This is a genomic window from Pseudomonas alkylphenolica, from assembly GCF_016009175.1.
In the GTDB taxonomy this organism is placed as follows: Bacteria; Pseudomonadota; Gammaproteobacteria; order Pseudomonadales; family Pseudomonadaceae; genus Aquipseudomonas; species Aquipseudomonas alkylphenolica_B.
In genome coordinates this window covers 1-115,343 of record NZ_JADUCM010000008.1, presented here as the reverse complement: position 1 = coordinate 115,343, position 115,343 = coordinate 1, and the positions used below count along the sequence as shown (strand labels likewise).

General features: G+C 62.6%; 90 protein-coding genes and 2 tRNA genes (1 of these 92 running past the window's edge). 42 read left to right on the top strand and 50 right to left on the bottom strand.

The genetic code is table 11. The features are described from left to right. The 15 genes from tssF to I5S59_RS10165 form a co-directional block, all read left to right on the top strand. Positions 1-1,705, top strand: the 3' portion of a protein-coding gene (tssF, locus tag I5S59_RS10235; protein WP_197876486.1) for a type VI secretion system baseplate subunit TssF. It extends 83 nt beyond the left edge of the window; 1,705 of the gene's 1,788 nt are visible here — the last part of the coding sequence; its start codon lies off the left edge, out of view; the stop codon is at positions 1,703-1,705. Beyond that, positions 1,669-2,697 (top strand): type VI secretion system baseplate subunit TssG, encoded by a 1,029-nt coding sequence (tssG, locus tag I5S59_RS10230; protein ID WP_197876485.1) that lies wholly within the window; start codon positions 1,669-1,671, stop codon positions 2,695-2,697. Before tssF ends, tssG begins: the two co-directional genes overlap by 37 nt. Next, positions 2,684-5,284, top strand: coding sequence for a type VI secretion system ATPase TssH (gene tssH / locus I5S59_RS10225; RefSeq protein ID WP_197876546.1), 2,601 nt, complete (start codon positions 2,684-2,686; stop codon positions 5,282-5,284). The genes tssG and tssH overlap by 14 nt, the downstream gene beginning before the upstream one ends. Positions 5,285-5,324: 40 nt before the next feature. Further along, positions 5,325-6,815 (top strand): sigma-54-dependent Fis family transcriptional regulator, encoded by a 1,491-nt coding sequence (locus I5S59_RS10220; protein ID WP_232239687.1) that lies wholly within the window; start codon positions 5,325-5,327, stop codon positions 6,813-6,815. Between the two features lie 49 nt (positions 6,816-6,864). Continuing rightward, positions 6,865-8,934, top strand: coding sequence for a type VI secretion system tip protein TssI/VgrG (gene tssI, locus I5S59_RS10215; RefSeq protein ID WP_197876483.1), 2,070 nt, complete (start codon positions 6,865-6,867; stop codon positions 8,932-8,934). A gap of 91 nt (positions 8,935-9,025) precedes the next feature. After that, positions 9,026-9,883: a DUF4123 domain-containing protein gene (locus I5S59_RS10210; protein WP_197876482.1), complete on the top strand. Its 858-nt coding sequence runs from the start codon at positions 9,026-9,028 to the stop codon at positions 9,881-9,883. Between the two features lie 95 nt (positions 9,884-9,978). Then, a complete protein-coding gene (locus I5S59_RS10205) occupies positions 9,979-10,677 on the top strand; it encodes a hypothetical protein (protein ID WP_197876481.1) in 699 nt (232 codons plus the stop codon). Between the two features lie 6 nt (positions 10,678-10,683). Next, complete coding sequence (locus I5S59_RS10200; RefSeq protein ID WP_197876480.1) at positions 10,684-11,538, top strand: hypothetical protein; 855 nt, start codon at positions 10,684-10,686, stop codon at positions 11,536-11,538. A gap of 6 nt (positions 11,539-11,544) precedes the next feature. After that, positions 11,545-12,399 (top strand): hypothetical protein, encoded by an 855-nt coding sequence (locus I5S59_RS10195; protein WP_197876479.1) that lies wholly within the window; start codon positions 11,545-11,547, stop codon positions 12,397-12,399. A 6-nt stretch (positions 12,400-12,405) separates the two neighbouring features. Then, a complete protein-coding gene (locus I5S59_RS10190) occupies positions 12,406-14,565 on the top strand; it encodes a lipase family protein (RefSeq protein WP_197876478.1) in 2,160 nt (719 codons plus the stop codon). A gap of 23 nt (positions 14,566-14,588) precedes the next feature. Next, complete coding sequence (gene tssM, locus I5S59_RS10185) at positions 14,589-18,110, top strand: type VI secretion system membrane subunit TssM (RefSeq protein WP_197876477.1); 3,522 nt, start codon at positions 14,589-14,591, stop codon at positions 18,108-18,110. Next, positions 18,110-18,832, top strand: a complete 723-nt coding sequence (locus tag I5S59_RS10180) for a PP2C family protein-serine/threonine phosphatase (RefSeq protein ID WP_197876476.1) — start codon at positions 18,110-18,112, stop codon at positions 18,830-18,832. Before tssM ends, I5S59_RS10180 begins: the two co-directional genes overlap by 1 nt. Then, positions 18,829-19,794, top strand: a complete 966-nt coding sequence (locus tag I5S59_RS10175) for a serine/threonine-protein kinase (RefSeq protein ID WP_197876475.1) — start codon at positions 18,829-18,831, stop codon at positions 19,792-19,794. The genes I5S59_RS10180 and I5S59_RS10175 overlap by 4 nt, the downstream gene beginning before the upstream one ends. Before the next feature lie 56 nt (positions 19,795-19,850). Further along, entirely contained in the window at positions 19,851-21,341 is a 1,491-nt protein-coding gene (locus I5S59_RS10170) for a hypothetical protein (protein ID WP_197876474.1), read from the top strand. Continuing rightward, positions 21,338-21,733 carry a hypothetical protein gene (locus I5S59_RS10165; protein ID WP_197876473.1) on the top strand — a complete coding sequence of 132 codons (396 nt, stop codon included), beginning with the start codon at positions 21,338-21,340 and terminating at the stop codon, positions 21,731-21,733. The genes I5S59_RS10170 and I5S59_RS10165 overlap by 4 nt, the downstream gene beginning before the upstream one ends. A gap of 132 nt (positions 21,734-21,865) precedes the next feature. On the opposite strand, the gene I5S59_RS10160 is transcribed toward I5S59_RS10165, so the two are convergent. Together I5S59_RS10160 and I5S59_RS10155 are read right to left on the bottom strand one after the other, a co-directional pair. Beyond that, on the bottom strand, positions 21,866-22,384 hold the full coding sequence (locus tag I5S59_RS10160; protein WP_197876472.1) for an Hcp family type VI secretion system effector: 519 nt from the start codon (positions 22,382-22,384) through the stop codon (positions 21,866-21,868). A 325-nt stretch (positions 22,385-22,709) separates the two neighbouring features. Next, a tRNA-Phe gene (locus tag I5S59_RS10155) sits at positions 22,710-22,785 on the bottom strand. A 69-nt stretch (positions 22,786-22,854) separates the two neighbouring features. On the opposite strand from I5S59_RS10155, the gene I5S59_RS10150 reads away from it, so the two are divergent. The 3 genes from I5S59_RS10150 (at position 22,855) to I5S59_RS10140 (ending at position 30,665) form a co-directional block, all read left to right on the top strand. After that, entirely contained in the window at positions 22,855-25,260 is a 2,406-nt protein-coding gene (locus tag I5S59_RS10150; RefSeq protein WP_420066450.1) for a methyl-accepting chemotaxis protein, read from the top strand. Positions 25,261-25,683: 423 nt separating this feature from the next. After that, positions 25,684-25,878: a hypothetical protein gene (locus I5S59_RS10145; protein ID WP_197876470.1), complete on the top strand. Its 195-nt coding sequence runs from the start codon at positions 25,684-25,686 to the stop codon at positions 25,876-25,878. Positions 25,879-26,222: 344 nt separating this feature from the next. After that, on the top strand, positions 26,223-30,665 hold the full coding sequence (locus I5S59_RS10140; RefSeq protein WP_197876469.1) for an NEL-type E3 ubiquitin ligase domain-containing protein: 4,443 nt from the start codon (positions 26,223-26,225) through the stop codon (positions 30,663-30,665). A 183-nt stretch (positions 30,666-30,848) separates the two neighbouring features. Here the strand turns inward: I5S59_RS10140 and I5S59_RS10135 are convergent. From I5S59_RS10135 to I5S59_RS10115, 5 genes are all read right to left on the bottom strand, one after another. Further along, a tRNA-Gly gene (locus tag I5S59_RS10135) sits at positions 30,849-30,924 on the bottom strand. Between the two features lie 62 nt (positions 30,925-30,986). Beyond that, positions 30,987-31,547: a CDP-diacylglycerol--glycerol-3-phosphate 3-phosphatidyltransferase gene (pgsA, locus tag I5S59_RS10130; protein ID WP_128325609.1), complete on the bottom strand. Its 561-nt coding sequence runs from the start codon at positions 31,545-31,547 to the stop codon at positions 30,987-30,989. Between the two features lie 32 nt (positions 31,548-31,579). Then, entirely contained in the window at positions 31,580-33,403 is a 1,824-nt protein-coding gene (gene uvrC / locus I5S59_RS10125) for an excinuclease ABC subunit UvrC (protein ID WP_128325610.1), read from the bottom strand. A 4-nt stretch (positions 33,404-33,407) separates the two neighbouring features. Next, complete coding sequence (gene uvrY, locus I5S59_RS10120; protein WP_197876468.1) at positions 33,408-34,046, bottom strand: UvrY/SirA/GacA family response regulator transcription factor; 639 nt, start codon at positions 34,044-34,046, stop codon at positions 33,408-33,410. A gap of 81 nt (positions 34,047-34,127) precedes the next feature. Continuing rightward, positions 34,128-34,532, bottom strand: coding sequence for a helix-turn-helix domain-containing protein (locus tag I5S59_RS10115; protein WP_197876467.1), 405 nt, complete (start codon positions 34,530-34,532; stop codon positions 34,128-34,130). Between the two features lie 623 nt (positions 34,533-35,155). Here I5S59_RS10115 and I5S59_RS10110 point away from each other — a divergent pair. From I5S59_RS10110 to I5S59_RS10060, 11 genes are all read left to right on the top strand, one after another. After that, positions 35,156-36,463 carry a nucleotide sugar dehydrogenase gene (locus I5S59_RS10110; RefSeq protein WP_197876466.1) on the top strand — a complete coding sequence of 436 codons (1,308 nt, stop codon included), beginning with the start codon at positions 35,156-35,158 and terminating at the stop codon, positions 36,461-36,463. Between the two features lie 154 nt (positions 36,464-36,617). Next, positions 36,618-38,141 carry a glycosyltransferase gene (locus I5S59_RS10105; RefSeq protein ID WP_197876465.1) on the top strand — a complete coding sequence of 508 codons (1,524 nt, stop codon included), beginning with the start codon at positions 36,618-36,620 and terminating at the stop codon, positions 38,139-38,141. Positions 38,142-38,156: 15 nt separating this feature from the next. Then, positions 38,157-39,323: a PilZ domain-containing protein gene (locus I5S59_RS10100; RefSeq protein ID WP_197876464.1), complete on the top strand. Its 1,167-nt coding sequence runs from the start codon at positions 38,157-38,159 to the stop codon at positions 39,321-39,323. Between the two features lie 20 nt (positions 39,324-39,343). Further along, positions 39,344-40,795 carry a tetratricopeptide repeat protein gene (locus I5S59_RS10095; RefSeq protein ID WP_197876463.1) on the top strand — a complete coding sequence of 484 codons (1,452 nt, stop codon included), beginning with the start codon at positions 39,344-39,346 and terminating at the stop codon, positions 40,793-40,795. Beyond that, on the top strand, positions 40,792-42,249 hold the full coding sequence (locus tag I5S59_RS10090; protein ID WP_197876462.1) for an alginate export family protein: 1,458 nt from the start codon (positions 40,792-40,794) through the stop codon (positions 42,247-42,249). Before I5S59_RS10095 ends, I5S59_RS10090 begins: the two co-directional genes overlap by 4 nt. Positions 42,250-42,263: 14 nt before the next feature. Next, positions 42,264-43,691, top strand: coding sequence for an MBOAT family O-acyltransferase (locus I5S59_RS10085; RefSeq protein ID WP_197876461.1), 1,428 nt, complete (start codon positions 42,264-42,266; stop codon positions 43,689-43,691). Positions 43,692-43,700: 9 nt separating this feature from the next. Beyond that, entirely contained in the window at positions 43,701-44,795 is a 1,095-nt protein-coding gene (locus I5S59_RS10080; RefSeq protein ID WP_197876460.1) for an alginate O-acetyltransferase, read from the top strand. 19 nt (positions 44,796-44,814) lie between these two features. Then, positions 44,815-45,459: an alginate O-acetyltransferase AlgF gene (locus tag I5S59_RS10075; protein WP_197876459.1), complete on the top strand. Its 645-nt coding sequence runs from the start codon at positions 44,815-44,817 to the stop codon at positions 45,457-45,459. 8 nt (positions 45,460-45,467) lie between these two features. Then, complete coding sequence (locus I5S59_RS10070) at positions 45,468-46,865, top strand: alginate O-acetyltransferase AlgX-related protein (RefSeq protein WP_197876458.1); 1,398 nt, start codon at positions 45,468-45,470, stop codon at positions 46,863-46,865. Next, complete coding sequence (locus I5S59_RS10065; RefSeq protein WP_197876457.1) at positions 46,856-47,971, top strand: polysaccharide lyase; 1,116 nt, start codon at positions 46,856-46,858, stop codon at positions 47,969-47,971. The genes I5S59_RS10070 and I5S59_RS10065 overlap by 10 nt, the downstream gene beginning before the upstream one ends. Before the next feature lie 17 nt (positions 47,972-47,988). Continuing rightward, positions 47,989-49,488, top strand: a complete 1,500-nt coding sequence (locus tag I5S59_RS10060; RefSeq protein WP_232239681.1) for a right-handed parallel beta-helix repeat-containing protein — start codon at positions 47,989-47,991, stop codon at positions 49,486-49,488. On the opposite strand, the gene I5S59_RS10055 is transcribed toward I5S59_RS10060, so the two are convergent. Continuing rightward, on the bottom strand, positions 49,427-49,909 hold the full coding sequence (locus tag I5S59_RS10055) for a GNAT family N-acetyltransferase (RefSeq protein ID WP_197876456.1): 483 nt from the start codon (positions 49,907-49,909) through the stop codon (positions 49,427-49,429). The two genes, I5S59_RS10060 and I5S59_RS10055, sit on opposite strands and share 62 nt — an antisense overlap. Positions 49,910-50,139: 230 nt before the next feature. Further along, entirely contained in the window at positions 50,140-50,538 is a 399-nt protein-coding gene (locus I5S59_RS10050; RefSeq protein WP_197876455.1) for a DUF488 domain-containing protein, read from the bottom strand. Between the two features lie 112 nt (positions 50,539-50,650). Between I5S59_RS10050 and I5S59_RS10045 the strand changes: the two genes are divergently transcribed. After that, the gene (locus tag I5S59_RS10045) at positions 50,651-52,267 is read left to right on the top strand and encodes an inorganic phosphate transporter (RefSeq protein WP_197876454.1); all 1,617 of its coding nucleotides are present in this window, start codon (positions 50,651-50,653) and stop codon (positions 52,265-52,267) included. A 20-nt stretch (positions 52,268-52,287) separates the two neighbouring features. On the opposite strand, the gene I5S59_RS10040 is transcribed toward I5S59_RS10045, so the two are convergent. From I5S59_RS10040 to I5S59_RS09985, 12 genes are all read right to left on the bottom strand, one after another. Then, complete coding sequence (locus I5S59_RS10040; protein ID WP_197876453.1) at positions 52,288-52,791, bottom strand: GNAT family N-acetyltransferase; 504 nt, start codon at positions 52,789-52,791, stop codon at positions 52,288-52,290. Between the two features lie 76 nt (positions 52,792-52,867). Then, positions 52,868-56,431, bottom strand: a complete 3,564-nt coding sequence (gene bcsC / locus I5S59_RS10035; RefSeq protein ID WP_197876452.1) for a cellulose synthase complex outer membrane protein BcsC — start codon at positions 56,429-56,431, stop codon at positions 52,868-52,870. Next, complete coding sequence (bcsZ, locus tag I5S59_RS10030) at positions 56,419-57,519, bottom strand: cellulose synthase complex periplasmic endoglucanase BcsZ (protein ID WP_197876451.1); 1,101 nt, start codon at positions 57,517-57,519, stop codon at positions 56,419-56,421. Before bcsZ ends, bcsC begins: the two co-directional genes overlap by 13 nt. After that, a complete protein-coding gene (gene bcsB, locus I5S59_RS10025) occupies positions 57,516-59,822 on the bottom strand; it encodes a cellulose biosynthesis cyclic di-GMP-binding regulatory protein BcsB (RefSeq protein ID WP_197876450.1) in 2,307 nt (768 codons plus the stop codon). Before bcsB ends, bcsZ begins: the two co-directional genes overlap by 4 nt. Then, a complete protein-coding gene (gene bcsA / locus I5S59_RS10020; protein WP_197876449.1) occupies positions 59,819-62,416 on the bottom strand; it encodes a UDP-forming cellulose synthase catalytic subunit in 2,598 nt (865 codons plus the stop codon). The genes bcsB and bcsA overlap by 4 nt, the downstream gene beginning before the upstream one ends. Beyond that, positions 62,413-63,147: a cellulose biosynthesis protein BcsQ gene (gene bcsQ, locus I5S59_RS10015; RefSeq protein WP_197876448.1), complete on the bottom strand. Its 735-nt coding sequence runs from the start codon at positions 63,145-63,147 to the stop codon at positions 62,413-62,415. The genes bcsA and bcsQ overlap by 4 nt, the downstream gene beginning before the upstream one ends. Continuing rightward, positions 63,144-63,371 carry a cellulose biosynthesis protein BcsR gene (gene bcsR, locus I5S59_RS10010; protein WP_232239680.1) on the bottom strand — a complete coding sequence of 76 codons (228 nt, stop codon included), beginning with the start codon at positions 63,369-63,371 and terminating at the stop codon, positions 63,144-63,146. Before bcsR ends, bcsQ begins: the two co-directional genes overlap by 4 nt. Before the next feature lie 2 nt (positions 63,372-63,373). Beyond that, positions 63,374-64,972 carry a cellulose biosynthesis protein BcsG gene (gene bcsG / locus I5S59_RS10005; protein ID WP_197876447.1) on the bottom strand — a complete coding sequence of 533 codons (1,599 nt, stop codon included), beginning with the start codon at positions 64,970-64,972 and terminating at the stop codon, positions 63,374-63,376. Further along, positions 64,965-65,153, bottom strand: coding sequence for a cellulose biosynthesis protein BcsF (locus I5S59_RS10000; RefSeq protein ID WP_197876446.1), 189 nt, complete (start codon positions 65,151-65,153; stop codon positions 64,965-64,967). Before I5S59_RS10000 ends, bcsG begins: the two co-directional genes overlap by 8 nt. Further along, positions 65,150-66,709, bottom strand: coding sequence for a cellulose biosynthesis protein BcsE (bcsE, locus tag I5S59_RS09995; RefSeq protein WP_269670203.1), 1,560 nt, complete (start codon positions 66,707-66,709; stop codon positions 65,150-65,152). The genes I5S59_RS10000 and bcsE overlap by 4 nt, the downstream gene beginning before the upstream one ends. A gap of 77 nt (positions 66,710-66,786) precedes the next feature. Further along, on the bottom strand, positions 66,787-69,513 hold the full coding sequence (locus tag I5S59_RS09990) for a cation-transporting P-type ATPase (RefSeq protein ID WP_197876444.1): 2,727 nt from the start codon (positions 69,511-69,513) through the stop codon (positions 66,787-66,789). A 278-nt stretch (positions 69,514-69,791) separates the two neighbouring features. Next, positions 69,792-71,378, bottom strand: a complete 1,587-nt coding sequence (locus I5S59_RS09985; RefSeq protein WP_197876443.1) for a diguanylate cyclase — start codon at positions 71,376-71,378, stop codon at positions 69,792-69,794. 222 nt (positions 71,379-71,600) lie between these two features. On the opposite strand from I5S59_RS09985, the gene I5S59_RS09980 reads away from it, so the two are divergent. Beyond that, the gene (locus tag I5S59_RS09980; protein WP_197876442.1) at positions 71,601-72,398 is read left to right on the top strand and encodes an alpha/beta fold hydrolase; all 798 of its coding nucleotides are present in this window, start codon (positions 71,601-71,603) and stop codon (positions 72,396-72,398) included. Positions 72,399-72,404: 6 nt separating this feature from the next. On the opposite strand, the gene I5S59_RS09975 is transcribed toward I5S59_RS09980, so the two are convergent. From I5S59_RS09975 to I5S59_RS09950, 6 genes are all read right to left on the bottom strand, one after another. Then, positions 72,405-73,313 (bottom strand): 2-hydroxyacid dehydrogenase, encoded by a 909-nt coding sequence (locus I5S59_RS09975; RefSeq protein ID WP_197876441.1) that lies wholly within the window; start codon positions 73,311-73,313, stop codon positions 72,405-72,407. A gap of 9 nt (positions 73,314-73,322) precedes the next feature. Then, entirely contained in the window at positions 73,323-74,171 is an 849-nt protein-coding gene (locus I5S59_RS09970) for an ureidoglycolate lyase (RefSeq protein ID WP_197876440.1), read from the bottom strand. Between the two features lie 29 nt (positions 74,172-74,200). After that, positions 74,201-74,941: an SDR family oxidoreductase gene (locus I5S59_RS09965; protein WP_197876439.1), complete on the bottom strand. Its 741-nt coding sequence runs from the start codon at positions 74,939-74,941 to the stop codon at positions 74,201-74,203. Further along, the gene (locus I5S59_RS09960) at positions 74,938-76,317 is read right to left on the bottom strand and encodes an MFS transporter (RefSeq protein WP_197876438.1); all 1,380 of its coding nucleotides are present in this window, start codon (positions 76,315-76,317) and stop codon (positions 74,938-74,940) included. The genes I5S59_RS09965 and I5S59_RS09960 overlap by 4 nt, the downstream gene beginning before the upstream one ends. A gap of 84 nt (positions 76,318-76,401) precedes the next feature. Further along, positions 76,402-77,985: an aldehyde dehydrogenase (NADP(+)) gene (locus I5S59_RS09955; protein WP_197876437.1), complete on the bottom strand. Its 1,584-nt coding sequence runs from the start codon at positions 77,983-77,985 to the stop codon at positions 76,402-76,404. A gap of 97 nt (positions 77,986-78,082) precedes the next feature. Then, a complete protein-coding gene (locus tag I5S59_RS09950; protein WP_128325643.1) occupies positions 78,083-79,042 on the bottom strand; it encodes a LysR family transcriptional regulator in 960 nt (319 codons plus the stop codon). A gap of 114 nt (positions 79,043-79,156) precedes the next feature. Here I5S59_RS09950 and I5S59_RS09945 point away from each other — a divergent pair, with 114 nt between their 5' ends. The 3 genes from I5S59_RS09945 to I5S59_RS09935 are packed head-to-tail and all read left to right on the top strand — an operon-like array spanning position 79,157 to position 83,593. Continuing rightward, positions 79,157-80,338: a fumarylacetoacetate hydrolase family protein gene (locus I5S59_RS09945; protein WP_197876436.1), complete on the top strand. Its 1,182-nt coding sequence runs from the start codon at positions 79,157-79,159 to the stop codon at positions 80,336-80,338. A 49-nt stretch (positions 80,339-80,387) separates the two neighbouring features. Beyond that, positions 80,388-81,773, top strand: coding sequence for an MFS transporter (locus tag I5S59_RS09940; RefSeq protein ID WP_197876435.1), 1,386 nt, complete (start codon positions 80,388-80,390; stop codon positions 81,771-81,773). Positions 81,774-81,805: 32 nt separating this feature from the next. Further along, complete coding sequence (locus tag I5S59_RS09935; protein WP_197876434.1) at positions 81,806-83,593, top strand: IlvD/Edd family dehydratase; 1,788 nt, start codon at positions 81,806-81,808, stop codon at positions 83,591-83,593. Positions 83,594-83,630: 37 nt separating this feature from the next. Here the strand turns inward: I5S59_RS09935 and I5S59_RS09930 are convergent, their stop codons facing one another. Next, positions 83,631-84,089, bottom strand: coding sequence for a YbaK/EbsC family protein (locus tag I5S59_RS09930; RefSeq protein ID WP_197876433.1), 459 nt, complete (start codon positions 84,087-84,089; stop codon positions 83,631-83,633). Between the two features lie 94 nt (positions 84,090-84,183). Then, complete coding sequence (locus I5S59_RS09925; protein WP_197876432.1) at positions 84,184-84,693, bottom strand: GNAT family N-acetyltransferase; 510 nt, start codon at positions 84,691-84,693, stop codon at positions 84,184-84,186. Positions 84,694-84,814: 121 nt separating this feature from the next. On the opposite strand from I5S59_RS09925, the gene I5S59_RS09920 reads away from it, so the two are divergent. Then, positions 84,815-85,525 carry a methyltransferase family protein gene (locus I5S59_RS09920; protein WP_232239679.1) on the top strand — a complete coding sequence of 237 codons (711 nt, stop codon included), beginning with the start codon at positions 84,815-84,817 and terminating at the stop codon, positions 85,523-85,525. A gap of 158 nt (positions 85,526-85,683) precedes the next feature. On the opposite strand, the gene I5S59_RS09915 is transcribed toward I5S59_RS09920, so the two are convergent. From I5S59_RS09915 to I5S59_RS09895, 5 genes are all read right to left on the bottom strand, one after another. Next, a complete protein-coding gene (locus I5S59_RS09915; RefSeq protein WP_197876431.1) occupies positions 85,684-86,859 on the bottom strand; it encodes a trans-sulfuration enzyme family protein in 1,176 nt (391 codons plus the stop codon). Next, the gene (locus I5S59_RS09910; protein WP_197876430.1) at positions 86,856-88,232 is read right to left on the bottom strand and encodes a pyridoxal-phosphate dependent enzyme; all 1,377 of its coding nucleotides are present in this window, start codon (positions 88,230-88,232) and stop codon (positions 86,856-86,858) included. Before I5S59_RS09910 ends, I5S59_RS09915 begins: the two co-directional genes overlap by 4 nt. Before the next feature lie 143 nt (positions 88,233-88,375). Next, complete coding sequence (locus I5S59_RS09905; protein WP_197876429.1) at positions 88,376-90,889, bottom strand: TonB-dependent siderophore receptor; 2,514 nt, start codon at positions 90,887-90,889, stop codon at positions 88,376-88,378. A gap of 79 nt (positions 90,890-90,968) precedes the next feature. Further along, positions 90,969-91,934 (bottom strand): FecR family protein, encoded by a 966-nt coding sequence (locus I5S59_RS09900; RefSeq protein ID WP_197876428.1) that lies wholly within the window; start codon positions 91,932-91,934, stop codon positions 90,969-90,971. A 4-nt stretch (positions 91,935-91,938) separates the two neighbouring features. Then, the gene (locus I5S59_RS09895) at positions 91,939-92,457 is read right to left on the bottom strand and encodes a sigma-70 family RNA polymerase sigma factor (protein WP_197876427.1); all 519 of its coding nucleotides are present in this window, start codon (positions 92,455-92,457) and stop codon (positions 91,939-91,941) included. A gap of 181 nt (positions 92,458-92,638) precedes the next feature. Between I5S59_RS09895 and I5S59_RS09890 the strand changes: the two genes are divergently transcribed. Both I5S59_RS09890 and I5S59_RS09885 read left to right on the top strand, forming a co-directional pair. Further along, a complete protein-coding gene (locus I5S59_RS09890) occupies positions 92,639-92,968 on the top strand; it encodes a hypothetical protein (protein WP_197876426.1) in 330 nt (109 codons plus the stop codon). A gap of 52 nt (positions 92,969-93,020) precedes the next feature. Further along, positions 93,021-93,437, top strand: coding sequence for a GFA family protein (locus tag I5S59_RS09885; protein ID WP_197876425.1), 417 nt, complete (start codon positions 93,021-93,023; stop codon positions 93,435-93,437). 27 nt (positions 93,438-93,464) lie between these two features. Here the strand turns inward: I5S59_RS09885 and I5S59_RS09880 are convergent, their stop codons facing one another. The 5 genes from I5S59_RS09880 to I5S59_RS09860 all read right to left on the bottom strand — a co-directional run bounded on the left by I5S59_RS09880 (position 93,465) and on the right by I5S59_RS09860 (position 97,789). Continuing rightward, positions 93,465-94,439, bottom strand: coding sequence for a biotin-dependent carboxyltransferase family protein (locus I5S59_RS09880; RefSeq protein WP_197876424.1), 975 nt, complete (start codon positions 94,437-94,439; stop codon positions 93,465-93,467). Beyond that, positions 94,436-95,308, bottom strand: a complete 873-nt coding sequence (locus I5S59_RS09875) for a 5-oxoprolinase subunit B family protein (RefSeq protein WP_128325657.1) — start codon at positions 95,306-95,308, stop codon at positions 94,436-94,438. Before I5S59_RS09875 ends, I5S59_RS09880 begins: the two co-directional genes overlap by 4 nt. Next, positions 95,305-96,687: an acetyl-CoA carboxylase biotin carboxylase subunit gene (locus tag I5S59_RS09870; protein ID WP_197876423.1), complete on the bottom strand. Its 1,383-nt coding sequence runs from the start codon at positions 96,685-96,687 to the stop codon at positions 95,305-95,307. The genes I5S59_RS09875 and I5S59_RS09870 overlap by 4 nt, the downstream gene beginning before the upstream one ends. Positions 96,688-96,697: 10 nt before the next feature. Beyond that, a complete protein-coding gene (locus I5S59_RS09865; RefSeq protein ID WP_197876422.1) occupies positions 96,698-96,943 on the bottom strand; it encodes an acetyl-CoA carboxylase in 246 nt (81 codons plus the stop codon). Between the two features lie 90 nt (positions 96,944-97,033). Next, positions 97,034-97,789, bottom strand: coding sequence for a 5-oxoprolinase subunit PxpA (locus I5S59_RS09860; RefSeq protein ID WP_197876421.1), 756 nt, complete (start codon positions 97,787-97,789; stop codon positions 97,034-97,036). Positions 97,790-97,906: 117 nt separating this feature from the next. On the opposite strand from I5S59_RS09860, the gene I5S59_RS09855 reads away from it, so the two are divergent. Both I5S59_RS09855 and I5S59_RS09850 read left to right on the top strand, forming a co-directional pair. After that, positions 97,907-98,824 carry a LysR family transcriptional regulator gene (locus tag I5S59_RS09855; protein WP_197876420.1) on the top strand — a complete coding sequence of 306 codons (918 nt, stop codon included), beginning with the start codon at positions 97,907-97,909 and terminating at the stop codon, positions 98,822-98,824. Positions 98,825-98,936: 112 nt separating this feature from the next. Beyond that, positions 98,937-99,269: a YegP family protein gene (locus tag I5S59_RS09850; RefSeq protein WP_197876419.1), complete on the top strand. Its 333-nt coding sequence runs from the start codon at positions 98,937-98,939 to the stop codon at positions 99,267-99,269. 165 nt (positions 99,270-99,434) lie between these two features. Here the strand turns inward: I5S59_RS09850 and I5S59_RS09845 are convergent, their stop codons facing one another. The 7 genes from I5S59_RS09845 to I5S59_RS09815 all read right to left on the bottom strand — a co-directional run bounded on the left by I5S59_RS09845 (position 99,435) and on the right by I5S59_RS09815 (position 105,802). Further along, positions 99,435-100,406, bottom strand: a complete 972-nt coding sequence (locus I5S59_RS09845) for a spore coat U domain-containing protein (protein ID WP_197876418.1) — start codon at positions 100,404-100,406, stop codon at positions 99,435-99,437. After that, the gene (locus I5S59_RS09840) at positions 100,403-102,697 is read right to left on the bottom strand and encodes a fimbria/pilus outer membrane usher protein (protein WP_197876542.1); all 2,295 of its coding nucleotides are present in this window, start codon (positions 102,695-102,697) and stop codon (positions 100,403-100,405) included. The genes I5S59_RS09845 and I5S59_RS09840 overlap by 4 nt, the downstream gene beginning before the upstream one ends. A 119-nt stretch (positions 102,698-102,816) precedes the next feature. Next, positions 102,817-103,608: a molecular chaperone gene (locus I5S59_RS09835; RefSeq protein ID WP_197876417.1), complete on the bottom strand. Its 792-nt coding sequence runs from the start codon at positions 103,606-103,608 to the stop codon at positions 102,817-102,819. A gap of 41 nt (positions 103,609-103,649) precedes the next feature. Continuing rightward, positions 103,650-104,141, bottom strand: a complete 492-nt coding sequence (locus tag I5S59_RS09830) for a spore coat U domain-containing protein (RefSeq protein ID WP_420066451.1) — start codon at positions 104,139-104,141, stop codon at positions 103,650-103,652. Positions 104,142-104,156: 15 nt separating this feature from the next. Beyond that, positions 104,157-104,690, bottom strand: a complete 534-nt coding sequence (locus tag I5S59_RS09825) for a spore coat U domain-containing protein (RefSeq protein WP_197876415.1) — start codon at positions 104,688-104,690, stop codon at positions 104,157-104,159. A gap of 17 nt (positions 104,691-104,707) precedes the next feature. Continuing rightward, positions 104,708-105,238: a spore coat U domain-containing protein gene (locus I5S59_RS09820; protein WP_197876414.1), complete on the bottom strand. Its 531-nt coding sequence runs from the start codon at positions 105,236-105,238 to the stop codon at positions 104,708-104,710. Positions 105,239-105,274: 36 nt separating this feature from the next. Further along, positions 105,275-105,802, bottom strand: coding sequence for a spore coat U domain-containing protein (locus I5S59_RS09815; protein WP_197876413.1), 528 nt, complete (start codon positions 105,800-105,802; stop codon positions 105,275-105,277). A 161-nt stretch (positions 105,803-105,963) separates the two neighbouring features. Between I5S59_RS09815 and zapE the strand changes: the two genes are divergently transcribed. Next, positions 105,964-107,079 carry a cell division protein ZapE gene (gene zapE, locus I5S59_RS09810; protein ID WP_420066449.1) on the top strand — a complete coding sequence of 372 codons (1,116 nt, stop codon included), beginning with the start codon at positions 105,964-105,966 and terminating at the stop codon, positions 107,077-107,079. Positions 107,080-107,100: 21 nt separating this feature from the next. Here zapE and I5S59_RS09805 read toward each other — a convergent pair whose 3' ends face one another. Further along, positions 107,101-108,990: a propionyl-CoA synthetase gene (locus tag I5S59_RS09805; RefSeq protein WP_197876412.1), complete on the bottom strand. Its 1,890-nt coding sequence runs from the start codon at positions 108,988-108,990 to the stop codon at positions 107,101-107,103. A 210-nt stretch (positions 108,991-109,200) separates the two neighbouring features. Between I5S59_RS09805 and I5S59_RS09800 the strand changes: the two genes are divergently transcribed. Continuing rightward, positions 109,201-110,487: a leucine-rich repeat-containing protein kinase family protein gene (locus I5S59_RS09800; RefSeq protein WP_197876411.1), complete on the top strand. Its 1,287-nt coding sequence runs from the start codon at positions 109,201-109,203 to the stop codon at positions 110,485-110,487. A 38-nt stretch (positions 110,488-110,525) separates the two neighbouring features. Here the strand turns inward: I5S59_RS09800 and I5S59_RS09795 are convergent, their stop codons facing one another. From I5S59_RS09795 to I5S59_RS09785, 3 genes are all read right to left on the bottom strand, one after another. Further along, positions 110,526-111,233 carry a YebC/PmpR family DNA-binding transcriptional regulator gene (locus I5S59_RS09795; protein WP_197876410.1) on the bottom strand — a complete coding sequence of 236 codons (708 nt, stop codon included), beginning with the start codon at positions 111,231-111,233 and terminating at the stop codon, positions 110,526-110,528. Between the two features lie 94 nt (positions 111,234-111,327). Next, entirely contained in the window at positions 111,328-112,719 is a 1,392-nt protein-coding gene (locus tag I5S59_RS09790) for an FAD-dependent oxidoreductase (RefSeq protein ID WP_197876409.1), read from the bottom strand. 20 nt (positions 112,720-112,739) lie between these two features. After that, positions 112,740-114,056 carry an MFS transporter gene (locus tag I5S59_RS09785; protein ID WP_197876408.1) on the bottom strand — a complete coding sequence of 439 codons (1,317 nt, stop codon included), beginning with the start codon at positions 114,054-114,056 and terminating at the stop codon, positions 112,740-112,742. 279 nt (positions 114,057-114,335) lie between these two features. Between I5S59_RS09785 and I5S59_RS09780 the strand changes: the two genes are divergently transcribed. Then, positions 114,336-115,205, top strand: coding sequence for a LysR substrate-binding domain-containing protein (locus I5S59_RS09780; protein ID WP_197876407.1), 870 nt, complete (start codon positions 114,336-114,338; stop codon positions 115,203-115,205). Positions 115,206-115,343: the final 138 nt, after the last annotated feature.

Below are 115,343 nucleotides of genomic sequence, written 5' to 3'. Positions count from 1 at the left end.
GGCACCGTTCCTGGGAGAAAGTGGTCGTGATCCGGATGTAGAGCGGTTGCTGGAAGGCTTCGCTTTTCTGACCGGAAGGCTACGGCAGAAGCTCGACGACGAACTGCCAGAGCTGACCCACTCATTGATGCACCTGCTTTGGCCTAACTATATGCGTCCGCTACCAGCGTTCGGGATGCTGCAGTTCGATCCTTCTGCAGATTCCGGACTCGTACAACGGGTGCCGCGCCACACACCAGTCCAAGCCAAATCGTTGCACGGGGTGCATTGCCGTTTCCAGACGGCATACGACACGGACGTGCTGCCATTGGCGCTGGACGCTCTGGAGTACGCCATCACTGGCGAGGGTGCTGTGCTGTCATTGCGTTTGAAGGTTAGCGCCAACGGGCACCTCGGCGAGTTCGAACTGAAGCACCTCCGTTTGCACTTGGCCGGAGAACGCTACATCAGCCAGCAGCTGTACCTGAGCCTGCTACAACACCTGGATAACGTGCAATTACAACTTCTTGACGCCAGCGGCGTCGCGCTGGAGGACAGTAATGGCAACACCTTCAACAGTATTCTGAAAGCCGAACACCTCAAGCCCGTAGGGTTTGCCGAGAATGAAGCGCTGGTGCCCTACCCCTTGAATACCTTCCGGGGCTATCGTCACCTGCAAGAATATTTCGCCTTTCCAGAAAAATTCCTCTTCGTTGACCTGGAAGGCCTTGATGCGCTGAAAAAACATCCTGAGCCTACCCTTCAGCAAGCGCAGGGCCTGGAGCTTCGCTTTACCTTTCTCGGGGCTGGTGCGCAACGAATCCAGCCATCCCTGGACAATGTCCGCTTGTATTGCACCCCCATCGTCAACTTGTTCAGCGATGATGCAGCCCCCATTCGGCTGGACAACAAGCGCGACCGTTATCGCGTTCTGCCTGGTGCTCAGGACCAGCAGCACCACGGGGTGTTTTCGGTCGACAAAGTCATCGGCTGGAAACCGGGCGGTGCAGGCTACACCGAGTATGTGCCGTTTGAATCGTTCGAACATGACGACAGTACCGATGGCTCTGAAGCCAGCCCGCATTACAGCGTACGCCTGGAACCGTCTGTGGCCGCTGATCGTTTGGACACTTATCTTTGCTTCGGGCAGCGTGGCACCAGCCGTCACGAGACTATTTCCGTTGAGTTGACGTGTACCAACCAGAACCTGCCCAAACAGCTGGACGAAGGCAGCGTTTGCCTGCCCTGTGTAGGCACTCCGGCCTCACTGGGGTTTCGTAACATTGGCTTGATCACCTCCAGCTACGCGCCACCGCTGCACCGAGACTTTCTCTGGAAGCTGATCAGCAACATGTCGCTGAACTACCTGTCGTTGTCCAACGTCGAGGCCCTCAAAGTCATTCTCGAAACCTACGACCTGCCACGCTATTACGACAAACATGCCGAGAAAGTCAGCCGCCAGTTGATGAGTGGCCTGATCCATATCCGCCACGAACCCACAGATCGTCTCTACCGCGGATTGCCGGTACGCGGTGTGCGCACTCAGCTGACGATCGATGTTCAGAAATATCGCGGAGAGGGTGAACTGTACCTGTTTGCCTCGGTACTGAATGAGTTCTTTGCTCTCTATGCCAGCCTCAACTCGTTCCATCAACTGCAAGTACACAGCACTCAGGGAGAGGACTACGTATGGACGCCGCGTATGGGGCAGCAACCCTTAATTTAACGCCACTGGCCCGGAGTATTCGCGAGTACAGCCTGTTCCAGGGTGTGCAACGACTTTTGAGCCAACTTTCCGAGGCCAGCCCCGGGTTGAGTGAAGAGGCGCTCTACGAGCGCCTGGAATTCCAGGCCAATCCGAGCATGGGTTTTCCGGCCAGTGACATTGATTGCGTGCAGTTTTTTGAAGAGCGCGGCGTACTGCGTGCCCGCTTACGCATCAACCTGATCAGCTTGCTCGGTTCTGGTTCGCCGCTACCGTCGTTCTACTGCGAACAGGCCTTGTCCGACAGTGACGGTGGGCAATGTACCCGCGACCTCATGAACGTATTCAACCATCGACTGCAGCGGTTGCTGCTGCAGATCTGGCAGAAATACCGCTATCACGTGAGATTCCGACAAGGTGCCAAAGACCCCCTTTCCGGGCAGCTCTTCGCTCTGATCGGTTTGGGCGGCCCACACATTCGTCAGGCTTCGGAACTGAACTGGAAGCGCTTGCTTCCCTACATGGGCCTGTTGAGTTTACGCGCTCACTCCGCAGCACTGATCGAGTCGGTCCTGCGGTACTACTTCAAACACGGAGCGCTGTTCATTGAGCAGTGTATAGAGCGACGAGTCGCCATTCCGGGTGACCAGCTCAACGCGCTGGGACTGAGCAACCATCAACTCGGGGAAAATGCTGTGCTCGGTGAGCACACGCTCGATGGCGGCGGTCTTTTTCGTGTACACGCCCAGCAGTTGAGCTGGAACCAGTTGCATGCCTTTTTACCTATCGGTGATGACTACCGACCGCTGTGCGCCTTGGTCCGTTTCACCCTTCGTGATCCGTTGAGCTACGACATCCAGCTACAGCTGCGCCCAGAAGAAGTCCACGAGCAGTGCATTGGCGAAGACAACAAATGCCACTTGGGCTGGACTAGCTGGTTGGGCCATGAACAGGCAGACGGCATTGTTTCACTGAACAGCGCAATAGAGGACGACCATGATGATCAACGTTGATCTGCAACACCTGATCCAGGCAATGGACGCCGCCAGCAAATCTGACCTGGAACGCTGCGCGGAGCGTTGCCTACGCCGCGGTGGCCAGAAAATCCTGGTCGAGGACTTACTGCTGGGGTTGCTGGAACGTCCTCATGGCCTGCTGGGCCGTGCATTACAGGATGTAGGCATTGAAACGGCCGAGCTCGCTCAGGTACTACAACCCAGGAACGGTCACAGCGAATCCACCAATCCGGTGTTTTCCACAGAACTGGTGGAATGGCTGCAGGAAGCCTTGATGCTGGCAACGCTGGAGTTGCGCCAACCGCACATAAACGAGGCAGCCTTGCTGCTGTCTTTTCTGCACAACCCAATGCGCTACGCCGGGACCCATTACCAATCACTGATGGCCCGGATAAATACGCAGCGTCTACGTGACTACGCCTTAGGCGGTACTCCTGCCATGCAGCCCGCCCACAGGACAACCTCGCCCCCCGATGGTTCGGCCCTGCAACGCTTCACGCATGACCTCACGCACCAGGCCCTGGAAGGCAAGCTGGACCCGGTACTGTGTCGGGACGAAGCAATCCGGCAGATGATCGACATCCTCGCACGTCGCCGCAAGAACAATCCCATCGTGGTCGGTGAAGCAGGTGTAGGTAAAACCGCGATTGTCGAGGGGTTGGCGTTGCGCATTGTTGCCAATGAAGTGCCCGAGAGTCTCAGGCACGTACAGCTACTGACACTTGACCTGGGCCTGCTGCAGGCCGGTGCCAGCGTCAAAGGCGAGTTCGAGCGACGGCTTCAGTGCGTAATCGACGAGATCAACGTAACTCCCAGACCGGTCATTCTGTTTATTGACGAAGCTCACACACTGATTGGTGCCGGTGCCCAGGCGGGCAGCTCCGACGCGGCCAACCTACTCAAGCCCGCACTGGCCCGCGGCGAACTGCGCACCATCGCTGCTACCACCTGGAGCGAATACAAGAAATACTTCGAAAAAGATCCTGCCCTGACCCGTCGCTTCCAACCCGTTCAATTGCACGAGCCCACCGTGGAAGAGGCCGTAACGATTCTCCGCGGGCTAGCTTCGGTTTATGAGCAAAGTCACGGGGTCTACCTGCGCGACGACGCCGTGGTGGCCGCTGCCGAATTGTCAGCACGCTACCTTTGCGGACGCCAACTGCCCGACAAAGCTGTTGATGTGCTGGATACGGCCTGCGCCCGGGTACGCATCAGCCTGGCTGCAGCGCCTGCATCCCTTGAGCAATTGCGCAATGAACTGGCCGCGGGTGAGCGCCGACGCAATGCACTGCAACGCGACCTGGACGCTGGTGTCAGCGTCGATGTCGAGTCACTGCACGTCTTACACAACAGGCTAGATACCGCAGCCCATGAAGCAATAGCACTGGAAGCGGACTGGACACTGCAACGCGAACAGGTCAAGCACCTGTTGAGCCTCCGCCAGCAGTGCGCCGCCCTGCGCCTGTCGGAGGACAATCACACCGCGCCGTCACAAACGCTACAAGCGTTGGAAGACCAACTTTACAAAGCTCAGGATGCACTGGTTAAGTCGCTGCCGGACAGTCGCCTGGTCAGCCATGAAGTGTGCCCCCGGGTAGTAGCGGAAGTTGTCAGCCTCTGGACCGGAGTCCCCCTCTCGCACCTCGCGCAAGAACACAGCAGTGCCGTGGCCGGGCTCGGCCAGGCTTTGGGCCAGCGATTACTGGGGCAGCCCCAAGCGATTGAAGCTTTGGACCGGGCAATGCGCGCTAGCGCAGCCGGCCTGAACCGTAGCGATGCTCCAGTTGGTGTGTTCTTGCTGGTAGGCCCCAGTGGCGTCGGCAAGACCGAGACCGCCCTCGCCCTGGCTGATCTGCTGTACGGCGGCGAACGCTTCCTTACAACCATCAACATGGCCGAGTTTCAGGAGAAGCACACCGTGTCGCGTCTGATCGGATCGCCGCCCGGATATGTTGGTTATGGCGAGGGCGGTATGTTGACGGAAGCCGTGCGGCAGAAACCCTACTCGGTGCTGTTGCTAGACGAAGTGGAGAAGGCGGACCCCGATGTACTGAACCTGTTCTATCAGATCTTCGACAAAGGAGTAGCCAACGATGGTGAAGGCCGTGAAATCAACTTTCGCAACACGTTGATCCTGATGACCTCCAACCTAGCCAGCACCCAGATTGCAACGCTGTGTGCCAAGTGCCAACAACCCTCTAGCGATGCACTGGAGCGCGCCATCCAGCCAACCTTGAATCGCCACTTCAAGCCTGCGTTGCTTGCCCGTATGCGGGTCATCCCCTACTACCCGATCGGCGCAGATGTGCTGCGCGATCTGGTAACGCTCAAACTGAAGCGTTTTGGACAACGCCTGGCACTGCGGCAACTGAGATTCAGCCACAGTGATTGCCTGGTCGATCACTTTGTCCAGCGTTGCACCTGCAGTGACAGCGGCGCCCGCCTGATCGATCGCATGCTCGATCAATACCTGCAACCGCAGGTAGTAGACCGTCTACTTGCGACAATTGCAGGAGGGGAGCCGGTACGCCAGGTGCATGCCTGTCTCGATAGTCAAGGAGCGGTTACTTGTGAGTTTGCATGAACGCCCCCTGGGACCGGTGCAGACCGATGCCGAAGCATTGATGAGTCAGTTGCGCACACTGGCTCGGTTGACGGACGGAACCAAGCTCCAGCAAGGCTTGGTAGCCACGGCGGCGCAGTTCACACAGTGCACCTTGAGTCAGCTATATCTACTCGATGACACCGGCACAGAACTCAGGCTGGCCGCAGCCTGGGGCGAAAACCGGCAGTACCTGGAGGATGCCGACAGCCTGTCGCGCAATTACCTGGATGAACCGCTGTTGCAGTTCTGCCTCGAGCAGCGCCAGACGCTTAACATCCCACATTTGAACAACGGTTTGTACCAGACGACCTTTCTACCCGCTGGCGAACCAGGCTGGTGCAGCGTGTTATGTGTACCTTTGCAGGACCCGACGCAGGGACAGCGCGGCCTGCTGCTTGTCGCCGACCGGCGCACCCGCGACCTCGAAAACAGGTCGACGCCCCTCAGCCATCTGGGGCACTTCGTAATGGCGCAACTAGGATTACTGCACAGGCTACATCCGGGGCCGGGTGTCGCTGCGCAGCGTTCACCAACACCCAAATCGACACTCGGCGACTATGGCCTGTCGGGTGATAGCCCAGCCATGGTAGCCGTCCACCGGTTGATCGACAAAGTCCTCGGTTACCCCGTCAGCGTCCTGATCACCGGAGAGACCGGGACCGGCAAGGAACTGGTAGCACGCGCCATTCACAACAACGGTTTGCGCGCCAACAAAAGCTTTGTCGTACAGAACTGCGCGTCGCTTCCCGAAAACCTGCTTGAAAGCGAGTTGTTCGGCTATCGGCGTGGCGCCTTCACCGGCGCCGACCGTGATCATCTGGGCCTGTTTGACGCGGCCGACGGCGGCACACTGTTCCTTGATGAAATTGGCGACATGCAACTCACCTTGCAAGGCAAGCTTTTACGCGTGCTGCAGGAGGGCGAGGTGCGACCTTTGGGCAGCACCAAAACCCACAAGGTGGATGTCCGCATCATCGCGGCAACCCATCACGACCTGGACGCATTGGTCGAGGCCGGACGCTTTCGTCGCGACCTGTTCTACCGACTTTCATGCTTCCCGATCCAAATGCCCCCCTTGCGCGAACGCGGCACAGATATTCAGGCACTGGCCACCTACTTTTCCAACACTTTCTGCGCAGTCTTGAAACGCCCACCGTGTCGCTGGTCACGCGAAGCATTGCAGCAGCTCGACACCTACACCTTTCCCGGCAACGTGCGCGAACTTAAGGCTGTTGTCGAGCGGGCAGTGTTGCTAAGTGAGGACAATGAACTGCGGTCTTGCCACCTCAATCCGCGTTTGTGGAACAAGCCGGCAGTGGAACCTCAGACCCTGCGTCAACGTCTCGATCAGCATGAGCGCAGCCTCTTGCTTGATTGTCTGAAACGCAACAAAGGCAACCAATCTGAATCTGCGCGAGAGATGGGAGTCTCGCGGCGAACCTTCCTCAATCGAATGGAACGACTTGGTATCAAGCCTGCCGAGCATGACTTCGGGCAACGCAGGGCCTGAGCAGGCCATCTCCCCTCGCTACTTTTCCTCATGTGCAAGGAGCCACAGAATGAACCGATATCCCTTCGCCGCACCCAATCGATTCACGCTGTCGGTCACCGACGTACCCAATGACCTTCAGGTCTTGTCGTTCAAGGGGTGCGAGACCATCAACCAGCCCTATCAGCTAACCGTGGAACTGGTCAGCGAGCGCCACGACCTAGCACTGGAAAGCCTACTGCACCAGCCGGCGTTCCTTGCCTTCAATACTGCTGGGGCCGGGATCCACGGGCAAGTCTACCGTGTCGCCCAGGGCGAGACGGGCAAGCGTCTTACCCATTATTACCTGACGCTGGCTCCGCGCCTGGCGTATCTGCACCATGCTCGTCAACAACGCATGTTCCAGAACAAGAACGTTCCCGAGATCATCGCCGAGGTCCTCGAAGGGCATGGCATCCTTGCCGACAGCTACCGTTTCCAGCTGGGTCCCACCCAGTACCCGCCCCGCGAATACTGCACCCAGTACGACGAAACCGACCTCCATTTCATTCAACGGCTATGTGCCGAAGAAGGCCTGAGCTTCCACTTTCAGCACAGTCAGGAACAACATCTGCTGGTATTCGGTGACAACCAGACGGTATTCCCGAAACTGGCACCGACCGCCTTTCAGCCAGACTCCGGGATGGTGGCCGAAGGCGCGGTGATCAACCGTTTCGGCGTTCGGGTCGAAACACGCACGTCACACATCTGCCGTCGCGACTACGATTTCGAGCAGCCCCATGTACTACTAGAGGTCGAGCAACGCAGCGGTGCGACCCACAGCGACAACTCGCCACCAGTCCTGGAAGATTACGATTACCCTGGCGAGTTTCGCGATGACGCTCGCGCAGCCTTGCTGAGCAAACGGGCGCTGGAACGTCACCGTAGCGACTATCAACTGGCCGAGGGGAAAAGCGATCAGCCTGCCCTGCGCAGCGGTTATTTCCTGCCGCTGACCGCGCATCCCCGCGCGACGTGGAACGATCTCTGGCTACTCAACAGCGTCACCCATGAGGGCCGTCAGCCCCAAGTGCTCGAAGAGTCGGTCACCAGCGATACCAGCAAGGATCCGGAGGGCTTTCACCAGGGGTACCGCAATACCTTCTCCGCCACCCCGTGGCAAAGCACCTATCGTCCCCCTCTCGACCATGAACGGCATGTCATCCACGGCAGCCAGTCAGCAACGGTAACCGGCCCCGCCGGCGAAGAGGTGTTCTGCGATCACCTGGGCAGGGTCAAGGTGCAGTTTCCCTGGCACCGAACCGGCAAGGCCGACGCGCACAGCAGCTGCTGGCTGCGCGTCGCCAGTAGATGGGCGGGCAATCAATACGGCAGTGTGGTTATCCCCCGTGTCGGGATGGAGGTCGAGGTGTCCTTCTTCGAGGGGGACCCGGACCGGCCGTATGTCTCCGCCTGCCTGCCCAATAGCGTCAACCCGCTGCCCTATGCGTTGCCCGCAGCCAAAACCCAGACCGTCTTCAAGTCGTCCAGCGTTCCTGGGGGAGAAGGCTTCAACGAACTGCGCATTGAAGACCGCAAAGGTGACGAGCAGATCTTCGTCCACGCCGAACGGGACTGGCAGCAGATCGTCAAGCATGACCACACGCTGCATGTCGGGAATGAACAACGCACCAACATCGACGCGAATTGCTACACCGAGCTCAAGGCCGAAGAGCACCGCACGACACACGGCGATCGCAAGGTAGCGTTGAAGGCCAGCGACCACCTGGACATTACCCAGAGCCAGCATATCAAGGCGGGGATTGGCCAGTATGTCGAGGCAGGCAACGAACTGCACTTCAAGGCCGGCGACAAAGTTGTGATTGAAGCCGGTGTCGAACTGACGCTGATGGCAGGTGGTGGCTTCATAAAAATCGACCCCAGCGGCGTTTGGTGCAACGGACAGAAAGTCGGCCTGAACGCGGGTGGCAGCGCCGGTCAAGGCACGGGTATCCAGCTGCAATCCCCACTGGGCGTTAATCCCCCGCCCCCCGCAATGGCATCGGTACAAACCCAATTGATGCAGCTTGCGCAAACCCGCGGCAGCGATCGCTGCCTGATCTGCGAAGCCTGCCAGGAGGGTGTATGCGAGCCGGCATGATGCATGCGAGCTCGCCAGGCAGTGCAATGGCGGGTGATCACCTGCACGAGGCATGCACGCTCGACTTCGAACGTACAAGGAGTCTCTTCGTATGAGCAAGAACCACCGCTTGGCCGGCCAGTGGCTGAACGAACAATTGAGTCGGCAGCGCCAGCTGATACTCATCGCCAACCCGATGGCAGAGCCGAACCCGCTGCCAACGTTATTCGCCCAGGCGCCAATACATGATTACGTAAAACTGTACCAGGGCACCGACTTCCACAGTCTCGCCGACCTCGGGCCGTGGCTGGTGCGCATCGACGCCAGCGCAATGCCCGCCTTGTCCATGCTGCTGCAAACGCCCCAACAACAATGGGGCTGGGTCGCCAGTGCAAGCCGTCTGGACATGCAAGAAGTCGTTGCCCATTGGCGCGCGCGCATGATCGTTCTTAACGACGATCAACGATCCTTCTACCGTTTTCACGACAACCGCGTTATTGCTCGCCACCTGCAAGCGCTGAAACAAGAACAGATCCCTTTGCTGCTGGGGCCTCTGTGCAGTGCGCTGTGCTGGGATGGCGAACAGTGGCGGGTGATGAACAACCCGCAACCCGGCAGCTATCCAGAACCCTTCGAAACCCCTTGGTTGAGCCTCTTAGCACCCGAATCGCTGAACGCTGCAGCGCACCAGGCGCATCTTGAAAACTGGCTCTGGGCGAACCATCCGCAGGCTACCCAACAGTTGCTGCCCCGTGAGCCATTGATGCCCTGGCTCAAGGCCCAGTTGGACAAGGCACAAACCTGGCGCTGGCTCACTCAGGACCAACTGCACTTCCTGCTCGAGCACCAGCTCTGTGCCGACCTCATGAGCCATGTCGCATGGGAGCCGCGGGCAACCGAGACGCCAGAGTCGCATTTCGTGCGCGTGACGCGGGAAGTGGCGCAGGCAAAAACAGGAGCAAGGGAATGAGGATCATCCGGAGCACGGCGTGCCTGAGCCTTGTTGCGTTGAGCCTGAGTGCCTGCGGCTGGGTAGGCGGTGCCACCCGGGAAGGCGCGCTGTCGTTGACCGAACGTCCCGGCGCGCAGAGTTTTACGTTGACAGGAAACCTGCCCGCAGCGTTCGGCCTCAGCGTCACGGCGTGGTACAGCCCGGTCGACGAAAACCGGCTCAACTGCCAGGTCACCGACCTCTACAGCAACAAACCGAAAGCACGCTACCTGGGCAAGCGCTTCGATATTCCGATCAATACCAGGGCAACGTCGACCCAACGCAGCATTGCGCTGAGCTACTACGTCGGTGCCTGCGAACTTCGCCTGGGCAAAATCAAGATGGACATTGACGGACGCTACGGCGACCAGCCCTGGCAAAAAACCTATGCCGACGCCAATTTCTACATCCTCCACCGTGCGCCCGAAGGTGAAGACGGTTTCGACACCCACGGTGTCCGGCGGGTTGATGCGCAGTGCACCTGGTTGTTCCAGGAAAGCAAATTACGCCTAGAACTCTCCAAGTTGCTGACCTGCAAAGGCGCCGGCGCCAACTTGCAATACGACCAACTGCCCGGCAAGACGGTGACGTTGGCGATTGAGGTTAATCCGGAGGAACGGCCTTCTATGCGCAACCGATGGATCAAATCAGACGCGGGCTGGAAGCCTTGCCTTGGCACCGAAAAATCTGATCGTTGCCAACAACCTCCTGCCTTCAAAACCTTTCAAATGAACGGTCAGACCTGCACGGTCTATCCCGGCTGCACGGAGTAATCACGGATGACGTTCGCACCCAACCAAACTCACCTCGGTCGCTCTCTCAGAGGCAGCACCCGGCGCCTGCGCCTTGCAGCCATCGGCATGGTAATGGCCGGGGTGTCGGGCTGCAGCTGGATCGCCATGGCCGGCAAGGAAAGCGCGCTCTCGGCGACCGGGCGCAACGGCGGGGACAACTTCACCTTTGCCGGGAAAATACCGGCGCACTTCGGGCTGGACGTAAACCCTTTCTACTACCCGATCGACCCACAGCGTAGTACCTGTCAGCGCCAGAACGTCCGCGGCGAGTGGAACGCGCGCAGCTACGGCACCACCCATGCCGTACCGATCCAGGACACTGCACACTCATTCGCAGTCGCATTGCCGCTGACCTATACGGTAGGGCTTTGCACTCTGCGACTGACCAAAATCGACCTGGTAATCCATGCCGCTCATGGTGATCAGGCATGGCAGCGGACGTCTGCTCCTGGCCATTTCAGGGTAACTGAAGCACTGCCTGAAGGTGTACCAGGGTTCAACGATCAGAGCACGCTTTCATTTACCGCCGAATGCAGATGGTTATTCAAACAGAGCGAGGCCAGGTCCAGGTTCGGCGAACTTGAGAAGCTCCTTCAATGCTCTGCGACCGGAACTTCTCTGCAATACGACCAACTGCCCGGCAAGACGGTGACGTTGGCGATTGAGGTTAATCCGGAGGAAGAGCCCTCGCACGATGAAACCTGGATCAAATTCCCGAACGGGTGGAAACCCTGTGCGCAAGAAAGTAGTGGTTGGCGCTGGTGTAGAAACCCGCCCACATTCCAAACCTTCCAAATGAACGGCCAGACCTGCACGGTCTATCCCGGCTGCACGGAGTAATCACGGATGACGTTCGCACCCAACCAAACTCACCTCGGTCGCTCTCTCAAAGGCAGCACCCGGCGCCTGCGCCTTGCAGCCATCGGCATGGTAATGGCCGGGGTGTCGGGCTGCAGCTGGATCGCCATGACCGTCAAGGAAAGTGCGCTCTCGGCGACCGGGCGCAATGGCGGGGACAGCTTTACCTTCGCCGGCGAGTTACCCGCCCAGTTCGGCTTGCGTGTCACACCGTCCTATCACCCTGTCGAGCCACAGCGCCGCACCTGCCAGCGCCAGAACATCCGCGGCGAATGGGGCGCGCGCAGCTACGGCACCACCCATATCGTGCCGATCCAGGCCACTGCCCATGCCTTTGCGCTCAACCTGCCGCTGACTTACGCGGTGGGCCTGTGCACGATGCAACTGACCGCCGTCGACCTCGAAGTCGATGGTCGCTACGGCCCGCAACGCTGGCAGGAGACCTATGCCCGCGGTGGGTTGGTCATTACCAGAACCTTGCCCGCCAACGCGCCAGGCTTCGACAGCCGCGGCGTGCTGCCGATCACCGGGCGATGTGAGTGGCTGTTTCAGCAAAGCAAGGCCAGAGCCCGTCTGGGCGAAATCAGCAAATTGCTGACCTGCAAAGGCGCCGGCGCCTACCTGCAATACGACCAACTGCCCGGCAAGACGGTGACGTTGGCGATTGAGGTTAATCCGGAGGAAGAGCCCTACCGCGACGATACATGGATCAAGTTTCCAAATGGCTGGAAACCTTGCCTCCCTAGAGAAGGTGGGTGGCAACGTTGCCAGAAGCCTCCGATCTTCAAAACCTTTCAAATGAACGGTCAGACCTGCACGGTCTACCCCGGCTGCACGGAGTAATCACGGATGACATTTGAATTCAAGGAAACCTGCCCCAAGCGCGGGTACTGGTGCAGCTTTCGCCTGGTAGACGAACATGGCGAAGCTACACCATATGCCGGCCTCAACTACGTCCTGCATGACCGTATGGGCATGTCCTACTCGGGGACCCTGGATAGCGAGGGTTTCGGCTACTTGAAGAACTTCTACTGCGGCCCATTAATCCTGGATCTCTCTATGCCATATCAAGGTGCGGTAGATCCCTGGTATGACGAACTCCAGATCCGAAAGCATTTCAAACTCCCACTAACCGCCCTTCAGGTCGCCGCCGAACAATCCCCCACCGGCCCCCGCGACAATGGCCGCACCTACCTCGCCCGCCAACGTGCCGAACAGGAGAAGGCGGTCTTTCTCCAGGTCGAAGTCCGCGACTTCGCCAGGCCCGATGAAGCCGCCCACCTGCCGGAGCCCGACACCACCCTGACGGCGCGCCCCTGGCCGTATCTCAAGGAGGCCTGCACCCACGCCAACACCTGCGCCGGCATCGCCTTGATGGTCAGCAAGCACCATGTGCTCGAGGTCAAGGCCCTGCGTGCGCTAAGCCCGATGTTCTCCGGCGACAAGGCATTCTGTGCCCTCAATGCCTACCACCTGTCGATGATGGCGGTGCTCAGCTATGCCCCGTTCCACAAGGCCCGCGCTGCCGATGAAGCCCCCACACCGCCCCCCTACACAACCCCCGGTTGCATCGCCAACGTACTCCACAGCCAACTCGGTCACCTGGTCCGTCCGACGCAGTTCAAGGAAAGCGGCCCGTTCCACCTGCTCTGTGAAGAGGTGCCCTACTCCAAACGCCTGGAGATCGTGCCGTATGACCCGCAACGCTATGCAAAGGAAGCCAGGGAACAATGGGACCATCCCGAACACGTGCACTTTCTTCACCACCAGGACACGGAAACCCAGGCGTTCATAACCCACAACGACCGGTACGTGCTGATCTCGGTGCGCGGCAGTCAGGAGCTGGCCGACTTCGTCCGCGACATGGATGCCCGACAAGTGCCGCACGTCGATGGAAAAGGGAAGATCCATCGCGGGTTCCACGATGCATTCCTGGCCGCCAGACGGTTTGTAGAAGCCTACATGGACGCTTTCTATACCGGCAGTCAAACCATCCTAGTGTGCGGCCACAGCCTGGGCGGTGCCATCGCATTACTGCTTGCGGAATGGTTAAACCGCGAGTACTCCGACGACCTGCAGCTCTACACTTATGGCGCCCCTCGCACCGGCGACAGCACATTCATCCAGGCTGCCCAAGCCATCGTCCATCATCGCCTGGTCAATCACAACGACCCGATCCCGAGCGTGCCGGCTCCCTGGATGGACGCTGAATGGAAAATGGCGGTGCCAGGCAGCACCTTGTTGATCGCTGCAATCGGCAACCCGGTGTTTGCTGCCGTGTTGCTGCTGGCGGGCCTGATAAACCTGCGTGGCAATCCCTATCAGCACCATGGCGAGCAACGGCATTTCATGCCACGCAAGGCCGGTCTGAGCCCGGCCTCCTCGGTGCTGTGGCAACCCGGTTGCGCCGCCGTCGAAGAGCTGACCTGCGCCAGGTTCGCCAGCGAGATCGAGCTCAAGGGCGATATGCCCGAGCGTGACAGCATGGTCAAACAGCTGCTCTCGATGGCCGAGCATTTCAACGACCCCGGCTACGCCAACGCATCGCTGGCAACACTGCTGCGCTGGTACAACAGTGTTGCCCAGCATCAGGGCGCGTTGTTTACCACCAAGGAGCGCGAGCAACTGGGCCTGCAGATCGAAGACATCCAGGTCGAGGTGGAGCGCCCTGTCGAACTTAGCTATGCACAGTTCCGTCACAACCTCAGACGCCGCGCCCATCCGCGCCTGGAGCGCTTGACCGAGTTGCAACTGCGCACCCTGTTCCATGACGACCGGACGCGGCTGGACGCAGTGCGAACGGAACAGCGCAAAGCCCTCAACCGCACGCAAAAACGCCTGAAAGCCCAAGGGCAACGCACGCTCGCCTGGCAAGACGTCTTCGGCGACCTCCCCGATACCGTGGCGCTACGCCAGTTGCTTCACGACTGGCTCGCGCTGGAGACCAATCAGGCTGCTGCCAGGTTGGCGAAAGTGCCTGCAACCCGCGCCGGGCAACAGTACGCCTGAACCACCTAAAAGAGATTGATTGAATGAAGAACGCTTTCGGTACCGCGATCCGCGTACTGCGTCAACGCTGGCTGTGGAGCCTGCTGCTGGTTCTGGTCCTTGCGGTGATCATCTGGTTCATTGGCCCTTTGCTGGCCATAGACGAGCACCGCTTCTGGGAAACTGTCAGCTCGCGGCTGCTGAGCATTTGCATCCTGCTCCTTTGCTGGAGCCTGATGCTGCTTGTGTCCGAGCGACGCAGGGCAGTAACGGCCGCCGACCCCGTAACCGAAGGAGAGCCGCCCGGCCCTCGTCCGCACACGGACAGCAAAGCGCAAGCGGCGCTGCGCAGTCGTTTCAACGACGCAGTGCTGACGCTGCAGCGCTCCAGCCTCTACAAAAATCACGGTAACCGGTGGCGCAAGGAGCTGCCCTGGTATCTGTTGATCGGTCCTGAGGGTAGCGGCAAGACCAGTCTGCTGGATCACGCCGGCATCAAATTTCCGCTGAACCCCGTTGACGGCCAATCCAGCGGCCCACCGCCCTCCACGGAGCACTGCGACTGGTACTTTGCCGAAGAAGGCGTGGTGCTCGACACTTGTGGTCGTTACCTTGAGCAGCGAGCGCCAGGCGACGCTCAAGGCTGGCGCACCCTGCTGAAGCTGCTGCGCCGGCGGCGACGCAATCGCCCGCTTGACGGCGTGATGATCAGCCTGCCGATCGAGCTGTTGCTGGATGGCAACCCTGAACCCCTGAGGTACCTGGCGGAGCAAGTGCGCAAGCGCTTGCTGGAAATCCACCAGCATCTGCATAGCCGGTTACCGGTCTATCTGGTGCTGACCAAGGCCGATGCCGTACCCGGTTTCGAGGCGTTCTTCAGCCAGTTGTCGCATGAGGAAAGCCGGCAAGTGCTGGGGGTCAGCTTCAAGGAGGGCGAACGCGGCACCGATCCTGCAGTCCTGCACGATGCCTTTGAAGACGTGCTGCGACGCTTGAACAGTCAGGTGGTCATGCGCTTGCAACACGAACGCAGTATCGAGCGCAGAGGCCGGATACTCGACTTTCCCCACCGCCTCGGGTTGATCGGCAGCAACCTCGCATTGCTGGTGGAAACCGCCTGTGCCGGCAACCGTTATGAACCGGACAGCCGATTGCGGGGCGTATACCTGACCAGTGCGCCGCATTGGGTGAACGGATTGCCACCCGGCGCCCCCGAAGAGGACGCGCCAACGCCCGCTGCAACGTCTGCGCATGCGCTGCGCGCCAGGCAAGGTGCGCCCCGCTTCATTCATCACCTGCTCAGTCGCGTGGTCTTTCCCGAAGGCGGTCTGGCTGACCTCGATACGCGTGAGTCGCGCCGTTTGTACTGGGGCCAACGCGCGCTGTACGCGGGAGCACTTGGCTGCCTCGCGCTGTTCGGTCTGATCTGGTCCAGTGGATTTGTACAAAACCATCAACGCTTCGATCAGCTGCAGACCTTAGGTCTGGCATTCAGCCAACAGAAGGCATCCGCTACGCCTGGACACGATGCCTTGGCGATCCTGCCAGCGCTCGACACCAGCTACAGTGCCAGCCAGGTGTTCCCCCCGAAATCCGCCCTTGCACTGCATGAGCGCAATGGCCTGTACCAGGGGGAGCCCACCACAGCCGTACTGCGCCAACGCTACCAGCACGAACTGGCTGAACAACTGCTTCCAAGCATTGCGCAACAGCTGGAAGCGCAAATCCTCGCCAGCCTGAACAACCGTGAAGTGTTGCTGAACACCCTGCGTGCCTACCTGATGCTCGGGCTCCCTGAGCACCGTGATGCAGATGCGCTCAAGGACTGGCTGGCAACCGACTGGCATCGGCGCTACGCCGGTAACGCCTCAGCACAGCACAGTTTGAACCAGCACCTCTCGCGCTTGCTGGAACAGCCCTTCAGCTACCCGCTCGATGAGCCCCTGGTGAAACAAGCCCGTCAGGCCTTGCAGAGCGTTCCTTTGGCCGGCCTGGCCTACCGAGCGCTTCGCGAACAATCCAGGAGCCTACCGCAGTACCGACTGGACCAGCATCTGGGGGCACAAGGTTCGATGTTCAGCGGGACACACGCGGTCATTCCTGGTTTCTACACACAGCAAGGCTACCAGCAGTTCTTTCTTGCCCGCAGTGCCAGCCTGATAACCGAGCTGCTGCGTGACAACTGGGTCATGGGCGACACCCGCAACCTTAACCCGATCCAGCTACGGGAGCTGATGGTCGAGCTGGAGCAACTGTACTTCCGTGACTACGCCGAGCAGTGGAATCAGGCCTTGGCCAAGGTGGCATTGCAGCCACTCGATAGCCTGTCTCAAAGTGCCGATTATGCCGGTGCCCTGGCAGCTGCCAACTCGCCCTTGCTTCTATTGCTGACGCAGGTACGTGACAACACGCGCTTCCCGACCCTGGGTGAACCTGGTGCCGAGCGGGGCGAACACGCCGGGCCGCCAGACAAAACACCCGGCAACCCTGACGCGGTGATCCAGGCTGTCGCCGAGAAAGCAAAGGCCAGCGTGGCAAACAAACGCCTGGCGACAGCCAGATCAGCCATGCAGCAGCGCTTCGAGCCCCTACACCGCTTGCTCGACGAGCACAACGGCGCCAGTTCGGAACTGGGCCCCACGCTGGTAGCGCTGGCCGATTTGCATCAGCAACTGCTTGGCCTTGGTCAGGGCAGCCAGCCCGACCATGCGGCTTTCGAACTGGCCAAGGCGCGCCTCAACGGTAAACGCAGTGCGCTGGACAATGTACGCACGGCCGCCGCGCGCTTACCGGCACCTGTCATGGTCTGGCTGCGATCCCTCAGCGACGACAGCTGGCAACTCGTCCTGAGCGATGCCTACGACTACTTGAACCAGCGCTATCAAGGTGAGCTTTACAGCGTCTACACCACGGCGCTAGACCGGCGTTACCCCTTCTATGCCCACAGCACGAGCGACGTCGCCCTTGCCGATTTCCAGGCGTTTTTCAAGGTTCAGGGTACGGCTGACAACTTCTTTGAAACGTACTTGAAACCCTTCGTCAGCTTCGATGGCACCCGGTACCGCTTGCGCACTGTCGAAGGACGCAGCCTCCCCATGTCACATGGGGTGTTGCAGCAGATGGGCAACGTCCAGCAGATCCGTCGTGGCTTCTTTGCCGACCAGGCGGCGGAGCCCTTGATCAGGTTCAGCCTGGAGCCTTATTCGCTCGACGCCAGCCTCAGCCGCGCGGACTTCCGCCTCGGCGATCAACAACTTGAATACCGTCATGGCCCAATCGTACCGGCCACCTTCCAGTGGCCAGCTGCGGCCGATGAAGGCCTTGCCAGCCTGATTGTCGAAGAACTCGGCGGCCGACGCACGGGCATCCAGAAAAACACCGGGCAGTGGTCGTTGTTTCGCCTGTTTGATCTGATGGAAAAGGAACCTCACCGCGGACGCGACGTATTAATGCTCAAGGCGGATATCGGCGGTTTACGCACAAACTATCTGCTTCTGAGTCAACGCTCGCCCAATCCATTCGATTTGACGGCAGTTCGTAACTTCCGTCTGCCGGCAGCGTTGTAATGGCAACTCATCGGCACAGTGCTGGCCGCACCGATCCTGGCAAAGTGCGACGGCGTAACGAAGATGCCTTCCTCGACTGCCCGGAACGCGGGCTCTGGGCAGTCGCCGACGGCATGGGCGGGCATCAGGGCGGCGACCTGGCCAGCCGACTGATAGTCGACAGCCTGTGGGCGCTACCGGCAGAGGGTGAGTTCTCGCAACGCCTGGGGCGCTTGCGCCGCTGCTTGCACGGAATCAACAGGCGCCTGAGCCGAGCGTTCACCATCACCGCGCAACGGCACGATCCGACCATTGGCAGCACCGTAGTGGCGCTACTGCTGGAAGAGCACCGGCTCGCCTGCGTCTGGGCAGGCGATAGCCGCTGTTACCTATGGCGTGGGCACCGGCTGTACCAGTTATCACGGGACCATTCCCTGTTGGAACACTTGATCGCCGAACAACAGATGAGCCTGCAGGACGCCGCCCTGCACCCTTTGGCGCATGCCCTGACGCGCGCCGTGGGGGCGCAGGCGCAGTTGTCACTGGATGTACTGGAACTTCAAACCCGGCCAGGCGATGTCCTGCTGCTCTGCAGCGATGGGCTGTACCAAAGCCTGAGCCGGGAAGCGCTCAGCCAGTCGCTGGGGCTGAGCTCTCCCCAGGCAGCGCTGGAGCGTCTGTTCACCTGTGCGCTGCGTGGGCCGGCGCGCGACAACCTGACTGCTGTAGTCATCCGCCTATGAAACACGCCAACCCTACGTACATGGCCTTTGCTGCCCGGCCTGCATCCACCGATCCATCAGCGGCCAGCCCCGTTGAGCCGCTTCCGGAATTACTCAACGACCGCTACAGACTGGAGCGGCTGCTCGGTATCGGCGGCATGGGCACCGTTTACAGCGCTCACGATGCCGTTCGCGCGCGCTTTGGCGACCCGATGCCCTACGTAGCGATCAAGGTGATGAACGATCACTATGCGCAATACCCTGACGCCAACGCATTGCTCTTCGGTGAGTTCGCCCTCACCCAACGCCTGCATCACCCGCATATCGTTCGGTTCTACCATTTCGAGGTCGACCGTCAATCGCAGCGTGCCTTCATCAGCATGGAAAGGCTTCAGGGCACGCCACTCGATCAGTTGATCAATGACCATCCTCAGGGCTTGGATGAGGAGGCATTTCAATCCATTACCCTGTCAGCGCTGGATGCCGTTGCCCATATTCATGCCTGTGCGCTGGTGCATGGTGACCTGAAGCCCGGCAACCTGATGCTGGGCGCAGATGGGCTTCGTTTGTTCGACTTCGGTCTTGGCGAGTCAAGCCACGCGACCTCCAGCGGCCTGCCCCGGCTACAGCGGCACCGCATAATCGCCTGGACCCCGGGTTACGCCGCTTTGGAACTGCTAGAGGGCAACCCACCGACCGCCGCTGCGGACGTCTATGCACTCGCCTGCCTGATTTATGAGCTCGCCAGCGGGCATCACCCGTACCACCACTGCACCGCCAAACAGGCGCAGGCACAGCGCCTAGAGCGCGTCTTGCGCTGTCCACCCAACCTCTCCAGGCACCGTTGGCGTGCACTGCAGCAGGCGCTGAAGATCAACCCCGCAAGCCGGCGCATTACTGCCCAAGAACTGCTGGTGGCATTTCGAGACTATAGGCGTCGACCTTGGCCAGGGTGGCTGCGTCCTTGGCGCGCCCCGCCCTAACCGGAGTGAAGTACGCAAGCAAGGATTCGAACATCAGTGACATGGATGCAATGCTCATGAACTATGACAACAAGCGCTATTCGCCCTCCGGGAGATGTCAACCGACCTTCTCCAACATACGCAGTGCACTCGCACGCCCCGTCCACATACCTGATTGTGCGCTTGACGAGAGCACTCCAGGGCCCGCGCCGACGAAAGAAATCGGACTGGTTTTCGAGTGGGACAACGGCGAGCACGTGGCTTCCAACATTCCCTGCCACCTCCACTTCGGTGGCGAGACCAGAATTTATGGAACGCTCGATAACGGAAAATTATTCTGTCCAGCGCCGCCTGGTGAATACACCGCTCAACTACTTGAAAACCTGGATGAGCAAAAAAAGCTTAGCGAAGCCCGGCAAACACTGAAAAAAGCGCTCGACGACATTATTGAGTTTGAAAAGGCCGAAGCCGCAGCGCTGGCAAAAGTTCAAGAGGGCAGAAGCGACTTCAGTAATACCCTCCATCTCAACCTGGCCGTAGGCAAAGGCTTTTTTCTGGGTGCATGGGGACTGATTGTAAGCCTGAAGAATATTGCCGATCTCGCCAATCCGCTCACCCAGTTTTCGAATGCCTTGACATCTGCTTGGAATGCCAAGAGCTCCGAAGGTCAGTCTTGGGGCGCCTCGTTTCTGCAGAACTATTCAGAGGAACAAAAACGCGAGTTGATTGAAGTGCTGGGTTTCGACCCTGAAGCGATAACGCGCGAGTCGCTGGTGCAAGCCTACGAAACGGCATGCTTCATTTATGGCGACCAGCCCAGCAAACAACTACTTGAAGCATTTGCCGTAACATATGTAAGCGTTCAAAACAAAGAAGAACTGGCGGCATTCGGTGGCGCCGTCATATTTGAAATAGTGCTGAGTGCCTTACTAATCGTATTTACCGGTGGTGTGGGCCTGGCCGCTCGTGCGGCTACTTCCGCAGGCCTTTTAAAACTGTTAAGGCCGCTGGGGACGGCCTTGCTGAACGTCGCCAACTTTATCAAACGTGCGACTATCAAGTCGGCAAGCCGTACCAAAGGAATAACCGGCAGTATTGTCAGAACCATACGAATACGCAAGCCCAAAGCAATAATACCTGGCAATGTTACCCCGCTGATCATTCGTGACTGGTCACATCTGCGCATCAGCCAACGTCACTTCCCCCACAAAGTGACGATCCCGAAGAAAACCGGAAATACAATGTACACCGTCCCTGCCGAAATCGTAGCAAAAGACCTCAAGGAGATTCATAGCCATGGGGAGGCCATTCGGAAAGGCGAAACGTTCATTACTTCTTCAGGGCGGGCATATGGAACGCACGAAGCATCGATCCATCCTATCAGCGGCCCCGGGGTCATCAACATCACATCAACAGAGTACAATGTGCTCATAACAGCCAAGAAGAAAGGCATGGCATCGGCGAGAAAATTTCTTGAAGAAATAACAAAAAGAGACATAATAACCAAAGAGCAAAATATCCGAACATCAAAACTTCTTGAACTTATGAGTTCGGAGGGAGTTAAATGAGCCACTGCATAGATTACTTCTTCGAAAAAACAATAGACGAGCAATTCATCATACAGGCATTGAACGATTATTTGCCTGACGGCGTCGCGTCAATTGACTACCCCCAGCCAACGTCCAGGTTCTTTTTATCCCACCAAACATACGATATCGGATTTCGCTGCGCAGCCAGTCTGTACTGGAAAGACGATGCACCCGTTCCGGACGAAGCCGTACTCGCTGAGCAGTTGGCCAAAGCACTTGACAGCAAGGTAATTTTCGAGCCCAACGAGAATACACTTCCTACTCCAAGGGAGTGGCACCTGGTTGATGAGCACGGTAAACACTACGCCACCAATATCATTGAGTTTGAAGACGGAATAGCGTTACTGGATGGAAGCCTAATTCCTCTATAACTACAGACTAGCTTCCTCACAAAAAGTTAGTGGCGCACCCTTGGTCGGGCAGACAAAGAGTGCGCCAAAACTCAACTCTCGTGTTTTTCAAGGCGTTGGCCCGGCACACGAGGACATTCCCCTAACTGGCATTTACGCAACCACCGGACTGCGCCAGTCGTCTGACCCCGTAGTGCCACAGATCTCATGGGTCCACATGATTTTCCGGTAAGTGAAGTAGACATCTTCAAGATGGGTGAAATGCGACATCGCCGGATCCTGGCAGTTCGGCATACGTGATCTCACATCAACAATGATTGCATCTTCGAGCTCAATCGAGAAATAGTGCTCTTGAACCCCCTTGACCGAAGTTCTATACCAAGCCAGATGGCATTTTTCCAATCGCTCACCAGAGGTCAGTGCGTTGAAGATCAAGGGTGACGCCTTGTCGAATACCTTGGTAATCATCAACGGTTTGTGCACGCGTTGCCCCGTGGGCTGCCCGGATTGGGGGTCGCGCGGAATGATAACCTGATGTTCGAACGCCTGAACCAGGATCTGGTTCTCATGGCCTACCTGATAAATGTTGCCCACAGACTCGCCGGTAAAAGTACCCGTGGTGATCAGGCCTTGTTTACTTCCTTCCAATATCATGTACGCAGGTGTTGGCATCATTATCTCCTAGATTGCTAAACTTCGACCGAAGCAGTCGGCAACCAGGTGCTACAAAATGCGTGCCTGCTTGAATTTTTTCTGATATATCAATGCATTACATTTCATTGAGCCGTAGCACTTGCCACTATCAACTCATGCCTTGTGAAAAACACTTCACAGGTATTTGCCTTGTATTGCGCACTTCAACCAGATCTCAGGCATGACCCCGTCCAACCTCCTCCCCCTGTACCAGCGACCTGCGTTGATCACTTACAGGATTCATTTACCGGAGCCCCAAAAGCAGAAAACCCCTGAAGTCTAAACTTCAGGGGTTTTCAAATAATGGTGCCCAGAGACGGAATCGAACCGCCGACACGGGGATTTTCAATCCCCTGCTCTACCGACTGAGCTATCTGGGCCGCGCCGGAATTAAACGTTTTTTGGCTCGACGCGTCAAGCCTGATTGAAAATAAACTTAACGAATTCCAATGCTTACGCTTGCTTGGGCCGTACCATTTGGCCTGCACACACCACTGACTACACCCTTAAAAGGCACGCGGCGCAACCAATGCATCAGGCTGGTGCAATCGCTGCCCCCCTCGCAGCTGTGCAGTCTCACTGCCATGCCGAGCACACATACCTTACAACCCTATTCGTTAGCTAGCGAACTAGTTGGCGTGCATTTTGCTGTCAATTTGCCACATGCATGTCGCAAATTAGGTGATCGGATGTCGCTTTCAAGTAATTACATGCCATTGTCTGCGCGTGAGAAGCGCTGGTTACCCTGGTTTGGCAAAACCGGAAAAGTGACGATGGGCTGGTCGTGCTGGCTCAACCGCTCGGCTTACCCGGTGATCGAACAAACCTTTGAAGCCATCGCTCAGACCCGTGCGCGCTTGCTGCAAAACTGGAGCCGTGAACAGTGGGAGCATCTGGCGGAACTGGCCGAAAGCCTTGCGGGCAACGTTGCCCTTCTCGACAACACAGCACTGCTCGACACGCTCAAGCAGGCAGAGGACTTTTCAGAACTGTTTGTCGTTGACACCACCGGCGCTGTGATTGTCTCGACCTGGAACCCGCGCACCAACCACCGGATCGAGCAAACGGCGGCGCTGCAGGAGGGGTTGAAGGCACCGTTTCTCCATGGCCCCTACAGTGATCCATTGACGTTGAAAATCGGACCCTCGTCCTCGCGCTTTCACGATGAAGTGACGTTGATGTTCTACCAGCCGATAAAATTCGCCGGCAAGGTTCTCGGCTGCCTGTGCGGACGCGTGCCCAACGATGTGCTGGGCGACCTTATCCAGCGCGAAGCCGGGCACATTTTTACCGAGTCGGGCGATAACTACCTGTTCATGGTGCAGTCACGCTTTGACCCTGCCATCAAGGCCGGTACCGCCCTGTCACGTTCACGTTTCGAAGACGATACCTTCACTCACGGCGACAACCTCAAAGGCGGTATACGCACACCCTGGGCCACCGTGCAGATCAAGCGGCACACGGAACTGGAGCTGCGTTTTACCGATCCGGCCACGCAGCAGCTTCATCCGGGTGTGCGCGAAACCATCAATCAGGGCGCCAACCTGTTCGTGACCTACCCTGGCTATTCGGACTACCGGCATATCCCGGTGGTCGGCAAAGGGGTCACCTTTCAGTTGCCAGGCTCACCTGACCGCTGGGGCATGATGTGTGAAGCAGACCTTGAGGAGGTCTACCGCCGACGCTCGCTCAGCTACGGGCTGATGAAGCCCTACGTCGCCATCATGGTCGCGGTGTTTGGCGGTAACTGGCTGGTCCAGCACTTCGCCGACTTGTCCCAAGGGGTGACTGAGACCGTGCAGGCGTTGAGTATGCTTGGCGCGACCCTGTTGTTCAGCGTACTGGGGCCCAAACGCCTCGCCGCCAGGCTGGACAGCATGACCGACGTGGTACGAACCATTGCCGAGGGCGAAGGCAACCTGCGCCAGCGACTGGACACGGCGACCATGGCCAACGACGAAACGGGTGACATGGGGCGCTGGATCAACAGCTTCATCGACCGCCTGGACTCGGTGGTCGGGCAAGTGGTGAAAGCCAGCCAAACCGTCGGCAGCACCAATCAGATGATGCTGGGGCGCAGTCAGCAGGCCAGTAGCATCTCCAGCGAAGTCATTGAAGCGGTGCACCACTTGATGATCGTCGTTGAGCAGCAACTGGGCGAGATCCAGCAAGCCTCGGTCAGCGCCGAGCAGATGAAGCAAGCGATGGATGAAGTCGTGTTGCGTGCCCGCGAACAGTTTGTCGCCGTTCAGCAAGGCACCCAGTCCATACGCAATGTGGTCGCGCGTTCGTCGTCGAGCGTGCAGTTACTCGACAGCAGGATGACGCAGATCGGCAAGATCACCGGGCTGATCAGCGAGATCACCAGCCAGACCAACCTGCTGGCACTCAACGCGGCCATCGAGGCCGCGCGCGCAGGCGAGCACGGGCGAGGCTTTGCGGTCGTGGCCGATGAAGTCCGCAGCCTTGCCGCACGAACCGCCCGGGCGGCCGAAGACATTCGGCAGATGGTCGACGGCCTGCAGCGGGAAACCCAAGGCGCCGTCAGCCTCATGGAAGAAGGCGTCAAGGACGTCGATGACAACCTGCGTCTGGCCGAAGACTCCTCGGCGGAAAATGTACAACTGCATCACGCCGTGGAAAGCATGTTCACCATCATCCAGCAATTGCACGCGCACAGCCTCGACTATGGCAGGACGATCAAACAGGTAGACCAGTCCTCCACCGAGATGCGCCAGACCGTGGTCGTACTGCAGAGCAGTACTGAGACGGTGAAGGTCAACGCCAACAAGCTGCAAAAACTGGTGGGACAGTTTGAAGTCAGTCGAAACCGCAGGTGTGAGACGGCGGTTTGATGGACCTGAAATGCGTGGCCGGTTGCGGGCCCCGACAGATTTCGCCGAAACGAAAAAAAGACGCCTAAGCGTCTTTGTTCAGTGCCTTGTCCCATCCTGAACAAGGTTTACACCCCCATCCAGAATGCCCGAAAATTCAGATGGTCCAAGGTGTCGCACACGTCGATGGCTGTGGCGTTGTGGGAGGGCCTAGTGGACTTTCCCTGGACCTAAAGCGCCAGCAGATCATCCCTACGCTGCTACTCACCTACCCCTTCTATCAAGCAAGTTTCGGCAGTACAAAAAATCAATGGCCGTACTTCTGGCAGATGACCGGCCCCTTCCTACACTCCGATCAATGCCACTTCCTTGCTGGGTCATCGCGCCTGTGCAAGGACAAAGAGCAGCAACCGTTGAAACGGTCCTCGCAAGCACGGTGAACACATGGCACGTCAATTTGATTGGGTGCGGGTCTTCTGTGTCCTGATGTACTTCACGCAAAAGCTCATCCCGCGCCGGCTGACGGAAGAGGAAGCCGGCCTGCTCAGAGACTTTCGTACCCTGCATGAACAGGACCGCGTTGCACTGCGGTACATGTGCACGGCCATTCGTGAGACCTCAAAGCAAAGCCGTCTCTGAAATCGGGAAGCCTAAGCACCCGATTCAAGCATGGCATGCTGGGCATCAATTGGAACGACTGCACCTGGCCGCCCCCCAAAGCGCGGCTCCGCTCACGAGCGCCCGTGAAGCTTACGGGCCTTTTCGCCAAGCGTATTAAATCGCAACCGTAATCAGCTTCGCGGTCATTGCCATCTTCTGCACATACTCGTCAAACAGCCACCGCGAGCGTTCAAGGAAGCGATGACTTCAGCCGCCTCACCGATCGCCAGTTTTTGCTGTTCTGAACAGGTGCTAGATACTTAGCCTCCGACGTTGCCCTGTATTGCCTAGCCTCCTGCCGACCCGCACTCCTGGAGGTAACCATGCAGGACATCACCCCTCAGCCTTCGTCTGAAGCCGACACCCTCGCCGTTGCGCAAGCGTATCAGGACCAATTGATTGCCAATCGCCTGCCGAGCTGGATAACCTCGCTCGACGAAAGCGAATTCACCGTGCTCAGCGAAGCACTGCGCGAGCTCATGCAAACCAGTGAGAAGCTGCGTGTCGCGTTTGCGCAGGTCAAGCGTCTCGACGACTTTGCCAGGCCGCTGTTGCAACAGGCGCTCGATCGCCACGGTGGCCTTGAGGCCGATGCACTCTATTTTCGCCGTTGGTACAACTACATCTCCCCAACTGTCAGCTACGTGGCCGGGCGCTTGCCCGTGAAGGACAGCGACTACTACGAACTGCCCCTGCTGGAAGCCGCACTGTACAACTTCACCGAACAGGAACGCAGCGAGCAGCCCAGGCGCAACGCAGTGGTGGATGGCCAGGGCGTTGCCCAGGCAGGCCTGTCTGCACGGGACTTCGCGGTGCTGTGCCGTGACCTCAATCTGGGACAGCAGTATCGGCGGCACCTGGAAGCAGTGCTTCTGGAAGACCGCAGCGAGCATGGCATCCAGCCGCTGCTGGCGCAGTTCCAGCGCTACGGCATGCTCGCCGATGCCGTGAAAGCCAGGGCGCAAGGCGAGCTGAGTGCGGATGAGCTGGAGCTGGTAACGCAGCTTTGCCGCGACAAGCGCCTGGGCTGGCTCAACGGGGCCCCGGTGCACGCCAGGCAACTCAAGCTGTTCGGCTGCGCCTTGCAGCGCATCGTGGTGCTGGATGTGATCGATGTCGGAGTGCTGTACAGCACCTCCAAGCGCGTACTGGTCTATGTACCGGGCGACTCACAGGGCGCCTGGAGCGCCCGTGACGACCTCGACGACTACGCGCGCCGGGTGCTCGGGAAGCGCCTGCGCGATCCGGCCTACCGGCGCTTCTTCAGCCGCTTCGTGCGCCGGCGTGACAGCCAGCGGCTGTTCACTGGCGTGGGTGAGCGCCTCGATAATGTGGCTGACTGGGCTACCCGCAGCCTCGATGAACAGACCACCGCCTACCCGTCGGCGCTGTTCGACCAGCTGGCCGCCGACTGGATCGCACAGATCAAGGACGATGCCGCGGTGATCGCTCCGCCCGTGGCCCAGCTCGACCGCCAAGCCCAGGAAGAACACGACAAGCGCTTGCGCGCCGAGGGCTGGACACTGCTGGTGGTGGCCGGGTTGTACGTGCCGGCGATCGGCGCGGTACTGGCGGCGGTGATGGCCTACGAGCTGCTGGAGGAAACGTATCAGGGGATCGCCGACTGGCGCGCCGATGAGCGCGATGCGGCCCTCGAGCATTTGCTCAACGTCGGCAAGGGCCTGGCCATCCTCGGCGCGACTGCCGCCACGGTCACCGCGGCCCGCCGCGCCTGGAGCCAGGTCGATTACTTGATCACTGCGCGGTTGGAGGACGGCAATGAAAAGCTGTGGAAAGGCGACCTGCAGCCCTACCGCAGCGAAGGCCCGCCCAGCACCGCGGTAATGGACGAGCAGGGCATCTATCGCCAAGGCGAGCGATGTTGGGTCGAGATGCAAGGCGTGTGGTATCGGGTTCGTCAATCCCGTGTCGATGAGACCTGGCAACTGAATACTTATCAGGGGTATGGGCCACAGTTGCGAGACAACGGTGCAGGGGCGTGGCGACTGTGGCACGAGCACCCTGCACAGTGGCGCGACATGCACCTGATGTTTCGCCGCCTGGGCAGGCCCTACAGTGAACTCGATGACCCGCAGATCGACCAGGTCATGGCCATCCACGGCCTGGAGGCCGACCAGCTACGGGCCTGGCACGTGTATGGCCGGCGTGCCGAAGCGGGCGTCACCGACTCGGTCATTCGCCTCTTGCTGGCCAGTCGCATCCAGAGCCTGGGGCGGCAATTGCGCAGTGGCCAGACCATTACCGACACGGCGCTGCTGACCCGCGCCAGGGGCTTGGCGGGCGCGGCCGGGAAGGACGGCCAGGCGTTGGCCGATGTGGTCTGGAGCCAGCGCCGCGCTCTGCTGCAACGGCTTTACGATGAACAGCTGCCCGACACTGAAGCGAGCCTGATATTGCGCAGGGGCTTCAGCAGCCTGCACCGGCTGGCGGCAGACGAAGTGCTGCGCATGGCCGGCGAGGACGAACGCGAAGCCCTGCTCAAGACGCAACAGGTACCGTTGTTCATGGCCCAGAGCGCCAGGGCACAGGTGGCGGGAATTCGCGTTGCAAGGGTGTATGAGGCGCTGGCGTTCGATACGCCGCAGAATCTGGACCTGGCGCGGGTCGTGCTGCAGCTGCTCGCACGTTTGCCTGGGGCGGCCACGGGGCCGGGCTGGAGGTTGTTCGACGGCGATGCCAGCCAGCCTTTGCTGACCACCGAGGGCAGTGCCGGGGTCTTCGAACTCACCCACCGGCAAGGCGCCTTCAGCCTGCGCAAACCAGGCGATGGGCCCCTGGCCGAGGTGGGCGAGCTGTTTGACACGGTGGCCGAGGCCTATACCCCCGAACAGCGTGCACGCACAGGCCTGGGCGAACCCTTTGCTGCGGCCCTGCGCCCACACTTGTCAGCAGAGGCCAGCAGCTTGCGTGACACGATCGCGGGCTGGCTGGGCCTGAACCGGCCCAACCGCTCGTTCCTCGCCCCGCAGCGCTTCGCCGATGGCCGCATCGGTTACCCATTGAGCGGCGGCAGGTTCTGGGCGACCCTCGGCGCGCGCAGCCCGAGGGCCTTGCAGGCAAGGCTGCGTGATCTCTACCCGGCATTCAGCGATGAGCAAATCGGCCGCTGGCTCGAACGGGAGGACGCAGTGACGCACCTGCAAGCCCTGGAGCAGCAGTTCGGCGAGCTGCGCAGCCATTTGAACCAGTGGGTGCGCGGCGCTTTCCCTTCGATCGAACTGCTCGCCCGGCGCGAATTGCGTAAGTGCCTGATCGACTGCTGGCGCTGGCTGATTCCGGAGCTGGGCAATGAAGTGGCGGAACGGGTGCAGTACATCTTCAGCCACATCGGCGGGCGTGTGCAGCACCTGCCAAACCTGCCCGAATCAGTCAGTTTCCCCCATGTCTCCGTCATCATATTCCGGGCCATGCGCCTGGAAACGATACCTGACGACTTTCTCCGGGCCTTCCCCAACCTGCGCAGCCTGGAGGTCACCCATTGCCGGCTGCAGCGCTTGCCCCTGCCTCAGGCACTGACCCGGCAACTGCAAGTGCTCGACCTTTCGAGTAACCAGATCGCACTGGATGAAAGCCAGACACTGGTGCTGGCCAGTTGCAGTTCGCTGGTCTATCTCAATCTGGCGAACAACCCGCTGGGCAGAAGCTTTTCGATCTTCGGCATGCCCAGCCTCAATGCCCTTTACCTGCAGGGCGCAAGGCTCGACACCTTCCCATACGGGGTGATGGACAGCCCGGAGCTGCACACCCTTGACCTGCGTGACAACTACCTCTACGAACTGCCCGAAGGCTTTCATCAAGGGGGGCTGTGGCGGGTGGGGCGGGTCAACCTGGCGGGCAACTTGTTCGAGACCGGGGCTGAAGCGATCAGCGTATGGCATTGGCTGGAGGAAAGCCGCGTACCGTATCGCCTGCGTTGGCTGGATGTTGCGCCCGCTGGCAGGCGCGACGACCTGGCCGCCTTGTGGACGCAACTGGAAGGCGAGCAGGGCGCGAAAGACCTGTTCGACACCCTGTCGGCGTTAACCTCGTCGGGCAACTTCAAGTCGTTCCCCCTGGCCAGGAACTTTGCCGCACGTTTGCTGGACATGTTCGAGCTCGTGGTCCGTGATGATGTGCTCAAGCGTGAGCTGTTCGAGAACGCGGCGGTGACCGATTGTCAGGATAACGCCACCGTTCGCTTCACCGATCTGGAATTGCGCGTGCTGCTCTGGCGTGCACGCCACGGTGAACTGGCGCAGCATCCCGAGCGGGCGTTGTTGCACCTGGGCGGGCAGCTGTGGCGCCTGCATGTGCTTGACCAGGTGGCGGCGGAACACGCCGTGAGGGCCGGGGCGAACAGCGAGTCGATCGAGTTCGCGCTGGCGTACCGGATCGCACTGCGTGGCCGGCTGGATTTGCCGTTGCAGCAGGATGACATGCTGTATTCCGGCATTCCCAGCCTCAAACCGCATGACCTGCTTAACGCCGAACGTATCGTGATCGCTGCGCAGTCGCGCGACAGTCTGGCGCAATTCCTCTCGCGGCAGAGCTTCTGGCAGGATTACCTCAGCGCACAGTTCTCCAAGCGCCTCAAGGTGCCGCAGGATATCCATGATGAGCTGGAAAGGCTGATGGAGCTGGGCAACATGGAGGGTGAGATCGCGCTGTTGCATATCCACGCCCAGCAACGGGAACACGAAGTGATGTTGCAACTGACCCGTGAGGCCATGGGCCGGGCACACACCATAACGTTGACCGATAGCTGACCGCAGCTCACCCTTGCGTCCACCCGTCAGCAGCGGTTGCAAGCCCAGTCGGGTTTGTAGCGCACTACCGTGTTCGTCCGGATACCGATGGATCCTGATGGATCTGACTGAAACAAAAAAAGACGCCGAAGCGTCTATTTTCAATGATCTGCAGACTCCCATGGAACTCTGTAGATCGATATCTGGAGCGGGAAACGAGACTCGAACTCGCGACCCCGACCTTGGCAAGGTCGTGCTCTACCAACTGAGCTATTCCCGCATTTGGTGACGGCCATTCTATAGATTCATAAAGCGCCGTCAAGCCCTTGATTCAAAAAAGCTTTATTTTTGTTCCGAGCCTTCGCGCAGGTGCGGCCAGGCGGCGCGCAGGTACTGCACCATCGACCACAGGGTCAGGCCGGCAGAAATCATCAGCAAGGCGTAGCCGAGGATGACCCAGAAGGTAAGCGCCGGCGGGTTGGCCAGCAGGATCACCAGCGCGAGCATTTGCGCAGCGGTTTTCCATTTGCCCAGGTTCGAAACGGCTACATGCGCCCGTGCCCCCAGCTCGGCCATCCACTCACGCAATGCCGACACCACGATCTCGCGCCCGATGATCACCGCCGCCGGCAGGGTCAGCCAGAAGTTGGCGTGCACCTGCACAAGCAGTACCAGGGCCACCGCGACCATCAGTTTGTCGGCCACCGGGTCGAGGAAGGCACCGAACGGCGTGCTCTGCTGCAGTCGACGGGCCAGGTAGCCGTCAAGCCAGTCGGTGGCCGCAGCAATGGCGAAGACGCTGCTCGCTGCCACATAGCTCCAGTGATACGGAACATAGAACAGCAAAATGAAGATCGGGATGAGCAGGACGCGAAGAACTGTGAGTAGATTTGGAATATTCATCGGCACAACTGGCTGCAAAGTGAGGGGGCATTCTACTCGCTATGCAAGGTCGCATAAATCGACTCGGCAAGCTTTTTACTGATTCCTGGTGCTTTTGCAATTTCTTCGACACTGGCACGGCCCAACTCCTGCAAGCCACCGAAGTGCTTGAGCAGGTCGCGCCGACGCTTAGGCCCTACCCCGGCCACATCTTCAAGGCTCGAGGTACGCCGCGCCTTGCCACGCCGGGCACGGTGACCGGTGATGGCAAAACGGTGCGCCTCGTCGCGAATCTGCTGGATCAGGTGCAGTGCCGGCGAGTCGCCCTTGAGGGTGAACTCATGGGCCGCATCGTTGAGGTACAGGGTTTCGAAGCCTGCCTTGCGCGTTACGCCCTTGGCCACACCGAGCAGGATCAGGTCGGTAATGGCCAGTTCCTGCAAGACATCCCGGGCCATGTTCAGCTGGCCCTTGCCACCGTCCACCAGGAGCACGTCGGGCATCTTGCCCTCGCCGTCCTTGAGCCGACCGAAGCGCCGGGTCAGGGCCTGGTGCATGGCGGCATAGTCGTCGCCCGGCGTCACCCCTTCGATGTTGAAGCGCCGGTAATCCGACTTCAGCGGGCCTTCGGGGCCGAACACCACGCAGGACGCCACCGTCGCCTCTCCGCTGGAGTGGCTGATGTCATAGCACTCAAGGCGCTGCGGCGGCTCGTCGAGGTCGAGCACTTGCGCCAGCGCCTCAAAGCGCGATGCCATGTGCTGACGGTTGGCCAGGCGCGCCATCAGCGCCTGCTCGGCGTTGGTCACCGCCAGTTGCTGCCAGCGCGCACGCGTACCGCGCACCCGGTGGCTGATGGTCAGCTCGCGGCCACGCAAGGACTCGATCGCGGCGGTAATGGCGGCAAAGTCTTCATGCACGACGTTAACGATCAGTTCGCTCGGCAGATCACGCTCGGCATTACCGATGTAATACTGGGACAGGAACGCGGCCATGACTTCGGCCACCTCCTCCTCGATTCCGACCTGGGGAAAGAAGTTCTTGCTGCCCAGCACCCGCCCGCCGCGCACGCTGATCAGGTGCACACAGGCGCCACCGGGGTTGGTGAACGCGGCGACAACGTCGACGTCACCGGTACCGCCTTCCATGCTCTGCTGATCCTGCACCCGGCGCAGCAAGGCGATCTGGTCGCGCAGCTCGGCGGCCTTCTCGAATGCCAGGGCCTGGGCCGCCTGCTCCATCTCGGCGTTCAGCTCGTTGGTCAGTTGATGGCTGCGCCCTTCCAGGAACATCACCGAGTGACGCACGTCCACGGCATATTCTTCCGGCTCGACCAGGCCCACGCACGGCGCCTTGCAACGTTTGATCTGGTATTGCAGACATGGCCGGGTGCGGTTGTTGTAGTAGCTGTCTTCGCACTGGCGGACAAAAAAAGTCTTCTGCAACAGGCTCAGGCTTTCACGGATGGCGCCTGCACTGGGATAAGGCCCGAAGTACTTGCCCTTCTGCTTTTTCGCCCCGCGATGAATCCCCAGCCGCGGGAACGGGCCATCGGACAGAAACACGTAGGGGTAAGACTTGTCGTCACGCAGCAGGATGTTGTAGGGCGGCCGCCATTCCTTGATCAGCGTCTGCTCAAGCAGCAGCGCTTCGGTTTCGTTGGCGGTAATCGTGGTTTCGACCTGGGCGATGCGCGCCACCAGGGCAGCCGTCTTCGGCGCCAGGCCGGTTTTGCGAAAATAGCTGGCCAGGCGCTTCTTCAGGTTCTTCGCCTTGCCGACATACAGCAGCCGGGCGTCACCGTCGAACATCCGGTAGACGCCTGGGCGACCGCTACAGGTCGCCAGGAAGGCACTTGGATCGAACACTGGGGTCATGATTTCAGAGACTGGCGTCGACCATGCCGTGGCGGACGGCCAGCAGCGTCAGTTCGACGTCGCTGGTAACCGAGAGTTTTTCGAAAATCCGATACCGGTAAGTATTGACCGTTTTCGGCGACAGGCACAGCTTGTCGGAAATGATCTGCACTTTCTGGCAGCCGACAATCATCAAGGCGATCTGGATTTCCCGCTCCGATAGCGCATCGAACGGCGAGCCTTGTGGCTGGTAGGGCTTGAGCGCCAGTTGCTGGGCGATCTGCGGGCTGATGTAGCGCTGCCCGGCGAACACCAGGCGAATGGCCTGGACCATTTCATCCAGGCCTGCGCCCTTGGTCAGATAACCCGCAGCACCGGCCTGTAACAATCGGGTGGGGAACGGGTCTTCTTCACAGACGGTCACCGCTACCACCTTCACGTCGGGATGGCTGCGCAACAGCTTGCGCGTGGCTTCAAGGCCACCGATACCGGGCATTTTCACGTCCATCAGGACCACGTCGGGCTTGAGCTCTCGCGCCACCTTCAAGGAAGCCTCGCCAGAGTCGGCCTCACCCACTACCTGCAAACCGTCGATATCGGCCAGCATGCGGGTGATGCCCGTACGCACCAGATCGTGGTCATCGACCACCAGTACCCTAATCAAGCAGACACCTCGCACCACGGCGACAATTGGATCCCGCCACCTTAGCAAAAAACCACACGCCAGAGCTAACGGAACACACCATCACAACGACGCCGACTTGTGCTTGCCCGCCACGTGGCCGAAAACCATCGGTCGCGCGCCAGGCATCTTCGTACACGCCCGGGGTAGAGCCGCGGCGAGGCTGGCGAGCAATTGCTGGACTGCGGCCTGATCAAGCGCCGCCAATTGCCGGTAGCAATCGAGCAAGCGGTCTTCCTCGGGGTTGAGGCTGCCGGGGTTTACCGGCGTACGCACACCGCTCAGTACATACAATGCATCCACGCCACGGGCGGCCACTGCGGCCAGGTAGTCCGCCTTGGGCGTGCGCTCGCCGCTTTCGTACTTGCCCTGGGCATTGGGCTCGACACCACCAATGTCACCGAACACGCGCTGGGTCAGCCCCAAGCGCTCCCGCTCTTCCCGTAGCCGGGCTCCGATTCCGTTCATTGCTGTACAAATTCCTTGAGACGTCATCCATCTGGGTCATCCACCCAAGCCCGCAGCTCAGGCCCTGGCCGGGCACTATGCACAAGAACGGGAAGGCTGCACAAGCCGCTATATGGCATGACGTGTCTGTGCTTGTCCGCACAAGGATGTTGACCTGTATCCCCTTGCACCAGAGAAAAGATGGCACTTCAATATCGCCCAGTTGAGTTAATTGCGGCAGCGAAAACACCGTCTAACATAATTAAAGAAAGTTCCAGACCAACTAGAGAAAAAAAGCAAAAATCCTCCCGGGCACCTGAAAAACAGTAAAAACCAATTATTTGACGCCATAAATACGACATATGGCGGATAGCCTGTTTTTTGACATATAACTTATTGACAACTTTAAGTCGTTGATTTTTAACAGTTTTTTAAACTTAACCAGTAATTATCAAGTTAATTTTAATTAACTAGACAAGAGTGCTTGCCGAACTAAAAACAACTCCCTTAGGATAAAAACAAGACAACGAACAACACGACCATCGCCTGATCAAAGCGCGATTAGTTTATGCGTGCTCGTCGCGTCGACATCACCGATAAATGGAGTAACCGGCTCAGTATTGCTGTGTCCGGAAGAGGGAACTATGAATATCAGTATTTTTGGGCTGGGCTATGTAGGTGCCGTGTGTGCAGGTTGTCTGTCTGCACGTGGCCACCAGGTGCTGGGGGTTGATATCTCCCAGGCCAAGATCGACATGATCAACCAGGGCAAGTCGCCCATCGTTGAACCCGGGCTTGAACAACTGCTGCTCGACGGCGTGAATCATGGTCGTCTGCGCGGCACCACCGATGTCCAGGCGGCGGTGCTAGCCACCGAGATGTCCCTGCTGTGCGTCGGTACCCCCAGCAAGAAAAACGGCGACCTCGACCTGGTCTACATGGAAGCCGTATGCCAGCAAATCGGTGAGGCCCTGCGCGACAAGGCCAGCCGCCACACCATCGTGGTGCGCAGTACCGTGTTGCCCGGCACCGCCAAGAATGTGGTCATCCCGTTGCTCGAGCAAGCCTCCGGCAAACGTGCAGGCATCGACTTCGGCGTGGCAGTGAACCCCGAGTTCCTGCGTGAAAGCACTGCCATCCAGGACTACGACTTCCCTGCCATGACTGTGATCGGTGAGCTTGACCAGCAGTCCGGCGACCTGCTCGAGTCACTGTACAAAGGCCTTGATGCCCCGGTGATCCGCAAGTCGATCGAAGTCGCCGAAATGATCAAGTACACCTGCAACGTCTGGCACGCGACCAAGGTCAGCTTCGCCAACGAGATCGGCAACATCGCCAAGGCCTCCGGCGTCGATGGCCGTGAAGTCATGGACGTGGTCTGCCAGGACTACAAGCTCAACCTGTCGCGCTACTACCTGCGCCCGGGCTTTGCCTTCGGCGGCTCGTGCCTGCCCAAGGACGTACGCGCCCTCACCTACCGCGCCGGTCAACTGGACGTCGAGCACCCGCTGCTGGCCTCGATCATGGACAGTAACCGTAACCAGGTACGCAATGCCTTCGATCTGATCGCCCGCCAGGACAAGCGCCGTATCGCGCTGCTGGGCCTGAGCTTCAAGGCCGGCACCGACGACCTGCGTGAAAGCCCGCTGGTGGAGCTGGCCGAGATGCTCATCGGCAAAGGCTTCGAGCTGAGTATCTACGACAGTAACGTCGAGTACGCCCGGGTGTTCGGGGCCAACCGCGACTACATCGAATCGAAGATCCCGCACGTGTCGTCCTTGCTCTGCAGCGACCTCGAACAGGTGATCCGTGACGCCGACGTGATTGTGCTGGGCAACAACGACGAGCGTTTCGCCCTGGCCCTGGAAGCATCCACCGACAAACAGGTCATCGACCTGGTCGGCTTCATGCCCCACGGCAGCACCACCCACCAACAGGGTATCTGCTGGTAACGCCAAGGGTTGCATCAGCACACCCCGCACGCACCCAGGCCTGCGCCTGAGCGAACAGAACACTTGCCATCGACTGCCTGCCGCCCTGCGGCCGGGCCCGGCACGTGCGCTTTTTGCTCAGGCTCAGGCGCCTGTTCAACGGAGCAAGCGCTAGATGGAACGTCAGCAACAACCGCCTTCAGGCGCACGACGGGCAGCCGCGAGTTTCTGCTCCTGGGCCTGCCTGTTCGGCCTGATCGCCCTGGCCTCGGAGATGATCGCCCCGGCGTATCTGGATCCGAGTCACCACAGCTTCATCTTCATCATCGGCACCCTGGGCATGTGGCGCTATGGCAACGCCTTTGTCCACTTCAGCCGCGGCATGTACTTCCTGCACTGGAAGTTCCCGCGCATGCGCAAGGCCGTCGAGCGCATGGGCGACGCCGCCTTGCCGTCGCACATGTTCATGGTGGTTACCAGCTTTCGCATCCCCACCCACACCACCTTCAAGGTGTACCAGTCGGTGTTCCAGGAAGTGCAACGGCTCAAGGTGCCATGCACGGTGATTGCCTCGATCGTGGAAAAGGGCGACGAGCAGTTCATCAAAGAGATCATGCGCAACGAAGTCAGCGATCGCGATGACATCAAGCTGGTCATCGTGCGTGCCCGCGGTACCGGCAAACGTGATGGCCTGGCCCACGCGTTTCGCGCCCTGTCCCGGCAGATGCCGATGGAAAATGCCGTGGTCGGCGTCGTCGACGGCGACACCATGATGCTGCCTGGCTGCGTCGAGCGCGCAGTCAAGCTGTTCGCCTACCTGCCCAAAGTGGGCGGCCTGACCACCAACGAGTTCTGCGAAGTCGAAGGCAGCAGCCTGATGCGTCAGTGGCACTCGATGCGCTTCGTGCAGCGTCACATCAACATGTGTTCGATGGCGTTGTCGCACCGGGTATTGACCCTGACCGGGCGGCTGTCGTTCTTTCGCGCCAGTGTCATGACCGATCCGGACTTTATCCGCGACGTTGAGGCCGACTTTCTCGAGCACTGGCGCCTGGGCCGCTTCCAGTTCCTCACCGGCGATGACAAATCATCCTGGCTGAGCCTGATGCGCGCCGGCTGGGACACCTTCTACGTGCCCGACAGCAACACCCTGACCGTCGAGCATCCACCAGACAACAGCTTCTGGCGCGCCACCCGCCAGTTGATGTTTCGCTGGTACGGCAACTCCCTGCGCCAGAACTTCCGCGCCACTGCCCTGCTCGGCCGTGCGCGACTGGGCCTGTTCACCCTGTATGTGCTGCTCGATCAGCGCGTGTCGATGTGGACCTGCCTGATGGGCCTGACCGCCTCGGTGGTGGCCGGCCTGGTGTTCGGTATCCAGTACCTGCTGGTGTACCTGTTCTGGGTGCTGCTGTCGCGCAGCATTGTCACCGTGCTGTTTCTGTTCGCCGGCCACCCGGTGAGCCCGGTGTACCCGTTCGTTCTTTATTACAACCAGATTGTTGGCTCGGTGATGAAAATCTATGCGCTGTTCCACATGGACCAACAGCGCTGGACCCGACAGAAAACCACGATAAGCAACGGTAGCGTCGACTTCGATGCCGCCCTGAACCGCTGGTCCTCCAAGGCGATGCTGTTTTCGTCCATCGCGATCTTCTTCGGGGTCATCTCGGTTCTTCTCGAACTCACGCAACGTTAAGGAAAGGCGCCTGCCATGAGTAGCTCAAGTACACCCGTAATCCCTGGCAAAAAAGCCGCTGCCAACGTCGTCCATGAAGCGATTGACGAGCGCCAGTATGTACGTACCCGCATCGACGCCCACGTGACCCTGACCGCAGCAGGCCAGCCCACGGTCGAAACCAGCCTGCAGGACATTTCCCTGGGCGGTATCGGCCTGCGCCACGACAAGCCGTTGACCATTGGCAGCCTGTACAACGCCTCGATCCGCCTGCGCCTGAACCAGGTCAACCTGAGTCTGGACGGCAAAGTGCGGATCGTGTCGCAGCGCGGGGAAGAAGTCGGCGCGCAGTTCGTCGATCTGGACGCGCAAAAGCGTGACATTTTGCGCTACATCATCAGCGCCTACCTGTCGGGCGAGATTGCCGACATCAATGGCCTGTTCAACGTGATGCAGCGCGAGAACTACATCAAGGAGCGCAAGCAGCAGCACGCCAGCGCACGCAGCAGCGGCGATCGCTTCAAGGCCGTGGCCGGCACCCTGCTGTACACCGCGGCGGGCCTGGCTGCCCTCGGCTTTGTCGCCTACAAGAGCTACCAGCTGTTTTTCCGCATTCCGGCGGTACAAGCCCAGGTGTCGGCCAATGCCCGGGTCATCAGCATGCCCGACAACGGCTACGTGAAATACCTCATGCAGCCCGGCCAGAACGAGGTGAAGGCCGCCCAGCCGCTGGCCAGCGTGTCCACCCAGCTGGCCACCAGCTTCACCAGCCCGGCAGACATCAAGGCCGTGGCCGATCTGTCGCCCGGTGACCTGCAGACCCTGCTCGGCCGCGCGACCATCGAAACCGTGATCAACAGCCCGTGCGACTGCGACGTCTACTTCCCCGGCAAGCCGCTGGACGGCTACGGCTACAAACAGGCACCACTGATGCATTTGCTGCCGCGCGATGAGGCGCTGTTCGTCACCGCCAACGTGCCGTTCGACAAACTGGACGACATTTCCCGGGTGACTTCGGTCGACCTGAAGGTGTTCGGCCTCGACGAGCATTTCACCGGCAAAGTCGTCGACTCGCATGTAGATGAGGCCAACAAGAACCTGGCCCTGACCATTGCCCCGGACACCCCGCTGCCACGTCAGGCCTACCAGAAACCGGTCGCGGTCGACCTGTTCCTGGGCTTGCCGTTCACGGCGTCGCGCTGAGCACGAAGGAAGGAATGGCAATGAACGCGATGATCCCCTCCCGCCTGCTGCTCGCCGGCCTGTGTGTCGCTGGTGCCGGCGTTGCTTCGGCCAGCCAGAGCCTGGAGCAGGTGCGCTATGCGCTGTACAAGGACCCCAGCGCCAATGTCAGTGGCGACCTGCGCGTGCTGTCCGAACGTGGCGACCTGGCGTCCAAGTTGCTGCTCGGCGATGTCCTGGCCAACACCGATGGCGCCAACCGCCAGGAGGTGATCACGCTGTACAAGGACGCGTTCGCAGACGGCCGTGGGCAGGTTCCGGCACTGGCTTCCCTGGCGCGCCTGCTCGACCGTACCCCGAGCCTGCAAGCGGGCCAGCGCGAGTGGATGGCCCAGGCGTTGACGCGCTACCCGGCCAACCTCGACCCGCGCAATACCAGCACCACCCTTGAGGTGTTCCTGGTTTACCCGCAACTGGTCTCCACCGAACAGGCCCGACAACTGCTCGCGCTGTACCAGCAAGCGTGCCTGCTCAACTGCCGCCCCGAGTTGTACCGGGCGGTGCTGGCTGAACGCGAGGGCGACCGGCAGCGCGCCGAGCTCGAGTACCAGCAGGCCGTGGCCGTGGATGTCCGGGCGATAGACCGCTACTACCGCTTTCTCGGCGACGACCAGGACCGCGCCTTCCCGGCGTTTGCCCGCAGCCTGGAAGCCCGGCGACCCACCCTGCCGGTCGACATCGTGCACCGCATCGGCTCGCTGCTCGACAGCATCAACAGCGTGCAGCGCGCCGATTTTGAAGCCGACCGCTACGAGCGCCAGACCCGTGCCATGGGCCCGGCCCGGGTACCACCCGACGCCGCCCAGCTGGCGATGGAAAAAGCCCGCGGCGAGACCCTCGACACCGCCCGGGCCGAAGCCCACCGCTGGCGTGACAACGCCGCCGAGCGGGGCTTTGTACCGGCCATGGTGTCCAGGACCAACTTCATGATCTCCAACCCCACCGAGCATAACGCCGAGGAAACCCAAGCCCTGATCGACCAGGTGAAAAGCCGTGAACCGACCCGCGCCAAAGCGCTGCAGGCGTCGTTCTACATGGTCAACAACTGGCTGACCCTGGACCCGGAAAAAGCCCGCGCGCTGATCGATGAACTGATCGCCGGCAACTACCCCGACGCCCAATTGCTGCTGGCGGAGTACTACAGCAAGGGCGTGGAAGACGAGCCGGACCAGGACAAGGCCCTGCAGATTTTCCAGGCCCAGGCCGAGGCCGGCTCCACCGCCGCCTGGTACCGCATGGCCACCTTGCACGCTTACGGCCGCGCCGTCTGCCATGACCCGGTCAAGGCCTACACCTATGCCCAGGTGGCCCTGGCGCTCGGTGAAAACGGTGCACGCGGCCTGATCAAGCGCCTGCAAAAGACCCTTAAAAAGGATGACATCGAGCGTGCCCTGGCGGCACGTGCCGATCTGTTGAAGGAAGCAACCCTGTGAAAGCGCATCACTCCCTGTTCGGCGCCCTGCTGGCACTGGCACCGCTGTGCCCGGCCCTGGCCGCCGAAGAAATCACCGGCCCCGAGGCCGACAGCAACGAACCTGTACGGGTGGCCAGCAACGACGGCAGTGCGCCGGTGATCACGTCAGAGTTTTTCAACAAACTGACCGTGCAGACCGGCTACGGCCCGGAAAACTCCGAGGTCGGGCGCAGCCGCGAAATGTTCTACAGCCTGCGCTACGAGCCATCCTTTGCCTGGTATTCACCGGAAAAGCGCTGGGCCAAATGGATGGTCTATGGCCGCCTGTGGCTGAACTACGACTCCAGCCAGTCGATCAGCACCCAGAACGAGAACAGCAACAGTTTCGACCGCGAACAGCCCGAAGGCTGGTACGCCGAGCTGCGCGAGCTGTACGTCAAACGCAACCTGCTTGGGGATGACCCGCGCTTCTCGCTGTCGGTCGGTCGCCAACGCTACTTCGATGACTACGGCATCTGGTGGGACGACAGCCTGGAGTCGCTGCGCTTCAACTACAACGACACTTTTTCCCGTGGCTTTTTTGCGGTGGGGCAGAAGTTCTACAACTACAACAGCGACGTCAACAGCCTGGCCGACAGCGAAGAGCGCACCACCTACCTGATGGGTGAGTACGCCTACCGCTGGAGCGAGAACAACTGGGCCGGCGCACGCCTGATGCACGAAAACGATCACAGCGGCCACGACCCGGAAGACCGCTACGACTTCAAGGGCATGCGCTATGGCGTGTTCTTCAAGGGCGATAACCTGGATGTCAGCCCGCTGTTCAGCGACTACCACCTGGAACTGGCCGCCCTCGACGGCAAGGTCGACAACACCGATGGCAACGGCGTCACCAGCACCGGCCATTCGGCCAGCGGCTGGGCGGCCCTCGGCGAAATCGGCAAACGTTTTCACGATCTGCCCTGGACACCACGGGTGGCCCTGCGCGGCGGTCTCACCGACAAACCGAGCAACGACAACGACGGCTTCCGCCTCAATGCCATCCAGTCCGACCGCATTACCCGCCAGGGCAGCTACAGCACGCGCCTGACCAGCTCATTCATCAGCCTCGACCTGCGCAACCTGAGCTACTACGGCGTCAGCCTGGAAACCAACCCGACGCCGCGCAGCGCCCTGGACCTGCGCGTAACCGACCTGACCTTGCGCGATGCCGACGGCACCCTGCCCGTGCGTATCGATGGCGATCAGCGCAGCAAACGCAACGAAGAGCTGCGCAGGAACACCTACCAGGGCGGCAAGGATGTCGGGCAGATGTTCGACCTCAATTACTACTGGAAGATGTTTCCGGTGGCCATCGACGGCAAGCACCTGGACGTCAACGCCCTGGTCAGCGCCAGCTACCTCAAGGCCGGCAACGCCCTGGACAGCGGCGACGACTACCAGCTGAGCGTCGGCGTCGTGATCAGCTACTAAGGACGGTCCTTCCGATGATCTTTGCCTCCAACGTCTTCCTGTTTCTTTACTTGCCGCTGTTCCTCGCCGTGTATTTTTTGTCGCGGCCACAGTGGCGCTCGACCGTGATCGTCGCCGCCAGTTACATCTTCTATGCCTGGTGGCGTCCGGACTTCCTGTTGCTGTTCGTTGCCATCACCTACTGGAACTACTGGTTCGGCCTGCGCATCAAGGGGCGCCTGGATGCCGGCGATAAACGCTGGGCCCTGCGCCTGCTGTGGATCGGCATCGTCGGCAACCTGTCGACCCTGGGCTACTTCAAATACGCCAACTTCGGGGCTGAAGTGCTGGCCGCCCTGCTCGCCCCGCTGGGCATCAACACCTGGAGCCTGGAGACCATCTTCCTGCCGCTGGGCATCTCCTTCTACGTGTTCCATGCCCTGAGCTACATCGTCGACATCTACCGCAAAGACGCGACGCCGACGAACAACTTCATCGACTTTGCCGCCTTTGTCGCGCTGTTCCCGCACCTGGTCGCCGGCCCGATCCTGCGCTACAGCCAGCTGGCACCGCAGCTGCGCCAGCGTACCCACTCCCTGGAGCTGTTTTCCCTGGGGGTGTGCCGCTTCATGCTCGGCTTCATCATGAAGGTGCTGATCGCCGACCAGCTGGCACCGATCAACGTGCTATTCATCAGCGAAGGCACCTTGCAGTTCAGCGATGCCTGGTTTGGCCTGGTGGTGTCGACCCTGCAGCTCTACTTCGACTTTGCCGGCTACAGCCATATGGCCCTGGGCCTGGCGTTGATGATGGGTTTCCGCTTTCCGGAAAACTTCAACCAGCCTTATGTGTCGCAGAGCATCACCGAGTTCTGGGCGCGCTGGCACATGACCCTGGCGCATTTCCTGCGTGACTACGTGTACATGCCACTGGTGCGCAAACGCGTGGCCGGTGCCCTGCCGGCACTGGTCTACACCATGCTGCTGTCGGGCCTGTGGCACGGCGCAAGCTTCGCCTTCATCTGCTGGGGCCTGTTCTTTGGTCTGGGCATGGTCATCGAGCGCAAGTTCAACCTCGCCACCAAGGTCACCACGCCCTACCACCTGGGGCGCAACGTGCGCACCTTCCTGCTGATCATCCTGAGCATGCCGCTGTTCTTCACCAACGACCTGCGCCACAGCCTGGACATCTACCAGGCGCTGTTCGGCCTCAATGGCTTCGGCTCGCTGGACGTGTACGTGCTCGGCGCGTCGAAGATGGCCATGTCGTTTGCCGCCGTCGCCCTGTGCTGGCTGGTGCTGGCCGGCAGCAACAACGTGCGCTTCTACGCCGGCAATAAAGAGCAGTACTTCATGCAGCATGTCGGCGGCCTCAAGGCCGTGCTGCTGTGGGCCGGTTTCGGCCTGGCCCTGAGCAGCCTGGCGGCGAACTCCTTTTCACCCTTTCTGTATTTTCAGTTCTAGGAGATGGCCATGTACCCGGTCATGAATTCGGCGAGCAAGGTCAACGGCATTCTGTTTGCCGTGGTGCTGGCGGGAATGTTCGTCTACTCGCTGCCGCCGGTGTTCAGCTTCGCCAAAAACCAGAGCGATGCCTGGAACCTGTTTGTCGATGGCAAGTTGCTGCGCAAGTTCGAGCAGGTCTATGACAAGCGCTTCTTCCTGCGCGAGCCTTCGGTAGAGCTCTGGGCCAACGCCCAGTACCGACTGTTTGGCGAAGGCACCAAAGGCGTGGTGCTGGGCAAGGACGGCTGGTTGTTCACCAACCAGGAATACCGCGTACCGAACAACCTGCAGGCGAATCTGGACGGCCAGCTGGCACAGATCGCCGAGGTCGAGCAACAACTCAAGGCGCACAACAAGCGCCTGATCCTGCTGCCGTTGCCGATGAAAGTGGATGTTTACGCAGCCCACGCCGCGCGTGCCGTCGACCCGCGGGCCATCAGCCTCTACGACCGGTTTGTCGCCGGCCTGCAGGCACGCTCGATCGAGGTTACGCCGCTGCGTGCGGCGTTCCTCGGCAACCTCGCCGGCCCGTCGCTGTTTCTCAAGTCCGACACCCACTGGAGCCCGGAAGGCGCGCGCCTGACGGCCTACGAGCTGGCGCGTCAGCGCCCGGAGCTGCTCGGTGATGAGCGTTACGTGTCGCACAAGGTCGCGGACAAAACCGTCAAGGGCGACTTGATGAACTACATCCAGTTCAACCACGCGCAGATGGCCCCGCAGTATGGCCCCAGCCAGATTGCCCTGTACGAAACCCTCAAGGCTGAGCAGAGCACCGATGCGCTGTTTGCCGACGAGCAACAGAGCCTGCTGCTGGTGGGCACCAGCTACAGCAAGATCGATGACTGGAACTTCACCGGTTTTCTCAAGGAGGCGCTTAACCGCGACCTGCTCAGCGTGGCGGTGGAGGCGCGCGGCCCGTTCGAGGCCATGCAGCAGTTCCTCGCCAGCGACGACCTGAACAACCCGCAGATCGATACCGTGGTCTGGGAATTCCCCCTGCGCACCCTGCTTGCCCATCGCCTGGGCTCGCTGAGCCGGCCAGGCCAGACCCAGCACTTCTGACAATTTCAAGGAGATCACCATGCACCGTTCGCTCAAGCACCTGCTCACCGCCAGTACCCTGTTGCTGGTCAGCACCCAAGGCATGGCCGCCGAAGGCAATGCCGACCTGTACGACGCCGTGGCGCCCGCCGACTCCGCCTTTGTGCGGGTGCTGAACCTGTCCGACAGCAACATCGACGTGACCCTGAGCGGCAAGGTCAACCCGCAGCGCGTCGCTGCCGGCCAACTGAGTGGCTACCGCTTCACCCCGGCCGGCGCCCACAAGATCGCCGTCGGCAGCAAGGCCATCGAACCGCGGCTCACCGCCAACGCCGCCAGCACCGTGGTCTATGACGGCAACACGCTGACCCTGATCGCCGACAAGTACATCAACGAGCCGAAAAAAGCCCAGGTTGCGTTCTACAACCTGACCCCGGCCAAGGTCGCGCTGAAAACCGTCGACGGCAAGAGTGTGGTGGTCGACACCCTCGGCAAGGACCAGACCGGCAGCCGCCTGGTCAACGAAATCAAGATCGGCTTTGCCGCCTATGACGATCAGCAGAAAGTCGCCCAGTTCGACGAACTGTTCCTCAAGAAAGGCCGCTCCTACAGCTACGTGCTGCTGCCCCAGGGCGCCGGCTATCGCAGCATGAGCCTGGCCAACAGCATCGACCCGAGCGAGTGAGTGGCACCATGAAGAGTCTTTTCGCCCTTGGCCTTGCCGCCGCCAGCACGCTGTTCAGCGTGCACGGCGCGGCAGCCGACACTGCCCCGCCCGCCACGTGCAAGGGGCTGGAGTGCCTGACCTGTACCGCCCTGAGCGATCCTCAGCAGTACACCGAAGGCCGCATGAAGCTGATGCGCGAAATCGTCCCGGGCAAGGACCGCTGGCTGTTCCGCTCGGCCGTCGACCTGACCAACGATTTTGGCATCCCGGCGCCCATGCGCCCCGAGTTCAAGCGCCTGATGGATACCTTCCATCGCCAGGGCATCCAGGTGGCGATGGCCATCCAGCCGACCCGTGGCCTGATGCACCGCGACAAACTGTATGCCGACAAACTGCACGGCTTCGATTTTGCCCGCGCCAGCGGCAACCTCGACGCCTACCTGAAGCAATTGCGTAGCGGCGGCGCCGTGGTGGCGCCGATGATGCAGCTGGTGCACACACCGCCCAAGGGTGAGTTCTTCTTCCGCCGCGACCACCACTGGACGCCAGCCGGTGCCGAAGCCACCGCCCGCCTGCTGGCCGACGAGGTGCGCCGCCAGCCGTTCTATGCCGCACTGGATAAAAAGCAGTACCGCACCGAACCCGGCGTGATGGTGCCCAAGGACGGCACGCTGAACCTGGCGCTGAGCTACATCTGCGGCAACAACTACGGTTTCCAGTATGTGCGCGGTTTCCAGACCATCCCGCAGGACCAGGGCGCCGATGCCCTGTTCGACGAGGCGCCGGACCCGCAGGTGATTCTGGTTGGCGACAGTAACGCCGCCGCCCGTGAAGACGAGAGCAAGCAGTTCAACTTCGACGGCTACCTCAAGCAGTACCTGGACGTCGACATCCTCAACTACGCCCTGCCCGGCGTCGGCCAGGACGGCTCGCTGCTCGAGTACCTGCTGTCGGAGAACTACAAGCCCAAGGCACCACCCAAGCTGATCATCTGGGAGCTGCCGGCCAACTACCAGCTGGACTCCGACCTGATGTACCGCCAGTTGATCCCGGCAGTCAAAGGCGGCTGCCCGGTGTCCACCGAAGTCATGGCCAACCGTTTGCAGCGCCCGGCACTGAAGGTCAACGAACGCATCGAGCTGCTCAGCAATGCGGGTGACGCGCGCAAGAACGTCAACGGTGGCTTCCTCGACATCCGCATCAGCGACAAGAACGTCAAGGACTTCTACGTGATCGTCTATTACGACAACGGTGCCCGTGACAAGGTCTGGTTCCGCCGTGAAGCGGTGGTAACCGGCGGCCAGTATTACCTGGAGCTCAGTCGCGCCAAGGAATTTGCCGGGGCCAACCTGTTGGCGGTGTTCATGGAGCCGACCCAGCCCGGCAGCGCTGCCACCCAGGTGGAAACCCGACTATGCCTGTAAAAACCTGGAGCGCACTGGCCCTGGGCCTGTGCGCCAGCCTGCAGCTGAGTCACAGCCTGGCGGCCAGTTCGATCTGGCCGCCACGGGCCACCGCGCAGTCGGCGATGATCGCCGACTACCGCACCCTGCAGTGCAGCCAGCAAGCGCCTGAACCCTACACCGGCAGCTTGCAGATGCAGAGCAAGTACGACCAGCGCGATGCGAGCAAATCAACGCTGCGCAGCCAGCCCGATGCCGACAGCGAAAAAATCGGCAAGCAGGTCAAGCAGTTCATCGGTGGTCTGATCTATGCCAGCAAGCGCTTCCAGCGGGCCAAGTCGCCCCAGCAAGCCAACATGGCGCTGGCCTGCCAGGACCAGTGGCTGCAGCAGTGGGCGCAAGCCGGCGCCCTGCTCAACCCCGATGCCAGCAGCACCGGCATGGCGGCGCGCAAGTGGGCGGTGGCCGCCATGGCCTCGGCCTTGCTGATGACCCAGGCCGCCAGCGACGGCAAGCTGCAGCTGTCGGCGCAGCAAAAAGACTGGTTCCGGCAGTTGGGCGAACGCATCATCGCCGAGTACCAACCGCGCCGGGCACAAGGCTTTGCCTGGTTCAACAACCATGACTACTGGGCCGCCTGGGCGGTGGCTGCCACCGGCATGCTGATTCAGCGCGACGACTTCATCCAGTGGGCCGACGGCAACCTGCGCCTTGGCCTGCAGCAAGCCGTCAAGGGCAGCGACGGCAGCTATGCCTACCTGCCGCTGGAAGTGGCCCGCGGCAAGCTGGCCGCGACCTACAGCCAGTACGCGCTGGTGCCGCTGGTGTTGCTGGCCGAGTCGGCGCGTGCCAACGGCCTGCCGTGGAGCGACGACGACCAGCACACCCTGGAACTGCTCGGCAACTTCGCCGCACGCAGCATTCTCGACCCCGACAACCTGCCCGAGCTCAAGGGCCAGTCGCAGATTGCCGTGGCCCCGTACAAACTGGCCTGGCTGATCCCCTTCCTCCAGCGTGCCCCGGACAACCGCCTGGCGCGCCAGCTGTATGACAGCGAAGACGGCGACGTCGACAACTACAGCCAGATTGGCGGCCCGATCAAGCCGCTGTATCCCCCATTGCCGTAACCCAAGGACGAACCGCCATGGCCATGCGCCCCTTTTCCCTTTGTGGCCTCGCAGCCCTGTTCATCGCTGGCGCGGCCCACGCTGCCAGCCCGGGCCTGCCGCTGCAGCCGTCGATGACGGCAATCAGCTACAGCGAGCATCAGCTGCAACTGCAACAGCTGCAGCACCAGGTCGACCGGGCCGTGCAGCTGCAACTCCCGGAACGCCCACGCCCGGCAGGCCGTGCCAGCGTCGCCCTGCAACCGATGTTTTCATCGCAAGCCGGCAGCTGGCCGTTCGAACCGTTCGTCAACAACGGGCTGTTCCGCGCCATTGCCGGCTACCAGGCGCACCACCCGCAGGCGGTACTGATTCGTGGCGGCAGCATTACCTTGGCACAGTTGCACGATGCCCTTGGCAACCCACGGATCCTCAAGCCTTATAAGGATGGCTACCTGCTCAGCTACCCGCTGGTGATCGGCAATGACGCCGGGCTGGTGCTCGAAGGCACCAGCCTCTACCTGTACAGCTACTCGGGTACCGCACTGATCAATCAGGGCTGGCTGGGCCTGAACCAGTCGCGCCTGGAGAGTGTGGCCGGTGACAAGCCCGGCAGTACCGACCGTGCCTGGCGCCCCTTCGTGGTGGCCTGGGCGGGTAGCCACACCCAGATTGTTGGCTCGACCCTGGAACGTCTCGGCTACAACGCCAACCTGTCCCGTGGCCTGAGTACCGCCCTTAGCAGCCAGCAGGCACCCGCCCCCCCCAAAGCCACGCTGATTGTGCGCGACAGCCGGTTCACCGACCTGTCCAGCGCGGTAGAGCTGCAACACAGCCAGGCGCAAATCAAAGACAGCCGCTTCGAGCAGTCCCAGCAATACGCCATCGATGTGCGCGACAGCCAGGTCAACCTGGTGAACAACCAGCTGCGCGGCATCGACAACAACAGCGGTATTCGCCTGCGCGGGCAGACCGTGGCGCGGGTCGAGCGCAACCTGATCCTCGGGGCCAACAAGGCAGCGATTGAAATCAGCGACCAGCGTGGCGCCCTGCTGCTCAAGGGCAACCTGATCGGCGACAGCCGTGGCAACGGCCTGCAGCTGCGCAACCTGGCGGCCACTGCGCAAGCACCGCTGCTGATCGAAGACAACCTGATCGGCAACAGTCAGGGCAGCGCCGTGGATGCCAGCGAAGTCAGCAGCGCCACACTGATCAACAACCGCATCGGCAACACACCGGAATACGCCGTCAGCTTGCGCAATGCGACGCCGCTGGCCGGGCCGCTAACGCTCAGCGGCAATACCCTGGGGAAAGCCGGCAAGGCCGTGGTGCGGGTCGAAGGGATGCAACAGGCGGTCATCGGCCCGAATCAGTTCGAAGGCAAGGCGTTGTTGCAGAACCTGTTGATCGGCGACTGGCTGGCCCTGCAGGGGCCACTGCTCGATGCGACCCAGCGCCAAGGCTGTGTGGTTCGGGTCAACCAGGCGACCCGGGCGGCGCCGGCGCCGCTGCTGTGCCTGCAGCGCGCCAGTCAATAACGCGCTGCATCCGCATGAAGCACTCATCCTCACCCACGGCATCGAACCCCTGGCGCCGGTAAAGGACCTGCGCCGGGTTACTCTTGAACACCGTCAGGCGCATCAGCGGCAGGCGCCGCTCGGCCGCCCAGCGGGCCAACAGTTCCAGCACCTGGGTGCCGATGCCCTGGCCGCGGGCGCTCTCGATCAGGTGCAGCTCGCGGATATACAGGGCCAGACGGTCCTGGCTCAGGCTGCAGAAACCGAGCAGTTGGTCATCCTCGACAATCAACCACTGTTCGCGCCAGCTCCAGGCCTGGTCGAAGGCTTCTTCGATCCAGAGCAGATCGAATTCATGGTAATAGCGCAGCATGGCGCGGCGGGTCAGGTCGCGGGCGAAGGTGCAGTGCTGGTCAGTCGCGGGGGTCAGTTGCACGGCCATGGATTCACATTCTGTAGGGTAGGCATGTAGGAGCCGGGCTTGCCGGCGATGGGCTCAGCCAGATCTGACAGGTCTCCACAGATCAATGTGGGAGCTGGCGTAGCCTGCGATCGGGCGCGCAGCGGCCGCAGTGCTGAGTTGTCAGATCTGACCGTGGGGCTGCGGTGCAGCCCATCGCCGGCTAACGCCAGCTCCCACAGGTACTCCACCAGCTCCCGCAGGTCTCCCACTCAGGTTTTGACTTCTCCGGCATAACACACTGGCGAACTCACCGGCCCCTGCTTGTCCAGTTCATCTTCCAGCCACTGGGCCAACACCCGGGCATTGTTGTGGGTGGTGTCCTTGCCGGCATACAACAACGTCAGGTCACCCTGCCCGGCCATGCCCAACAGCCCCCACCAATGCGCAGGCTGCGCCGCAAGCTCCTGGCGGTACCGATCGGCAAAGCCTTCAAAGTCCACGTCACCCGCATGAAAAGCACGGCGCAACAGCGTCGAAGGCGCGACTTCAGGCAGCCAAAGTGCCTGCAATTGTTCCTTGCGCACGTTACGCGGCCACAGCCGATCAACCAGCACACGCTGGCCATCTGCAGCTGCAAAAGGATCGTAGACGCGTTTGCAATAAATCATCGGCACCTCGTCAGCTTGTCTCCTAGACTAGATCTTTCATTGATCGAGGTCACGATCGTGCCACTCGATTTTTCTATCCTGAGCGCCTGAGGTAACGCAACCCGGAGTCATCATGACTACCCAGCCGTTGGCCAGCGGTACCCCGCTGGCCACACCCGATGCAAGGCCGCGCTTGAACCACAAGCCCAGCCGCACCACCTTGATCCTGTTCTTTGGCCTGTTGCTGGCCGGTCTGCTTTTCACGGCATGGAGCCTTGCCCACGACATCGATGCCAGTGGCACTGTGGTCACCACCTGGACGCCGTTCCTGTTATTGGGTGTGGCGTTGGTGATCGCCCTCGGGTTCGAGTTCGTCAATGGTTTTCACGACACGGCCAACGCCGTGGCAACGGTGATCTATACCCACTCCCTGCCCGCCTCGGTGGCAGTGGTCTGGTCCGGCTTTTTCAACTTCCTCGGTGTGCTGCTGTCCAGCGGCGCTGTCGCCTTCGGCATCATTGCCCTGCTGCCGGTAGAGCTGATGCTCAAAGTCGGGTCCTCGGCAGGCTTTGCCATGGTCTTCGCCCTGCTGCTGTCGGCGATCATCTGGAACCTCGGCACCTGGTGGCTGGGCTTGCCCGCTTCTTCTTCCCACACCCTGATTGGCTCGATCATCGGCGTCGGCGTCGCCAATGCGTTGATGCATGGCCGCGATGGCACCAGCGGGGTGGACTGGACCCAGGCCAGCAAAGTCGGCTATTCGTTGCTGCTGTCGCCGCTGGTCGGGTTTGCCTGTGCAGCCCTGCTGCTGTTGGCCTTGCGCCATTTGGTCAAACGTCGTGACCTGTACCAGGCCCCGGTCGGCAACACCCCGCCGCCCTGGTGGATTCGTGGTGTGCTGATCCTGACCTGCACCGGGGTGTCGTTTGCCCACGGCTCCAACGACGGTCAAAAAGGCATGGGCCTGATCATGCTGATCCTGGTCGGCACCCTGCCCATGGCCTATGCCCTGAACCGCACCATGCCGGCTGAACAGTCGCTGCAATTTGCCGCCGTGGCCGAAGTCACCCAGCAGGCCCTGCAACGCGGCGCCCCGGAACTGGTCAGCGCCGACCCCAGGCAGACCCTGACCGAATTCATCCGGCAACCGGCCGCCAGCCCGCAACTGGTACCGGCCCTGGCCGCCCTGACCGGCGCCATCGGCAGCGAAGTCAAAGGCTACGGCTCGCTGAACAAAGTCCCTGCCGAAGCCATGGCCAACGTGCGCAACGACATGTACCTGACCAGCGAGACCATTCGCCTGATCGACAAGCACCACCTGGTGGTGTTCGATACCGACACCCAGGCCAAGGTGCAGTTGTTCAAGCATCAGCTTGACGACGCCACGCGCTACATTCCGCTGTGGGTCAAGATCTCCGTGGCCATCGCCCTGGGGCTGGGGACCATGGTCGGCTGGCGGCGCATCGTGGTCACGGTCGGTGAGAAAATCGGCAAAACCCACCTGACCTACGCTCAGGGCGCCTCGGCTGAGGTGGTGGCAATGTGCACCATCGGTGTGGCGGACATGTACGGCCTGCCGGTTTCAACTACCCATGTGCTGTCTTCCGGGGTGGCCGGGACCATGGTTGCCAATGGCTCAGGCCTGCAGATGCGCACCATTGCCAACCTGGCCATGGCCTGGGTGTTGACGCTGCCTGCAGCGATTCTGATGTCCGGCAGCTTGTACTGGCTGTTGCGCCACGTGTTCTGACCGGGGTTGGGGCTAATGCCTCATCCCCTGACCATCACCCAGTCGCGGTGCAGTTCCGGGCCGCAGACGAACAACGCCTCCCCCACCTTGCAAAAACCATTGCGCTGGTAAAACCGGATGGCCCGGGCATTCTGCTCATTGACGGTCAGCCGTACGGCGCCACGCACCTGTGCCAGGGTGTCTTCAAGCAGGCGTTGCGCGGCGCCTGCACCATGTTGCGCGGGCAAAACATAGCAGCGGCTGAGCTCCGGCAGATCTTCGGCCTGGGCAATATCCAGCGGGTCCGGTGCATTGTCGAGCAAGCTATAGCCAACAATCTGCCCCTCGCATTGCAGCACCCGCAGGCGCTTGCTCGGGCAATTCAGGTGCTGACGAAAATGCACCGGCTGCAGTTGCGTTTCGATGTAGGCATTCAGCGCCAGCACTGAGGCGTCGGGTGGGCTGGCCAGGGCAAAGGTCTGCTCGGCGACGGCGCTCAGTGCATCGGCATCGGAAAGCTGGGCGATACGGGTACTGAAGGGCATGGAGCAAGTTCCTGTCGGCCTGGCGAGGTTGCATGGTAGCCCGGGGGTTCCGTTCACTGACAGCCCAACCCAAAACTCAGCGATACTCCGCATAAGGCTTGAGCGGATTGACCGGCAACGGCAAATTACCCTGCCACGGATCAAAGCTATACCGCAGGTACAACAACGCCCGGTTCGGCGAATAGTCCTCACTGCGCTGCAGGGTAAACCCGCCGCCCAACACCCAGTGATCATCCAGCCGCCGCTCAACCAGCGCCTGCGCCAGATAGCCCACGCCGTTGTTATTGTCGCCGGTGCGCAACTCATCAATGTTGCTGCTTTGCAGCGGCCCGTACTGATCGAGGATATCGTCGTTGACCGACGACACCGGGAACGCCCGCTCATCATCACTGCGCGCCCAGGAATAACTCAACGACCCCTCCAGGTAGACCGACCAGCTGGCGTTGCGCCAGGCGTAGTTGACCGGCACACCGAACGACAGGTAACGCTGCGGGCTGTAATAGCCGCCCTGCCCCAACGTGTAGCCACCCAGATTCTTGTCGTAGTGCCAGGCCATCGCACTGGCACCGATGCGCAGCTCTTCATCGACACGGTTGATCAGCCGGTAGTAATAGCCGCCCATGGCACGCCAGCGCGTGTTGTCCTCGACGTTCTTGCCCTGCAGCCAGTGGTAACCCAGGCTGGCCCAGACACCATCGTCCAGCCCGCGATCGCGGCTCAGGCCCAGGGTCAGGCCGGTTGCCGTCACCCCGCCCCAGCTGATGCCGGTACGTGGATCCTTGGCCCCCGCGTAAGACAGCAACGAGTTGTTCATGGGCCGCCGCGACGCGGTGAGGTTCCAGCCGATGCCGTGGGACTTGCCGTCAACCGTGACGCCACCCAAAAGGTTCTGCACTTCAAAGCCCATGGGCGAGGTGCCGATATCGGCGCTGATGCCTTCGCCTTGCCAACCGGCTGCCAGGGTCAGGCCATCGGCGGTTTCCCGGTCGCCGGGGCAACCGGCAGGAATCGCACCGGCAGCATTGCGGCCACGGAACGAGCAACTGCCGAACGCTTCGCGGTGCAGGCCGTCGTCGTCGGTGTCGAAGCTGGCAGCACGCAGCGCCACCTGCTCGACCCGGGCAAAGCCCACGCCTTCGCCCACCGGCATCTGCGCATGGACCATGGTGGTCGAGGTGGTGAGGTCGGAAATGCCTTCGGCCCCGTCGTTGTCGCGCCAGCCGTAATCCTGCTGGACGGTGACGGTCGGACTCTGCTGCTGATACAGCTGGTCAACGTCACGGCGCAGGCTTTGGCGCAGCCAGTCGTCTTCATCCTTGGCGCGGCTGGCGCGGGTCAGGGCGATGTCGTCGCGCGGGCTGGCCTGCTCGGCCGTGAGCAACTCGGCATCGCGCATGGCCAGGGCGTAGTAGTCCAGCGCCTGGTCGGCCTGTTCACGCGGCACCATGCGCGCCAGGTCGCGGTAGAGCAAGGCATCCGGGGTGGTCTTGCGCTGTGCCACTTCGGTCAGCAGCACCCGCGCCTTGTCGCGCTCACCCACCGCCGCCCAGGCGTTGCCCAGGCGCCGGCGGGCGTCGACGCGCTCGGCCGGTATCTGCGGTTCCTGCTGCTCCAGCAACTGGTGCGCCAATGTGGTGTCACCCCGCTCGATCAACACTTCGATGTGCCCCAGGCGCGCCTCGGCGTTGTCCGGTTGCAAGGCGAGGATGCGCGTGTAGTAACCATCGGCAGCGCTCAGGTTGGACGACTGCCGGGCCCAGCCGGCCAGTTGCTGCAGGTCGCCGACTTGCTGGGCAACCGGTTGATCGCCGCCCAGCTGACCTTCCAGCAAGGCCATGGCGCCGGCGGTGTCGCCGCTGTCGCTCAGGGCACGGGCGCGGTCGACAACGACCTGGCGTTGCAAGCGCTTGTGCAAGTCCTGCATGCCACTGTTCCACTGGCTGGCCGGTACCTGCTCGAGGGACGTCAACCCGGCCTGGCTGCGGCCATCGGCCTCCAGGTACAAGCCATGGGCGAAGCGCGCTGTCGGCTCTTTACCCTGGCGCGACAGCAGGTCGGCAAACACGCCATCGGCCTGGGCGCCCTTGCCCTGCATGCGCAAGGCACGGGCAAGGTCCGCGGCCAGCCACGGGTCGTTGGGGGCCAGTTGCCGGGCCTGGCTCAATTGCCGCTCGGCCGCTACCCAGTCTTCGCGCTCCAGCGACTGCCGGGCCTGGCTGCGCAGTTGCTCCACCTGAGCGCCTACGCCTGGTTGGCCGCCGCCGCTGCGGGGTTGCGCTGCCCACTGGCGTTGCTTGGCCGGCAGGCTGGCGACGTAGCGCGAATAGCGCGCCGGCGATTGCGCCTGGTACAGACGCGACAAGGCGCGCACGGTGTTTTCGTTGCCCGGTTGCAATTGTTGCGCCTGCAAAAAGTACTGTTCAGCCTGCGGTAGCTGCTTGCGCGCCAAGGCCACGTTACCGAGGCCGAGCAACGCCAGGGGTTCTTTGGGGTCGCGCTTGTTCGCCTCCTCATAGGCTTGCTGGACTGCGTTGTAGTTGCCCGCGGCCAGCGCCTGGCGGCCACGCTGCATCACCAGCCAGTACTCTGTGGAGGCCAGCAGCTCGTGCCATTTGCTGAGGATGTAGGTGTCCTGCTCTTCGGCCACCGCCTGCTTGAGCCAGTCGACAGCCTCCTGGCGACGTCCCTGGCGGGCCAGCGCCAATCCCAGGTAGCCCTTGAGGGTGGCGTCCTTGGGATAGGCCTTCAGCGCTTTGCGCAGGTTGGCCTCGGCCACCGACGCCGAGCGGCGCTCGACCAGCATGCGAATGCCCAGCTGACCGGCGCGCCAGGCCGGGTCACCGGTGAGTTTGAGTTGCCCGGCGAGCAGCTCCTGCACTTGCGCTTCGTGCGAGTCGCCCGGGTAGCGTTCAAGAAAGGCCTGCCAGTTGCGCACGCTGGCATCGCTGATCGGTTGTTTGGCGAGGTAAGCGTATTCCAGGCCCGCCGCAAGGTTGCGCGACTGGGCTTGCCCGGCCATGCGCTTGACCACCGCCAGCGCTTCGTCGTTGCGCTTGGCGCGGAACAGCTGCTCGGCGAGGAACTGCTGCAGCTCCGGGCTGCCCGGGTAGGTTTTGTCCAGGGCGTAGAGGTGGTCGATGGTGGTCGGCAGCTGGTCAGGCAGGCGACTGCGAATTCGCCAGTACTCCATCGCCAGTTCCAGGCTCGGCGGCTCGCCTTTGCCAAAGGCTGCTTCATAGCGCGTCAGCGCTTCTTCAAAGCGCCCGGCGGTGGCCAACAGGCGAATCTGCTGCAGGGTTTGCGCACCCTCGCCTTCGCTCATTTCCAGCAGTTGCGCCATCTGCCGGTCTTGCCGGCTGTTCGGCGCCAGGCGATGCAGGTCGCTGTACAGCTGCCGGGCGCGGTCGAGTTCGCGGGTGCGCACGGCCTGGCGGATCGAGGCGCTGAGCGCATCGAGGTTGTCCGGTTCAAGCAGGCGCAGGCGCGCCAGCGAGTCTTCCACCAGGTTCTCGCGGTGGGTCGCCTCCCCGAGGCGAATCTGTTGCATCAGCCACTCACGCTGCTCGTTGCGGTCAGCGGGCTGAGCCATCAGCGTCAAGGGCATCACGCCCAGGCACAGCAAGGTTGTCAGTTTACGCATTGCACATTTTCCCAGCCCGGTATCAGCCATCCTTTGGCGTCGAAGCGATAACGACGCTCATCCCATCCCTGGCCATACAGGCTCAGCACCCGGTTGTAGTAACCGCTGGCCGGCGACTCGATCAGGCGTTGGCGCTGCTGTTGCAGGCCGTCCTTTTCGTTCAGCGCGGCCAACAACGGCAGCAACGCCGCGGAAAAACCCACCGGTCCTTTGCCGTCGGCCTTGGCACTGTCGACATCGACACGCTCGGGCGGCACGCCCCGTTCAAGGGTCAGGTCAATCATGGGCCGATAGTGCTCCAGCAATGCCTTGCGCCCACTGGCCGCCGGGTCAAGCATGCCCAGCCACAGGTAGACACGAATGGCGTCGTAGCTGCCTTTGGCGCCTTGTACCGGGTCGGTGGCTGGCTTGCCGTTGTCACGCCAGGCCAGCCAGTCGGGTGCCAGGCCCTTGGGTGCGCTCTGCAGCAGCAGTTTCCGGCTGTTGTCGGCCAGTTCCTGCCACAGCGGTGCCAGTTCAGTGAAACGGTCGAGCACCTGCAGCGGCAAATAGCTGGTGTTCAACCGCGTGCCCTGGGCGCTGACAAAGCCCTGGTCACCGGGCAGCAGCATTACCCCCAGCCCCGGCAGCGGGCGCAGGGTTTGTGCGGCCACGCGCCAGAGGATTTCAATCGCCAGTTCACGGTATTCGGCGATGGCCCACAAACGCCCGGCTTCCAGCAAGCTGTAGGCCATCCACAGGTCGGCATCGCTGGCGTTGTTGCTGTCGAGCACGCGCCAGGCGCCATCCTTGTCCTGACCCCACTTCCAGGCGGGCAGGCGTTTGGCGATGTTACCGCCGGCCAGGTTGTTCTCAGTCCAGCTCAACAGTTGCTGGAAACGTTCGCGGTCATTGGCCACGAGGGCGAAAAACATCCCGTAGGCCTGCCCTTCCGAGGTGCTCAGGCGCCCCTGTGACGGGTCGATGACCCGCCCGTCGTCAGTCACCAGGTCGGCCTTGAACTGCTCCCAGGCCGGCCAGCATCCGGCTGTTGCGAACGACGCGCACAACCACAGCGCGCCGCCCAACAGCCACCTGGAGCCGATCATTGTTTGCCCTCGGCCAAACGGCGGCGTGCCACCCAGGCCAGCAGGCGCCAGGCCACCACACCCAGCAGGACAATGCTCAACACCGCGCCCAGGGCCAACAGCACCGGGTGGTAGGAAAGCTGTACCCACAGCAGCATCCACCACGGCAGGCGGCCGACGAAGTAGGTATCGCCAACGTAATGGCTGCTGACACCGCTGCTGCGGATCAGGCTGACAGAACCGCGCACGTAGTCGTTGAGCTTGCTGGGGTCGGTCAGGGTCTGGCGCAACAGTTTGTAGTCGCCGTCATCGCTGGCCAGCAAGGCCACGATGCTGCGCTGGTTATGGAACGGCGACTGCATGCCGGTGATGGCTGCGATCGGCGCACGCGCCACCACATCCACCTGGCTTGCCGGCGCGTTGCGGCCATCGCTGCGCAGGCGCTGGGCGCTGCTGGCATCCAGCGACCACGGCGATCGGGCCTGACGCAGCCAGTCGCGCGAACGGTCCAGCAGCAGGTTCAGTTCACGCCCGCTGCCGCCACGCAGGTCGTCCGGCAGCGGCCCCAGCACCAGCAGATCGGCATCCGCCTTGGCGGCAGTGGTCCAGTCGTCCGACAGCTGCAGCCCGAGGGCCGGGTAACCGATGCGCGAGGCCATGCCGGCGACCAGGTCGAGCATCGTGCCGACTTGCAGCTCATTGGGTTTGCCCGGCACCAGCAGCAGGGTTTGCGACAGGTCGGCCATGCGGCTGAACGGGAACGCACTGCGGCCAAACGCGCTGAGATCAGGCATGGCGATGTAGTGGTAGTAACCCGACAGGTCGATGGTCGAGTTCTCGTCGATGGCCGCCTGCACGTCAGCCGGCAGGTAGGTCTGGCATTGCCCGTTCTGGGCATTGCCGACTTTGCTGGCGAAGCTGAAGTCATAGCGCAGCTTGTTGCGGTCGAGCACCTTGAGTGCGGGTACCAGGGTCTTGTCGGAGAGTGTCGTGGTGTCGGCGGAGAACACCTTGGCGCGCAGCTCCTGCAAGGCCGCGCCCATGCCATCGGAACCCGGCAGCGGAATGCTGCCGACAAAGTGATCGTTGAGGCGAATGGTCAGGCGCGACTCATCGGTGACCACCGGTGGCGTGTAGCGGTACAGGGTCTGCACGGCGACGCCCTGGTTGCGCCACACGAACAGGTCAGGCGGTACGTTGAGCGACAGTTCGATCGGCTGTGGCCGCAGGCCGCTGACCTGCAACTGGCCCGGGTAGTCCTGCAGTTCGGCGAAGCGCACCGGGCGATCGGTACGCACCCAGTTTGGCGCATCGTACGGTTCGCGCGGCTTGAGCTCCTGAACCCCTTGCACCGCGACCCGATCCCCGCGGAACAGGTCGGTGCCGACCGCCAGGGCCGACGCGGCCTTGACCAGGTCTTCGTCGTTGCGACCGAGCACCAGCAGCACTTTGCTGTAACGGTTATCGGGGTGGGTGATTTGCTGAATCACCGGGCCGTCGACAGCCGGGAAGCGCTCAAGGTCAGCCAGGAACGCCGGGCGCCGGTCATTGGTGGCAAAGACGATGCTCGGCACCGGTTGCTGTTCGGTTTGCACCGGCAGCTGGTTGTACAGCACCGGGAATGTCGCCAGGCGCCATTTGGCCTTGCTGCCAAAGTACGAGGCAATGATCGCCGCGGCCTTCTGCTCGCCCAGGCTCGGGCTGCCGGCAAAGACCATGGGGATGCTCAACTGGTCGGTATCGCGCGCATCGAAATACGGCAGCGGGAAGTACGCCAGGTCGTTGTCGGTGACCAGCGCCTGCTCGTCAACGCGAATCACGCTCTTGCGGCTGAGGTTCAACCACAGCGAACTGTGCGCCGGGTCTTCGCAGATGTCGGTGTAGTGGCCGACGAACTCAACGCGCACCCGGTTGAAGTCCTGCACCAGCTTCGGATCAAGGGCCATGCGTTGCTGGCGCTGCTGGCCGATGTCGTCGGAGGTGATCGGCACCACGCCCATCAACGCGTCGTTGAGGTACACCCGCAGGTGCGACAGGCGCGGCACCAGCGCCGGCGACGGGGTGAAGTTCAGCTCCAGCTCGACGCTGCTGGCCAGACGATCGCGGCGCAGGCCGAATTCGATCTGGTCGCTGTTGCGCACGCCCATCAGCAGGCTGTCACTGCCCCGTCCGAGGCTTTCGAAGGTTTGCGCACGCAACCAGTGCGGCACCTGGGGCGCGACGGCCGTCGGCTCTGCCTGCTCATCGGCCGTTACTGCAAAGGGAATTCCCAGGGTCGTCATCAAGACGGCCAGGGTCCAGGAAGACAGGAATGAACGCTTCATGTCGTGCTCTTCATTGAGTCTGAGGAAAGGGGCCGCGGCATCCGCGGAAAGTAGCTCAGCAACCAGCGCGAGGCGCTGATGATCGGCTGTATCGGCCAACGTACCCAGGCCGGGGCGTATTCGATCACCCGGTAGTAGCCCATGGCGCCGAGCGCCAGTACGTCGAAAAAGCTGCGCAGCGGGCGATCCGGCACGTGACTGTCGCTCCAGCCGAGCCAGTTGTCGGCGCGGGCAAAGGTGCACTGCACGTAATCGATGCGCTGCTGCAGGGTCAGGCCGGCAAGGCTGATGCCCACCTGGCGCTCGACCGTGCGCATGACCCGGCCGGGGAAGACGAACTCGCGCCCGGCGCGCTCAAGCAGCAACATCACTTCGGTGTCCGGAGCCAGGTCGCGTTCGGTCTCCAGTTCGATACCGGCGCCACCGTCGGAGTAGTCATACAGCCAGCCGGGATACAGGTGGCCGTCGGGCAGGCGCAGGGCCGCCGGCAGCTTCACCGGCACCCGCTGGAACTTGCGCACCTGGCGAACCTCGGCGGCTACCGCCAATGCCGCGCCGATCAGCAACAGGTTGTAGATGACCCAGAGCGAGCTGACGACCACGGTGCCGTACTCGTTGCTCGGTCCGTAGGAGAAGCGCCACACGGCAAACATCAACCCGACCATGTTCAGCGCCGCCAGCACCAGGTACGGCCGGGCAATCTGCCAGTCGAGCCGGTCGTTCTGGTTCATGCCGCCTTTGACGGTCACATCGAACGCGCCGCGCTTGGGCGAGAACAGCGCCACCAGGGTCGGACGCATGATGTACCAGGCCAGCACCGACTCGTAGACTTCGCCCCAGAAGGTCTGCCGGTATGGCCCCTGGACGCGGGAGTTGACCAGGCTGGCGTGGACCATGTGCGGCAGCACATAAAGCAGCAGCAACACGGCTGGCGCATAGATCACGTACGCATGCAGCAGCAGGAAGGCCAGGGGCGCGGTGAGGAAGATCAGCCGCGGCAAGCCGGACAGAAAGTGCAGCATGGCGTTGGCGTAGCACAGGCGCTGAAACAGGCTCAGGCCCTTGCCCAGCAGCGGGTTGTCCAAGCGGAAGATCTGCACCATGCCGCGCGCCCAGCGAATGCGCTGGCGCACATGCGCCGCCAGGCTGTCGGTGGCCAGGCCCGCTGCCAGCGGAATACGCATGTACGCCGAGTTCCAGCCAGCACGGTGCAGGCGCAAGGCGGTGTGCGCATCTTCAGTGACGGTCTGGGTGGCAAAGCCGCCGATGTCGTCCAGCGCCGAGCGGCGCAACACGGCGCACGAGCCGCAGAAGAACGTGGCGTTCCACAGGTCGTTGCCGTCCTGGATCAGGCCGTAGAACAATTCGCCTTCGTTGGGTTTGCGCCGGAACGAGCCGAGGTTGTGCTCGAAGGGGTCGGCAGAGAAAAAGTGGTGAGGGGTCTGCACCAAGGCCATTTTCGGGTCTTGCAGGAACCAGCCGACGGTCAGTTGCAAAAACGCCCGCACCGGAATGTGGTCGCAGTCGAACACCGCCACCAGGTCGCCGGTCAGACGCTGCAGTGCGTGGTTGAGGTTACCCGCCTTGGCGCCGCGGTTGTCGTGGCGGTCGATGTAGCCGACACCCACTTCCTTGGCAAATGCACGGAATGATTCGCGCGCGCCGTCATCGAGGATGTACACCGTCAGCTTGTCGCGCGGCCAGTCCAGCCCCAGCGCCGCCATGACCGTGGTGCGCACCACCGACAGGTCTTCGTTGTAGGTCGGGATGACCAGGTCGACCGTTGGCCACAGGCGCCGGTCCTCCGGCAGTGCCTTCACTGGCCGGCGCAACGGCCAGACGCTTTGCACGAAGCTAAGGATCAGCACCAGCCACGAATAGGTCTCGGCCAGCAACAGGATCATGCCCAGGATCAGGTCGAGGTCATTGGCCCAGTGCAGGGTCGAGGTGTAGCGCCACCACAGGTAACGGCAGGATATAGTGATCGACAGGATGATCATCATCAGCGTCGGAAAGCGCCCCGGCATGTAGCGCATCAACATCGCCATGCCGCCCAGGGTCAGCACAAAGATCAACTGGGCGTACAGGTTGAACGGCGAGGTGACGCACAGCAAGGCGATGAACATGCCGACGATCGCCAACACCCAGTAGAACACCCGCTCACCGGTAGTGCCGCTGGCCTTGATGCGCCGCTGGGTCTGCGCCAGCGCGTCGCTGCCACCAATCAGCCGCGGCAAGCGGCGCATCAGTTGCACCAGCGGCTGGCGTACGCGTTGGACCATCGCCAGCGAGCCGCTGCCGAGACGGCGCAGCCAGCGCACACCCCGCCCACGCGACAGGTCGGCGCCACGGGCCGGGCGTGCCGGGCGAATCAACAGCAGCCAGACCGTTTGTACCAGGCCGCGCAGCGGGTCGCCGAGGGTCGGGCGCTTGTACGCCAGCTGCGGGTAATACTGCCGCCAGTTGCCCAGCAAGCGTTGCCACTGGGGCGAATCCAGGCGCAACAACAGCCAGGCCAGGGCCGTGCCGACACTGAGCACGGCAGCGGTAAAAGGCAGGGCACCGCGCTGACGGTAGCGCCGATAGCGGTTCATGCCTGATGCCCCCCTTCAGCCAGCAGCCAGGTCGCCAGGCTGCGCGCATCGCGGGTAGCCAGGGCGTCCGGGGCGTAATAGCCCACCGGGCTTTTCCACGCCAGCGCGCCCGCCATCGCTTCGTCACGGTGGATGACCTGCGGAATCAGCCGGGCATGGCGCTCGCCCCAGAGCAACAGCAAGTCGCGCTGCAGCTGGCTGATCGGGTCGAAACGGTTGACCAGCAGGTGGTCGTCCCCTGCCCCTTCGGTGCTCAACAGGGCATGACAGGCAGCGTCCGCTTCCAGCACGCGCAGGCGCATCACCGTGTCCGGCAACGCCGGCACGCCGGGTTGCCGGTCCGCCAACGTGGCGGGCAAGTCCAGCAGGATCCAGTCGAAGTGTGCCTGCAAGGTCTGCAGGCGTTGCACCCAGAGATCGGGATGCGCGCGTTGATGCAGCTCCAGCCCGGCCAGCGCGTTCGCCGCCAGGGTGCCGTGGGGCAGCAGGTGCAGCCCTTCAAGCACTTGCATCAGGGCCTCACTCCAGCGCGCCTCGTCTTCCTGCCCGGCAGCGGCCCAGCCATCGGCCGACTCCAGCGCCAGGTTGAAATGCAGGCGCAGCAGATTGCGTGGATTGAGGTCCACCATCAGCACCCGTTGCCCCAGTGTGTGCAACGCAAAACCCAGTGCGGCCACCACGGACGTGGTACCTGTACCGCCGCGAATACCGCTCAACGCCACCACTGTCATACGGGCTGCGCCTTGTCGTCGGCCTGCGTTTTCAGCGCATCGCCCTGCAGCGACCAGCCTTCGCTTTCGGCCAGCAACGGCCAGCGGCGGCACGCCGCCAACAGCTCGGACTCGCGGCTGATGTCCTGATAGGCCATGTCTTCATCACCCAGACGCTGCTTGAGCCGGGCGATGTCATCGTTACGCTGTTTCCAGTCGTCCTGAGTCATTTCGTTCCTCGTCATGCTCATTCGGGGTAAAGCATCCACTCTGTCTGCCCTTTCAGGCGTACATAGGGCCGGCCCTGGAACTCGACCACTGCCGAATCGGAGTTCTCGGACACCGCCGCCGTGGTCGGCAGGTCGTGAATCAGTGCCTCCAGGTCCAGCGGGCCGCCTTGCTGCGCATATAACCGGGCAATCAGCTCGGACACCGCCAGGTGGCTGGTCGGCGTGGTGACGTGCAGGGGCCCCTGCTGGTCCGACTCGCCCATGTTGATCAGCTTGATCGCCGTCGGTACGTGGGTGATGGAGCGCGAAGGAATCTCGCGCATGCCGGAGATCTGCATGCGGTCGCCGTGGACCGCCGCGCCGTGCTCCGGTACCAGCACCAGCACCGCCCGCCGTCCGCTTTGTTTCATGGTGTCGATGAACTGGTCGAGGTCGTCGAGGAAGTTCTTCGCCCGCTCCTGGAACGAGGCACGCCGGGTGCTGCCGTCGGGGTTGGTGACCCGGTTGCCGTCATGCAGGGTGATGGTGTTGTAGAACAACGACACGGCCGGCTTTGGATCCTTGATCCGCTGCGCCCACCAGGCCATCCACACGTCGCGGTCGCGGGCGATGTTGGCCCCGTCGTAGGACTTCAGCGCCACCGGGAAATCGTCACTGCTCATCAGCGGCGGCGGCAGGTGCTGACCGGCCAGGAAGGTCATGTACTTACGGGTAATCGGGCCGTTGTGGTTAAGCATCAGCTCCGGGCTGTAACCGAGCTTGGCGAGGTTGTCGAACAGCATGCACTGCTCATTCGCCGGCTCGTACAACTTGATGTGGTGCGGCTGGCCACAGCTGGCGCGCAACATGCGAATGGCCGCCGGGCCACTGTAGGAGGTGGCGGAGTTGAAGCGGTCGAACACAATGTTCATGCGGCGCAGCAGCGCGTTGTCACGCATACCGGCATCTTCCAGGTCATCCCAGGCCAGCGAGCAGACGTTGAGGATCAGCACGTCAAACGGCTCTGCGGTGGGGTTCTTCTCCGGGAAGCGGGTCACCTTGCCCGCCTGCTCGCGGTAGAACTGATCCAGCCAGGCATCAATGGCCTTGCTCTCGGCCACTTCGCTGGAAGCGCCCTGGGTCGTGGACACTTCGCCGGCCACCGATTGCACCGGCACGTTGAAGGCTGGCAAGGCACCGGCCAGGTACACCCACAGTAACAGCGCAACCGTGACCACGGTCAGGCGCAGCCATGGCGCGATGAACAGGTAGAGCAAGGCAATGGCAAACAGCACCCCCAGTACATCCCAGTTGACGAAACGGCCGAGCAGGTCGATGACGTAGTCAACCGAAAACGCCAGCACTTCGGACTGTTCGAACAGCCGGCGAAACGGCGGGTACCAGGTGTCCTTGTAGAACAGCGCAACGCCCAGCGGCACGGCAATGACCTGACGCAGGCGTGGCAACCAGCGCCCCGGCAAGGGCAACAGCAAACCGGCGGCAAACAACAGATTGAGCAAGGCATTGAAATCAAGCAGGCCCATCCACAAGAGGACGAACTTGATCAGAAAATACAGATTCCACAGGCCCAGTTCCGGCAACCGCACGGCCGGACGGGTGGCGACCGCTTCAGTCATGGGCGCCCTCCTTTTCACCAACATGATTAATCCTTACGCCCCGCGCGATCAGGTGGCGCGGTGGCAGGCGGCGGCTGAGCCAGGTGGTCAGACGCCGCCCCATGAGAAACAGTACGATCGCCGTCGGCGCCGTCAGCAAAGCGGTCAGGCCGATGACCCAAAGCAGTTCGTTGTAGGTCATTGCCGAGCTCCCAGCGCTTGTAGCGATACGTTCTGTGGCTGCAGCGGCCGGAACACCTCGACATCAGGCTGCACGTGAACCGGGGCCTGGGCCACGGTATCCACCGGCGCAACCTCCTCCGACTGAAACTCAGGCAGGGCAAGCACCTGCGACGGCACCACACTCTCGTAACCGGCGATCACCCCTTGCCAGGGCAAGCGGAAGATGTTGCGCAGCGCCGCCTCGACCAAGGGTGGATTACAGGCGAACAGGAACAGATAGAGGTCATCGCCGGCGACACAGGCAATGTCACCATAGCGGCGCAGTTGCAACTGCTGCAACACCACTGTCGGGCTCAGCCTGGGCAACGGTTGCACGCGCAACAGCTGGTGCCTGACCTCGGTGCCGGCAGTGTTGTCGGTCATCTTTCTGACCGCAGAGGCAAAGGCCTTTGGCGACAGACTACCGCGTACCTGCAGTGGCTGCAGGCGCGCCAGCAGGCTCGACGGTTCGGCCGCCAGGGTGCGCTGCCAGCGCTGCCCCTGGATCGACCGCACCAGGGTCAGAAAACGCAGGAACGGCGTGCCCTGCGGCACAATCAGGTTGGCGCCGCTGGCCAGCAACAGTTGTTCCTCGTGCTGACGCAGGCTTTGCAAGACCTCGCGCACCACCAGTTTGACCGAACGCCCGCAGTGGCTGCGCAACTGGTACAGGCGAACCGCAAGCGCGTTGACATCGTCGGTACTGTCGAGGGCAAAAATGATCGTCGCCGCCTGGGCGTCCATGCCCTGTTCAAGCAATGCGTCCGGGTCGTCGAACAGTTGCCAATGGGCCGTCGGCGGCGTCTCGGCGCCGAGCACGGCGGTTTGCGCCAGCACTTGGCGCTGGTCGTTGCTGGCCGGCAGAACCCGGCCATCTTCAGGCAGCGACGAGACACGAAAGCCGGTGCCTTCATCAATCAGGAGAAAATCATGCGGGCCATTGACCCCCACGTCGTTGCTCCAGAAATGCACCAGCAAATGCCGTGCACCCTGGCCAATATAAGCCTGGGCCAACCCGGACAGGTTGTCGTTGTAACGCAGCAAAATATCGAGCAACGCCGGCGGCGGTGCGTCGCCCACCACCAGCAAGGTACTGCCGACCGACCGCAGCCAGTCCTGGATGCGCACGCACCATTGCCCGAGCATTTGCGACACGCGCTCGTCGAGGCCTTTGAGCGGCACCCGCACCAGCCACAACGCCCCTTCGCCATCGCGCACCCGCGGGACGTCCTGGCGCAGCGCCTCGATCAAGCGTTTTGGCGACATCGCCGGCAGGTCGAACAGGGTCAGCTGCCCTGGCCCGAAGTGATCGGGAATACCTTTGACCAGATCACGTGAGTCGCCCGCGGCGTTGACCAGGAAGGCCCGCTGCGACGCTGGCAAGCCCGTTAACAGTTGGGTGCACAGGCGGTTGGCTGTTTCGGGTGTTTCACAGGTCAGCCAATACAGGCCGCCTGTGCGCATTTCGACTTGTCTGTCAGGAAGACCGGGCAACACCGGTGTTGACGCATGCAATGACCACCTCCGTGAGGGCATGGGTACTACGGACCGCTCAGTAACTTCTTATGAAAGTATCCGAACGGCCCTACAACAAAGACTGTAGACGTACTTTATCACGTCGTACTGTCGCGACCGGCTTTCCAGCGCCGTACCAGCAGCTTCTCCAGCTCGACGATGAAGAACACCAGCACCCCGATGCCCAACGAAATCAGCCAGCCACTCAACGGCAAGGCGACCGTATGGAAGGCGGTCTGCATGAACGGTACATAGATCAACAGGCACTGCAGCAGGATCAGGCCCAGCGTCACCGTCAGCAGTGCACCGTTACGCAGCAAGGCCATGTTCAGCGAGAACTGGTCCTGCAGGCGGCAGTTGAACAGGTAGGCCCACTGCGCGGTGACCAGGGTATGCAGGATCATCGTGCGGATGTGGTCGGTGTCCTGGCCGTCGGCGAGCATCCACGATTCCAGCAGGAACGCGGCCGCCGTCAGCAGGCAGCCGACGAACAGCACCCGCCACACCGCGTAGCCATTGAGGATCGATTCGCCGGCATTGCGCGGTGAGCGGCGCATCATCCCCGGCTCACCCGGCTCGAACGCCAGGGCGAACGACAAGGTGGTGGAGGTGGCCATGTTCATCCACAGGATCTGCAGCGGCGACAGCGGCACCACGGCCCCGAGCAGAATCGCCACGACAATCAGCAACCCCTGGGCCATGTTGGTCGGCAGGATGAACAACACGGTTTTCTTCAGGTTGTCATAAACCCTGCGCCCTTCGCGCACTGCGTTGGTGATGGTCGAGAAGTTGTCGTCGGTGAGCACCATGTCGGCGGCTTCCTTGGTCACCTCGGTGCCCTTGATGCCCATGGCAATGCCGACATCGGCCTGCTTCAGCGCCGGGGCATCGTTGACCCCGTCACCGGTCATGCCGACCACCTGCTTGTTCGCCTGCAGCGCGCGCACCAGGCGCAACTTGTGTTCGGGGCTGGTGCGGGCAAACACCGAGTACTGCATGGCCAGCGACTTCAGTGCAGTGTCGTCGGCCTGCTCCAGTTCCTTGCCGGTCATGGCGCGCAACTCGCTGCCCATGCCCAGCATGCGGGCGATGGCCACGGCGGTGTCCGGGTGATCCCCGGTGATCATCTTGACGTCGATACCGGCCTGCCGGCACATGGCGATGGCCTCGATGGCTTCCGGGCGCGGTGGGTCCATGAGCCCGGCAACGCCAAGGAATATCATGCCCTGGTTCAAGTCGGCGTGATCGATCTCACCACTGGCGCCCGGCACCGGCCGGTAGGCGGCCGCCAGCATGCGCAGGCCCTGGTCGGCGATGTGGCCCATCTCGCGTTCCCAATAGGCGCGGTCCAGCGGTTGCGGGCCATCGGCGCCCAACTGCTGCTCGCACAGGTTCAACAGCACATCGGGCGCACCTTTGAGGTAGATGACACTTTCGCCGGCGACATCGCAGCGGCGGGCCATGTACTTGTAGGCCGAGTCGAAGGGGATCTTGCCCAGGCGTTGCACCTCCGCCGGCGCCAGGTCAGCCTTGCGCGCCAACACCTTGAGTGCGCCTTCGGTGGGTCCGCCGACCACTGTCCAGCGGCCCGCCTCGTCTTGTTGCAGGCTGCTGTCGTTACAGATGTCGACGGCACGTATAAAGGCTTGCAGATGCGGGTGCGCCGACCAGTCCAGCGCTTCGGTGGCGCCGGCCAGGGTAATGCGTCCGCGCGGCTCATAGCTCTGGCCGTCGACGCCATAGCGGGTGGTGGCAGTCAGCACGTTCTTGACCGTCATCTCGTTCATGGTCAGGGTGCCGGTCTTGTCCGAGCAGATCACGTTCATCGCCCCCAGGGTTTCCACCGTGGGCAACTTGCGAATGATTGCCTGGTTGTTGGCCATGCGCTGCACGCCCAACGACAGGATGATCGAGACAATGGCCGGCAGCCCCTCCGGCACCGAGGCCACTGCCAGGCTGATCAACGACAGCGACAGCTCGCCCAGCGGGTAGTCGTGCCAGAAAAAGCCGATCACGAACAGCGCCACCATCATGCCGACGATGAGCTGGAAAATGCGCTTGCCCAGCACCGCGATCTGACGCAGCAATGGGGTCTGGGTTTCGTCCACCGTGGCAATCATGCGGTTGATCTTGCCAAGCTCGGTGGCCGGCCCCGTCTCGATCACCACCCCCTTGGCGTTGCCGGCACTGACGCTGGTGCCGGAGAACCCGAGGTTGGTGCGGTCGGCCAGTTGCGCCTCGTGGTCCAGCGCCTCGACCTGCTTGGCCACGGTGAGCGATTCACCGGTGAGCATGGACTCCTCGACCTGCAGGTGGTGCACCTCGAACAGGCGTACATCAGCGGGAATCTTGTCGCCAGGGCGCAACACAATGACATCGCCCGGCACCAGTTCGCTGGCATCCACCTCCAGCTTCTGGCCGTTACGCACCACGTGCGCGGTGCTGCTGAGCATGCCGCGCAGGGCCGCCAGCGACTGCTCGGCCTTGTTCTCCTGGAAAAAACCGATGGACGCGTTGATTACCGCCACCAGGATGATCACCAGGGTGTCGGTCCAGTGCCCCATCAAGGCTGTGGCCAGCGCTGCGACCAGCAGGATATAGATCAGTACATCGTGAAAATGGCGGGCAAAACGCAGCCAGATCGGGTCGACGGACTTGGCGGGCAGCGCATTGGGGCCCACACGTTGCAGGCGCGCCTTGGCCTCTTCGGGGGTGAGCCCCTTGATGCTGGTTTGCAAATCGGCCATGGCTTGTTGCGCAGTTTTGCGGTACCACGACGCTACTTTGGTGGTGTTGCCAGGTTCCTGGGGTTGCAATGATCCCATACCGTCCTCCCGTTGTTCGTCCTGAGGTGAACGGGCCAATGGGCGATCTACGCTGATTTGGCGAATGGGCCCCCAGCTGCAACTCCGACGTTCGCCCGCCGACCCGATCCACTTGCCCGCATGGCGTAGTTTCAACCCCTGCTACCTGTGGGTGCTTGATGCAGATCATGGCGTTCCGCCGCACGGCGGATATTTGCCCCCAGAGACACTAGCAGTGAAACGCCGCGCCTGCCGTGGGCCCGGCTCAATCGTTGCTGCACCTGCGAAGCCCTGGCCTGTCATTCGATAGCATTGACCGCCAGTGTTTGCACGACCACGCGGTTACGCCCGGTCTGTTTGGCCTGGTAGAGCAGCTCGTCAGCGTGCTTGAGGATGGTTTCAGGCGTTGGCGTCTCATCGCTGCGACAGGCCACGCCGATGGAGATCGTCAACGACTCGATCTGCTCGAACACCGCCGTGGCAATCGCCACGCGAATGCGTTCGGCTACTTCACCGGCAGTGGCCAGGCTGATGCCCGGCAGCAACAGGGTGAATTCTTCGCCGCCGGCGCGGCAGGCCAGGTCTTCGGCCCGTGAGTGCTCCTGAATGATCGACGCCACCTGTTTGAGCACCAGGTCGCCGACATCATGGCCGTAGGTGTCGTTGACCCGTTTGAAGCGGTCGATGTCCAGTGCCAGTGCGCAGTAGTGCTGCCCGGACTGGTCCAGGGCGCGCAGGCCTTCATCCATCGCCCGGCGGTTTGCCAGGCCGGTCAACGCATCGCTTTCGGCCGCGCGGCGCAGGCGCCCGAGCTTTTGCTGCAGCAGTTGCACACTGTTGAGCAAGGCACTGCGGATGGCGGCCGCCTCGGCGTACCAGGCGTTGATCGAACCCAGGCGCTCGGTGGCCTCCGGCGCCGACAGCTGGGTCGCACTGTTGGCCAGTTGCCGCAACGGCCGGGTGATCAGTGTCGCGCCCAGCAAGATCAACACCAGCCCGATCAGCCCCGGCGCAATGATGTTGACCAGCATGTTGCGCATCAGCGTAGCCAAAGGGGCCAGCGCCTGATCTCGCGGTTGTTGCGTCACCACCGCCCAGTTGGCACGTTCGACCCGGGCATAGCCGGCCAGCATGGCAATGCCCCGGTAGTTGTCCGCCTCCATCGTGCCTCTCTCACCCAGCAATGCGGCATCGACCGTCGGGCTGAACGGCAGTACATCGCCAATCCGGTGCTCGTCCCAGTGATACAACAAGCGGCGGTTGTCATCGGTGACAAAGGCATAGGTGCCGTCCAGCAGCGCGTGGCTGGCGATCAAGGTATGCAGCACACCGCGCTGTTTGATGAAAATCGACGCACCGATCAGCCCCAGGTATTCACCCGAAGGGCTGCGCACCGGCTGCGAGATGAACACAATCAGGTTGCCTGTCACCGTCTCGTACGCACGGCTGACCAGTGGCCGTTGCGCCTTGAGCGCTTCCTGGATCTCATCGGAAACTAGGGTGGTGCCAACGATCGCCGGTTGTTCGGGGTACAGCTGCAGGGCTTTGCCAGCGGCGTCGATGACCATGACCGAATTGAGTTCCGAGTCCTGCGCCTGCATGCGCCTGACCTCGTCCTTGAATACCTTGGGGTCATTGAAATGACGGCCAAGCACTTCACTGCTGTAGCTCAGGCGCTCGTGCACCGAGCGAAGAAACTCGTCGATGCCCGAGGCGACCTTGAAGGCATAGGCGCGGTTGGCTTTTAGCGCCGAAGTGATCAACGCGTCGCGCTGTACCTCATAGGCCACGAACAGGCTGTTGCACAGCGTCGCGATGACCGCCAGGAAGACGAATATCAGGATCAACCCACGCAAACTGATGGACGCTGGAGCGAATTTCTTCATGAACCCTGCCGTAATGATCAATTCATGCCGCACGGCGCATTTGCACACGTGACCACCTGGCACCCGGCCAACCGGGAGATTGCCTCCTGGCGTAAGAAGCGTAGCTGCTTTTACCGGTTTATCCGCACCGTTGGTGGTGTGGCCCGCCGGCTGAACAAGCGTTCACCGTGGCGGTGCCCGATGCTTTATGCTCGGGGGCTGAACGGCTCAACGAGGTCTTGCATGTCTTTGTCCATCAGTACCGAATCGCTCTGGATCGACACCGCCGACGGGCGACTGTTTTGCACCCGCTGGTTTCCGTCGACTGATTCGAACGCGCCCGCACTGCCCCCCATCGTGCTGTTCCACGATTCGCTTGGGTGCGTCGCCTTGTGGCGGGACTTTCCCCAGCTGCTGTGCCAGGCCACCGGGCGTGAGGTGATTGCCTATGACCGCCTCGGTTTCGGCCAGTCCGACCGCTACCCGGGAACGCTGCCTCTGGCGTTTATCCGCGATGAAGCCCTGCGCTTCTTTGCGCCGCTCAAAGCTGCCCTGGGTATCGAACACTTCGTTGCCTTTGGCCATAGCGTCGGCGGTGCAATGGCTGCCGCCTGCGCCTCGTTGTACCCGCAGCAGTGTGTCGCGCTGATCACCGTGGCCGCGCAGGCCTTTGTCGAAGACCTGACGCTCGCGGGCATCCGCATTGCCGAAGAGCAGTTCAAAGACCCGCAGCACATGGCACGCCTGGAGAAGTACCACGGCGACAAAGCGCCCTGGGTGCTGGGCGCCTGGACCCGCACCTGGCTATCGCCGGCGTTCAGCCACTGGACCCTGGAAGGCGTGGTCGGCACCCTGCAGTGCCCGCTGCTGGCCCTGCATGGTGAACACGATGAATACGGCTCGGCATTGCACCCCGAACGCATCGCCCGGCTGTCGACCGGGCCCAGCCGTTACTTGATCCTGCCAGGCTGCCACCACGTGCCGCATCGCGAGGCACCGGCAGCAGTGCTTGAGCCCGTGTGCCAGCTGCTCGCCAGGTAACCGGCGCTAGCCCGCCAGTACCGCGCGCACGACACACTCGGCCATGGCCCGGCGGGTTTGCAGGGTGGCGCTGCCCAGGTGCGGTTGCAGCACCACGTTGTCCAGCACCAGCAGCGCCTCGGGCACCTGCGGTTCGTGCTCGAAGACGTCCAGCGCCGCGCCCCCCAGGCGCCCGTCGACCAGGCGTGCCACCAATGCGGCTTCGTCGATCACACTGCCACGGGCGATGTTGACGATCACCCCTTGCGGTCCTAACGCGTCGAGCACTGCTGCATCCACCAGATGACGCGAACCGGCCCCGCCGGCGGCGGCAACAATGAGGATATCGCTGGCCTGCGCCAGGGCTGCCAGCCCGGCGTGATAGGAATACGGGCTGTCGGCCAGCGGGCGGCGGTTGTGGTACGCCAGTTGAACGCCAAACGGTTGCAACCGTGCGGCGATGGCGTTGCCGATCTTGCCCAGCCCCACAATACCCACGCGTTGCCCGCGCAGGCTGGTCCCCAACGGTGCAAAGCCACCTTCACGCCAGCGGCCTTCGCGCACAAAGCGGTCGGCCCGGCAGACATGACGCAACAGTGCCAGCAGCAACGCCACGGCCTGATCAGCCACGGCGTCGGTGAGGATGTCGTCGGTAGTGGCGATGCGAATACCACGGGCGCGGGCCTGTTCAAGGTCAATCCTGTCGACCCCGACACCGTTGACCGCAATCAGCGCCAGGTTGCCCAGGCCCGCCATCAGCAGCGGGTCTACACCCTCCCCGCCATTGGTAACCAGTGTCTTGAAACGCTCCGGTCGATCCGCCAGCAGCGCCTGTTGCTCGCTGCGGCTACAGGCACGGACCAGATGAAAATGTTCGGCCAGCTGCGCTTCGTACTCCGCAAGCAACGGCGCCAACATCAATAATTCGGCTTTCATTGCAGCCCCTCAATCGGCCTGGACAGTGACTTGGCGTTGCTCACCCAACCCCTGGATACCCAGGCGCATGGTCTGCCCCGAGCGCAGGAAGACCGGCGCAGGCTTGATGCCCATGCCGACACCGGGCGGCGTCCCGGTGGAAATGACATCGCCCGGCTGCAAGCTCATGCAGCGGCTCAGGTAGGCGATCAGTTGCGGAATGCGGAAGATCAGCGTGCGGGTATTGCCGTGCTGGTAACGATGGCCGTCGACCTCCAGCCACAGGTCCAGCTGGTGCGGGTCGGCCACCTCGTCGCGGGTCACGAGCCACGGGCCGATCGGCCCGAAGGTGTCAAAGCCCTTGCCCTTGTCCCAGGTGCCACCACGTTCAAGTTGCCACTCGCGCTCGGACACGTCGTTGATCACGCAGTAGCCGGCCACATGCTCCATGGCATTGGCTTCGTCGATGTAGCGGCCACCTTTGCCGATCACCACACCCAGCTCGACCTCCCAGTCGGTCTTGGTCGAACCACGCGGAATCTCGACGTTGTCATTCGGGCCGCAAATGGCGCTGGTCCACTTGTTGAAGATGATCGGTTCGCTGGGCACGGCCATGCCGGCCTCGGCAGCGTGATCGGCATAGTTCAGGCCGATGCAGATGAACTTGCCGATGTTGCCCACGCACGGGCCGATGCGTGGCGTGCCTTCAACCAGCGGCAGGCTGTCGGGATCAAGGCTGGCCAGTTTCGCCAGGCTGGCCGGCTCAAGGGCGGCGCCGTTGATGTCCGCAAGCACGCCACTCAGGTCGCGGATGCGCTGTGAGGCGTCCAGCAGGCCGGGTTTCTCCGCGCCCTTCTCGCCATATCGCAACAGTTTCATCGGTGTCTCCTGCTTGATTCAAAAGAAATTCAGATACTCATGCCGCCATCGATCAGGTGCACGCCACCGGTGGTGTAAGCCGAGGCATCGCTACCCAGGTACAGCGCCAGCTGGGCGATCTCTTCGCCAGTGCCCAGCCGGCCCATCGGCTGGCGGGCAACAAACTGCCGGTAGACCTGCTCGGCACTCACGCCCTGGGCGGCAGCCTGCTCGGCAATGCGCTGATGCAGCGACGGCGACTCCACGGTGCCGGGGCAAATGGCATTGCAGCGTATACCCTGGCCAATGTAGTCGGCCGCTACTGCCTTGGTCAGGCCGATCACCGCCGCCTTGCTGGCAGCATAGGCAAAGCGGTTGGGTACCGCTTTCACGCTGGAGACCACCGACGACATGTTGATGATCGAACCGCCACCGCGCTCCAGCATGCCCGGCAGGAAGGCGCGGATCATGCGGTACATGGCGGTCACGTTGAGGTCCAGTGAACGCTGCCAGGCCTGCTCGTCACAGTCGAGGATGCTGCCGCTGTGCACATAGCCTGCGCAGTTGAACAGCACATCGATGCCACCCAGCGAATCGCGCAGGGCATCAATGGCCTCTGCGCTGGTGACATCCAGCGTGTACGCCTGAATGCCGGCCTGCTCAGTCAACGCCTCCAGGTGGATATCGGTGCCGATCACCTCGGCGCCAGCCTCGGCAAAGGCCCTGGCGCTGGCCAGGCCGATGCCCTGGCCCGCTGCCGTCACCAGCACACGTTTGTGTTTGAGGTTCATACCGTCTCCAGCTTGAGCGCAGCGCTCGGCTCGCTGCGTTGCTGGCCGAGCATGGCTGCCGGGATCGACAGGATCAGCAGGCCGCTGGCAAACAGGCACAGGCCCAGCACATAGGTGCCGTTGTTGATGTTGCCGGTGAGGTTCTCGGCCACGGCGGTGATCATCGACCCGGTGAAGCCCGAGAGGTTGCCGAAGGCGTTGATCATGCCGATCCCCGCCGCTGCCGCAACGCCGGACAACACCGTGCCGGGCAAGGTCCAGAAAATCGGCATGAGGCTGAGGATGCCGGAAGCAGCGACGGTCAGGAACAGCACCGAGAGCACCAGGTTGTGCGCGAAGAAGGCACTGAGGATCAGTCCGCAACCGCCGATGAACGCCGGAATTGCCGCGTGCAATCGGCGCTCGCCGGTGCGGTTGGAGTGGCGGGCGTTAAGCAGCATGGCCACCACTGCCACGCCATAGGGAATGGCCGTCAGCAAACCGATTTCCAGGCTGCTGGTAATGCCGGCACTCTTGATGATCGACGGCATCCAGAACGCCAGGCCGTAGAAACCGGTGTTGAAGGTCAGCAGGATGAACACCAAAAGCCACACGCGCTTGTTGAGGAACACCTCGCTCAGGCGCGAGGCCTTGCCGTGGTTGTCCTGCACCAGGTTGGCCTTGAGCATCTGCTTCTCTTCGCTCGACAACCACTGGGCCTTGTCGATGTTGTCGCACAGGCAGGTGAACACCACCACCGCCATGATCACCGAGGGGATGCCTTCGATCAGCAGCATCCACTGCCAGCCGGCCATGCCGTGCCAGCCGTTGAGGGCGGTCATCAGCCAGCCGGAGAGCACGCCGCCGAGGGTCAGGCTGATCGGCATGGCAATCAGGAAGCCCGACATCACCCGGCTTTGCCGGTGGGTCGGGAACCAGTAGTTGAGGTACAGGATCACCCCGGGGAAAAACCCGGCTTCACAAATGCCGAGCAGAAAGCGCAGCACATAGAACATGGTGCTGGACTCGACATTGAAGAACGCCGCCAAAGGCACGGTAAAGGCCACCGCCATGGAAATGATCGCCCAGCTGAACATGATCCGCGCGATCCAGAAGCGGGCGCCGTAGCGGTGCAGCAACAGGTTGCTGGGCACCTCGAAGAGGAAGTAGCCCCAGAAGAACACGCTGGCGCCCAGGGCGTAGACCGTGTTGCTGAACTGCAGGTCGTTGAGCATGTCCAGCTTGGCAAAACCGATGTTGACGCGATCCAGGTAGGCCGCCATGTAGCACAGCAGCAACACCGGCAGGATACGCAGGATGACTTTGCGGTAAGTCCGGTCTTCAAACCCCGGATCGTGGGCAGGCGCTGACGCCAGGTGCTCAGGTTGTGTGTGCATCGTTGTGACCCCTCGGCATGTCGGGCATGCCTGATTGTTGTTATGGATCGAGTACCGGGCGCCAGGCGCCCGGTGGTGCAGCCGTCAGAGAATCGGTTCGCGGCTTGGCTGGCCGTCGATCAGGCGCAACAGGCCCAGCGGGTTGGCATTGTGCAAGGCCGCTGGCAGCAGCGCCTCGGGGAAGTTCTGGTAGCACACCGGGCGCAGGAAGCGCTCGATGGCCAGGCTGCCCACCGAGGTGCCGCGGCTGTCGGAGGTGGCCGGGTACGGGCCGCCATGTACCATCGCATCGCAGACCTCGACCCCCGTCGGGTAGCCATTGACCAGCAGGCGGCCGGCCTTGTGCTCGAGCAGCGCCACCAGATCGGCGGCCTGCGCCAGGTCATCGGCCTCGCCGATCAGGCTCGCCGTCAGTTGCCCGCCGAGGGCCTGCAGGGCCTGCAGCAACTGCGCGCGGTCGGCGAGTTCGACCACCACCGTGACCGGGCCGAACACTTCTTCCTGCAGCAGCGGATCGGCGTCGAGCAGGCACTGCGCCTGCGCCTGATAGAGCTGTGGCCGGGCCTGGTTGCCCTGCTGCTCGGCGCCGGCCAGGTGACAAAAGCCGGGATGGTCGTTGAGCGCGTTGAGGCCATGGGTGTAGCTGCGCAAGGTGCCGGCGTTGAGCATGGTTTGCGGCGCCTGGTCGGCCATGAGCCCACGCAGGTGCTCGATGAGCGCGCTGAAATCCGCCGAACGCACACCCAGGATCAACCCCGGGTTGGTGCAGAACTGCCCGCAGCCGAGCACCACCGATGCGGCAAGTTCACCGGCGATGCGCTCACCGCGCACGGCCAGAGCCTGCGGCAGCACGATCAGCGGGTTGCTGCTGCTCATCTCGGCGAACACCGGAATCGGCTGCGGCCGCGCTGCCGCCAGGTCGCACAGGGCCCGACCGCCTTTGAGCGAGCCGGTAAAGCCTACCGCCTGGATCGCCGGATGCTTGACCAGCGCCTCACCCACCCCGCTGCCGAAAATCATGCTGAACACCCCGTCCGGCATGGCGCAGCGCTCGGCGGCGCGCAGGATCGCTTCGGCGACGAACTGCGCCGTGGCCATGTGACCACTGTGGGCCTTGAACACCACCGGGCAACCGGCGGCCAGCGCTGCGGCGGTGTCACCCCCGGCGGTGGAGAACGCCAGCGGGAAGTTACTGGCGCCGAATACGGCCACCGGCCCCAGGCCGAGCCGGCACTGACGGATATCCAGGCGCGGCAGTGGCTGACGTTGTGGTTGGGCGCGGTCGATGCGCGCACCAAGAAAGTCGCCACGGCGCACGACGTTGGCGAACAGCCGCAACTGGCCGCTGGTACGGGCCCGCTCGCCCTGAATGCGCGCGGCAGGCAAAGCGGTTTCGCGGCAGACGGTGTGGATGAAGTCCTCACCCAGGGCATCCAGTTCACCGGCGATGGCTTCGAGGAACTCGGCACGGCGTGCCGGTGCCAACGCACGAAACTCAGGATAAGCAGCTGCCGCAGCCAGGGCGGCAGCGTCGACTTCTTCGGCGGTGGCCTGGTAAAAAGCAATGGGCAGCGCTTCACCGGTGCTGGCATCGACACTGTGCAAGGTCAGGCTGCCGGCGGCGCTGCGGGTGGCGCCAATGAAGTTGTATCCAGCATGTTGAGACATGAACGCTCCTGAAACCTGTTGAAGAGACTGGTGGCTAATCTAGGCAGGCGAGCGATTCTTTCCCAATGGCATTTGTGGATCGAGCGATAACCCCTGGCTATCGCACGCCCTCCAGCCGCTCACGCGCCTTGCGCGCATCGGCCATGAGGATCTCGGCAAACTCCAGCGCCGAGCCGACCAGCGGCTCGCCTTTGCGGGTGAGGATGCCGTAGTCCTGCGGTGCCAGGTGCAGCGGCGTGTCGAGGGTGCGCAACACGCCGCTGCTCAGGTGCGGCTCGACCATGGCCTGGGGCAGCATGCCGATCATCGGCCCGCCCTGCAGTACTTTGAGGAAGGTCTGCATGGAAATGGTATCGATGGTGTTGCGCGGCACCGACACGCCGGCTTCGGCAAAGGCACGCTCCATGCGCCCACGGATCGGCGTGCCTTTCGGGTAGAGAATCCACGGCCATTCCAGCAACTGCGGCAAGGTCACGGCGCCGACGTCGAGCAACGGGTGCTGATGGTTGACGACAAAGCAGAACGGCTCCGGTGCCAGCGGCTGGAAATCGAAGCGCTGGCACTGGGCCTGGTCGGTGAAGCGCGCCACCGCCAGGTGAAGGATTTTTTCATCAAGCATGGCCATCAGGTGATCGCTGGTCTGCTCCACCACCTCGATCGACAGCAGTGGCCAGCGCTGCTTGATCTGCACGATGGCGTCCGGCAGTGCCACCGCCGTCGCGGCAAAAATACCGCCCACCTTCAAATGCCCGTGCCCGCCCTCGCGCAGGCTGGCGATGTGGTCGACGAAGTTGTGCGCATCGTTGAGCGCCACCTGGGCGTAGCGCACCACCTGCTCGCCCAGCGCCGTGGGCGGCATGCTGCGCGGCTGGCGCTCGAACACGGCAAACCCCAGCAGGTTCTCGATTTCCTTGAGCATCTTGCTGATGGCCGGCTGGCTGAGGTTCATCTGTTGCGCAGCCAGGTGCATGTTGCGGGTGCGACCGAGGGTGTCGATCAACACCAGGTGACGAAACTTGAGCCAGTTGCAGAAGTGCGAAAACGAGAGGTCCGACATGGCATCCGCCTTTGGTGCAATAACCTGTTGTTATCGAGTGGTGAGATTATGCCATTGGAGTTTATCGACAGTCCTCCCTAGCGTGCAGCTTTTATCGAACCGAGAGTGCTTGCCATGCCGCTAACCCTGACCCCCGCCAATACCCTGCCTGACGATGGCCTTGCCGGTACGCTGATCGGCCGCGCCTGGATTCCCGGCACGGTTGCCGGCCCCTCGCCGATCGTCCTGCGCACTGACGGTGTGTTCGACCTGTCGGCGCGCTTCGCCACCCTCAGCGAGCTGCTTGAGCAAGAAGCACCGCTGCAGGCGCTGCGCAGTACGCCCGGCACGTTCGTTTGCAGCGTCGAGTCCCTGCTGGCCAACACCGGCGCCCATGCCGACCCCGCCCGCCCCCACCTGTTGGCACCGCTGGACCTGCAAGTGATCAAGGCCGCCGGCGTGACCTTTGCCGCGAGCATGATCGAACGGGTGATCGAGGAGCAGGCCGGTGGCGATGCCGCCAAGGCAGAAGCCGTGCGTGCCACCGTGCAGGCGGTGATCGGCAACAACCTGCGCAACATCACGCCTGGCTCGGACAAGGCCATGGCGCTCAAGGCCTTGCTGATCGAACAAGGCATGTGGTCGCAGTACCTGGAAGTGGGCATCGGCCCCGACGCCGAGGTGTTCACCAAAGCGCCGGTGCTGTCCGCCGTCGGCAGCGGCAGCCTGATCGGTGTGCACCCGGAATCGCAGTGGAACAATCCCGAGCCGGAAGTGGTGCTGGCGGTCGACAGCCGTGGCCGCATTCACGGCGCGACCCTGGGCAACGACGTCAACCTGCGCGACTTCGAGGGCCGCAGCGCCTTGCTGTTGAGCAAGGCCAAAGACAACAATGCCTCGTGCGCCATCGGCCCGTTCATCCGCCTGTTCGACGAACACTTTGACCTCGACGCCGTGCGTCAATGCGTGGTGGACCTCAAGGTGCAAGGCGCCGACGGTTTTGTCCTGGCCGGCACCAGTTCGATGAACCAGATCAGCCGCGACCCGCAAGACCTGGCCGCGCAAACCCTCAACGCCAACCACCAGTACCCTGACGGCTTTCTGCTGTTCCTCGGCACCCTGTTCGCACCCACTGAAGACCGCGACCATGCCGGCGCCGGCTTCACCCACAAGGCCGGCGACCAGGTGAGCATCAGCAGCCCGTTGCTGGGCAGCCTGCACAATCAGGTCACCGGCAGCGACCAGGCCAGTCCCTGGACCTTCGGGGTCGGCGCGCTGATGCGCAACCTCGCCGAGCGAGGGCTGCTGCAACGCTGAACACCTGCACCGCGCGGCACCTCCCATAACAATAAAAGCGAGGCATGATATGACTACCGAGGCTAAGGTCTCCCCCACGCCCGACCCGCGCCAGCTGCGCCGGGCGATCTACACCGGCGCCATTGGCAGTGCCCTTGAGTACTACGATTTCGCCATCTATGGCCTGGCCTCGGCACTGGTCTTCGGCCACATTTTCTTCCCCTCACTGGGCACCACCGGCGCGCTGCTGGCCAGCTTCGCCACCTATGGCGCAGGCTTTCTGGCACGGCCGTTCGGCGGGCTGTTCTTCGGCTCGCTGGGCGACCGCAAAGGACGCAAGCTGGTACTGCTGCTGACCATCGCCCTGATGGGCACCGCCACCACCCTGATCGGCCTGCTGCCAACCGGCCCGGTGGGCGCCGTCTTGCTGGTGCTGTTGCGCCTGCTGCAGGGTTGCGGCGCCGGCGCCGAGCAAACCGGGGCCGCCCCCCTGATGGCCGAACTGGCGCCGCCCCAGCGCCGAGGCTTTTATGCCGCCCTGCCCTTTATCGGGGTGTTCAGCGGCCTGGCCCTGGCGACTATCACCTTCCGCCTGCTGGACGCCTCGCTCACCCGTGAGCAACTGCTCGACTGGGGCTGGCGCCTGCCCTTCCTGGCCAGCGTGGTGTTGATCTTCATGGCCATCTGGATTCGCCTCAAGCTCAAGGAGAGCCCGGTATTCCAGCAGCTCAGCCAGCAACAGCACGTGATCGAATCGCCTATGCGCACGGTGCTGCGCAATGCCCGTCGCCCGCTGCTCGCCACCACCCTGATGCGCATGGCCGAGACCGGCTGCTCGACCCTGTATGCCACCGTGTCCATTGCCTTCTTGACCGGTTTCGCCAGCCGTCACCTGGCCGACGGTAGTGGCAACCTCATCAGCATCGGCACCAATGCGGTGTTGGCCGCCAGCGTCCTCAGCGTGTTGACCACGCCGCTGTTCGGCGCGCTGTCCGACCGCTTCGGGCGCCTGGCGGTGTACCGCGGTGGCGCGCTGTTCTGTGCGCTGTGGGCGTTCCCGTCGTGGTGGATGATCGACAGCGGTGAACCGCTGCTGGTATGCATTGCCGTAGTCGGCGGTTTCGCCCTCGGCGCCAACAGCATGCTCGGCGCCCAATGTGCGCACTTCACCGAACTGTTCGGCAACCGCTACCGCTACTCCGGAGTTGCCCTGGCCCGCGAAATCGGCGCCATGCTCTCCGGCGGCCTGGCACCGATACTCGGCATTTTCCTTGTTGGCCTGGCCGGTGGCGCCTACTGGGTGCTGGCGCTGTATACCCTGGTGCTGGCCTGCCTGACCCTGCTCGGCACTCTGCTGTCGACCGAAACCCGTGGCCGCGACCTGACCGACCTGGCCGATGCCGTCGGCAGTGGCGCCCGTGAAGATTGTGCCAGCGCCCCGGCCTGGCAACGTTGATACTGCCCCTTTAACGATAAGAGAGATTTGTCATGAGCCTGACGCCGAAACGCACCCTGCGCAGCCAGCAATGGTTTGACGACCCGAGCCATGCCGACATGACCGCGCTGTATGTCGAGCGCTACATGAACTACGGCCTGACCCGCGACGAGCTGCAATCGGGCCGGCCGATCATCGGCATCGCCCAGACCGGCAGCGACCTCACGCCCTGCAACCGTCATCACCTGGAGCTGGCCCAGCGGGTCAAGGCCGGGATTCGCGACGCCGGCGGCATTCCCATGGAGTTCCCGGTCCACCCGATCGCCGAACAGAGCCGTCGCCCCCCCGCCGCGCTGGACCGCAACCTGGCCTACCTGGGCCTGGTGGAGATTCTGCATGGCTATCCGCTGGACGGCGTGGTGCTGACCACCGGCTGCGACAAGACCACCCCGGCGTGCCTGATGGCCGCCGCCACCACCGACCTGCCGGCCATCGTACTGTCGGGCGGACCGATGCTCGACGGCCATCACAAAGGCCAGCTGATCGGTTCGGGCACCGTGCTCTGGCATGCGCGCAACCTGCTCGCTGCCGGCGAGATCAACTATGAAGGCTTCATGGAGATGACCACCGCCGCGTCGCCGTCGGTGGGCCACTGCAACACCATGGGCACCGCACTGTCGATGAACGCACTGGCCGAAGCGCTGGGCATGTCGCTGCCTGGCTGCGCAAGCATCCCGGCGCCCTATCGCGAACGCGGGCAGATGGCCTATGCCACCGGCCGGCGCATCTGCGAGCTGGTCATGCAGGATGTACGCCCTTCGCACATCATGACCCGCGACAGCTTCGAGAACGCCATTGCCGTGGCGTCGGCCCTGGGCGCATCGAGCAACTGCCCGCCGCACCTGATCGCCATCGCCCGGCACATGGGCATCGACCTGTCGCTGGACGATTGGCAACGGGTTGGCGAAAGCGTGCCGTTGCTGGTCAACTGCATGCCGGCGGGCAAGTACCTCGGCGAAGGCTTCCACCGTGCCGGCGGTGTACCGGCCGTGATGCACGAACTGCTCAAGGCCGGGCGCCTGCATGAGCACTGCGCGACCGTCAGCGGCAGAACCATCGGCGAAGTGGTGCACGACACCGTCACCAGCAACGCCGACGTGATCCTGCCGTACGAGGCGCCGCTCAAGCACGGCGCAGGCTTCATCGTGCTCAGCGGCAACTTCTTCGACAGCGCCATCATGAAGATGTCGGTGGTCGGTGATGCCTTCCGCAAGACCTACCTCTCCGAACCCGGGGCAGAAAACAGTTTCGAGGCGCGGGCCATTGTCTTCGAAGGGCCGGAGGACTACCACGCGCGCATCGACGACCCGGCGCTGGACATCGACGAGCGTTGCATTCTGGTGATCCGCGGTGCGGGCACCGTCGGCTACCCGGGCAGCGCCGAAGTGGTGAACATGGCGCCGCCTGCCGCGCTGATCAAGAAAGGCATCGACTCGTTGCCGTGCCTGGGCGATGGCCGTCAGCGCGGCACCTCGGCCAGCCCGTCGATTCTCAACATGTCGCCGGAAGCGGCGGTCGGCGGTGGCCTGGCCCTGCTGCAAACCAATGACCGGCTGCGCGTCGACCTCAACAACCGCCGTGTCGACGTGCTGGTCGATGAGCAGGAACTGGCCCGGCGTCGCGCGGCCTGGCAGCCGAACATCAAGCCGTCGCAAACCCCTTGGCAGGAACTTTACCGCCAGCTGGTCGGCCAGCTCTCGACCGGTGGCTGCCTGGAGCCTGCCACCCTGCACCTCAACGTCATTGCCCGTGAAGGCGGCATGCCGCGTCACTCACACTGACAAGTGCCCGGCCTGAAAACGACCGCGCCCGCGGTCGTTACTGGGCGACGTCCACCCACTGCGCGCTGACCAGGTTGGCCATGTGCTCGGGCTCGATGCGCACGGCGGCGTTAGGCGCGCCGCCTGCCGGGAAGACGATGGAAAAGTCCTTCAGCGAGACATCGCAGAACACCTGAAGCGGACGCGGCAGGCCAAACGGGCACACGCCTCCGACCGGATGGCCGGTCGCTTCTTCGACGTGCGCGGCATCGAGCATGCGCGCCTTCACGCCGAAGTGCTGTTTGTACTTGCGGTTGTCCAGGCGGGCATCGCCACGGGTAACCAGCAAAATCACCTCTTCGCCGACACGCAGCGACAGGGTCTTGGCGATCTGCCCGGGCTCAACCCCCAGCACCTCGGCCGCCAGCGCCACCGTGGCCGTGCTGGCACCGAGTTCGAGCACCTGGATATCCGGGGCGTGGTGGGAGAAAAACGTTCTGACTGACTGCAAGCTCATGCTCGATCGGCTCCTTGTGAACAGGCGTTGTGCAGCGGCACAACAGCGCAATGGAACATGAGCGGGTCAGCGTTGGCAAGCACGTCGGCGCCGATCAATGCAGGGCGCGGGTCACCAGGTAGTTCGACAGCTCCGGCTCATCGTTGAGCTCGATCATGCGCACGGGGCGCGGCAGTTGATCGAACACAGTACGCCAGAACGCCTGCGCGGCTTCGTCCTGGTCATAAAAGCGCACCAGCCAGTCGTTCTGTGTCGCCGTCAGCACCTGACTGGCCACGGCGCGGCCAATGCCCTTGCGCCGATAGCGCTTGAGAATGAACAGGTCGGCCAGTTCCAGTGCATCCAGCCCCGGCAATTCACTGCGTTCAACCAGGTAGAAGCCGGCGATGAAGCCGTCGACCAGAATCAGGTTGGCGCTCCACTCCGGTGACTGCCAATAGCGCGTCAGGTGCTCTTCATGAATGTAGAAGCGGCCGTTGACTTCCACGTCTTCCTGCTCCCAGTCCGATGATTCATAGGCGTAGAACTGGTAGAGGTTGCGAATCAGCTCGGCCTGGTCAGGGCCGGTTTGCAGCAATTCGATGGAAACGGAGGTCGAAGGCATGTACGTCTCGGTCAATAACGGATAGCGCCATTTTTGGCGGGCGCTATTGTTTACAAAACCCACGGCGAATACCAGCGACACATCCCTGTGCGGCGACAGGTTGCCGGTTGGAGGTGGCCCGATGATCCAGAGCGAACCCGCACGTGACCCGGCACCGATGTCACGCGGCACGGCCATTGCCTACGCAATCGGCTTGCCACTGACCTTGCTGGTGCTGATCTTCCTGCCCGCTGGCAGTCTCGCCTGGCGGCCGGGCTGGGTGTTCATCGGCGTATTCATCGCAGCCTTTGCCGTCAGCGCGGGGTTGCTCGCACGCTTCAACCCGGTGATCTACCGCGCCCGCAGTCGCGTTCAGGCGGGCACCAAAGGCTGGGATAAAGTCTTGCTGGCCCTGATGCTGCCGATCATGGTCGCCGTGCTGCCCGTGGCGACCCTGGATGCCGGACGCTTTCACCCCACGGCAGTGCCGGGCTGGCTGGTGCTGCTGGGCTATGGCGCGATGCTCGCCGGGATTGCCCTGGCCACCTGGGCGCAGGCGGTCAATCCGTTTTTCGAGCCCGGCGTACGCATTCAGGCCGAGCGTCATCAGCGGGTCATCGACAACGGCCCGTACCGCTTCGTCCGGCATCCCGGTTATGTCGCTGCGCTGTGGCTGTTTTTTGGCATGGCGCTGGCGTTGGGCTCGTTCTGGGCGCTGCTGCCGGCGCTGCTGGCAGCGGCCCTGCTGGTGCTGCGCACCCGCTGGGAAGACCGCCTGCTGCAGGCCGAGCTGGCAGGTTACGGTGAGTACGCCCGCCGCGTTCGCTTCAGGCTGGTCCCCGGTGTGTGGTGATCACTGGTCGCCCCCTCCCCCGAGAGGAGCGGATCCAACCCGGGGCTGCCGCGCAGCCCATCGCCGGCGCTGCCGGCTCCCACAGTGGCTCCTGGTAGGCCTTGGCTTTTGTGGGAGCTGGCGAAGCCGGCGATCGAGCGCGTAGCGGTCGCCAGCGTTCAGATGCGCGCCAAGGCCTGGGCCAGGTCTGCACGCAGGTCCTCGACGTCTTCCACACCCACCGACAGGCGTATCAGCGCATCGCCAATACCCAGCTGCGCGCGGGTCTGTGGGGGAATGCTGGCGTGGGTCATGATCGCCGGGTGCTCGATAAGGCTTTCCACCCCGCCCAGGCTTTCGGCCAAGGCAAAAATCTGTACGCTTTCAAGAAAGCGCCGGGCGCCGGCCAGGTCGCTGTTGAGGTCCAGCGAGATCATCCCGCCAAAACCCCGCATCTGCCGCCGCGCCAAACCGTGTTGCGGGTGTGACACCAGACCCGGGTAATACACCCGCGCCACCTGCGGTTGCAGCTCCAGCCAGTGCGCCAGCTCCAGGGCATTGCTGCAGTGGCGCTCCATGCGCAGGGCCAGGGTTTTTACCCCGCGCAGGGTCAGAAAGGCATCGAACGGTCCGGCGATGGCACCCACCGCGTTCTGCAGAAAGCCCAGGCGCTCGGCCAGCTCGGCATTCGCCACAACGGCTATCCCGCCAATCACATCCGAGTGGCCGTTCAGGTACTTGGTGGTCGAATGCACGACGATGTCGAAACCCAGCTCCAGCGGACGCTGCACCCAGGGGCTTGCAAACGTATTGTCAGCGACGCACAGAATGCCGCGCTGGCGGCAGATGTCCGCAACGGCCACCAGGTCAGTGAGGCTCAGCAACGGGTTGCTCGGCGTCTCGACCCAGACCATGCGCGTGTCTGCCTGCAGGCTGGCTTCAAAAGCCGCAAGGTCGGTCAGGTCGACGAAGCTGAAGCGATGCCCGGCACTGCGCCGGCGCACCCGCTCGAACAGGCGGAAGGTGCCGCCGTACAGGTCGTTGCCGGAGACGATATGCGCCCCGGCGTCGAGCAGTTCAAGCACGTTGGCGATGGTCGCCAGCCCCGAGGCGAAGGCAAAGGCCTGGGTGCCGCCCTCAAGGTCCGCGACACAGCGCTCCAGGGCCCAGCGCGTCGGGTTGTGCGAACGGCCGTAGTCCAGGCCCTTGTGCACTCCGGGGCTCTGTTGCAGGTAGGTCGAGTTGGCATAGATCGGTGGCATCAGGGCGCCAGTGGACGGATCCGGGCTTTGCCCGGCGTGAATCACCCGGGTGGCGAAACCGCGTGGTGCGGTAGTGTCGTCGTGCTGGCTCATGGCAAGGACCTGCGCAGGTGGTTGAGCATGTCGACACGGGTGATCAGGCCATAGAAGCCCGAGTCATCGGCGATGATCGCCACCAGTCCACGGTCGAGTTCCGCTTGCAGTGTAGTCAGGCTGGCACCCGGCGGCAGGGTTTGCAGCGTGTCGGTCATGGCGCTGGAGACCGGCAGGCGAAAGTGCGTCGGGTCGGCGTGCATGCCCAGCAGAATGTCGGACTCATCGATCACCCCGACCAGGCGCTGGCCGTCTTCGAGCACCGGCAACTGCGAAACGTCCGCCAGGCGCATGCGCTGGAACGCCGTAAGCAAGGTATCGTCGGGGCCGACGCTGATCACCCGGCCATCTTCGAAGCGCCGGGCGATAAGGTCGCGCAGATCGCCATAGTGCTTGAACTGCAGCAGGCCCTGGTCGGTCATCCACTGGTCGTTGTAGACCTTCGACAGGTAGCGGGTACCGGTGTCGCAGACAAAGCTCACCACCCGCTTGGGCGTGGTCTGCTCGCGACAATAGCGCAGGGCCGCTGCCAGCAGGGTCCCGGTCGAGGAGCCGCCGAGAATGCCTTCGGCACGCAGCAACTGGCGCGCATGGTCGAAGCTGTCTTCATCGCTGACCGAATAGGCCTGGCGCACGCTGGACAGGTCGGCAATCGAGGGAATGAAGTCCTCGCCGATCCCCTCCACCGCCCACGCCCCCGGTGTGCCCAGGGCACCGCTGCGGCTGAACTCGGCGACCACCGAACCGACCGGGTCGGCGAGCACCATGGCCAGCTCCGGCTGGACACGGCGGAAGAAACGGGTCAGCCCGGTCAGGGTACCGGCCGAGCCGACGCCGACGACGATGGCATCGACATCATGGTGCATTTGCGCCCAGATCTCGGGGGCGGTGCTGCATTCATGGGCCAGGGGGTTGGCGGGGTTGTTGAACTGATCGGCGAAAAACGCCCCGGGGATGTCCTGCGCCAGGCGCGCCGCCACATCCTGGTAATACGCGGGGTGGCCTTTGCCGACGTCGGAACGGGTGATGTGCACTTCAGCGCCCATTGCCTTGAGGTGCAGCACCTTTTCCGTAGACATCTTGTCGGGCACCACCAGCACCACCCGATAGCCCTTGGCCCGGCCGACCAGCGCCAGGCCCAGACCGGTGTTGCCCGCCGTGGCTTCAACGATGGTGCCACCCGCGACCAGGCGGCCATCGCGTTCGGCGGCATCGATCATGGCCAGGCCAATGCGGTCTTTGATCGAACCACCGGGGTTCTGCGATTCGAGCTTGAGAAACAGCGTACACAAGCCCGTGTCGAAACGGCTGACACGCACCATGGGCGTGTTGCCGATCAGTTCGAGCACGGCCGGGCGGGAGTCGATGGCCACGGTGTCACCTCGCAACGTGAACGGTCGCGGGACGGGCAGCCTCACAACAACAGCCTGCCTGTCCCAAGCAGTGCCTCGCTAGGACCATAGGCCCGCTTGGCACCTGCCGCAACCGCTCGCGGCCAGCCGGTCAGCTCACCCGGTCAGTAGGTGCCGCGCAGGGTCAGCATGAAATTGCGCGGGTCACCGTAGTAATTGCCATAGGTCGAGGTGCCGACGGTCTGGTAATACTTTTTGTCGAACAGGTTGTTGCCGTTGAGGGTCAGGTCCCAGTGCTCATCGACCTTGTAGTCGACCAAGGCGTTCCAGGTCGCGTAGCCGCCCTGGCTGAAGTCGAACGGCACATTGCTCTGCGCCACGCTGCCATCGGGGTTGAAGCGCGTGGTGGTGCCCGATACGTAGGTCGCGCTCTGCACCTGTACGCCGCCGCCGACCTTGAAGTCCTGGAACGCGCCCGGCAGGCGATAGGTGGTGTAGAGCTTGAACAGGTGTTTGGGCGTGACGGTGCTCAACGGTGCATCGGCGCTGCGGTTGCGGTTGAGGTTGAAGGTGTAGCCGCCGATCAGGGTCCAGTCCGGCAACAGTTCACCCGAGGCTTCGATGTCGACGCCCTTGCTCACCACCTTGCCGTTGCTCAGGTAACAGCAGCTACCGGCAAACAGGCTGCTGGTGCCCGCATAGGCCGGATCGATGACCGCTTCGTCTTCCCGCGTGGTGTAGTACAGGGCGATGCTGGTGTTCAGCGCGCCATCGAACAGTTCACCCTTCAGGCCGGTCTCGTAAGTCTTGCCGGTCATCGGCTCGATCGGGCTGCCGGGCTGCGGGCCGGAGAGTTTGTTGGCCTGGGGTTTATAGATCTCGGAATAGCTGGCATAGGCCGACCACTCGTCACTGAGGTCGTAGACGATGCCGCCAAAGGGCGTGACCTTGGTGCCGATGCGCTGGTCGATGTCGGAAACCGTGCTCCACTGCGTGCCGCTGCGGGTCTGGTAGGTCTGGTTGAAGTGGTAACGCTGCGCCCGCGCGCCGAGGATCAGGTGCAAGGGCTCGGCCAGTTGCAGGCGCAGGCTGGAGTACACGCCGTACTGACGCTGTGCATTGGGGTTGTAGTCACGGCTGTAGTCGGTGTGGTTGGCCGGCTCGTCCCACGGTGAGGCGTCGGGGTCGAAGACGTTCACCGGGCCACCGAAGCCCGGATGCGGTGCGGTACCCAGCCAGCGGCTGTCGATCCGTTGATAGTCCGCACCCACCACCAGCTGGTGATCAAGGCCAAAAGCCTGGAAGTCACCGGCCAGGTTGATGTCGTAGAGGTGCTGCTCGTTTTCCTGGCGGCTCTGGGTGCCGTACCAGGTCACGCCGGTTCCGGTGTTGGGATTAACCGCGTTTAGCGTACTGGCGGTCTTGAACCAGGACACGTCCCAGATGTTGGTGTACGACAGGTTGAGCTTCCAGTCGTCATTGAAACGGTGGTCGTACTTGGCGAAGTACTCGCGGGCCGTGGTGTCGGCAAACGCCCAGTTCTGAGTCAGGCCGGTGTGCCGCGGCAAGCCCAGGTCAACGCCGTTGCTGTAGCGTGGCACTGATGCTTGGGTGCCGTTTTCGTGGGATTTGTTGTAACGCACGCCGAAGGTCAGCATGTCATTGTCGGTCACGTCGGCTTCCATCACCCCGTAGACCAGCGGCTTTTCGGTGCTGCGCTTGTCGATGAAATACTGGCGGTCGGTGTTGGCCACCACCAGGCGCCCGCGCAGGCGGCCATCCCAGCCCATCGGGCCGGTGATGTCCAGCTCCTGGCGGTAGTTGTCCCAGCTGCCGGCGCTCAGGCTCAGTTTCAGCTGGTTGTAGGCCATCGGCCGTTTGCGCACCAGGTTGATGATGCCACCCGGATCGCCCGAACCGCCGAACAGCGCGCCAGCGCCACGCAACACTTCAACGTGGTCGAACTCGGCAAGGTCAAAAATGTTCGACGAATAGAACGACCCCATCGCGGTGCCCAGCGCCTGGGGGGCGGCGCCGTCGATTTGCAGGTTCTGGATGGAAAAGCCGCGCGAGATGAAATCCTGGATACGGAAGGTGGTGCTCTGGGTGATCACCCCGGGCGTCGCCCTCATCGCCTCGTTGATGTCGGTCAACTGCTGGTCCTCGATCAACTGGCGGGTAATCACCGACACCGACTGCGGCGTTTCACGCAGGCTGGTCGGCGACTTCGAGCCAACGCTGATCAGGCCCGGCGCATAGCTGCCGGTGTTCTCGGTGCTCTCGCCCATGCCTTGACCGGCAACCGTGGTAACACCCAGTTCCAGGGTTTGCCCGGCGTGCGTGTCGACCACCGGCAGCAGCACAAAGCCGTTGTCACTCTGGCTGATGCGATAGCCACTGCCTTCGAGCAAGGCGGCAAATCCGGCTTCCACCGTGTAGGTGCCGCTCAGGCCCTGGCTGGTGCGGCCTTCCAGCTCATCCGCCTGCAGCACCAGGGCGACACCCGCCTGCTGGGCAAAGCGGTTGAGGGTGCTGCTGAGCGGCCCGGGAGCAATGTCGTAATGCTGCTGGGACTGGGCGAAGGCCAGTTGCGGCAGCGCTACGGCAACACCGGCACACGCCAGGTGGATGCACAGCGCAATGGGACTCAAGGCCTGCGAGTCAGCAAATCGACGCATGGGGAAACGGCTCCTGTAATAATCATGTTGGCCCTTTGCTTGACGGGCCACGCTGACAATGCGGAACCAGTGGGAATGATTATTTTTCAGTTTTTTCTGCTTCGATGCGAATCCACAGCGGCGTGTACTGCTGCAAACGGATCGGCAGCGCCTGGGCCAGCAGGTGCAAGGCGCGGTCGGTGTCGTCCAGGGGCAGCACGGCAGAGACCCTGAGGTCGGCCAGCGCAGCGGCGTCGAACTGCAAGTGGCCACGGCGCTGACGCCCCAGGGTTTCCAGCACCTGCGCCAGCGGCACGTTATCGACCACCAGTTGGTGGCGTTGCCAGGCCTGCTCGAGGCTGGCCGGATCGATATCGGGCAGGCGCCCCACTGCGTCGTGGCGCGCCCAGGCACGACCCCCGCGTTGCACCTCCAGCGACTGGCTGCGGTCGGCACTTTGCACCGCAACCGTGGACTGCAGCATGCTCAGCTCGCTCTGCCCTGCCCCCTGGCTGACCACAAAACGGGTACCGAGGGCCTTGAAGCTGCCGTCTGCGGTGACCACCACGAACGGCCGCGCGGCATCGTGCGCGACATCCACCAGCACCTGGCCGCGGCGCAGTTCCAGGCGCCGCTGGGCGGGATCGAACTTCAGGTCTAGGGCACTGTTGCCGTACAAGGTAATCCGCGAACCGTCTTCCAGTGTTTGTGTCTGCCATTGCCCGGGCGCGGTGTGCAGGTCGGCGAACCAGTCGTCGACGCGGTAGCCACTCAGGCTCAACACCACGCCCAGGTTGGCCAGCAGCACGCCAATCGCGAGCAGGTGACGGGCCTTGAGCGCGCGCTTGGCCGGTACCTGCAAGGCGGCACGTACCGGTGCCCGCTGCGCACGCAGGCGGTGCAGTTGCGCAACCACGCCACTGATGCGCTCGTAGGTGGCCTGATGTCGATTGTCCTGTTGGCGCCAGCGCTCGAACGCCTGGCGTTCCTGCACGCTCAAGTCACCCTCGCTCAGGCGCAGCACCCATTCGGCTGCCTGGGCTTCGATGCTGTCGTCGCGCTTCATCGCCTCACACTTCCAGCGCCTGGTTGCAGTGCATCAGCGCCTGCAACAGGTACTTGCGCACCATCCGCTCGGACACGTCCAGGCGCCGGGCGATCTGCACCTGGGTCAGTTCATCGAGGTAATAGTCCACGAAGGCCTGACGCACCTTGTCGCTGAGGCCCTCAAGCACGAAGGCAATCTGCTCCAGGGCCTCAAGGGTGGCAAGGATCTGTTCCGGCGACTGGTGCCCCTCCAGCACATCGACCGTCAGCGCCAGTTCGCGCAGGTAGGCGTCCTCGATGTGCTGGCGGCGGGCCTTGTCGATGATCAGCCGGCGTGCGGTGGTGCTGAGAAAGGCCCGCGGTTCGCGGATGCCGAGCAGCGAATCACGCGAGCCAAGAATCCGCACGAAGGTGTCATGCGCGGTGTCGGCGGCATTTTGCGGGCAGCGCAGCTTGCGCCGCAGCCAACCGAGCAGCCAGCCGTGATGCTCGCGGTAGAGTTCATGTATCGCACGCTGGAAAGTCGGCTCGACGGCGGACATGAACACACCCGGCATATGTAAGTGAGAATGGTTACGAATAGTATCCAGTCGCCCGACGAGTGTGCAACCTTTGCTGCCCGCACGTGCTCAACCATCAGCTGAAAATAAGGCAATTTGCTGGCCCCTCGCCGCCTTCTTCATTGGCAAACTCGCTTTCCTTTCAACAAGTTAGGTTGACACTATGCGGGCTTATGGACTGACCCTTGCAACGCTTTTTCTTGCCACTTTCACCCTCGGCGCGCAGGCCAAGGCACTAGGCAAGAATGATCGCTATGTGTGCACGTGGGGGTCGGATATAGCCGCAGGGGCGCAGCAATCCAAGCTGTCGGGCGTCACCCTGTACTCGGCACGCAAGAAGCTGCAGGTGCGCAAGTTCCCTAAACCATGGATGCGCATGACGGCCATGGGCATCACCGAGCAGACTTACAACAGCCAGTCACGGCTCAAGCCTGCCGCCATCAAGCAGACCTATTACGAACAGTGCGTGCAGCATGCGGTTGCCCAGCGCTAGCGGCATGGCGCGTGTATGATCGTCAGCCCTTTTCAACCAGGCCTGTCTACGGATGGATAGCACACCGGTGTACCACGGCAGCTGCCTGTGCAGCGCCATCACGTTTCGCATCGACGGGCCGATCAAGGCCGTTACCCATTGCCATTGCAGCCAGTGCCGCAAGGCCCATGGGGCCGCCTTTGCCGGTTATGGCAGCGTGCCGGGCAATACGTTGACGGTCAGCGACCCTGAAGCGCTGATGCGCGTGTTCGGGTCATCGCCAGGCGTCAGCCGCAGCTTTTGCTCCCGCTGTGGCGCCAACCTGTTCTGGAACAAGGCGGCAGGAGATTTTGCCGATTGGGTGAGTGTCCCGCTGGGAACGCTCGACACGCCGTTTGCGCCTGAGCGGCAGAAACATGTGCACGTCCACTCCGGGCTGGACTGGCTCGGCTGGCCTGAGCGCGAGGCGGGTACACCCTTGCAGGGTTGATGCCCGGCAACGCGATCAGGCAGTCAGTCAGGCGCCAAACAGCTCAGCCATGCGCTTGAGCTTTTTCTTGTACTGCTGACGTGCCGCCAGGGCATCGTCCAGCGACACTTCGCGAAAGCGCGCTTTCTGGTTTGGCTGCATTTGCCCGACCAGGTCCAGGTCGGCGCTGATCACCGTGCCGATCATGGCGTAACCGCCCCCGGAGACCGCGTCGCGGTGCAGGATGATCGGCTCGAGCCCTGCCGGTACCTGGATGGAACCGATGGGATAGCAGCTGTCGACGATGTTCGAGGGGTCGGAACCGGCGCCGAAGGGTTGTTCGCGCGGCTGAAAACTCAGCGCACTGCCGCCCTTGAAGCGGTAGCCAATGCGGTCGGCCTCAGAGCCCACTGTCCACGGTTCGGCAAAGAAGCTCGCCGCCGCCGACGGTTGCAGACGCTCGTAGTAAAGCCCCGGCACCACGCGCAACTCAACCTCACCGCCCAGCGACTGACGCAAGGCCATCGGCAGGCTGGCACCGACTTTGCCTTTACCGCTCGGGGTGCCGACCGGCAACTCATCGCCCGCCACCAGGCGCCGCCCGTGGAAGCCGCCCAGGCCACCCAGGGCGTAGGTCGAACGGCTGCCGAGGACCACCGGTACATCGATGCCACCGGCCACGGCCAGGTACAACCGCGCGCCCACTTTCGGGTAGCTCAGGCGCAGCACCTGCCCGGCGCGTACTTGCAAGGCGGTGTCCGGGGGTACCTGCACGTCATCGAGCAGCGCCCCCATGTACGCACCACTGAAGGCCACCAGGGCGTCTTCGCCAAATTGCAGCTCCGGCCCCAGCAGCGTGCACTCCAGCGCCCCGGCGCCCGGGGCGTTGCCGACCAGCAGGTTGGCAGCCGTGAGCGCGTACTGGTCCAGCGCGCCGGACGGCGGAATGCCCAGGTGGTAGTAGCCTTCACGGCCAAGGTCCTGCACAGAGGTGGCCAGGCCAGGCTTGAGTACTTTGATCATGCCAGCACCTCCTGCAGCGTCTTGGGGTAGTTGACCGGGTCGGCGAGGAACGCATCCAGGGAAAACTCGACCGCACGGATGCGCAGGTCGAACGTACCGGCTTCGACCTCAGCTACCGCCTGATCGTAAGCCGCGCGGTCAATCGGCTTGAACTGCACGATATCGCCCGGACGGAAGAACACCATGTGCGCCTTCAGGTATTCCAGGGTTTGCTGCGGGTCATAAATCGGTGCCGGGGTGACCCCGAACATCTGGTAGCCACCGGCACCGCGCACCGAGTAGATGCACCCGAAGCAGCCGCCATGGCCGAGGGTCAGTTTTGGCGTATCGGTGCGCGGACGCAGGTACTTGGGTACCTGCAACTGGCGCTCGCGCTCGACCATCTGGAACATGAACGGCAAGCCGGCGACAAAGCCGACCATCGACACGAACCAGGGCGCACCGCTGTGCGCGGCGATGAACGCTTCGACGTCGGCCAGGCCATTGATCCGCGCCGCGTACTCCAGGTCGGTGGCGCTCGGGTCCTGGTGACGGTCGCGGAAACGCATCAGCGTTTCATGGGTCCAGGGGTCGTTGTACAGCACCGGAATCTCGATGATGCGGGTGTGCAGCGAGCGCTCGGCAACGGCCTTGACCTCGACGGTTTTCACCACGTCGAGCAGGGTCTGCGGATCGATCAGTTCCGGGTCGAAGCGCACCTGGAACGAGGCGTTGGCCAGGCAGATATCCAGCACGCCTTCGAGCTCGAGCTTCTCCAGCGCACGGGTGATGGCCATGCCGACAAAGAACGCCTCCAGCGACATGCTCTCGCTGACTTCGGCGAACAGGTGTTCGTCGGCGCCAAAACTGTAGCGAATCGGACGGTTCATGACGCCTCTCCACAGCGCTGGCGAACGGGGTCGGCCAGCCAGGTTTCCAGGGTGCCGGTATTGAACCGGGCATCGGCCAGCCAAGGCTGTTCGAGCAGTTCGGCGTGCAGCGCCAGGGTCGTCGCCATGCCGCTCAGGGTAGTGTCGGCCAGGGCCTTGCGTGCACGCTCCAGCGCCTGGGTACGATCATTGCCATGGACGATGATTTTCGCCAGTAGCGAATCGTAGTACGCCGGCACCTTGTATCCGCTGAACAGGTGGCTGTCGACCCGTACGCCCTCACCTTGCGGCCACACCAGGCGGTCGACCAGGCCGGGGCTTGGGAAGAAATCCCGCGCCGGGTCTTCGGCATTCACGCGCATTTCGATGGCGGCACCGCGCAAGACGATATCGCTTTGCTGCAACCCCAACGGCTCGCCCGCAGCGATGCGCAACATGGCCTGGACCAGGTCGATGCCGGTGATCATTTCGCTGATCGGATGCTCGACCTGGATGCGGGTGTTCATCTCGATAAAGAAGAACTCGCCGCTGACATCGTCATACAGGTATTCCAGGGTGCCGGCGCCCCGGTAATTCAACGCCTGGGCCAGCTGCACGGCGCTGCTGCACAGGGCCTGGCGTTGTGCCGGACTGAGCGCCGGCGATGGCGCCTCTTCAAAAATTTTCTGCCGGCGCCGCTGCAACGAGCATTCGCGTTCGAACAGGTGCACCGCGTGCTTGCCGTCACCCAGCACTTGCACTTCGATATGCCGGGCCTGACGAATGAAACGCTCCAGGTATACCGCGCCGTTGCCGAATGCTGCCTGGGCTTCGCGCTGCGCCTTGGGGAACTCCTGTTCGAACTCGGCCAGGTCATTGGCCAGGCGAATACCTCGCCCGCCACCGCCGGCACTGGCCTTGATCAGCAGCGGAAAGCCGACGTGTTCGGCGGCCTGCAGCGCGCTTGCCAGGTCATGCAGTTCATCGGCCGAACCGGGCACCACCGGTACCCCGGCCTGCATGGCAGTACGGCGGGCAACCGCCTTGTCGCCCATCTGGCGGATGGTCTGTGCGCTGGGGCCGACGAAGATGGCACCCGCCGCTTCCACCGCTTCGGCAAAAGCGGCGTTCTCCGACAGAAAGCCATAACCCGGGTGCACGGCATTGGCGCCGCAGGCCTTAAGTGCAGCCAGCACGGCATCGGTATTGAGGTAGCTGCGATCGGCACGGGCCGGGCCCAGCACCTGGACTTCATCGGCCAGCTGCGCGGCCATGGAGTCGACATCGGCTTCGCTGCAGGCGGCTACAGTGGGTATGCCCAACGCCTTGGCCGCACGGATGATGCGCACCGCGATCTCGCCGCGGTTGGCCACCAGCAGTTTGGTGATTGCCTGGCTCATGTAAGCCCCCTTACTCAGCGTTGACGGTAGCGATGACCTGGCCGGGTTCGACCGGGTCGCCATCTTCGACGAGAAACGCGCCGAGGACGCCGTTGACGCCGGCGGTCAGCTCCGAGAACTGCTTCATGACCTCGATCAGGCCGATGACGGTGTCGGGGCCGACGCTTGCACCGGGCTCGACAAAGCACGGCGATTCAGGGGTGGCTTTACGGTAAAACGTCCCAGGGAGTGGGGTGACGACAGATTGCTCGGCCATGACTGTTCCTTTTGAAATAGTTGTAGAAAGGCAGGCGTGAAAATTCACTGGCGGGCGTGGGGCTGAACACGCACGCCGGGTATCAATGGCTCACGGCGTGGTCACCCGGATGCCGGCGGCATCCAGCGCCGCGCGGGTCGCCTGGACCAGCGCCAGCGCCCCCGGGGTGTCGCTGTGCAGGCAGATCGAGTCGAATTCGATGGCCAGGTCCTGGCCCTCCACCGTGGTCACCATGCCCTGCTGGCAGGCGCGTACCACACGTGCGGCGACCTGCTCGGGGTCCAGTGCACGGACATTGCGGGTGAAGACGATCGAGCCGCTCAGGTCATACGCGCGGTCGGCATAGAATTCGCGCACCGGGGGGTGGCCGAGCGCCTGGGCAACACGCCAGGTGGCCGAGTTGGGCATGCAATACAGCAACAGGGCCGGGTCGAGACGGTGCAGGGTTTCAACAAACAGCTGCGCGGCCTCTTCGTCACGGGCCAGGTGCATGTACAGCGCGCCGTGCGGCTTGATGTGCTGCAGCGTCATACCCTGGATCCGCGCCAGTTCACGCAGGGCGCCCAGCTGATAAAAGATGTCGTCGACCAGCTCCTGGGCCGGTGCATTGATGTGCCGGCGGCCGAAACCGACCAGGTCACGAAAGCCCGGATGGGCACCGACCGCCACATTCAGGCGCTTGGCCTGCTCCAGCGTGCGGCGCATGGTGCCGGGGTCGCCGGCATGAAAGCCGGTGGCGATGTTGGCGGAACTGATATAGGCCATCAGCTCGGTGTCCACCCCGTCACCGATGGTCCACGGGCCGAAGCTTTCGCCCATGTCCGAATTGAAATCGACTGCGTGCATCAAGGGGTGCTCCCGTTCATTCGCGTAATGGCTGAACAGTAGAATTCTGCTTGCCCCTTGGGAAGATCTATTATCAGATGGTCGGTATTCTGAAAAACAGATACCCCTAGGTGCAGCATGTCCCTCACATTGCGGCAAGTCCGCTACTTCGTTGCCACGGCCGAGATCGGTCAGATTTCCCAGGCCGCCCTTCACCTGAACATCTCTCAGTCGGCGGTGACCACCGCGATCAAGGAGCTCGAATCACTGCTCGGCGTGGCGCTGTTCCTGCGCTCGGCCCAGGGCATGACCCTGACGGATGCCGGCCGGCATTTTCTCAATCGCGCCTACGTGATCCAGCGCAGTGTCGACGATGCGCTCAACAGCCCCCTGCCCGACCACCGTGCCAGCGGACATTTGCGCCTGGCCGCCAGCTACACGGTGATCGGCTACTTCCTGCCGCATCACCTGCAGCGCCTTGGCCACTGGCACCCGGACGTGACCATCGAGGTGCACGAGCAGGAACGCCGCGCCATCGAGCAGGGCTTACTCGACAACCACTACGACATGGCCGTGGTACTCACCGCCAACCTCACCCACCCGGACATCGTCTCGGAAACCCTGTTCAATTCCGAACGCCGGCTGTGGCTGCCGGCCCACCATCCGTTGTGCGAGCGCACGGCGGTGAGCCTCGCCGATGTTGCGCGCGAGCCGTACATTCTGCTCACCGTCGATGAAGCCGAACAAAGCGCCATGCGCTACTGGGAGCACGTCGGCCAGCAACCTTCGGTACGCGTGCGCACAAGCTCGGTGGAGGCCGTGCGCAGCATGGTCGCCAACGGCAGCGGCGTGGCGATTCTCTCCGACCTGGTGCACCGGCCCTGGTCGCTGGAAGGCAAGCGCATCGAAACCGTTGGCCTGAGCGACCCGGTAACGCCGATGAGCGTGGGCCTGGCCTGGCACCGTGAACGTGCGTTCACACCGGCGATGCAAGCGTTTCGGGATTACTTTCACGAAGCCTTCCTGACCCCGCAGCAATCGGTGGTGCGGCGATAAGCCACCTGGGCAGGCATTGGACAAGCGCACAAAGCTCAGCATACTCAATCGTCACTGCTCGCAAGCGTGCAAGCAGCGCCCCCAACACGCATCTGCGAAATAAGGAGATCCCATGGCAGGTTGGTTCGAGTTGAGCACCAGCAGTGACGGACAGTTCCGCTTTGTTCTGAAAGCGGGCAACGGCGAAATCATTCTTACCAGTGAGCTGTACAAGGCCAAGGCCTCTGCCGAAAGCGGTATCGCTTCGGTCCAGGCCAACAGTGCAGCCGATGAGCGCTACGAGAAGAAAGTGGCCAGCAACGGCAAATTCCACTTCAACCTGAAGGCCGCCAACCACCAGGTGATCGGCACCAGCCAGCTGTACACCACCGAGCAATCACGCGATGCCGGCATCGCCTCGGTGAAGATCAACGGCAGCAGCAAGACGGTGAAAGACAACACCTGACACGTTGCACTGCCTTAAGAGGCGGCCTGGCTTCTCGGTTAACCCGCTTCTACAGGTCTGCGGTGCACCCCAACCTGTAGGAGCGTGGCTTGCCCGCGAAAAACGATGACGCGGTGCATCAGGGGTTACGCGGTGCCTGGTTCGCCGGCAAGCCTGGCTCCCACGTCAAAACTGCACATCCAGGATCACACTGTCCAGGTAGCTGCCTGCCGGCGGCGTCGCCTGATCGGAATACACCTTGGCGTTGTAATTGAACACCTGGCTGCCGGTCCCGGTCCCTGCCCCGGGGTTGATGTCGGCATCGCTGCTCGCCCGCCGGGCACTGGTCAGGGCGCCCCAGCGCACGGCACTCGCGCTTTTGAAGATGTCGTAGCTGATGAAGTTGCCCACACTCGACTTCATCCGCCGCCGCCCGCCCACACTCACCGGGTTCAGGCCGTCATTGAGCCCGACGGTGTACAGGCTGCCCTTCGTGCACGACAGGCTGACACTCTGATTGACCGCGCTGAACCCGCTGATCACCGGTGCGCTGCCGAAATTGATGGCTGGCGTGGTGATCTGGCAGTCGTTGGTTACCGTCAGGCTGACCGTGAGCGTGGTGGGCAGCTCGAAGCTCTGACGTCCCAGGCAAATGCCCAGCGCGCCGATGCCATAGCAATAGTTGATGTTCCACAGCACGGTAAAGGTCTCTTGATACAGCCCCGCAGCCACGTTGCTGCCGACCCGGGTTTTCAGGTAGATCGGCACGCTCTTGGGCGCGGTGCCATTGAGCAGCCCGAGGGCATCGATGATGCCGTTGCGGGCAAAGTCGTAAGGCTGCCCGCGGGTAATCGGGAAGTTGGTACTGTTGTTGGCATACAAGGTGTAACCGATCACATCACCCGTTGGCCCGACCAGGCCAGTGGTGGCGCCCGTCGGGGTAAAGGTGGCGTAAAAGTGGTCATCGGTGGCCAGCAGGCTGAGCAGCGAACCGGTGCACTGCAAGCCGGCGTTGGTGGTCGACGCCGACTGGATGGCCGTACGCACCAGCGTCGAGTTCACCGTACCAAAGGCCGCCGGCAACGTTGCCACCACCGAGCACAGGGCCTGCACCTGGCCGCAAACCAGCAACATCAACGCCGCCAGCAAGCGCTTCATTGACACACCAGGGGCCCGATCAGCGGCACCTGTTCCTGGTCACCCTCAACGCTGAACTGCACCCGGCACGTACCACCATCCGTGCGCTGTACCACCACGCTGTTGTGCTCAGCCAGGCCCTCCAGGTAGACCAGGCCATCCCAGCCCACCACGGTGCGCGCACCGCTCTGCTCATGCAGTACCTGGCTGCCCAGAGGCAGGTCATGCTGGCTGGCATCCACCAGGTGCAGGCTGGCCGCCAGCACCTTGCGCATTGGAAATTCCAGCAGGTAGCCGGTCCCCCGGCGCACCGCCACCCGCTGCTCGACCTGCGCCACCTGCACGGTGCTGGGCAACTCCATCGGGTCGACTTCGTATTTGCCGCGGTAGTAACCGCTGCTCCAGGGCACCAGCAGATGCCCGTTGCTGTCGGTGCGACCGATCAACTGGTTTTCATAGCGCACCGGCACATCGGCAAAGCCGTCGGTGCTGACCACCACGAAGGCATCGTCGATGCGGTTGGCGGCAAACACCCCGGCATCCATCCACACCAGCGAGCCACTGGCATCGGCCCAGCGCGTGGTGTCACCGCTGCTGCCATAGGCGCCCGCCTGCAGTTGCACCGATTGCAGGCGCCAGGTCAGGGCGGCCTGACGATAAGCCTCGCGATCGCCATCGGCGTAACCGAGGTTGAAGCCGACACCGCCTTGCGCCGGCACCGCGCGGCTGTAATTGACCCGCTGCAGGTTCTCACCGTTCTGGTTGCGTTCCACGCTCATGCTCAAGGTGCCGCGCAGGTCGAACGGAATGACCCACTGCGCCTGCACCGCCCACTGGCTGTCGCCGACTTCGCGGTTGGCCGACAGGTACAGACTGCTGTTGCCCCACAGCGGCTTGCTCCAGCTCAGGTTGATCAGCCGGGTGCGGCTGTTGTCACCGGCGCGCACGTCGAAGTAGCCCGCGCCAAGGCTGCCGTAACGATCAAGGTTGAGGCTCAGGGTGACCTGCTCGCTGCGCTGGCTCAAGCGTGTATAGGGGCTGTCGACCAGGGTCAGGTCGGCGTAGTCGCCACGCCGCTGTAAACGCTGGTAGTTGAAGCCCAGGCGCGGGCTGTTGTACTGGTAACCCAGACTCAATTGCTGGCCGCTGCGACCGTCAAAGCGACTTTGGCTGACGGCACTGTTGACCAGCCCCCAGTTACCGACCTGCAGGTTGCCGCCCACGCCGCCCAGGGCCAGCGACTCGGACGCTTCGGCATGGCTTTCCAGAGTGAATCGGTCACTGACGCCATAACGCAGGCTGGCAGCCGTCACACCCGGTCCATAGGCAAAGTCGCGCAAGGCGTAGTCGCGGCGCAGGCTGCCGGCGGCCACGGAAAAATCGCTAAGCCCCTGCTGCAGCAAACTGCTGGTGACGTAGAACGGCAAGGTGGTCGACACCTGCCGCCCCAGGGCATCGGTGGTCACCACCACCGCTTCACCGGCGCCATTGATGAAAGGCACGTTGGTCAGGGTGTAGGGGCCCGGCTGCAGCTCGGCACTGGAGCTTTTGTAGCCATTGATGAACAGGTCCAGCGACGAAGGCACCGCGGCCTCACCAGCGAAAGCCGGCAAGGGATAGGTGACCAGGTCCGGGCGCACGCCGAAATCGCGCGACAGTTGCACGCCACCCAGGCGTACGGAGCTGGTCCAGGGCAACGCACCGCTCAGGACATCGCCCACCTCCCAGGTCAGCAGACGCGGCTCGTCACTGTAGCGCCAGGTGGTGTCATAGCGGCGAAAGCCGGTCTGGCTGTCATCGTACTGGCTGCCGCCCAACGCCTGGCGCCACTGGCCGGTGCTCGACAGCGTGCCCCAGCTGTCAAACAGGCGCAGCTCATTCCAGGCCGCCAGGTAGCTGCCGCCATTGTCGGTATCGTTGTAGTACACGTCATAGTTGAACAGCGCGCCAAAACTGCTGCGTGCATCACTGGCCGGGGCAAGTTGGCGATTGCCGATGGACTGGCTCGGCAACCAGGCGGCGGGCACCTGAACGAGCAGGCGCTGACCCTGGCTGTCGTATTCGCTGTGCAGGCCGTCGATACTGTCCAGCGCCACTTCTTCGGCGTGCAGCCCCGGCACCTGGACGCCGGCGGCCTGCAGGTCGGCAGTCGCCATGTACAGACGACCGGCACGTTGCTGCACCGCCACCAACGCCGTACTACTCATCTGGTTGACCACCAGTTCCAGGTACAGCTGGGCCTCGCCTACCGCCTCCAGCGTCGGTGGCGGCGGTGGCAGTTCGTTCGCCAGCAGTCGACCGCCGCCGAGCATCAGCAACGCACAGGCTGTCAGCGCCAGCGGGCGTGGCGTGACTGAAAAAATGCTCACACACCGTATCCATCCATTACCGGGTCCTCCCTGGCCCCAGTGACTGCGGAATCAGAGGCTGTTCATTGCCCCTGACTGAGGGTCTGCGCCGGCTCCTGCCCGTTGACCCGTCCCTTGAGTACCGATGCTGCGTTCATCGCTTGCGGCACCGGCCAGCGCATGCTCGCGCCGGGCAGTACATAGCCGAGCAGGCCGTCGACCAGCGGCTGGTGCTGCCCGCCTTGTTGCAGCACCACATCCGTCAGGCGTGCGTGCACAGGCCCGGTGTTGCGGATTTCCACGTACGGACGACCCTGCACCGACACCTGACGCCAGGTCAGTGCCGGCTTGCCAACACCACTGGAATCGCGCTGGCCGCTGGCATCGGGTTTGCCCCACAGCCCCTGGCCGTAGACGAACAACGGCACCGAATAGCGCATCTGGAAGCGGATCGCGGCCTGCGGTTTGTCGGCAGCGGCGGCGTCGGGCAAGGCCGGCGGGATCTCGTCGATGATGATCCGGTAGGCTTGCTCCTGGCCCACCGGCGATGCACCGGTGCGGGTCAGGCGGATCAGCTGCTTTTGCCCCGGGGCGATGTTCGCCACTGGCGGGCTGCCGATGATCTCGCGCTGGGCCTGGTACTGATCGTCGTAGTCGCCCTGGCGCCAGGCAAATACCCGTACCTGCAGGTTGGCCGGTGCGGTGCCACGGTTTTCCAGCCACAGCGCCCCGGCTTTCTGGTCCGCCTCAAGCACCGGATCGATTGGCCAGATCAGCACCGACGTTGCCGCCTGCAACGGCGTAGTACACAACAGCGCCAGGGTGCAGCCGATCCGTGCAATCAGCCCACAACGCGAACCCACGCGTGCCTTCATTCATAACCTCCTTGGTCACCCACGCTTTCCATTTGGCCCGTTCACCAGGTCAGCACCACCTGCACCACATCGGTGTAGTTGCCTGCGGGCAGGTTGCCGGTCAGCTGCGCCCGTGCGTACACCGGCAGCTTGATTGCATTGGCATCGCTGTAGGTCACAGCCACGCTTTGATTGATGCCGAGGGTCTGGCTGAAGCCGGCATCGCGGAACAACTGGTAGGCCACCAGTTGTGTGCCGGTATTGCGTTTGAGATTGCGACTGGCGCTGGCGCTGTTTTGCCCCGCATCAATACTCATGCTCAGCGCCACCCCCGGGGTGCATTGCAAGGTCACCGTGATGCCGCCGAGTGCGGTACTCACCGGGCCGCTCTGCAGCGCTGAATAGCTGCCAAAATCCAGCGTGCCGTAATTGCTCACCCCACCCAGCACCAGGCAGCCGGCGACCACCTGGGCACTGACCTGAAAGGTACTGGCAAGGTCCCCCTGCACGGTTGCTGACACCCCGCACATCAGCGTCGCCAGCATCCCTTGCAGGGCGCGCTGCATGCGTCAAAAACTCAGCTCGACGTTCACCGTGTCGGTGTAGACACCCGCCGGCAGGCCGGCCTTGCCCTTGGCCAGGCCGTAAAGATTGACCGACTGCGCCACACCGGTGCTGGTCGGCAGGGTGATGGTGCCGTTGATCGCCAGCAGTTGCGAGTGGCCGGCGTCGGTGTAGAAGTCGTAAGGCACAAAGTTGCCAGCGCCATCGGCCAGCGCCCGTGTACCGCCCGCGGACTGCGAGTCGTGGGCGCCGGTGCCGATTTTCACCACCGGTACCGTGCCACTGGAGCAGAGAATGCTCATCGCCCCGCCGCCACCGCCCCGCACCTGCGCGGGTGCCTGGGTGAACAGCGCATCCTGGGTGCCGAAATTCAATGCCCCGAAGTTCACCCCGGTACTGCCGGTTGCACCATTGACCTGACAGCTGGCAATCAGCGTCAGGGTTGAGTTGATCTGCCCGGTGACGGTCGCCGCCTGGGCTTGCGTACACAATGCCAGGCCAATACCGGCGTAGATGAAGCGGGAAATGATCGGCTGCATGAGTCTCTCCTTGCGTGTTACCAGTCCAGGGTCACCATCAGGGTGTCGCGGTAGATGCCGGCCGGCAGCGCCTTGGGGTGGGCGATAACCGCGCCATAAATGGGTATGGGGATCTGCGCGGCGCTGCTGACGGAAAAGTTGCGTTGCTGGCCAATGCCGTAACGCGCCCTGCCCGACGGATCGGCAGACAGTTGGTAGGCAATCAGTTCGCGGCCGTTGCTCAAGCGGCGGGTGGCGCCGTCACCGTTGGCGCCGCCGTTGATGCTGACGGTAAAGGCACGCACCGACGGGTTGCAGCGCACCTGCAGGCGGCCGTCACCGGCCACTTCGTCCAGGCGTGAGTGCAGCGGATTGACCCAGCTTGGGCCCTGGCTGCCAAAGTCCAGCACCCCCGCCCCGGACGGTTCGATACCGCCGCCGGGCTCACCGCTGATCTGGCACGCGGCGCTGATGACCAACTGCGCCTGGATGTGTCCGGTCATGGCCGCCAGGGCATCGGGTGCCACCAGCAACAAAGGGCCGATACCCAGCATCAATACGCTGTTCATACTGCCAGTTCCTTTAGCAGTGACCTGGTCAGGCGCTCACCAGGTGACGGTTACTTTAAGCAGGTCCGAGTAGCGCCCTACGGCGGGTATCTCGGCCAATCGGTCGATCCGGGCGTACAGCGGCAGCGCTGCCGATCCGCTGGAAGGCACCCGGGCATGCTGGACCTCACCGACCGGCAACGGCATACGCCAGGCGGGGTCCTGATACAGACGATAGGGAATGGGGCGTGCCGCAGGCTGGTTGCTGGCCAGGTAGCGCACCTCGCCGACGCCACCGTGCTGGCCGGCATCAACCGCAACCTGATAACTGGTGTCCGGGTTGCATTCAAGACGCGGGGGACGCAGGCTCAACAGCTGACTGGTCAGGGGGCCGGCAGGGTCATCCAGGCGTGCGGTGGCACCGAAGTCGAGTACGCCAACCGCCTGAGCGCCGGCATCGCGGGGTTGATGAACCAGTACACACCCGCGCTGTACGTCCACTTTGACTTCAACCATGAATTCGGCGCCGGCTGCGCTGTCGGCAATGACCAGCAAGAGCAACGCCGCCAGAGAACGTCCCTTCACCATCCCGTCCTTTCATTACAGACTTGTTGTGACCGTGAGGGTAGCAGCCGAGGGGGAAGCCGCCAGCCGGCGGAAAAATGTACAGAGCAGTACATATTGGGTAAATTAGCCACCGTCGCTCAAGCGGGTGCCAGCTGCCCGCTACCCCCAAGGAGCCCGTTTTGCCTGCCCTTCCGCCTTCCTGGATGCGTTCGCCGCTGCGCATCATGCGCCAATTTTTTGGTGATCGTTCCGTTGACGCCGTCGGTCAGAATTCCGCCGTTCGTCAGTATTTTCGCGAAAAAGCCGCAGCCCAGGGTTTCACCTTGAGCCCTGGCCAGGTGCAGGTGATCGACCACATGGCCGTTCAGGCCGAACGACTGGGCAGTGGCCAGGCCCGCAGCCTGTACCTGTATGGCGCGGTCGGACGCGGCAAGAGCTGGCTGCTGGACGGGTTCTTTCAATGCTTGCCCGCAACGCACAAGCGCCGCCTGCATTTTCACGACTTCTTTGCACGCCTGCACGAGGGCATGTTCGAGTACCGTGCCGAGGACGACGCCCTCGCCTGCACCCTGGATGCACTGCTGATGGAGTGCCAGGTGCTGTGCTTTGACGAGTTCCATGTGCACGACATCGGCGATGCCATGCTCATCACCCGCCTGTTCCAGGCGTTGTTCGAGAGACGCATCTTCGTGCTGGTGACATCGAACTACGCGCCGCACGGGCTGTTGCCCAACCCGCTCTACCATCAGCGTTTCGAACCCGTCATCCGCCTGATCAACAGCCAGATGCAAGTGCTGGAGGTAGGCGGCGAACAGGACTTTCGCAGCTTGCCCGGCACGGCCAGCCAGCAACGTTTTACCCAGGGCCACTACCTCTGGCCGGGTAGCCACGAGCAGCGTCAGGCGCTGAACCTGCCGCCACCGACGAACACCTCTCTACCGTTGCAGGTAGGCAAGCGCCAGTTGCAGGCCAGCTTTATCCAGGGCAATACCGTAGGGTTCAGTTTTACCCAGCTGTGCGAGCAGGCCACCGCCGTGATTGATTACCTGGCGCTGGTGGAGCATTTCGACCACTGGATCATCGACGGGCTTCCGTGTCTTGAAGACTGCTCGATTGCCGAGCAGCAGCGCTTTATCAACCTGGTAGACGTGCTCTACGACCAGGACAAGCACCTGGTGCTGATCGGTGCCGCACCGCTGACGCACAGCCTGCTCGGCTCGGCCAGTGACCTGGCGCGCACGCGCAGTCGCCTCGGTCAGCTCAGGCAGGCGCAGCCCGCAGCCTGCCCGGCCTGAGCGCCGGGCAGACGCGCGCACTCAGGCGGTACGGGCGAAGCAGGCCAGCACGGCTTCGATCTCGCCGAGCACTGCCGGATCGTCCAGCGTCGACGGCGGGGTATAAGCCTGCTGGTCGGCGATCTTGCGCAGCACCGCGCGCAGAATCTTGCCGGAGCGGGTCTTGGGTAGGCGCTTGACCACCCGCACCTGGTTGAAGCAGGCCAAGGCACCGATGTGCTCACGCACGCTGGCCACCAGCTCGCTTTGCAGCGCGGCCTCGCTGATGCCCTGCCCGTCCTTTAGCACCACCAGTGCCAGCGGCACCTGACCCTTGATGTCATCATGCACGCCGATCACCGCGCACTCGGCCACCGCACTGTGGCGGGCCACCAGGTCCTCCATTTCGCCGGTCGACAGGCGATGGCCGGAGACGTTGATAACGTCGTCGGTGCGCCCCATGATGTAGACGAACCCGTCGTCATCCAGATAACCGCCATCGCCGGTGTGGTAGTAGCCCGGGTAGGTCGTCAGGTAAGCGTCCAGGTAGCGCTGGTGATCGCCCCACAGGGTCTGGCTGCACCCCGGTGGCAATGGCAAGGCAATGACAATGGCGCCTTGCTGGTTGGCGTCCAGCAGCTGACCGTCGTCATCCAGCACGCGCACGTGATAGCCCGGCACTGCCCGGTTGCTTGACCCCGGCCGCGCCGCGCTGCCGTCGAGGCCGACGCAAGGTGCAGTCACCGGCCAGCCGGTTTCGGTTTGCCACCAGTGATCGTGCACCGCCTTGCCGCTGACCGATTCCAGCCATTGATGGGTACTGGAATCCAGTTTTTCACCGGCCAGGAACAGCTGGCGCAGGGAGCTGAGGTCGTAGCGGCGCAGCAGCTCGCCGTTGGGGTCCTCCTTGCGGATCGCGCGCATGGCCGTCGGCGCGCAGAACAGGCCGTTGACCCGGTATTGCTCGACCACCCGCCAATAGGCGCCGGCGTCCGGTGTACGGATCGGTTTACCCTCATAGAACACCGTGGTACAGCCATTCATCAGCGGGCCGTAAACAATCAGCGAGTGACCGACCACCCAGCCGACATCGGAAATGCCCCACCAGATATCGCCCGCCTGCATGCCGTAGATATGGCGCATGGCAAACCCCAGGGCCACGGCGTTGCCGCCATTCTCGCGCACGATGCCTTTGGGTTTGCCGGTGGTGCCGGAGGTGTACATGATGTACAGCGGATCAGCCGCTGCCAGTTCGACAGGTGCCACCGGCCTGGCGATGGCCACGGCGCTTTGCCAGTCCAGATCGCGGCCCTCTACCAGGGTCGCCATGGCGTGTGGGCGCTGCAGCACCAGCACCTTGCGCGGCTGATGGCTGGCCAGCTGCAAGGCGCGGTCAACCAGCGGCTTGTATTCGATCACCCGGTCGAACTCCAGCCCGCACGAGGCCGTCAGCAGCAAGGTTGGCCGGGCATCGTCGATGCGCAGGGCCAGCTCGTTGGCAGCAAAGCCGCCAAACACCACCGAATGCACCGCACCGATCCGCGCGCAGGCCAGCATGGCCATGGCCGCCTGGGGCACCATGGGCATGTAGATGATGACCCCGTCGCCCTTCTTTACCCCCAGTTCGCGCAGCAACCCGGCCAGGCGGGCCACCTCGTCGCGCAGTTGCACATAGGTGAACTGTTGCTGGCTGCCGGTCACCGGCGAGTCGTAGATCAGGGCGGTCTGTTCGCCACGCCCTTGCTCGATCTGGTGATCCAGGGCCAGGTAGCAGCTGTTTAGGCGTCCGTCGGCAAACCACTGGTGGGTGCCATCGGCGTTATCACTGAGGGTCTGCAGCGGCTTGCGGTACCAGGCCAGACGCTCGGCCTGTTCGGCCCAGAATGCAGCAGGATCGGCAATGGAATGGGCGTAGCTGTGCTGATAAGTCATCGATACTGAACCCTGAACTTGTTGTTATTTAAAAGGGCGAGAGTCGAGTATGGACCTGTGTGACGAGGCTGCCATATGACTTAAGTCTCATCGGATGTGCACAAATGCATGCCCCGCACCGGCGGATGACTGGCGGGCACTCAAGTCACCTGCTACGAACCGATTCCGCTATCATGGCGGCCGCTTTTTAATCGGACCTGCGTTCTCCACATGCACACCCTCACCGATCTCAAGATGGGCCGACTGGCCGGCATCACCCGGCTCAACCTGAGCGACGAGCTTGAACACTTCCCCCGGGAAATCTTCGACCTGGCCGACAGCCTGGAAATCCTCGACCTGACCGGCAATCGCTTGAGCGCGCTGCCTGATGACCTGGGGCGCCTGCACCGGCTCAAGGTGCTGTTCTGCTCGGACAACCGCTTTACCCACGTGCCTGAAGGCGTCGGCCAGTGCCCTGCACTGGAAATTGTCGGATTCAAGAGCAACCGCATCGAGCAGCTCAGCCCGAACGCCCTGCCCAAGCGCTTGCGCGCCCTGATACTGACCGACAATTGCCTGAGCCAGTTGCCCGAGGCACTGGGTGACTGTGCAGACCTGCAAAAGATCATGCTGGCCGGCAACCGCCTGCAGTCGCTACCCGCAAGCCTGGCGCGCTGTCAGAAGCTTGAGCTGATGCGCATTGCCGCCAACCAGATACCGGCCTTGCCGGACTGGTTGCTGCAACTGCCGCGCCTGGCCTGGCTGGCGTATGCCGGCAACCCGCTGCCGGCCCCCTTCTGCGCACCTGAGGTGCCTGGTGATTGTCCGCGTATCGACTGGCAACACGTGCGCCTGGCCCAGGTGCTCGGCCAGGGCGCTTCCGGGGTGATCCACCAGGCCCGCTGGCGCGAGCAGGACGAGCCGGTGGCGGTCAAGCTGTACAAGGGGCAGATGACCAGCGATGGCTCGCCACTGAACGAAATGGCCGCCTGTATCGCCGCGGGCGATCATCCGCAACTGGTGCGTCTGGCCGGGCGTATCGACAACCATCCCGAGCAACTGCCGGCACTGGTGATGCAACTGATTGACCCAAGCTGGTTCAACCTGGCCGGGCCACCGAGCCTTGCGTCCTGCACCCGTGACACCTACCGCGAGGAGCAGCGCCTGAGCCTTTCCAGTGTCACCCGCCTGGCCACCGCCGTGGCCTCGGTAGGCGCGCATTTGCACCGCCATGGCATCGCCCACGGTGACCTCTACGCGCACAACATCCTCTGCGACGACCACGGCGACTGCCTGCTCGGCGATTTTGGTGCAGCGTCGTTTTACCCGCAGGACGGCAGCGCAACAGCGGCCGCATTGCAGCGTATCGAGGTGTTGGCATTCGGGGTGTTGCTGGGGGAACTGCTGTCACGTTGCGAGACGCAGTGCGAGGCGTTGCAGGCATTGCAACGCGCCTGTGTGCAGCCCGAGGTACGGCTGCGGCCGGAGTTTGCCGAAATCTGCCAGCGCTTGGGCTGATCCTCCATCGTCGGCAGCGCCGACGATGGAGGTTTGAATCAACCTGCCAGACCTACGTACACGTTCTGTACGTCGTCGTTGTCATCGATGGCGTGCAGGAAGGCTTCGACTTCAGCCATCTGCTCATCGCTCAAACCGCTGACCGGGTTCTTCGGGGTGTAGCCGATTTTCGCCGAAATAACGGTGAAGCCCTGGCCCGGCAAAGCTTTCTGCACGGCGTCCAGGTCGGTGGTGTCGGTGATGAACAGGGTCGCGCCCTCTTCTTCGCCTTCTGCAACATCCTGGGCGCCCGCTTCGATGGCAGCCATGTCCGGATCGGCATCCGGTGTGTTCGGCGTGGCTTCGATCAGGCCGACGTGGTTGAAGTCCCACGCGACCGAACCCGAGGTGCCCAGTTGGCCCTTGCGGAACAGTACGCGGATCTGCGCCACGGTACGGTTGACGTTGTCGGTCAGGCACTCGACGATCAGCGGCACCTGATGCGGGGCGTAGCCTTCATAGGTCACGGCGGTGTATTGCACTGCATCGCCGTCAAGCCCGGCGCCCTTGCGGATCGCCCGCTCCAGGGTCTCGCGGGTCATCGAGGCCTTTTTCGCCTGCTCCACGGCAAGACGCAGGCGTGGGTTCATGTCCGGATCAGCGCCGGCTTTCGCGGCGATCTGGATCTCCTTGGACAGCTTGCCCATGATCTTGCCCTTGGCGTTGGCGGCTGTTTCTCTATGCTTGGCTTTCCACTGTGCGCCCATCTCGACTCTCTTGTTTCAGGTGCCGGTTCAGGTAGCGACCGGCCAAAGTGGCGAGCAGTTTATACGCAACGCAAGCCGTCGACAAAAAAACCCTTCAGCCTTTGTCGGCCTTGCCTGCGGCGGCGGCAAATCGCGCCAGGCGCACGTCGAGGTGGCGCGGGCGGCGGCCATTGTCCTCCGCCTGCTCCTTGCGACGAATGGCATTGCGCACCATCAACGACCCCAGGTAGCGGATCGGCTCAGGCGGGAAATACCCCAGCGGGCCATTCACCAGCGGCGAGCGGGTCCAGGCATTGTCCAGCCCCAGCGCCAGCGACGAGAGGATCTGCCCGCCCATGTGACAAGGGCCGACACCGCTGCCCGAGTAGCCAAAACCGTAGAACACGTTGCCATGCCCGCCCAGCCGGCCGAAAAACGGCAGGCCGGTCACCGAGCGGTCCGAAGGACCGTTCCAGGTCGCCGCTACCGGTACTTCGGCCAATGCCGGAAAGAACTCGCCCAGGCTACGGCGCAACAACGCGGCGTAGGGAGACGGCTGGTCAAATACCGGCAGCATGCGCCCGCCAAAGGCAAAGGTGTTTCCGCCCTTGCCGAGCATCAGCCGCCCGTCGCTGGTGTTGTGGTAGTAGTGCACGAAAATCCGCGAATCCAGCACGCTGACGCCACTGGTCAAGCCAGTCTGCTGCAGCAACTCGGGTTGCGGCTCGGTGATGATCATGTCGCTGGAGACGATCGCCACGCTGCGTTCAAACTGCGGAAAGGCCCGTGCCATCCAGGCGTTGAGGCCCAGCACCACACGGTCCGCGCGAATGCCGCCGCCCGCCGTTTGCACCACCGCCTGCGGCCCTTCCTCCAGGCCGGTCATGGCGGTGCCTTCAAACAGCCGCACGCCCTTTTGCAGCGCGACCCGGCGCAAGCCGCGCACCAGCTTGCCGGGTTGCACCGTGGCCGCCGCTGGCGAAAACCAGCCTTCCAGATGCCTGGTAGAGCCCGCCAAACGCTGCACCTCGTCCACCGGCAAGCGCTGGAAGGAGTTGATGCCCTGGCGCTCCAGAGCGGCAATCACGCCGTCCGTGGCGCCCATCTGGGCGCGGTTGGTGGCGGTGTACAAGGTACCGTCAAGCCGGTAGTCGGCTTCGATGCCGTGTTCACGGCAAAAATCACCGATGGCATAAATGCTCTGCTCCGAGGCCTGGACCAGGCGCACTGCCTCCTCCCGGCCGAACAGGCGCTCGAGAGTGAAGTACTTGGCCGACCATGACAACGCGCAGCCGCCGTTGCGCCCACTGGCCCCGGCGCCGCAGATGTCGGCTTCGATCAACACCACATCCAGCGCCGGCTGCTGCACTTTGAGCATCACTGCCGTCCACAGGCCGGTGTAGCCACCGCCGACAATACACACGTCACAGCGGGTATCGCCGCGCAAGGGCGGGCATGCGGGCGCGTCTTCCTGATCCAGCGCCTGTTGCAGCCAGAAGGGTCTCATGGTCGGTTTCCTCACAGTACTCAGGTACGCAGTGGTTTGATGGCCATGGCGGTGTTGGGCACGACCGCCGGGGTATGCTCGGCTGTCGCCGGGCGGCTGTTCCAGTGCGGTACCAGCACCAGTGCCGAGAACAAGGCGCAACCGGCGAAGACGATGAACACCGTGACGCCGTCAAAATACCCCGGCAACAGCCCGCCGAGGATCGCCCCCACCGAACCGCAACCGTTGACGAAACCGGCTGCAGTCGCACCGGCTTTGGCGGTACCGAAGTCGATGGCCGCCGCACCACTGATCATCGAGTCCGGGCCGTACAGGGTCAGGCCCATGACAAACAGCAAGGCCACCACCAGCATCACGCTGCCGCTCTGCATCGCGCCCATGAACAGCGCCAGTACCACGGTGAGTACCAGCAGGCTGATCACGCACGCCGGCATGCGCCGCGCGCCGAAGAGTTTGTCCGAAGCCAGGCCGATCATGATCGGGCCCAGCAAGCCGGCCAGCTCGAAGGCGGTCGGGATGATCGCTGCCCCCACCTTGCCCACCGACGGCATCTGCTCGAAGACGATCACCGGCCCCCAGAGCAGAATGGCGTAGCGCGCCGGCTTGAGCATGAAGTAGGCCAGGCCCAGGGTCAGCACCGTGCGGTTGCGCAGGATCTCGCGCAAGGGCGCCCAGATGCTGCACAGATTGGAAGCCGGCACCATGCTTTCAGGCTCCGGCTCTACTGCCGGCAGGCCGACGTCTTCGGGTTTGTTGCGCTGCAGGAAGAAGAACAGCACCGCCACCAGCGCCACCACGGCAGCACTGGAATAGAACGCCGCATGCCAGGTGCCGATCAGGGTATAGGCCCACCACCCGGCGAACGGCGAAGCCACCAGGCCGCCGAAGGCATAGCACGAACTCCACAGCCCCAGTACCCGCCCGCGCTGGGACGAGGGAAAGAAGCTGCCGATGTTCTTGCACAAGCCCGCCCAGCCCGTGGACTGCGCCAGGCCTTGCACCAGCATGCAGGTGGCAAAGATCGGGAAGGTGGCGTAGCTGCCCATGACCAGCGCGGCGGCGGCGGAAATCACCAGACCGCCCAACACCACGACCCGTGGCCCGAAGCGGTCGGCGAGCATGCCCCAGGTAAACTGCCCCACGGCATAGGCCGCCAGGTAGATAGCGTCGAGGTTGGCCATGGCCATTTTGTCGAGGGTAAAGCTTGGGTCTTCGCCGATGCCCAGTTTGGCCACCGAGAAGGCTTTGCGGGTGAAGTAGAACGCGGCGTAGGCAATCCAGGTAATGGCAAAGATCTGCACGCGCCAACGTTTGATGTCTGCACTGAATGTATTCATGGTGACTCTGACCTCGGAGCTTGAGTGTGCCGGCAGAATTTGAAAAAACGCCTGTCTTGTTCTTGTGTTGCGCACTGCGTGGCGGCCGGTCGGGGCCGTCACCTGGTCAGATGGAACTGGAGCATGCGGGTATTGTTATGCCTTGTCAGCCAGGTCCATGACCCACCAGTCACTGCAGCTGACGGGGCGGGCTGGATGAGATAGAAACAATTACTGACTGATAAATAAAATCGATTTATCGTATTACACAAATAAGCTCAGCTTGTAACAGGTGCTGCGATGTCGGTTTCCCATGCTCAGTTGAAAGCTTTTCATGCCGTTGCCCTGCACGGCAGTTTCACCCGTGCTGCCGAACGGCTGTTCCTGACCCAGCCGGCGATCTCCGACCAGGTGCGCAAACTGGAGGAGCGCTTCGGTGTGTTGCTGTTTCACCGCAACAAGCGTTCGGTGCAACTGACCGATCTGGGGGAGCGTCTGCTGGGCATCACCCAGCGCCTGTTCGCCTGCGAAAGCGAAGCCCATGAACTGCTCCAGGACTCCCGCGCGCTGCAGACCGGCACCCTGGTGCTGGCAGTGGATGCGCCGGTGCATGTGCTGCCGCAGATCGCGCAGTTCTGCCAGCAGTACCCGGGGATCAGCGTCAAGATCGAAACCGGCAACACTGATGAGTCGCTGGTGCGGCTGTTCAACTACCAGGCTGACCTTGCACTGCTGGGCCGCGATGTGGATGACGAGCGCCTGCTCTGTGTGCCGATGCGCAGCGACCCGATGGTGGCGTTTGTTTCCCACAATCACCCGTGGGCCAGCCGTGGCTCGATCAGCCTGGCCGACCTGGATGACACGCCGATCGTGCTGCGCGAACCGGGTTCGGTGACCCGCCAGACCCTCGAAGAAGAGATGCAACGGGCGGGCCTGCGCATTCGCCCGGCGATCCAGGTCGAAGGCCGGGAAGCGGCGCGCGAGGCGGTGGTGGTCGGCATTGGCGTGGGGGTGGTGTCGGCCGCCGAATTCGGCGCCGCTGCCCGGGTGTGCGCTTTGCCGATTGTCGATTGTCAGCGGCGCCTGACTGAAACCCTGGTGTGCTTGCGCGAACAGAGTTCACGGCGTCTGGTGGCGACGTTTCTGCAGATGGTGCAGGACAGCCTGTAAACCCGCGTCGCGGCATTGCGACCGCTGCGCGCTCGATCGCCGGGGGCGGGGGGGGGGGCCCGACGCGGGGGGGAGGGGGGGGCGCCGCGGGGGGAGGGACCAACGCCGCCGCCGCCCGGGCCGGCGCCGGCCGCGGGG

Excerpts from the sequence above, each read along its gene's own strand:
- I5S59_RS10200 (WP_197876480.1), top strand. The coding sequence starts at position 10,684 with ATGACGTTCGCACCCAACCAAACTCACCTCGGTCGCTCTCTCAGAGGC.
- I5S59_RS10140 (WP_197876469.1), top strand. The coding sequence starts at position 26,223 with ATGCAGGACATCACCCCTCAGCCTTCGTCTGAAGCCGACACCCTCGCC.
- I5S59_RS10095 (WP_197876463.1), top strand. The coding sequence starts at position 39,344 with ATGAACGCGATGATCCCCTCCCGCCTGCTGCTCGCCGGCCTGTGTGTC.
- I5S59_RS10175 (WP_197876475.1), top strand. The coding sequence starts at position 18,829 with ATGAAACACGCCAACCCTACGTACATGGCCTTTGCTGCCCGGCCTGCA.
- I5S59_RS10145 (WP_197876470.1), top strand. The coding sequence starts at position 25,684 with ATGGCACGTCAATTTGATTGGGTGCGGGTCTTCTGTGTCCTGATGTAC.
- I5S59_RS09900 (WP_197876428.1), bottom strand. The coding sequence starts at position 91,934 with ATGAAGCGCGACGACAGCATCGAAGCCCAGGCAGCCGAATGGGTGCTG.
- bcsC (WP_197876452.1), bottom strand. The coding sequence starts at position 56,431 with ATGCGTAAACTGACAACCTTGCTGTGCCTGGGCGTGATGCCCTTGACG.
- I5S59_RS09920 (WP_232239679.1), top strand. The coding sequence starts at position 84,815 with ATGATCCAGAGCGAACCCGCACGTGACCCGGCACCGATGTCACGCGGC.
- I5S59_RS10210 (WP_197876482.1), top strand. The coding sequence starts at position 9,026 with ATGAGCAAGAACCACCGCTTGGCCGGCCAGTGGCTGAACGAACAATTG.
- I5S59_RS10110 (WP_197876466.1), top strand. The coding sequence starts at position 35,156 with ATGAATATCAGTATTTTTGGGCTGGGCTATGTAGGTGCCGTGTGTGCA.
- bcsA (WP_197876449.1), bottom strand. The coding sequence starts at position 62,416 with ATGAACCGCTATCGGCGCTACCGTCAGCGCGGTGCCCTGCCTTTTACC.
- I5S59_RS09880 (WP_197876424.1), bottom strand. The coding sequence starts at position 94,439 with ATGATCAAAGTACTCAAGCCTGGCCTGGCCACCTCTGTGCAGGACCTT.
- I5S59_RS10160 (WP_197876472.1), bottom strand. The coding sequence starts at position 22,384 with ATGCCAACACCTGCGTACATGATATTGGAAGGAAGTAAACAAGGCCTG.
- I5S59_RS09915 (WP_197876431.1), bottom strand. The coding sequence starts at position 86,859 with ATGAGCCAGCACGACGACACTACCGCACCACGCGGTTTCGCCACCCGG.
- I5S59_RS09930 (WP_197876433.1), bottom strand. The coding sequence starts at position 84,089 with ATGAGCTTGCAGTCAGTCAGAACGTTTTTCTCCCACCACGCCCCGGAT.
- I5S59_RS09845 (WP_197876418.1), bottom strand. The coding sequence starts at position 100,406 with ATGAAGCGCTTGCTGGCGGCGTTGATGTTGCTGGTTTGCGGCCAGGTG.
- I5S59_RS09975 (WP_197876441.1), bottom strand. The coding sequence starts at position 73,313 with ATGAAAGCCGAATTATTGATGTTGGCGCCGTTGCTTGCGGAGTACGAA.
- bcsQ (WP_197876448.1), bottom strand. The coding sequence starts at position 63,147 with ATGACAGTGGTGGCGTTGAGCGGTATTCGCGGCGGTACAGGTACCACG.
- I5S59_RS09865 (WP_197876422.1), bottom strand. The coding sequence starts at position 96,943 with ATGGCCGAGCAATCTGTCGTCACCCCACTCCCTGGGACGTTTTACCGT.
- I5S59_RS09795 (WP_197876410.1), bottom strand. The coding sequence starts at position 111,233 with ATGGGCGCACAGTGGAAAGCCAAGCATAGAGAAACAGCCGCCAACGCC.
- I5S59_RS09825 (WP_197876415.1), bottom strand. The coding sequence starts at position 104,690 with ATGCAGCCGATCATTTCCCGCTTCATCTACGCCGGTATTGGCCTGGCA.
- I5S59_RS09980 (WP_197876442.1), top strand. The coding sequence starts at position 71,601 with ATGTCTTTGTCCATCAGTACCGAATCGCTCTGGATCGACACCGCCGAC.
- I5S59_RS09790 (WP_197876409.1), bottom strand. The coding sequence starts at position 112,719 with ATGAGACCCTTCTGGCTGCAACAGGCGCTGGATCAGGAAGACGCGCCC.
- I5S59_RS09805 (WP_197876412.1), bottom strand. The coding sequence starts at position 108,990 with ATGACTTATCAGCACAGCTACGCCCATTCCATTGCCGATCCTGCTGCA.
- I5S59_RS09935 (WP_197876434.1), top strand. The coding sequence starts at position 81,806 with ATGAGCCTGACGCCGAAACGCACCCTGCGCAGCCAGCAATGGTTTGAC.
- I5S59_RS10085 (WP_197876461.1), top strand. The coding sequence starts at position 42,264 with ATGATCTTTGCCTCCAACGTCTTCCTGTTTCTTTACTTGCCGCTGTTC.
- I5S59_RS09835 (WP_197876417.1), bottom strand. The coding sequence starts at position 103,608 with ATGAAGGCACGCGTGGGTTCGCGTTGTGGGCTGATTGCACGGATCGGC.
- bcsZ (WP_197876451.1), bottom strand. The coding sequence starts at position 57,519 with ATGATCGGCTCCAGGTGGCTGTTGGGCGGCGCGCTGTGGTTGTGCGCG.
- I5S59_RS09905 (WP_197876429.1), bottom strand. The coding sequence starts at position 90,889 with ATGCGTCGATTTGCTGACTCGCAGGCCTTGAGTCCCATTGCGCTGTGC.
- I5S59_RS10040 (WP_197876453.1), bottom strand. The coding sequence starts at position 52,791 with ATGCCCTTCAGTACCCGTATCGCCCAGCTTTCCGATGCCGATGCACTG.
- I5S59_RS10065 (WP_197876457.1), top strand. The coding sequence starts at position 46,856 with ATGCCTGTAAAAACCTGGAGCGCACTGGCCCTGGGCCTGTGCGCCAGC.
- I5S59_RS09985 (WP_197876443.1), bottom strand. The coding sequence starts at position 71,378 with ATGAAGAAATTCGCTCCAGCGTCCATCAGTTTGCGTGGGTTGATCCTG.
- I5S59_RS10000 (WP_197876446.1), bottom strand. The coding sequence starts at position 65,153 with ATGACCTACAACGAACTGCTTTGGGTCATCGGCCTGACCGCTTTGCTG.
- I5S59_RS10060 (WP_232239681.1), top strand. The coding sequence starts at position 47,989 with ATGGCCATGCGCCCCTTTTCCCTTTGTGGCCTCGCAGCCCTGTTCATC.
- I5S59_RS09820 (WP_197876414.1), bottom strand. The coding sequence starts at position 105,238 with ATGAACAGCGTATTGATGCTGGGTATCGGCCCTTTGTTGCTGGTGGCA.
- I5S59_RS10195 (WP_197876479.1), top strand. The coding sequence starts at position 11,545 with ATGACGTTCGCACCCAACCAAACTCACCTCGGTCGCTCTCTCAAAGGC.
- I5S59_RS09780 (WP_197876407.1), top strand. The coding sequence starts at position 114,336 with ATGTCGGTTTCCCATGCTCAGTTGAAAGCTTTTCATGCCGTTGCCCTG.
- I5S59_RS09840 (WP_197876542.1), bottom strand. The coding sequence starts at position 102,697 with ATGCTCGGCGGCGGTCGACTGCTGGCGAACGAACTGCCACCGCCGCCA.
- I5S59_RS10180 (WP_197876476.1), top strand. The coding sequence starts at position 18,110 with ATGGCAACTCATCGGCACAGTGCTGGCCGCACCGATCCTGGCAAAGTG.
- I5S59_RS10070 (WP_197876458.1), top strand. The coding sequence starts at position 45,468 with ATGAAGAGTCTTTTCGCCCTTGGCCTTGCCGCCGCCAGCACGCTGTTC.
- I5S59_RS10170 (WP_197876474.1), top strand. The coding sequence starts at position 19,851 with ATGAACTATGACAACAAGCGCTATTCGCCCTCCGGGAGATGTCAACCG.
- bcsE (WP_269670203.1), bottom strand. The coding sequence starts at position 66,709 with ATGCCCTCACGGAGGTGGTCATTGCATGCGTCAACACCGGTGTTGCCC.
- I5S59_RS10165 (WP_197876473.1), top strand. The coding sequence starts at position 21,338 with ATGAGCCACTGCATAGATTACTTCTTCGAAAAAACAATAGACGAGCAA.
- I5S59_RS10115 (WP_197876467.1), bottom strand. The coding sequence starts at position 34,532 with ATGAACGGAATCGGAGCCCGGCTACGGGAAGAGCGGGAGCGCTTGGGG.
- I5S59_RS10220 (WP_232239687.1), top strand. The coding sequence starts at position 5,325 with ATGAGTCAGTTGCGCACACTGGCTCGGTTGACGGACGGAACCAAGCTC.
- I5S59_RS09970 (WP_197876440.1), bottom strand. The coding sequence starts at position 74,171 with ATGAAACTGTTGCGATATGGCGAGAAGGGCGCGGAGAAACCCGGCCTG.
- I5S59_RS09855 (WP_197876420.1), top strand. The coding sequence starts at position 97,907 with ATGTCCCTCACATTGCGGCAAGTCCGCTACTTCGTTGCCACGGCCGAG.
- bcsB (WP_197876450.1), bottom strand. The coding sequence starts at position 59,822 with ATGAAGCGTTCATTCCTGTCTTCCTGGACCCTGGCCGTCTTGATGACG.
- I5S59_RS10105 (WP_197876465.1), top strand. The coding sequence starts at position 36,618 with ATGGAACGTCAGCAACAACCGCCTTCAGGCGCACGACGGGCAGCCGCG.
- I5S59_RS09800 (WP_197876411.1), top strand. The coding sequence starts at position 109,201 with ATGCACACCCTCACCGATCTCAAGATGGGCCGACTGGCCGGCATCACC.
- I5S59_RS10050 (WP_197876455.1), bottom strand. The coding sequence starts at position 50,538 with ATGATTTATTGCAAACGCGTCTACGATCCTTTTGCAGCTGCAGATGGC.
- I5S59_RS10190 (WP_197876478.1), top strand. The coding sequence starts at position 12,406 with ATGACATTTGAATTCAAGGAAACCTGCCCCAAGCGCGGGTACTGGTGC.
- I5S59_RS09895 (WP_197876427.1), bottom strand. The coding sequence starts at position 92,457 with ATGTCCGCCGTCGAGCCGACTTTCCAGCGTGCGATACATGAACTCTAC.
- I5S59_RS10150 (WP_420066450.1), top strand. The coding sequence starts at position 22,855 with ATGCTTACGCTTGCTTGGGCCGTACCATTTGGCCTGCACACACCACTG.
- uvrC (WP_128325610.1), bottom strand. The coding sequence starts at position 33,403 with ATGACCCCAGTGTTCGATCCAAGTGCCTTCCTGGCGACCTGTAGCGGT.
- tssG (WP_197876485.1), top strand. The coding sequence starts at position 1,669 with ATGGACGCCGCGTATGGGGCAGCAACCCTTAATTTAACGCCACTGGCC.
- I5S59_RS09955 (WP_197876437.1), bottom strand. The coding sequence starts at position 77,985 with ATGTCTCAACATGCTGGATACAACTTCATTGGCGCCACCCGCAGCGCC.
- I5S59_RS10045 (WP_197876454.1), top strand. The coding sequence starts at position 50,651 with ATGACTACCCAGCCGTTGGCCAGCGGTACCCCGCTGGCCACACCCGAT.
- I5S59_RS09875 (WP_128325657.1), bottom strand. The coding sequence starts at position 95,308 with ATGAACCGTCCGATTCGCTACAGTTTTGGCGCCGACGAACACCTGTTC.
- I5S59_RS09890 (WP_197876426.1), top strand. The coding sequence starts at position 92,639 with ATGCGGGCTTATGGACTGACCCTTGCAACGCTTTTTCTTGCCACTTTC.
- I5S59_RS09925 (WP_197876432.1), bottom strand. The coding sequence starts at position 84,693 with ATGCCTTCGACCTCCGTTTCCATCGAATTGCTGCAAACCGGCCCTGAC.
- I5S59_RS09945 (WP_197876436.1), top strand. The coding sequence starts at position 79,157 with ATGCCGCTAACCCTGACCCCCGCCAATACCCTGCCTGACGATGGCCTT.
- I5S59_RS09785 (WP_197876408.1), bottom strand. The coding sequence starts at position 114,056 with ATGAATACATTCAGTGCAGACATCAAACGTTGGCGCGTGCAGATCTTT.
- I5S59_RS10055 (WP_197876456.1), bottom strand. The coding sequence starts at position 49,909 with ATGGCCGTGCAACTGACCCCCGCGACTGACCAGCACTGCACCTTCGCC.
- I5S59_RS09885 (WP_197876425.1), top strand. The coding sequence starts at position 93,021 with ATGGATAGCACACCGGTGTACCACGGCAGCTGCCTGTGCAGCGCCATC.
- tssI (WP_197876483.1), top strand. The coding sequence starts at position 6,865 with ATGAACCGATATCCCTTCGCCGCACCCAATCGATTCACGCTGTCGGTC.
- tssH (WP_197876546.1), top strand. The coding sequence starts at position 2,684 with ATGATCAACGTTGATCTGCAACACCTGATCCAGGCAATGGACGCCGCC.
- pgsA (WP_128325609.1), bottom strand. The coding sequence starts at position 31,547 with ATGAATATTCCAAATCTACTCACAGTTCTTCGCGTCCTGCTCATCCCG.
- I5S59_RS09950 (WP_128325643.1), bottom strand. The coding sequence starts at position 79,042 with ATGTCGGACCTCTCGTTTTCGCACTTCTGCAACTGGCTCAAGTTTCGT.
- I5S59_RS09850 (WP_197876419.1), top strand. The coding sequence starts at position 98,937 with ATGGCAGGTTGGTTCGAGTTGAGCACCAGCAGTGACGGACAGTTCCGC.
- tssM (WP_197876477.1), top strand. The coding sequence starts at position 14,589 with ATGAAGAACGCTTTCGGTACCGCGATCCGCGTACTGCGTCAACGCTGG.
- bcsG (WP_197876447.1), bottom strand. The coding sequence starts at position 64,972 with ATGACTGAAGCGGTCGCCACCCGTCCGGCCGTGCGGTTGCCGGAACTG.
- I5S59_RS09860 (WP_197876421.1), bottom strand. The coding sequence starts at position 97,789 with ATGCACGCAGTCGATTTCAATTCGGACATGGGCGAAAGCTTCGGCCCG.
- I5S59_RS09870 (WP_197876423.1), bottom strand. The coding sequence starts at position 96,687 with ATGAGCCAGGCAATCACCAAACTGCTGGTGGCCAACCGCGGCGAGATC.
- I5S59_RS10100 (WP_197876464.1), top strand. The coding sequence starts at position 38,157 with ATGAGTAGCTCAAGTACACCCGTAATCCCTGGCAAAAAAGCCGCTGCC.
- I5S59_RS10075 (WP_197876459.1), top strand. The coding sequence starts at position 44,815 with ATGCACCGTTCGCTCAAGCACCTGCTCACCGCCAGTACCCTGTTGCTG.
- I5S59_RS10080 (WP_197876460.1), top strand. The coding sequence starts at position 43,701 with ATGTACCCGGTCATGAATTCGGCGAGCAAGGTCAACGGCATTCTGTTT.
- I5S59_RS09965 (WP_197876439.1), bottom strand. The coding sequence starts at position 74,941 with ATGAACCTCAAACACAAACGTGTGCTGGTGACGGCAGCGGGCCAGGGC.
- bcsR (WP_232239680.1), bottom strand. The coding sequence starts at position 63,371 with ATGACGAGGAACGAAATGACTCAGGACGACTGGAAACAGCGTAACGAT.
- I5S59_RS09940 (WP_197876435.1), top strand. The coding sequence starts at position 80,388 with ATGACTACCGAGGCTAAGGTCTCCCCCACGCCCGACCCGCGCCAGCTG.
- I5S59_RS09960 (WP_197876438.1), bottom strand. The coding sequence starts at position 76,317 with ATGCACACACAACCTGAGCACCTGGCGTCAGCGCCTGCCCACGATCCG.
- I5S59_RS09990 (WP_197876444.1), bottom strand. The coding sequence starts at position 69,513 with ATGGGATCATTGCAACCCCAGGAACCTGGCAACACCACCAAAGTAGCG.